The organism is Exiguobacterium sp. s194, assembly GCF_018618275.1.
Taxonomy (GTDB): domain Bacteria; phylum Bacillota; class Bacilli; order Exiguobacteriales; family Exiguobacteriaceae; genus Exiguobacterium; species Exiguobacterium chiriqhucha.
The window spans coordinates 287291-377703 of sequence record NZ_JACSLT010000001.1; the positions used below are offsets into that span (position 1 = coordinate 287291).

Genomic DNA, 90413 nt, shown 5'->3' on the forward strand with positions numbered 1-90413 from the left:
TAAGACTCGAGTGAAGGGGTCGCACTTCCGAGGACGACCGGGCACTCGTGGTACTCGGCCCGCCAAATCGCGACGTCACGCGCATGATAGCGCGGATTCTCTTCTTGCTTGTACGTCGTCTCATGCTCTTCGTCCAAGATGATGAGGCCGATGTTTTCGAGCGGTGCGAAAATCGCCGAGCGTGCCCCGACGACGACATCGACTTCACGTCGTTTGATTTTGCGCCACTCGTCATATTTCTCTCCTTGTGACAAGGCGCTATGGAGCACGGCGACCCGGTCTCCGAAGCGACGTTTGAATCGTTTGACCATCATCGGCGTGAGCGAGATTTCCGGGACGAGCAAAATCGCCTGCTTGCCGTCATCGACGACTTGACCGATCGCTTCTAAATAGACCTCGGTCTTCCCACTGCCGGTGACACCGTGCAAGAGTAACGTCTCCCCGGCTTCCGCATCGCGGATGGCATGGACGGCCTTGGCTTGACTTTCATTCAGTTCGACCGTCTCGATGACCTGTTCAATCGTGGCGTACGGGTCGCGGTTCAGTTCGACCTCGGTCACTTTGACGGCACGGAGCGACTCCATCTTTTGCAGTTGTGCGCGCGACAAGCCAATTTGACGTAACGACGACCAATACATCCGCGGGACGTCCTTTAGCAACTGAATCGCTTCTTGTTGTTTCTTCGCCCGGGCCGGGATGAGCGTCGCATCGATGAGTTCGATGACGAGGTCCGTCTTCACCGTCCGTTTCTCTTTTAACACCGGCGCGAGCAAGATGTCCCCTTTTTTGGCGAGCGCCAAGATGATGGACTGCGTCTCTTTCGGATACTCCGAAAGATGGGTACCGGCTCGAACGCCGTCCGGGAGCGTCTCGCCTTTAATCTCTTTGTCGTAACTCACTTTCAGCGCTGCCGGCAACATAGCGAGGAGTGCCGACGACCGGAAACAGAGCGTCGTCTCTTTCACATGGGTCGATAAGTCGAGCAACTCGTCCGTCAGTGATGATTCTTCATCTAATAGGGCTTCGAGCGGTTTCAACCCTTCGCGCGTCCCTTCAGAGACACCGGTAACGATTCCGAGCAGGCGTCGTGAGCCGAACGGGACCGAGACACGCATGCCCGGTTCGATTAACGTCTCGAACTGGGGCGGCACTTCATAATCGAACGGACGGTCGATCGTGATGACGGGCGCATCGACATGGACGTGGGCGATCATCGCAAATCTTCCTTAAAATGTGTGAGCAACTCGACAGCGAGTGCACGTTTGCTCTGTCGCGGTAAGCGGACATGAGCCCCGTCCGCCCGAAACAACGTGACTTCGTTGTCATCGGCGCGGAAGCCGATATCTGGCTGGGACACATCGTTGGCGACGAGATAGTCAACCCGTTTACGAGCGATTTTATCGCGGGCGTGTTGCTCGAGATTCTCCGTCTCGGCCGCAAAACCGACGAGGAGCTGATGCGTCTTCTTCTCCCCGAGCGTCTTCAAGATGTCGGTCGTCTCTTCGAGTTCGATCGTCAACGGGCCGTGCACTTTTTTATGTTTCTCGCTATGGACCGTCTTCGGGCGATAGTCGGCGACGGCGGCCGATTTGATGACGAGGTCTTGGTCATCGAAACGCGCGAGCACCGTCTCGAGCATATCCGTGCCTGATTCGACGGCGATGGCGGTCACGCCGTCCGGTACGGGTACTTGCAGCGGTCCGTGGACGAGCGTGACGTGTGCGCCCATATCGCGGGCAGCCGCGGCGAGCGCGACGCCCATCTTGCCAGAGGAGTCGTTCGATAAAAAGCGGACCGGGTCGATGCGTTCGACCGTCGGACCGGCCGTGATTAGCACGCGTTTCCCGAGCAGATGTTTCGGGACGAACTGGCTCTCGACGATACGGACGAGGTCTTCCGGTTCCGGAAGGCGTCCGCCACCGATCCACCCGCACGCGAGATTGCCGACGCCCGGTTCGATGATTTGATAGCCGAACGTTTTGAGCGTCTCGATATTGCGGCGCGTGGCCGGATGTTCGAGCATATTGACGTTCATCGCCGGTGAGACGATGACGGGACACTTGGCCGCTAAAATCGAGGTCGTGATGAAGTCATCGGCAATACCGGCTGCGAGTTTCGCAATCATGTTCGCCGTGGCGGGTGCAACGACGATCAAGTCACTCGTATCGACGACGTCGATGTGGGCGATTTTGGTCGGATCGTGTTCCTCGAACACGTCGGTGTATACCGGATTTCGGCTGAGCGCCTGAAACGTCGCTTTGCCGACGAATTCTTCGGCTGACGCGGTCATCGCCACTCGAACGTTCGCACCGGCCTGGACGAGTTTCGACGTGAGCGCGCACGCCTTATACGCCGCGATACCGCCGCTCACACAAAGCAAGATATTCCGATCGTTCAACATTCACAATTCTCCCCCTTATAGACAATGAGACCCAAGTCGCATCCGACTTGGGTCACACTTCATCCGTTGTTTTTTTCGTTCGTGATGATTGTCGTGTCACCCGAATACAATTCTTCTAGCGCTTGACCGACCGGCTTATACGATTTTGGCGCGGCGATTTTTGTTGCTTTTCCGTCCTGGATTTGGCGGGCCCGCTTCGCGGCCACCGTGACGATTGTGTATTTCGACGGGATGATACGTTGTAAGGCATCAATCGAAGGGTATAACATTAAATGACCTCCATCATGGCTTTTTTATAGAGAGACGCGACACGTTCACGTTTACAATGTTCGGCCGTCACGATCGCTTTGATACGATCGATCGCTTTATCCACTTCATCATTCGTAACGACGTAATCGTATGCATCCATCAATTCAATTTCTTCCCGGGCGACGAGCAAGCGTTGCTTGATCACGTCTTCCGATTCCGTGCCTCGACCGACTAAGCGGTTACGTAGTTCTTGCAGGCTTGGCGGAGCCAAGAATAAAAAGACCGCTTCCGGGAAACGCTCTTTCACTTGGAAAGCGCCCTGGACTTCAATCTCGAGGATGACGTCCTTCCCGCTTTCGAGTGTCTCACGAACCCATTCAACCGGTGTCCCATAATAGTTGCCGACAAATTCAGCGTGCTCGAGCAATTGTTTATGCTCGATCATGTGTTCAAATTGTTCTCTCGTCTTAAAGAAGTAGTGTACGCCTTCCACTTCTCCTTCGCGCGGTTTGCGGGTCGTCGCCGAGACCGAATATTGAAGGTTGTTGTCCTTCTCTTCACGGAGTACTCGACAAACGGTACCTTTCCCGACGCCGCTCGGGCCAGACAAGACGATTAATAATCCTCGTTCTTTAAAATTCACTGCAAGACCTCCATCTTCTAACATCACATTTAATTATAATAGCAGTCAATCAATTGTTCCGGCAAGAAGAAGTTCGGATTTCCTACTTCATCGTACCATATTTTCCGTGAATCTGATAACGTAGAGACAGAAAAAGAACAAAGGTGATGAGACTAGTGGCATATGATGGATTAATGACATATCGTGTCGTAACAGAATTACAAGCGCTCGTCGGGGGGCGCATCAATCGCGTGCACCAACCGTATTCGCTCGATTTGATGATTCAAGTCCGCTCGAACCGCCAAAGCGTCCAATTGCTCGTTTCGGCGAATGCGATGTACGCACGGCTCCAACTGACCGACAACCCGACCAAGAACCCGCAAGAACCGCCGATGTTTTGTATGATGCTCCGAAAACACATCGAAGGCGGCTTCATCACGGCAATCGAACAAGTCGGACGTGACCGTGTCATCGTCCTGTCGATCCGTTCACGAAACGAGCTCGGCGACGAAGAGAATAAGAAAGTGTATATCGAACTGATGGGGCGTCACTCGAACGTCGTCTTGACGAACGAGGACGGCAAGATTTTAGACGCCATCAAACATCTCCCGCCGTCACAAAACACGTACCGGACAATCATGCCGGGCAGCGAGTACTTACTGCCACCGGCCCAAGACAAGTGCGATCCGTTGACGGAGCGTGAAGCCGGTTTGAAACGTATCGACTGGAACGCCGGCTCGCTCGACAAGCAGCTCGTGTCCAGTTTCGCCGGGCTTAGCCCGCAAATCGCCCAAGAGATCGTCCACCGGGCCAAACTCCCGAACCGGGCCAGCATCGAGGAGTCGTTCGTCAGCGTGATGAGCGACCTCGAAGGCCCTTACGTCTTCCAACAGCTCGCGTCGGGCAAAGAGCGCTTCAGTCCAATCGTGCTCACGTCCGGTGAGATCACCTCTGAAGAGCGCTATGAGACGAGCAAAGACGTGCTCGACCGTTTCTTCTATGAAAAAGCGAACCGCGACCGCGTCAAACAACAAGCTCACGATGTCGAGCGTCTGCTCAAGTCCGAGCTTGAGAAAAACCTATTGAAGCGCAAGCGACTGCTTGACGATTTGAAGGCGACGGAACGTTCCGACGAACTTCAGAAATACGGGGAGCTGTTGACAACATACTTGTTCCAGCTCGAGAAAGGCATGACCGTCGCCCACGTCGTCGATTATTACGACGAGGAAGGCGGCATGATCGACATCCCGCTCAACAAGCTCAAGACACCGAACGAGAACGCACAAGCGTACTACAAGAAATACAACAAGTTGAAAGTCGCCAAAGTCGAAGTGCAGAAACAAATCGAATTGAACGACGCCGAAATTGAGTATTTAGAGACGCTCGTCGCCCAGCTCGACGTCGCCTCACCGGCCGATATCGTCGAGATTCGAGAAGAGTTGGCCGAAGGCGGCTACATGAAGCAACGGAATCAAAAGAAGAAACAGACGAAGAAAATTTCGCTCGAGGCGTATACGTCGTCGACGGGGACAGAGTTCTTCGTCGGGAAGAACAATACGCAAAACGATCATTTGACGTTCAAGTTCGCCCGTCGCGACGAGATTTGGCTTCATGTGAAAGATATTCCCGGATCCCACGTCATCATCCGTTCGGGCGAACCTGACGAGACGACGTTGCTCGAGGCGGCAACCGTCGCCGCCTATTTCTCGAAGGCCCGTGCCTCGAGCGGTGTGCCGGTCGATTACACGAAAGCACGTTACGTGAAAAAGCCGAGCGGTGCCAAGCCTGGATTCGTCATCTATACGGACCAGCAGACAGTGTACGTCACGCCGGATGAGCGGCTCGTCAAATCACTCCAGCAATGAGTTCTGGCCACGTCACATGACGTGGCTTTTTCTTGTTAGCCCATGGTCACTCGTCCTCTCGGCGCCCACGCTTTCCGCAGGCAACCCCGGAGCCGCATCGCGACTCAATGTCGCTGCTGGGTCTCCGTTGGGTTGCTTTCCTGCAGGAGTCGGGACGCCGGCGGACGAACGAAAGGATTGGTACACGTCTGATCGACAGGCGAGCAGACACATGCCAAGGCCGGCACCCGAACTCCTAGGGGATAGCGATGCAAGGATGACCCTGTAAAGTGCGGCACGCACTGCGGAGGCATCCGCATCGCCCCAGGAACGGAAGGTGTCGCCAAAGGCATGTGTAAATATGACATGTCCACTTACATTGACAACAAGTAAAGGCCCCGTCGCTAAAACGGGGCCTTCGTTTATTTCGGATTATGTTTGAACGCTTCGAGCTGTTCATGATAGTCGAGCAAGTGCCCGTGTAAAATTTCAGAAACGGATAAATCCTCATGCGGCAACGTGAACAGCGCATGCGGCTTGTCACACGTATAAAGGATATCGTGATGATGCGCGAGGAGGTATAAAAACTCGGACTCGAACACCCGGCGTTCTTCCTCGTCCATGACCAATAGCGCCTCCCGATGTTCAGCGAGACTCTCGAGCAACAAGACGAGCTTGTCCTCAAGGTGAATCAATAACCGGTATTGCTTCATCGTCAAATGCTTCAATTTCACGTTCGTCACTTTCATATCCTCTTGGAGCATCATGTGCAGCTCCTGATGGCCGAGGATACGGGCCCGCGTCTCGAGCAACTCGGACGGGGACCCGACGAGCTCGCGCCAGTGCTGGAACATATACGCCGACGTCTTCCGAATCTCACTGAGCAACCGCTCCTCGTAACGAGGCGGCATGAACGCATAGTTGACACCGAGCGAGACGAAGACACCGACGGCCGTCAACAATGAACGGGTCCACGCATAGTGGAAGAAGTCGGTCGTCGGGTTCTCGAGCATGAGCACGATCGCGAACGCCGCATACGTCGACATGTGCGTCTTATCGAACGTCGTATTGAGCGTGAGCGCGACGATGACGGCGAGCCCGATTGAAATCGGGTTGACCCCGAACGCATAGACGATCAGGAGACCGCACATGAGCCCGACCATCGTTCCGAAGATGCGGCTGAAGACGATTTTCGATGACCGCTTCACGGTCGGTTGCATCGCGACGACGGCCGCGATGGCCCCCATGCCTGAATAGATGCCGAACACGTACCAGGACAAAGCGATGGTGATGGCGACGGCGATGCCGGTTTTCAAAGTTCGAAGTCCGACTTTTGGGATGTAACGTTTGTTCATCATTTAAGCTCGACCTTTCCTGTCTCGGAAATGAGTTCGATGTTTGGTCGGTTCGAGTTCGACAGATGGTACACGCCGCCCCCGATTTCGTTGAACCGTTCCGACGCCGTCACGTTGCCTGTGGTCGTGACGTTCACTTGTCCGGTCGCATTACGCGGCGCGTACGCGAGCGTCCCCGCCTCCGTCTGAATCGTCATGCTTTGATTGACGACGATGTCGCTCACGGTCGCGTTCCGATATGAACGGATATCTCCCGTGACGACACGGACGGTTTCGAGTGTCGTATCACTCCGTGTTTCGACGCGAAGCCGATCACTTTCGAGTTTTTTTACATTAACGGCGTTCGCCTCCAAGACAATCGTCTTGGCAATCAATCCTTGGCCGGTCACTTGCTCGGCCTCGACTTCAATCGATGTCATCGAGCTCGGCAAGGCGACTCGGATTTTATAACGGGATGGTTCATCACTCGCCCGACTACCGAATTGACTGAATTGGCCGTAGCGCTCGACGACCGAAATCGTATCGCCGACCGATTTGACTTTGATGCGACGCTCTTTCGAGTTCGTCTGTAACACATCAATGTGGACTTTCTCATTCGTGCTACGAACGAATTCGACATTGCCGTGCGCCGTCTCGAGCCGAAGTTTCTTCATTTGATAGCGGTCCTCGTACGTGTCCCCAAGTGCCAACACGTGACTGAATATGAATAAATTCAAGAAGAAAATGAGGGGCAAGACGGTGAGGACGAGTCCGAACGCAAGTTTACGATGTTTCGGGATCGCTTGAAAACGGACTTTCAAGGATTTCCCCTTCATTCTAGAATACGCCATACACATCTCCTTTATTGACTGCTTTCCCTATTCTAACATGTTCAGTATGCCATGTACCGAATAGAAAAAGAATCCGCCCGGAGGTGGATTCTCGTTACAGATTATGAAGATAAGACACGTTCGCTCCAACCTGTCGGATCGTTTCGCCAGTCCCGTAAGGAAGCATATTCTTCTTTACTGATGATTCGCTTCTTAACGGCAACGTCGAGCAAATCCGAAAGTGTAATCAGTGCATGCGCAGTGAAGCCGGAGTCTAACAGATTGATGGCGAGGCGGCTCAGACTATAGGAGAAAATCGCTTGAATCTTGACGACTTCCCCGCCGGCTTCCTCAATCGCTTTGGCGGCCTCGATGCTCGACGAGCCGGTCGACAACAAGTCTTCAATCACGACGACACGAGCCCCCGGTTCAAACCGGCCCTCGATTTGATTCCCTTTCCCATGTCCTTTCGCACTCGAACGGACATAGACGAGCGGCAACCCGAGCCGGTCGGCGACAAGCGTCGCATGAGGAATTCCCGCTGTCGCTGTCCCGGCGATGACGTCGACATCGAGCGGACGGATCACCTCAACGAGCGCGTCGATAATGAGGTTGCGGACGTCAGGATAGCTGAGCGTCAAGCGATTGTCACAATAAATCGGACTCTTCATCCCGCTCGACCACGTATACGGGTTTTCCGGTGACAGGGTCACGGCCTCGATTTGTAATAAAGCTTCAGCGATTTGTCTCATAAATTCGACTCCATTCTTGTAAGTAGTATGCATAGGCAGCGTTCGGGTCTTCAGCCCGGGTGATGGGTCGGCCGACGACGATGGCCGACACACCTGCGTCACGAGCCGCTTTCGGCGTGGCAATCCGGACTTGGTCGTCCGCTGTCTCGTTCATGCGGATACCGGGCGTCACGGTCAAAAATGACGAGCCGAGCGCTTGGCGAATCGAGTGGGCCTCATGCACGGACGCGACGACTCCGTCGAGCCCGGCCCGGTCGGCCATGGTAGCCTGGCGAAGGACGGCCTGTTCCAATCCCCCTTCGATGTGTAGCTCTTCGGCGAGCATTCGTTCATCGGTCGACGTCAACTGGGTGACCCCAATCAATTTCGTCGTATCGGTCACCTCGCGTAAACCGTCCAAGGCGTAACGCATCATCGTCTCGCCGCCGAGCGTATGGACGTTCGTCAACTCGACGCCGAGGCGGCCGATTTGACGGAGCGTCCGCCGTGCCGTCTCCGGGATGTCATGAACTTTGACGTCTAAAAAGACCGGGTACCCGCTGTCGACGAGTTGCTCGACAAAGCGGCCCCCTTCCCGATAGAACAGTTCCATCCCGACTTTGACGGCCGGTTTTTGTTCGATTCGTTCCAATAATCGGAACGCGTCGGCGCCCGTTTCGACATCAAGCGCGAGATACAGTCTGTTCATAAGCTTTCCCCCTGATGTCTAAAATATGATCGATCCCAAGTTCGTCAAGTCGTCCTGGTAACGCTTCAATGATTTCCTGACAGACGTAAGGATTTTCAAAATTGGCCGTTCCGACCGCGACTGCCGAAGCACCCGCATAAATGAACTCCAAGACGTCGTCGACCGTCCGCACGCCGCCCATCCCGATAATCGGGATCTCGACGGCCTGGGCGACCTCATAGACCATCCGAATGGCGACCGGTTTGACGGCCGGTCCAGACAAACCACCGATGCGGTTGGCGAGAATCGGCTGCCCGGTCGTGACGTCGATGCGCATCCCGACGAGCGTGTTGATCATCGTGATGCCATCGGCCCCAGCCGCTTCGACCGCTTTCGCCATCGCTGTGATTGACGTGACGTTCGGTGACAGTTTGACGTATACCGGTTTTGTTGACGCCGCTTTGACGAGTCGGGTCAATTCCGCCGCCATGTCGGGATCGGTCCCGAACTGCATCCCGCCGCACTTCACGTTCGGGCACGAGATGTTCAGTTCGAGCGCCTTGATGGTCGGGTCGGCACTGAGCTCTCGCGCGACATGAATGTACTCTTCGGGCGTCGAGCCGGCCACATTGGCGATAATCTCGGTATCAAACGCGGACAAGAACGGTAGTTTGTGTTCGATGATGGCGTCGACACCCGGGTTTTGGAGGCCGATGGCGTTCAACATGCCTTGTGCCGTCTCAGCGACCCGCGGCGTCCCGTTGCCGAACCGTGATTCGCCTGTCGCCGCCTTAATCATGATACCGCCAAGCATGGATAAGTCATAGAGTTTGGCGAACTCTTCCCCGAATCCGAAACAGCCTGATGCCGGCATAATCGGATTCTTTAACTGTAAGCCTGGCAAATCGACGTGTAGTCTCATAGCGTCACCTCTTCTGCCCGAAATACCGGTCCGTCACTGCACACTTTGACGTAACCGCCTGGCGCTTCGCACACGCAAGCGAAACAAGCACCGATGCCACACCCCATCCGATTCTCAATCGAGATATATCGCTCTTCGATATGTGACGCGGCGACCGCCTTCAGCATCGGTTCCGGCCCGCAGCTGAATAAGACATCGGCGTCGACCCGCGCGAGCGGACCTGTCACAAATCCCATTTCTCCATACGTTCCATCGACCGTCGTGATGATCGTCTCCCCAAGTTCACGGAACGCGTCTTCATAAAAAATGCTCGTTTTCGTATCAAACCCGAGAATTGCTACCGTCTCGATGCCACGGGCGGCGAGCAGGCGCCGCGTGTAGTAGAGCGGCGGCACCCCGATGCCCCCGCCGACGAGCACGACCCGTTTACCCGTCTGTTCAAGCGGGAAACCGTTACCGAGCGGTCCGAGGACGTCTAAGACGTCTCCCGTCCGACGCGCGGCCAAATCTGCCGTCCCGCTGCCGATCACTTTATACAGGAATGTGACGACGTTGTCTTCGACGTTCGCGACCGAGAGCGGCCGGCGCAACAGCTCTGACGTCTTCACATGGAAGAACGTGCCCGGCGCAACGGCCTGCGGTGCGATCTCGATTTTCATCTCCATCGTCGCGGTCGCAATCAATCGGTTCGATAAAATGGTCGCGAGTTGTCTCATACGGTCACCCCGAATGTCGTGAAGGCCGGTAAACTCGTCGTTTGGAACGACAGACTCTCGATGACTTGGAGCAGCGCCTCGACCGTGTCGAGCGACGTCAGGCAGAGCACCCCTTGCTCGGCCGCGGCCCGACGGATGATGAACCCGTCTTTCGTCGCAAGGGCGTCACGCGTCGTCGTGTTCAAGACGATATCGACTTCCCCTCGTTCGATGACGCTCAGCATCGTCTCTCCGGCCTCATTGATTTTCCCGACCGGGTGGACCGGCAAGCCATCTGTCGAAAGCGCATGCGCCGTGCCAGACGTGGCCATCAGGCGGAATCCGAGTCGGTTGAAACGGCGGGCGATGTCGAGCGCCTCTTCCTTGTCTTGGTCGGCGACCGTCAACAGGACGTTCCCTTTCAAGGCGATCGTCATGCCGGCGGCGACGAGTCCTTTATATAACGCCTTTTCGAGCGTGCGGTCTGTCGCCATGACTTCACCGGTCGATTTCATCTCCGGCCCAAGTGATGGGTCGACTTCTTTCAGTTTCGCGAAACTGAATACCGGGACTTTGACCGAAATCGCGTCCGCTTCCGGATGCAAGCCGGTCCCTAACCCGAGGTCTTTCAAACTCGTTCCGAGAATCGTCTGCGTGGCGATGCGTGCAACCGGAAGGCCCGTCACTTTCGAGATGAACGGGACGGTCCGGCTCGCCCGCGGGTTGACCTCGATGACGTATAAGTCGTCCGCGTAGACGAACTGGATATTGAGCAATCCTTTGATCCGGAACGCTTTGGCGAGTTTAATCGTGTAATCGACGACTTTCTGTTTTAACGCTTCGCTCAACCGCTGCGGCGGGTACACGGCAATCGAGTCGCCCGAGTGGACCCCGGCCCGTTCAATATGTTCCATGATGCCCGGGATGTAGACTTCCGTCCCGTCACAAATGGCGTCGACTTCAATCTCGATGCCCGTCAAGTAGCGGTCGATCAGGACGGGACGGTCTTTCGAGGCGACGACGGCGTGGCGCATATACCGTTCGAGCTCCGAGCGCTCATAAACGATTTCCATCGCCCGGCCGCCGAGGACGTATGATGGGCGGACGAGTACCGGATAGCCAAGCATGTCGGCACACGCGACGGCCTCTTCTACCGTGACCGCCGTCTTGCCTGGAGGCTGGGCGAGCTGTTCGGCCGAGAGCGTCGCTTCGAACGCTTTCCGGTCTTCGGCGCGGTCGATGTCTTCAAGCGATGTCCCTAAAATCTGGACCCCTTCTGCTTCGAGCGAGGCTGCCAAGTTGATGGCCGTCTGGCCACCGAACTGGACGATGACGCCGAGTGGCTGTTCGTTGCGGATGACCTCGAGTACGTCCTCGGTCGTAAGCGGTTCGAAGTAGAGTCGGTCCGAGATTGAGAAGTCGGTCGACACCGTCTCCGGGTTGTTGTTAATGATGATCGCTTCATAACCTGCGTCACGAATCGTCTGAATCGAGTGGACGGTCGCGTAGTCGAACTCGACACCTTGACCGATGCGGATCGGGCCCGAGCCGAGGACGAGAATCGACGGCTTGTCCGTCTTCACGGCCTCGTTCTCAACTTCGTACGTCCCGTAAAAGTATGGTGTCTCCGAGGCAAACTCAGCCGCACACGTGTCGACCATCTTGTACACCGGACGGATGCCCCAGTCGTTCCGAAGCGACGTCACCTTCTCCACGTTCTCGTTTATGATGCGGGCGATCATCTTATCGCTGAACCCGAGACGCTTCGTTTCGACGAGTCGTTCTTTCGTGAGCGGCTCAAGCCGGAGCGTCTCTTCATGTTGCCAAATCCGTGCGAGTTTCGATAGGAAGAAACGGTCAATTTTCGTCAGCTCATGCAACTGTTCCGTCGAATAACCGCGACGGAGTGCCTCATAAAGCATCCAGAGTCGCTCATCAGTCGGCGTCGTCAACTCGCGATCGAGCTCATCCGTCGTCAATTGTGCGAGCCGTGGTACGGCCAAGTCTTCTGTCCCGAGTTCAAGCGAACGGACAGCCTTAAGGAGCGCTTCCTCCAAGTTGCGGCCGATCGCCATCACTTCCCCGGTCGCTTTCATCTGAGTGCCGAGCCGGCGGTCAGCCGTCTCGAACTTATCGAAAGCGAAGCGCGGAATCTTAGCGACGACATAGTCGAGCGCCGGTTCGAACGAGGCGTAACTCGTCTCCGTCACCGGGTTCTTCAATTCTGACAACTTGTATCCGACCGCTACTTTCGCAGCCAACTTGGCGATCGGATATCCCGTCGCTTTCGAGGCGAGCGCCGAACTGCGGGAGACACGTGGGTTGACCTCGATGACGTAGTACGTGAAGCTGTCCGGGTCAAGGGCGAACTGGATGTTGCATCCCCCTTCGATGCCGAGAGCGCGGATGATGTCGAGTGAGACGCTGCGGAGCATCTGATAGTCGCGGTCCGACAGTGTCTGCGTCGGAGCGAAGACGATCGAGTCGCCCGTATGGACCCCGACCGGATCAAAGTTTTCCATCGCACAGACGATGATGGCCTGGTCGTTCGAATCGCGCATCACTTCATACTCGACTTCTTTCATGCCGGCAATCGATTTCTCGAGCAACACTTGTGTCACTGGACTCGCTTTCAGCCCTGATTCGACGAACTGTTCGAATTCATTCCGGTCATGGGCAATCCCGCCACCGGTTCCTCCGAGCGTGTACGCCGGACGGATGATAATCGGATAGCCGATCCGGTCGGCAAAGTCCCAAGCCGACTCGAGCGACTGCACGATTTCGCTTTCCGGGACCCCGTGGCCGAGCTTATACATGAGGTCGCGGAACTGTTCCCGGTCCTCAGCTTGTTCGATGGCCGATAATTTTGTCCCGAGCAATTCGACGCCGCAATCTTCAAGCACGCCGCGACGATCGAGTTCCATCGCCAAGTTGAGGCCGGTCTGGCCGCCGAGTGTGGCCAGGAGCGCGTCCGGTCGCTCTTGACGGATAATCCGTTCGACGAACTCCGGTTCGAGCGGTTCGATATAGACACGGTCCGCCGTCGTCGGGTCGGTCATGATCGTCGCCGGGTTCGAGTTGACGAGGATGACTTCATATCCTTCTTCTTTCAAGGCAAGACACGCCTGGGTACCAGCATAGTCAAATTCTGCCGCCTGTCCGATGACGATTGGGCCGGATCCGATTACAAGGATTTTCTGAATATCTGGTCTTTTTGGCATGTCACATTCCTACTTTCTGTTTGTTTTCTTGAACGAGTTGCATGAAACGGTCAAATAAATCGTTGGCGTCGTATGGACCCGGTGCTGCCTCGGGATGGTATTGGACCGAGAACGTCGGATGATGTAGATGCTTCACTCCTTCGACCGTGCCATCGTTGACGGCGCGATGCGTGACGACGAGTCCTGTCGTCGCGAGCGACGCTTCATCGACTGCGTAGCCGTGGTTTTGGGACGTGATTGTCACCGCTCCGGTCTCTAGTTCGACCACGGGATGGTTGGCACCGCGATGACCGAACGGGAGTTTGAACGTGTTGGCACCGCTCGCGAGTGCAATCAACTGATGGCCGAGACAGATCCCGAAGATCGGGAGTGTCGGCATGAGGCGCTCGATGAGCGGTAACGCCGTCGGGACGTCTTTCGGGTCCCCAGGTCCGTTCGACAGCATGACGCCGTCCGGCTCATAGCGCATCACTTCTTCGGCCGTCACGTCGTGCGGCAAGACGACGACTTCACAGTCGCGCTTCACGAGTTCACGCATGATGCCGAGCTTCGCGCCGAAATCGATGAGGGCAATCCGTGGGCCGCTGCCGGTGCTGACATACGCCCGCTTCGTCGAGACACGCTCGACTTGATTGGTCGGCAGGAGAACATCGAAGCGGTGTTGGACCGTCTCCCACGTCGAGTCGCCGTCGACCATGACACCGCGCATGACGCCGAGTGAGCGCAAGTGACGCGTCAACATGCGTGTGTCGACTCCTGCTAGACCCGGGATGTTGAAGCGTTTGAGCGTATCATGAAGCGTCGCGGTCGAGCGGAAGTTCGACGGTGTGTCGCACACTTCTTTGACGATGAGCCCTTTCGCCATCGGAACGGTCGTCTCGAAATCTTCGCGGTTGACGCCATAGTTCCCGATCAACGGATTCGTCAACACGATGAGTTGATCACAGTAAGACGGGTCAGACAACATCTCTTGATATCCGGTCATCCCGGTCTGGAAGACGACTTCCCCGATCGTCTCCACACTTGCACCAAACGCTGTTCCTACAAATGAAGTACCGTCCTCAAGCCATAATGTTCGTTTCATCGAATCTCCCCTTATATACGATTTTCCCAGCCACGATGGTCATCACCGGCCAGCCAACTAGTTTTTTCCCAGCGAACGGTGTGTTCTTCCCTTTCGAGCGGAACGTCGTCGGATCGACGACCCGCTCCGTCTCCGGGTCGATGAGGGCGAGGTCCGCCGCCCGGCCGACTTCAATCACACCGTACGGCAACCCGAACACGTCGCTCGGTCGTTTCGTCATCCACTCGATGAGCGCCGCCTCTTCCATCTGTCCCGTTTTGACGAACGTCGTGTACAAGAGCGGGAACGCCGTCTCGAAACCGGTGATCCCGAACGGGGCCCGTTCCATGCCGGCCGCTTTCTCCTCGGCCGTGTGCGGGGCGTGGTCGGTCGCGATCATATCGATCGTGCCATCGAACAAGCCCTCGAGTAGCGCCTCCCGGTCGTCCGCGCTCCGGAGCGGCGGATTCATTTTAAAGTTCGGGTCGAGGCCCGGGATATCGTCTTCACAGAGGACGAGGTGATGCGGTGTCACTTCGGCCGTGACCCGGATGCCGGCTCGTTTGGCGTCGCGGATGACGCGCACCGACTGTCGTGAAGAGACGTGGCAGACGTGATAGTGACAGCCTGTCTCTTCGGCGATCAAGACGTCCCGGGCGATATGGATGCTCTCGGCGAGGCTCGGGATGCCTTGGATGTCATGTTCTTCACTGAACCGGCCTTCGTGGACCGAACCGGCCTTGAGCGTATTGTCCTCGCAATGGGCGACAATCGCCTTGTCGAGTCGTTTCGCTTCCCGCATCGCCGCGCGCATCATCGCTGCCGATTGGACGCCAACTCCGTCGTCGGTGAAGGCGAACGAATCTGCGAGCGAGGCCATGTCGACTTGCTCGGTGCCGAGCTGTCGTTTCGTGATGGCGGCGTATGGCAGGACACGCACGATGGCGTCTTGCTCGATTTTAGCCAGGAGCTGGTCCATCGTCGCCCGGTCGTCCGGGACGGGACGTGTGTTCGGCATGGCGCAGATTGTGGTGAACCCGCCGGCCGCAGCCGCCTCAGTACCCGTCTTGATCGTCTCTTTCTTCTCCCCGCCCGGCTCGCGCAAGTGGACGTGGACATCGACGAGCCCCGGAATGAGGAGCTTCCCTGTCGCATCGATCACGTCATGTCCTTCGGTCGTGCCGTCATAGTCGATCGAGCGGATTTCGCCGTCCTCGATCAATAGATTCGTCGTCCGTTTCGTGTTCCCGTCATACCAAGTTGCGTGTTGAAGTATCATAATTGTCCCCCTAATGCTCGATTTAAAATGGCCATCCGGGCGTAAACGCCGTTCGTCATCTGTGGAAAGATCCTCGACTTCGGATGTTCAATCAAACTGCCGGCGATCTCGACGTCACGGTTGACCGGTGCCGGATGCATGATGATCGCTCGTCCTTTCATTCGGTCGACGCGTTCGGGCGTCAACCCGTAGCGCGCATGATAATCTTCCTTCGAGAAGATGTCGCCCATGATGTGGCGTTCGTGCTGAACGCGGAGCAGCATGACGACGTCACAGTCCGCTAACACATCGTCGAGGTCCCGATGCTCGAGCCCCATCGACTCGTCCCACCAAGAGGCGGGGCTGCAGCCGACGACGTTCGCCCCCAGGCGTTTCAATACGCTTGCGTTCGAACGTGCGACGCGGCTATGGACGAGGTCACCGCAGATGGCGATGTTCAACCCTTCGAACGTCTTGAACTCTTCAAAGATCGTGACGAGGTCTAACAGTGACTGCGATGGGTGTTCCCCGCTCCCGTCACCGCCGTTCAACACCGGGATGTTCAACTTTTCAACGAGTTCATGGTAATAGCCCGACTCCGGATGGCGGATGACGAGGGCATCGACCCCGATTGCCTCGAGCGTCTTGCACGTGTCGTACAGCGTCTCGCCTTTCGTCACCGATGACGTCGCCACGTCGAACGGAATCTCTTGTACTTTCAAGTGCCGTTCGGCCATTTGAAACGAATTTTTCGTTCGCGTCGAGTTTTCAAAGAATAAATTCGCGACCGTCTTCCCATCGAACAATGGGGGCATGTTCCCTTGTTTATAGCGGAGCGACTCCTCGATCAGACCCATAATCTCGTCGAGGGATAGCGTGTCCAGGCTGACAAAATGCTTCGGTTGTTGTTTGATGATGTTCATGTTCGTCTCCTCCTTTTATGTGAAGGCAAAGAGAAAAGGCGTCTCTTCACCTACGTGAAGGGACGCCTTTATCTGGGCAGAACACACCCAAATAAACGAGCCTTCACTTTGCCGACCTCACGGGATCGAATTAAAAGTTACTTGCTTGTCGTGTGTCTTCAGTTGTTTCGGCAGCAGGTTCTTCCACGCTTTCCGCTTTTGGCAAGAAGGCGTTCAAGAGAATCCCGACGACCGTTGCGAGCGCCATCCCTTGGACCGGGAAGCTACCGAGTTGGACCATCGCCCCACCGAGTCCGATGACGAGGATGACCGAGGCGATGATGAGGTTGCGTTTCTCGGCGAGATCGACGTTGCTCTCGACCATCGTCCGGAGACCGTTCGAGGCGATGACCCCGAACAAGAGGATCGAGATGCCGCCTTTGACCGGGTTCGGAATCGTCGAGATGAACGCTTCGACGTGTCCGAGGAATCCGAAACTGATGGCCATGAGCGCCGCTCCGGCGATGACGTAGACGCTATACACTTTCGTGATAGCCATGACCCCGTTGTTCTCACCGTAAGTCGTACACGGTGGACCACCGAGTGCCGAGGCGACCGCTTTCCCGACCCCGTCGCCGAGGAGGGTCCGATGGAGACCTGGGTCTTTCATCGTCTCGCGGCCGATGATTTTCGACGTGACCATCTGGTCGCCGATATGTTCCGTCATCGTGACGAGTGCGACTGGGACGATGGCGAGGAGTGCCCCGACTTGCCACATCGGCATGTAGTCGACGAACACCATCGTGAAGTCAGGCAGTTGGAACAAACTCGCTTGTCCGAGCGCCGAGTAGTCGATGATTCCGAACAGTGCGGCGATGAAGTAACCACCGATGATTCCGAACAAGATCGGAACAGCGCCCCATACTCCTTTGAGCGTCGTCATGGCGAGAATCGTAATACCGAGCGTGAGCAACGCGACGGTGATGAACGTTCCGTTGTATGCCCCGTCCTTATTCATCGACATGTCGATGGCGACCGGTGCGAGCGATAAGCCGATGACCATGATGACCGGACCGACGACGACCGGCGGCAGCAAGCGTAGCAACCAGTTCACGCCTGTCTTATAGATGACGAGCGAGACGACGCCGTAGACGGAACCGGCGATGATGCCTCCGAACAAGGCGGCTTCGACACCCCATTGTTGACTGACGGCGATAATCGGCGCGATGTACGCGAAGCTCGATCCGAGATAAGTTGGGACTTTGAAACGTGTGATTGCTAGGAATGAGAGCGTGGCCACACCGGAAGCGACGAGGGCGACGGACGTGCTTAGGCCCGTCAAAATCGGGACTAAAATCGTCGCTCCGAACATGGCGAAGACGTGTTGCAGGCTGAAGAGCAGCCATTGCGGTAAGTGAGCGGGACGCTCGTGGATGTTGAGGATGGGTTTCATATGTGGTTCTCCTTCCTGGCCTCTCTGGACCACCTTAAAGGTTTTTTGATTATTGCTGTTTGATGAATACTTCGTCGGTCGCATCGACTTCACTGAGTCTGACGACGACTTGTTCCGACTTCGACGTCGGGACGTTCTTGCCGACAAAGTCGGGGCGAATCGGTAACTCACGGTGTCCGCGGTCGATCAAGACGGCGAGCTGGATATAATCCGGCCGTCCGTGGTCGACGAGTGCGTCCATGGCAGCCCGCACTGTCCGGCCTGTATAAAGGACGTCGTCAATCAAGACGACCGTCTTGCCGTTGATATCATGCGGTAACTCGGTCGCTTTCACTTCCGGGTCGAGTGATTTCTTTGATAAGTCATCCCGGTAGAGCGTGATGTCTAAGTTGCCGAGGGCAATCGGTTTGCCTTCGATTTCTTCGATTCGGCGGGCGAGCCGGTCGGCGAGCGTCTCGCCTCTGGTTTTAATCCCGACGAGTACGACGTTGTCCGTCCCTTTGTTTCGCTCGATAATCTCATGGGCGATTCGGGTAAGTGCACGGCGGATGGCCGCTTCATCTAAAATGGTGGAACGTTTCAACTAGTTCCCCCCTCTCACAAATTATATAAAAAAAGAAGACTTCCTCATCCGGCTGGAAAAGGAAGTCTTCATATGTGAGGGCAGACCTCTGCCTCAAATAATCGACGTGTCGTGGCCGCGGCCACAATCCTTTCACAGCCTCTCTGGACTGGGTTTAAAGGTGTTATGCTTCCTAGACTATAAATCGGAATCGGTTGAAAGTCAACGCGTTTTCTCGATTTTGTCTAATTTGGCAAGCTCCGCCTCGAAGTCGGCTGGGAGTTTCGCCTCGAATTCAAGCCATTCGTTCGTGCGTGGATGGAAGAAACCGAGCGTCGCCGCGTGGAGCGCTTGACCGTTCAATTGAATCGTACGGCGTGGACCGTATTTCGGGTCACCAGCAAGCGGATGGCCGATATAACGCATGTGAACGCGGATTTGGTGCGTCCGTCCCGTCTCCAATTTACACTCGACGAGCGTGAAATCTTTGTATCGCTCGAGCAGACGGAAGTGCGTGATCGCTTCTTTCGCGTTCTTGTCGGTCACCGTCATCCGTTGACGGTCGTTCGTGTCACGTCCGATTGGCGCTTCGATTGTCCCAAGTTCATGGGCGACTTCGCCGTGGACGAGGGCGATATATTCACGCTTGATTTTACGATCCTTCAACTGGCTCGCGAGCGATTCGTGGGCCACATCATTTTTCGCGACCATGAGAAGACCGGTCGTGTCTTTGTCGATGCGGTGGACGATGCCTGGACGTTTGACGCCATTGATGCCTGACAAATCGTCACAGTGGTAAAGGAGCGCGTTGACGAGCGTCCCTGACGTATGGCCGGCCGCCGGATGGACGACCATGCCGCGTGCCTTATTGACGACGATGACATCCTCGTCCTCATAGACGACGTCGAGCGGGATATCCTCAGGTAACACTTCGAGTTCGACGGCATCTGGGACCGTCACGACGATTTCGTCGCCTTCTTGCAATTTATAGTTCGGCTTGACGATCTGTCCATTGACGAGCAGGTCTCCCGCCTTGATCCAGTCTTGGATTTGCGAACGTGACCAATCACTTTGTTCGCTCATCCATTTATCGATACGAGCCTTTTCTTCGGCGACAAATGTGTAAGTTTCCATTACGATTGTCCCCTTTCTTTGTTTAATTTTTCTTCGAACAAGACGCCGATGATCATAAAGATGACCCCGAACGTGAGCGCCATATCGGCGACATTAAAGATGGGGAAGTTGTATCCGAACGGGTACGTGTCGACAAAGTCGACGACTTCTCCGCGGAAGAGACGGTCGATAAAGTTCCCGATGGCACCGGCGAGTAGTAACCCGACGCTATAACCGAGCAAATCGAACCCGTTCACTTCTTTATGCAAGAAGTAAATCAAACCGACGACGACGATGGCCGTGACGATAAAGAAGAACACCATCTGCCCTTCGAGCATGCCCCAAGCCGCACCTTTATTACGGTAAGACGTCAAATAAAGCAACCCAGGGATGAGTTCAATCGACTGTCCGATTGTCATCGTCTGGACGACGATCCATTTGGTCACTTGGTCGAGCAAAATGAGGAAAAGTGCTAATCCGTAGTAACGTTTCATCAGATTCTCCTTTCAAGTCATAAGAAACCGGAGTGGACGATCGCCACTCCGGTCCGGCTTATGCGATGACTTCTGTACAACGCGGGCAAAGCTCTGGGTGCTGTTCGTCTTGACCAAGCTCGGTCGAGTACGTCCAGCAGCGGGCACAAGCGGCACCATCAGCTTTCAAGACGCTGATTTCGGCTGTCGCATAATCGACATCAGCCGAGTCGACGTAATCAAGCTGTGACACTTGTAGCAATTGGCGCACGTTGTCGATCGTCTCGAGCAACTGTTTCGTCTCACCTTTCGGCGCAACGAGCAACTTCGCTTCGAGCGGTTTCCCGATCAATTTCTCACCACGGGCAATCTCGATTGCTTTCAAGACGTCGTCACGGAACGTGAGGAACTTCGACCATTTCGCAAGCAACGCCTTCTCGTCTTCCGACAATGCCGCTACTTCGTCAAGGTCCGTCAAGAAGACGCTATCCGCTTGTTTCGCCGGCACTTCTTGCCATACCTCATCCGCCGTGTGCGGAAGGATTGGGGCGAGTAATTTCGTGAGCGTGACGACCGTGTCATACATGACCGTTTGAACGGCACGACGACGCGCGTCATCTTCGCGCTCGATATACAAGATATCTTTCGTGAAGTCGAGATAGAATGACGACAACTCGTTGACACAGAAGTTATGGCTCAAGTGATAGACGGCCATGAAGTCGAACGTGTCGTATGCTTTGACGACTTTCGCTTGAAGCTGTTTGAGTTTTGTCGCCATGAAGCGGTCCGCTTCCGGCATGTCTTCGAACGCGACACGCATCGACGGGTCGAATCCGTTCAAGTTACCGAGCAAGAAGCGCAACGTGTTGCGGATTTTCCGGTATACTTCCGACACTTGTTTAAAGTTATCGTGTGACGCGCGGACATCTGACTGATAGTCGACCGACGACACCCAAAGACGGACGATTTCTGCTCCGTACTGTTTGACGAGGTCGTTCGGTGCAATCGTGTTACCGAGTGACTTCGACATCTTGCGTCCGTCTCCGTCGAGAACGAAACCGTGGCTGAGCACGTTGCGATACGGCGCTTTGCCAGTCGTCGCGACAGCCGTCGAGAGTGACGAGTTGAACCAGCCGCGGTATTGGTCCGATCCTTCAAGGTACAAGTCGGCCGGGCGGCGCAAGTTGTCGCGCTGTTCGAGTACGCCCGCATGTGACGAACCTGAGTCGAACCAAACGTCCATGATGTCGAGCTCTTTACGGAACTCGCCGTTCGGGCTGTTCGGGTGTGTGAAGCCTGCTGGCAACAAGTCTTTCGCTTCACGCTCATACCAGACGTTCGATCCGTGCTCGTGGAACAAGTTGGCGATATGTTCGATCGTCTCGTTCGTGATGATCTCCGTTCCGTCTTCGGCATAGAAGATCGGGATTGGAACACCCCAGGCACGTTGACGGCTGATGACCCAGTCCCCACGGTCACGGACCATGTTGTAGAGACGTGTCATGCCCCATTCCGGCACCCAGTTCACTTCTTCGATTTCACGGAGCATATCGGCACGGAAGTCTTTGATTGAGGCGAACCATTGCGGTGTCGCGCGGAAGATGACCGGTTTCTTCGTACGCCAGTCGTGCGGGTACGAGTGTTTGATGAATTTCAAGTTGAGGAGATAGCCGTTCTCTTCGAGCTTCATCCCGATTTGTTTGTTCGCGTCTTCATAGAACAAGCCTTCGAAACCTGGCGCCTCATCCGTCATATAACCACGGTCGTCGACCGGGCACAAGACGTCGAGTCCGTACGCTTGTCCGACACGATAGTCGTCTTCCCCGTGCCCAGGTGCCGTATGGACGAGACCTGTCGCGTCAGCCGTGACGTGATCGCCGATCATGACGAGCGAGGTCCGGTCGTAGAGCGGGTGTTGCGCCGTCATGTACTCGAACTCACGTCCGTTCCAAGAACCGCTCACCGTGTAATCCGTCCACTTGAGTGCCGTCGTCACTTCTTCCACGAGCGATTCGGCGACGATATAGCCTTTGCCGTCATGCTCGATACGCGTGTACGTCAACTCGTCGCTGACCGCGATCCCGAGGTTGGCTGGAATTGTCCACGGTGTCGTCGTCCAGATGACGAAATGATCGGTCGTCTGAAGAACGTCTTTCCCGTCGACGACTTGGAACGCCACGTAAATGGCCGGTGACTTCTTGTCATAATATTCGATTTCTGCCTCAGCGAGCGCCGATTCAGAAGAAGGTGACCAATAGACCGGTTTCTTCCCTTTATAGATGTAGCCTTTTTCGGCCATCGTCCCGAAGAGACGGATTTGAGCCGCTTCGTATTCTGGGAGGAGCGTGATGTATGGGTTGTCAAAATCAGCGAGCAATCCGAGGCGTTTGAACTGTTCACGTTGCGAGTTCACTTGTTCCATCGCATACGCTGCACACTTCTCACGGAACTCGGCGACCGTCATTTCTTTGCGGTTGACACCCGCTTTTTGAAGCGCGTTCTCGATTGGGAGACCATGTGTGTCCCAGCCCGGAATCATCGGTGACTGGTAGCCGTTCAATGATTTGAAACGGACGATGATGTCTTTCAATACTTTGTTGAGCGCGTGGCCCATATGGATGTCACCATTCGCGTACGGAGGTCCGTCGTGAAGGATGTATTGCGGTTTCCCAGCGTTTTTCTCTTGGACGCGGTTGTATAGGTCCATCTGTTCCCAAGCCTCATGCATCGCTGGCTCACGTTTCGGCAGATTTCCGCGCATCGCGAATTCTGTGTCAGGCATCAATAGTGTGTCTTTGTAGTTCATTGAAACTCCTCCTGCATCTTTTTTTGACAACAAAAAAACCCGCCCCTAATAGGGACGAGTTGGTCGACTCGCGGTACCACCCTACTAATCTCAGGAAAAACCCCGAGACCGCTCTTGGTAACCGATAACGAGGTCAGGCGGTCGCGCTTACTAACTTCAGCCCGACACTCATAGGGGATACCGATAAAGTCTTTCTCTTAGGCTTGCACCTTCCCTAAGTCGCTTCGTAGGTATGACTTTATCGACGTGTCCTAATCGACGTATTGTGTATTATCCGTGATGTTTTGTTGGTATGACTTCGTCGTCATTATACGCAAGTTCGGTCGTATCGTCAAGAACCGTCTGGACCGGCGGCTCCCCAACAATCGTGTCCCATTCCGTGCTGTTCAAGAGCTCCATCTGAGCATCGACGAGGACGCGGAACCGGGTCCGGTACAATTCGACTTTCTTGAGCATTTGAATGACTTCACGTTCGGCGAGCTGCTCTTTGCGTGAGGCTTCTTCCTCACGGGCGAGCGCCTCGCGTTCGGCTTGCTTCAAAATGAGACTCGCTTCCTTGGCCGCGTTCGTCTTCACTTCTTCAGCTGCTTCTTGGGCGACGATAATCGATTTGTTCAACGTGTCTTCCATCGAGGAGAAGTAGTCGATACGGGCTTGCATATCGTTGACGAGCTCTTCGTACCTTCTATTCTCACGAATCAATAGTTCAAATTCTTTAATGATTTGATCTAAAAATTCATTGACCTCATCGATATCGTACCCGCGAAAACGAGTCGAGAACTCTTTATTATGAATATCAATCGGTGTCAACGCCATTCGACTTTCCTCCTAAGTTCAACGTATGATGCCATACTGGATTTTTATTTTCTCACGCTTTGTCGAGCCGAGAATCGCCGTCAGTTTGACACGGCCATACCCTCGGATCGAGACCAAATCGTCTGGTTCAAGGATGAAGCTCGGATCATCAATCGGTTTATGATTCACTTTACAGTCTCCATGTTTGACGAGCGCCTGCGCTTTTTGCCGAGATAAACCGAGCACTTCGCTGACGACCGTGTCAAACCGGAGTGATGAGACGATACCGAACTCATCGCTCCATTTGACTTCAGGTACGACGAGCACAGCCTCGGGCGCCACTTCGGAGATGCGAATCCGGGCCTTGCCGACCCGATCGACGTTCATCTCGATGAAACCGGCCGCGTCACGCGTCGTGGCGAACTGGGCGATGCCATCATCGAGGACGACGTCGCCAAACTTCTGCCGCTTCAACCCGGCGTTCAAGAGCGTTCCCGTCACTTGACGGTGCGTCAATTCGACGAACTTGGTCGGATAGTCGATTTGACGAATCGCAATCTCGAAATCGTTCGGGTCGAGCTCGTAATAATCCGGAGCCAGGATGAGACGACGCCGTTCCGCGCCGACAAATCCGCCATCCTCGTAAATCGCGAGCTGCTTTCCGACGAGTTGCCGGACGATTTGTTGCTCGCGTGGATCTAAAAAGTCCGTCACTTTCAACATATAGTTGTCCTCGACTTGTTGAACCCAATCAAGCACTTGCTCGATAAATGCCCGTTCGTTCGGTCGATAATGATCGAAGACGCTCATTTAAATACCGAAAATCGCACGCACTCCAAATTGCGCCATCCGTAGCACAAATAAAGCGACGATTGGGGAGATGTCGAGCATCCCGCCGATTGGTGGGATGATGCGACGAAACGGATTCAAAAACGGTTCGCAAAGATACGACAAGATTTGACCAAACTTTGATTCACGCGCATTTGGGAACCACGATAATAAAATATAGGCAATCAAGACCCAACTATAATATCCAAGTAATGTAACGATCGTGTTGCCTAACGCAGGTATAGCATTTTCCATTCAGTTACCACCCTTTACTATTGAGTTCGTCCTCCGAAATCAAGTTCGAGATCGACCCCGTCAACTCGATGTTGTTCGGAGTACATAGAATCGTGTTATGTCCAATCGACGTCATCGTCCCTTCTAACGCATAGACGACACCTGACAAGAAGTTGACGACTTGACGAGACTGCTCTTTCGACATCCGTTGAAGGTTGACGATGACGGCCCGGTTTTCTTTCAACTGGTCGCTGATATCTTGGGCTTCGGCGAATACACGCGGCTCGGCCAAGACGACTTTTGAACGTTCTTTCTTCTTCGTGTTCAACGCGACGATATTGTTCGATGTTTTCGGACGGTCCTCAGTTTTGACGATTGCCTCCGTCATCGGTTGTGTCTTCGTTTCGGCGACAGCATACTCGTCTCCTTCGAACTGGTTGTTCGGATCTTCCTCGAGTCCAAAGAAGTCCTTCATTTTGTTTTTGATTGACATAACGGATTCCTCCTTAAAATATATTATTGCACAAGTACGGTTCCAATACGAACAAACGATGCGCCTTCTTCAATCGCCAACGTGTAGTCATTCGACATACCCATTGACAGTTCGGTACACGGTGCATGCGGATAAGCATGACGCGCGACGTCATCGCGCAATTGTCTCAAGTTTCGGAACGTCTCCCGAATCACCGTCTCGTCCTCTGTGAACGGGGCCATCGTCATCAAACCGATGATCCGCACGTGAGGATACTGTTTACAGTTCTCGATGAACGGGATGACTTCCTCTTTTTCGAGACCATGTTTTGATGCTTCGCCCGATACGTTCACTTGCACGAAACAATCGATCACGCCTTGGGCGCGTTTATCGATCTCTTCGGCGAGCGAGAGACGATCGAGCGAATGAATCGCTGCCACACGGTCGATAATTTGTCTCACTTTACGTGTCTGCAGGCTGCCGATGAAATGAAACTTGGCATCAGGCGGCAACTGCTCGACTTTTTCAAGCAATCCTTCAGGACGATTTTCGCCGAAGTCGCGGATGCCTTCTGCATAGAGGGCGTTCGCCACGTCGGGACCGACCGATTTCGTGACCGCGATGAGCGTCACCGCTTGATCGGTCCGATGCGCGTTGATCGTCTGTCTGACTTGATTCACATTGTTGGCTATACTCACGATTTCTTCTCCTTGACGAGGACGGCCGCAAAGCGACGCTTGGCGTCTCCGTTCCGATACGAGAAAAAGGTTTGATCAGAAACGGTCGACAAGTTCGATTGGGTGACCTCGATATTTCGTTCCACAGCGAGCGTCTCATTCACTCGTTGCAGGGATAGACGGGCGTGGCCTGCTCGTTCGTCCATGACCGATGACGTATATGCAGCCGGTGAGACCGCTTCGACCGCATCCAGGACGCGGCGGTCGACCTCATAATGCTCGGCTGTGATGGCTGGCCCGACGAACATGTCAATCGCTTCGGCCGGAACACCGAGCGTGGCGAACGCATCCGTCATTGCGGCGACAATGTTCCCGACCGTCCCTTTCCAACCGGCATGCGCCACACCGATGACGCCGTGGTCCTCGGCACAGAAGAACAGCGGGACGCAGTCGGCAAAGACGAGGGCGAGTGGCAACGCGTCGGCCGTCGTGATGAGACCGTCTGTCGCCGGAATCGTTTCGTCATAGCGATATGCGCCTCTGCCGCGGTCGGCGTCGCCGACGACTTCAACGTTCGTCTGATGAACTTGGTCAGCCCAGACCGAATCCGCGAGGGCGAGACCCGCCGCGTCAAAGAAGTACTCCCGATTGGCGACGACCTGTTCTGCGTCATCGCCAACGTGGAGTCCGACGTTGCCTTCATTATGTCCGTCCGTCCGGGTCGTCACATAAGCCTGATAGCGATACGTCTCGGTTTCCCATGTATGTAACAGTCGCATATGATTCTCCTTTTTTAGAAAAAGGGGATGCCGAGAACCGGCACCCCCTGTTGTTTAGTTACGGCGTTGTCTTACGAACGCTGGGATGTTGATCGTCTCGTCTGGGACGTCCCCACCATAGACCGGTCTATGGAAGTTCCCTTCATCTTGTGGCGCAGCTTCTTGCGCTTTCGGTTGAGCCTCACGGTTCACTTCAGCTTCCGGTTGTTTCTTCGGTTGCTGAAGGAACGGGTTCGTCCCTTGCGCTTCTTCTGCGAATTCAGTTGCAATCACGGTAACGATAATCTCGTCGTTCAAGTTTTCGTTGATGACCGAACCGAAAATCAAGTTCACTTCTTCATCAGCGGCACTTTGAACGATTTGGGCAGCTTCCGTGACTTCGTACAAGCTGAGGCTAAGTCCGCCTGTGATGTTCATCAAGACACCTTTCGCGCCTTCGATTGAAGACTCGAGAAGTGGAGATGAGATGGCTTTCTTCGCTGCTTCAACGGCACGGTTCTCGCCAGTGGCGACACCGACACCCATGAGCGCCGAACCTTTTTCAGTCATGATCGTCTTGACGTCAGCGAAGTCAAGGTTGATGAGACCAGGAATGGCGATCAAGTCCGTGATTCCTTGGACACCTTGGCGAAGGACGTTATCCGCTTCGCGGAACGCTTCGATCATCGGCGTGTTGCGCTCGACGATTTCAAGCAACTTGTCGTTTGGAATGACGATGAGTGTATCGACTTTTTCTTTGAACGCTTGAATCCCGTGTTGGGCGTGTTGCATGCGTTTGCGTCCTTCGAACATGAACGGTTTCGTGACGACACCGACCGTAAGCGCTCCGATTTCTTTTGAAATCTCGGCGATGACAGGTGCTGCCCCCGTTCCAGTTCCTCCGCCCATACCTGCTGTGACGAAGACCATATCCGCGCCATCGAGCGCTTCAATCAACTGCTCGCGGCTCTCTTCTGCCGCTTTTTTACCGATATCCGGATTCGCGCCGGCACCGAGGCCACGCGTCAATTTCGCGCCGAGTTGAAGCTTCACGTCCGCTTTCGACATGTTGAGTGCTTGCGCGTCCGTGTTGACGGCGATGAACTCGACACCTTGTACTCCGTGCTCGATCATGCGGTTGACAGCGTTTGAACCGCCGCCCCCGACTCCAATTACTTTAATTTTTGCTACGGCGTCAATCGCCTCATCAAAGTACATCATTTCAGGTATCCCCCTACGTAATTTCCAATTGTTAACACAACGTCAAATTTACACGCCAAATAATTTTTCCATTAATCGACCGAAACCGTTTTTCGTCTCGCGGTCGTCCCGTACCACATCATCGTCGTGGTCTTGGACGTTCCCGGTTTGAGACGTGCCGTCTGGATTTGCGACGGCCACACGGTCATCCGGCTTTTCAAGTCGTGACTTCGAGACGTGGTGATCGCTCATAAGTACGTACTTGAGGACGCCGACCGCGGTCGCGTATTTCGGATGTCTGACGCCAATCGACGATGGCTGATACAGTCTCGTCTTTTGACCCATGACACGAGTCGCTAGTTCTTGGATGCCAGGTAAAGCAGCGGCCCCACCACAGAGGAGATAACCTCCGCTGAGCGTTGGAACGCCTACCTTTTGCACTCTATTCAACACAAGCGTGAACATTTCCTCTATTCTTGCCTCTAAAACGTAACTAATTTCTGATTGCGGTTCGAACGTGACTTCCCCGTTGATGTTCGTGAACGAGAACCCTTCTGAGGCGTCCGCCATCTCTTCGAGGGCAAGTCCGTATTCTTCTTTCGCCACTTTGGCGTCTTGGTATTTACAATTGAGCTTGTACACCAAGTCGCGCGTCATATGATCGCCTCCGACCGGAAGGATATATGAGTAGACGAGGTCGCCTCGATAAAAGACCGAGACGGTCGTTTTTTCATGACCGATATCGACCAAGCCGATACCTAAATCGATTTCATCGACCGAAGCCGCACTCATGCCGAGCGCCAAATTGCCGAGGACGAAACCTTCTAGTTTCAATCCTGCCCGTTCGATGGAACGACGAATGCTATGTAAAATCGTCTTCGAACCGGTCACCATCTTACCGTGCATCTCTAAACGGTAACCGAGCATTCCGCGGGGATCGACGACACCTGTCTGTTGATCGACCGTGAAAGAAGAAGGAATCACATCGATGACGCTCATCTCATCCGGCAAGCGCATAACTTGCGCCGAATTGATGACTTCGATGACGTCTGTGTCCGTAATTTCTTGGTCTTCTCGTTTGACTGATGCAATTCCATGACATGGGGCGATTTGGATATGTTCCCCTTCGATGGCAACGTATACCGACCGAATTTGATCACCGAGCGCCGCTTCGGCATGTTCGACGGCTTGCTTGATGGCTTGAACCGTCTTATCGATGTCGACGACGGCGCCACGTTTTACTCCTGCAGACGGGGCACACCCCTCCGCCAAAATGTTAAGCGTTCCCCCGAGTAATTCACCCACGACGAGCTTAATTTCTGACGTTCCTATATCCAATGCGGCCACATAACCATTCGCTTCCAAAAGGGAAACACCTCCGCGCTTTAATTTCTGTGCTTGAATTCCGTTACATTGTTACAGATATCCAAAAATATTGTTAGGTCCGGCAAGATATCTCACGTCTAAGTTTACAACAAATAAGATAGTGAGAAAAGGTAGAATCCTACAAATTACGCGGTTTTGGGGTGTCAATTCGATTACAATCGATAAAAAAACAGCCCTTATGTGTCTAAGGGCTGTAAAAATTCAGATTATTCTTTCGGTTTTTCGTACGGAACGAAATAATATCCGCCATCCATGACGACGGTTCCCCGCTGTCCTTTTGGAATATTTTCATAGATTTCGCCGTACTTGGATACCGTTTGACTGAGCTTGAACGTCGGCGTCTGAATCGTGTTGCCGTCGTTCATATAAATCTCATATCGTGTCGGTTCGCCTTTCTGTTTCGAGAAGACAATCTCTGACATCCTGGCCCGCATCGCGTCGTCGACTTGCTCGAGTTCAGTCGCGATTTTCTCGAGTTCCGCCGCATCGGTGAATTCACGCAACAACGGACCGTCTTTTAGCTTCTCTGGATCCGTAATCGATCCAGTCGGGTGCAAAGAACCGTCAGCGAGGACGACGACTTCCTCTTCGTCCGTTCGTGAATAGGCGATCATTTTCTCTTCTTCGACGTCAATCGTCACGACGTTATACCAGGAGCGATCGACCGAGACGTCTTTCACGCCAGGCACTTTACGAAGTTCCCGTTCAATCCCGTTCGGCGACACTTGAACGATTTTCGTGGACGTGTCGATATCCGTTTCGGCGAGCACATACGCTTCTGTCAACCAGGACAGGCCGTTTACGTTCACCGCTTTCACGTCAGACACCGATGTCTGCATATATACGACGAGCGCAATCAACACCGCGAACAACAACAGGATCGTCGACAAACGTCGGTTCGCTTTCTTACGACGTTGATCTTTCATATACGGGATTCGGTCTTCCAAACTACGAACGGTATTCTGACGTGTCTCCATGGCTACTCTCCTTTCAAGCGCGGACTTCTTCGACGAGGTCGGCGAGCGACTCCGCGGCGTGCGGGAATCCTAACCGTTTCGAGGCTGCGGCCATCTCATCATGATGGGCCAATACGTGTCGGATCGAGCGAACGAGCGTCTCGCCCGACAAATCCCCTTCTTTAATCAGTTCGGCCGCGCCGCTTTCGACGAGCGCCGAGGCGTTTTTCGTCTGATGGTCGGCCGTCACGTACGGACTCGGAATCAAGATGCTCGGCAAACCGAGCGCCGTCAATTCCGAGATGGTCGAGGCACCGGCCCGCGACACGACGAGACTCGCACACGCGAGCAGTTCAGGCATGTCGTAAACGTATGGCAACACATGGACGTTATCAGCTTTTGGCGCCTTCGCCACGACGTTGTCATAATGGACGTTCCCGGTCACGTAGAGCACGTTCACCGGTTCGCTCGCAAGTTCCGGGATGGCCTCGATGACGGCCCGGTTGATGGCCTCGGCTCCACGGCTGCCGCCGTAAATCAAGACGATTGGACGTTCATCGATACCATATTCGGCCCGGATGGACGTTTCGTTCACCGTTGTCTTCAACACTTCGCTCCCGCGCGGGTTACCGATGACGCGGACGTTCGCATCAGGGAACTGTGATTCCGAACCGGCGAACGACAAGGCGACCCGGTCGGCTTTCTTCGACAAGAACTTGTTCGTCAAGCCTGGGATGCTGTTCTGTTCATGCAGAATCGTCGGGATGCCGAGTTGTTGTGCGGTGAAGACGACCGGACCTGAGACGAATCCGCCCGTGCCGATGACGACGTCCGGACGGAACGTCTTCATCTCTTTACGCAACGTCAGGACGGATTGGACAAACCAATAGGCCGTCTTGACGTTGTCTAGCGACAACGACCGTTTGAGCCCGGCGATTCGAATCGATTTGAACGGCACACCAGCGCGTGGGACGAGATCGGCCTCGAGACCGTTCTCAGTGCCGATGTAGAGCACCTCGAGGTTCGGATGGCGCTGTTTGAGCGTATCAAGGAGAGCGAGTGCCGGGTAGATATGGCCACCCGTTCCTCCACCAGAAATCATGATTTTCATCGATTGGCCTCCTCATATGCATGGACGAGGCGGACAAAATGTTCGCCGCGCTCTTCAAACGTCTTATATTGGTCCCAGCTCGCACAGGCCGGTGACAATAAAATCACGTCGTCTGGGGCTGACTGTTCAAATGCGAGCGGGACGGCTGCGTCGAGCGTATCGACCGCGAACGATGGAATCTGCTCGGCTTCACCGAGTGCTTGGAAACGCCCTGCCGTCTCACCGTACGAGACGATGGCTTTGACGCGTCCGAGCGCCGGAATGAGTGAATCCAATTCGGCTCCACGTTCAAGTCCCCCGCACACCCAAACGATCGGAGCATCGAATCCGCTCAATGCCGCTTCGGCCGCCACGTTGTTCGTCGCTTTCGAGTCGTTATAAACCCGGCGTCCGAGCACTTGGCCAAGACTTTCCGTTCGGTGGGCCACGCCACCGAACGTGCGCAACACACGATCGATATGTTCGGCCGGGATATCGAACGGTTCAACGAGCAACAAGGCTGCCAACACGTTCTCCACGTTATGGGCCCCGCCGAGGGCGAGATCCTCGACCCGGATGACCCGCTTGCCGTGCAACGTAATCCAGCCGTCGGTGACATGCGCATCCCCGCTGTCGTAACCGAACGTCGAAGCATCGAGATCGGCCGGGACGCGTTTCATCACTTCGGTGTCACTGCCCTTGACGACGACACGGTCTGATGCCGTCATGTTCCGGAACAAGTTCCCTTTGGCGTCGGCATACGACTCGAAGTCACCATGATAATCCAAATGCGCCGGTGACAAGTTCAACAGTGCCGCCGCTTGCGGATGGAACTGTTCGACGCCCATCAGTTGGAAGCTCGATAGTTCAATGACGATGATGTCGCCCTGCTTCGCTTTCGATGCGACTTCGATTGCCGGGAAACCGATATTCCCTGCCACATGGACAGGACGACTTCCCCCTTTAAGCAATTCATGAACGAGTGTGGTCGTCGTCGTTTTCCCGTTCGAGCCAGTGATGGCGACGAACGTGGCATCGGTCGCCAAGTAGGCGAGTTCCACTTCTGTATAAATCGGGATGTTCCGCTCAAGCGCTGCTTGAAGGAGCGGGATGTGATACGGGATTCCCGGGTTTTTGACAATCATGTCCGTCGTGTCGAGCAATTCGAGCGGATGGGCACCGAAAACGCCGTTGATGCCGAGCGCTTCAATCTTCATCCGTTCTTCCGTTGACGGTTCGCTCCCGGTATTGAGGGTCACGTCCGCGCCGACATTTCTTAAGTAAGCGGCTGCGGCGATGCCGCTCCGTGCCGCGCCGAGTACGAGGACTCGTTTATCGTTCCACTGTTGTTGCATGTCTTCCACCATCCATTACATGAGTAGTAACGACAAGACTGCCGTGATCAAACTAATTCCACCGAACGTCAAGACGATGCGCCATTCTGACCAACCGACCATTTCGAAATGGTGATGAATCGGGCTCATCTTAAAGATTCGTTTGCCCGTCGTCTTAAACGAGAGCACTTGCAAGATGACGCTAAGCGTCTCGATGACAAAGATAATTCCGACGAAGACGAGCAACAGCTCGAGCTTGAGCATGAGAGCGAGGCCGGCGACCGCACCACCGAGGGCGAGCGATCCCGTGTCACCCATAAAGATTTTCGCCGGGTATTTATTGAAGACGAGGAAGCCGAGCAAGGCGCCGACCGCACTGAAGGCGAACCAAGCGATGCCCGCTTCGTCTTGTCCGAGCGCATAGATGCCGAAGAAGGCGAACGTCGGGATGGCCGAGAACGAGACGAGACCGTCGAGGCCGTCTGTCAAGTTGACCGCGTTCGAGAAGCCGACGAGCCAGAAGATGACGATGGCGACATACAACCAGCCCGTATCAAACGCGATCGAAGTGAACGGGATTTGAATCGTCGTATCGAGCGCCCCACCGAGTGAGAGGAACCAAACGAACAAGACTGAGACGACGATTTGACCAATCAATTTCTGAAGCGACGTCAAACCGAGGTTGCGTTTATTGACGACTTTAATGTAGTCGTCGAGGAAGCCGATCACCCCGAAGGCGAGGGTCACGAACAAGAGCGTGCCAAACCCAGCGACGGCTTCACCGAAGACGACTGAGACAAGGAATCCGATGATGAGGGCGAGCAAGATGACGATTCCGCCCATCGTCGGGGTTCCTGATTTCTTTTGGTGCCAACCTGGACCTTCGTCACGGATTTCTTGGCCAAACTTTAAGTTACGCAGTGCCGGGATGGCCCGCGGCATGACGACCAATACGGTCAATAATGAACTGATTAAGACGATTAAACTGATTAACATGTTCGTACCTCACTACTCTGTTTATTGAACTAGACGCTCGAGCGCCAGTCCTCGCGATGCTTTTAACAATATCACAGTCTGGGGGCGTTGATAACTGCCGAGGAGGACTTTCGCTTCCTCGACCGTCGGCACCATTGTCACGTTCACACGCGGATCAGTGATGCCTGCCGCAATCCATTTTGCTTTCTCTCCGATGAGCACGCAATCGGTGACCGGGGCCGTGATGGCGTGACCGACTTGTTCGTGCTGGGCGATCTCGTCCGTCCCGAGTTCATACATGTCCCCGAGGACAAGGACGCGGCGTGAGAACCCTTCTAGCGTTTTAATCGTCTCGACGGCGGCAACCATCGAGGTAGGGCTCGCGTTATAGGCGTCATTGACCAAGTGGGCATCGCCGAACATCCGTTTCTCCATCCGCATCGACGTCAGCTGGACGCGGTCGAGGCCGCGTTGAATCGTATCATGCCCTAATCCGAACTTGAGACCGCAGGCAATCGCATAGGCGGCGTTACGGATTTGATGGGCCCCAAGCACTTTCAACTCATACAGCTCATTATTGTAGCGGAAAATCGAGGCGTCAAACGTCGCCTCTACGACTTCGAGCTTTCCGTCCGCGGTCGAATCGTATCCGACGCGGTACCCGCCTGCCTCACGGAGGAGCGGCTCGTCGGCATCGACGATTAAGACGCCATCCGGTTTCAACCCGGCTTTAATCTCGAGCTTCGCCTTGGCGATCCCCTCGCGCCCCCCGACTTGTTCGCCATGTGATTCGCCGATATTCGTGACGAAAGCGATGTCCGGTTTGGCGAGCTTCGAAAGCAACTCGATTTGCCCGAACCCGTTCATGCCCATCTCGAGGACAGCGACTTCGGTGTCGCGTGGCATCCGGAGCACGGTGAGCGGCAACCCGACGTCCGAGTTAAAGTTTCCGGCCGTCTTATGTGTCTTGAACGTCTCGCCGAGCACGACGGCAATCATGTCTTTCGTTGACGTCTTCCCGTTTGACCCGGTGATGGCGACGACTTTCGGATTGATTTCCGCCAAATAGCGGGCAGCTGCTTCTTGAAGTGCTGTTAACGGTGAGGCGACCGGGATGGCGATAATCCCTTCCGGCAACGGACGGTCTTGTTCCCAAAACGTCACGATCGCCCCTTGCTTGATGGCAGCCTCGATGTAATCATGGCCATCGACACGCGCCCCAATAATCGGGACGAACAAGCCGTCGACATTGTCGTCTCGCGAGTCGGTCGCGACGTGGCGGACCTCGCGCGAATCATTTATTTCCATCCCAAACCAAGATGCGAGTGTTTGAATCGTCAACTGTTCCATAACCATTTCCTCCTGTGACAAAGGAAAAGAGAGCCGAGGCCCTCTTCATCCCTTTGCGTTAGTTCGACGGTGACGCGAGCTTCACTTTCAGCGTCGCCCCCGTCTTGACGGGCTTGCCTTTCCCAATCGATTGGGACGTGACGAAGCCGGTGCCGTCTATTTCTAAATTCAATTGATAAAGCGTAGCCAACCGCTTCACGTCACGAAGTGACCAGCCCTTGAGCGTCGGCATCGCGAACGACTCCGCCGTCTTTAACAGCAACCGCTCACCGACGACGTACGGTTGGCCTTCGACCGGACTTTGCGCCGTGACCGTCTCACCGTTACCGAGTGCCACCGGTGTGAACGCGGCCGCTTTGGCTTCCTTCACAGCGTCGTCACGACCTTGGTCGACGAACGATGCCGTCGTTTTCGTCGAGGCGTCAATCGATTTCGCTTGCTTGTCTGGCTCGACGCTCCGATAGCGGAGCGCGACGTCCATCACATCTTTGAACAGCGGTGCCATGATGCGTGGTCCCGTCGTTGATGAGTCACCGTTCGGACGGTCGACGGCGATATACATGACGAGTTCCGGGTCGTCTTCCGGCGCCATGCCGACGAACGAATGGATGTATTGTCCACTCAAGTACTTCCCGTTCTCGGCGATTTGCGCCGTTCCGGTCTTACCGACGACGCGATAGTTGTCGAGGGCGTACAATTGCCCCGTCCCGACATCGCTGTTGACGACGCCATCGAGCGCTTCCCGCGTCTGTTTGGCCGCCTCGGCCGTGATCGGTTGTCCGACGATTTTTGGATTCGTCGTCCGAATCGTTTCACCGGTCTCACGGTTGACGACTTTCTTGATGACATGGGGTTGCTTCATCGTCCCATCGGTCGCGATGGCCGACGTCGCTTGTAATATCTGCATCGGCGTGACGGCCGTCGATTGGCCCCATGCCGTGATCAAGACGTTCAACGGGCTCTCGAAATCGAATTGGCTGTTGACCTCACCTGGTAAATCGACGCCCGTGCGTTGATCGAACTTGAAGGCGTTGAAATAATCCTCGTAGCGGCTCAAGCCGAGACGCTCGTTCGCGAGAATCGAGAACGCGACGTTCGACGAGTGCCAGACGCCTTCTACCATAGGAATCGTACCCCATCCGGTAATGTTGTAATCATTGAATACGGTCTTGCCATACTTGTACGATCCCGATTTATACAGTTCATTCGGATTATAAACGCCTTCGTTGATGGCGGCGGCCAACGTGAAGATTTTCATCGTCGATCCCGGCTCGAAGCGGGATGACACCGAGAAGTTGCTATACGAGCTGATTTCGCGTGTGTTCGGGTCGAACGAAGGGCGGTCCGACAAGGCGATGATTTCGCCGGTCTTCGGGTCCATGATAATCGCCGTCGCATTCTTCGGCTTGTATTCTTGATACAGCTCTTCCATTTTCGTATCGAGCAGCTGTTGAATCCGGTGGTCGAGCGTGAGTTGCACGTCGGCCCCGTCTTCTGGGTCGATCTTCAATTGCTCGTCGCTCGAGACGATTTGGCGTCCAGCCAAGTCTTTCTCGAACCGATACAACCCGTACGACTCACTTAAGACGTCGTTGAGTGATTTTTCGATGCCGAGTTCACCGACGAGTTCGATCCGTCCGTTCTGGTCGATTTTCTGGGCGTAGCCGACGACGCTTGAAGCGAACACTTTGTTCGGATAGTAGCGCTTCGGTTCTTCCACGAACGTGACCCCTGGAATCTCGAACGCTTCAATCTCTTCTTTTTGATCGACCGTCAAATCGCGCCCTGGAACACCGAACTCGATTTGACCGCGATCTTTGTTCTGCTCGAGCCGCTTTAAAATGTCGGCCTCGGCCATCGGTATGACGGTCGCGAGCTGCTTCGCAGCCTCGGCGAACTCCTCGGGCATGAGCGTCTTGTCCTCGACCCGCTCGCCGCCGAGTTTCAACACGGCCACGATTCGGTACGAAGGGATATTGATGGCGATCGGTTGTCCGAACCGGTCATAAATCTCGCCCCGCTCCGCTTTTAGCGTACTGACCGCTTTCCAACGCTCTTCCTCGGCGAACGCGAGCATGTTCTCTCCTTTGTACGTCTGGAAGACGGACAAATAGAAGAACCAACCGACAAAAAATAAAAAGAGTGGTGTGAAGCAAACAATCGCCACCCACGCCACTCTTTTTTTACTCTGTTGTAGAGAATTCATCAGTCAATCACCTTGACGTTGTTCTCATTGAATTGCATTCCGAGCTTTTCAGCAATCGCATAGATTCTCTCAGGTGAGCTTAGTTGGGCGATCTCATACTTCAATTCTTCATTCTCTTTGGCAATCGTGTTCGTCTCTTGTGTGATCAGAGCCGTATCGCGCATGATATTGTACGCTTCATTATGTTTCGATACCGTGATGCCACCGAACAGGACAACTGAACCAATCATGGTCGGGTACAGGATGGATTCGAACAAGGTCAACGTACGTCGTTTTGGAGCTGGTATTGGTCGTTCTTGCGGAATCGGATTTCGATTCGGCGTAACTTGAGGCTGCAGAGCCTTGCGAGCAGCTTCTGGCATCAGGTATCCCTCCTACGTACAGTCTATTTTTGTTTTTCTGCGACCCGGAGTTTGGCAGAACGGGCCCGGCGGTTGCCTTCGAGCTCGTCGTCCCCGGCTGTGATCGGCTTGCGCGTGATCAATTTCAGTTCGGGTTCAAACTCTTTCGGGATGACCGGCAATCCGGGTGGTAACGGCGGATGCTGGCTTTTCTCTTTAAATACTTGCTTACAAATTCGATCTTCTAACGAGTGGAACGTGATGACGCAAATGCGTCCATTGATGGCGAGCATGTCGATCGCGTCTTGGACGGCACGGTCGAACACGTTCAACTCATCGTTGACGGCGATGCGAATGGCTTGGAACGTCCGCTTCGCAGGATGACCGCCTTTTCGTCGGGCCGGCGCCGGAATCGCGTCTTTAATCAATTCGACGAGTTCGAACGTCGTCTCGATCGGTTTGACGGCACGGGCCTGCTCAATCTTGCGCGCAATCTGTTTGGAGAATTTTTCTTCCCCGTATGTAAAGAAGATGCGGGCAAGATCTCCGAACGGCCATTCGTTGACGACGTGATACGCGGACAGCTCGCGTGAACGGTCCATCCGCATATCGAGCGGTGCATCGTAATTGTAGCTAAAGCCACGTTCGGCCTCATCGAGCTGCGGCGACGACACGCCAAGGTCGAACAATACCCCATCGACCTGAGTGATTCCCCGCGCCAACAGTTCGTCTTTCAAATGGACGAAGTTGCTTTTAATGAACGTAACCCGGTCCTCATATGGAGCCAGCCGCTCACTCGCGTGCTTGAGCGCGACGTCGTCTTGGTCGAAGGCGTATAGATGGCCTGTCGTCAAACGCTTGACGATTTCTTCGCTGTGACCGGCTCCTCCTAACGTACAATCGACATAAATCCCGTCTGGCTTAATATTTAATCCCTCAATGGACTCCATTTTTAATACCGTTTCATGCTCAAACATACAAAAACCCTCTCAACCTACATTTTTCAACTATTTTATTACGTTTACTTTATCATAAAAATGTCAAGCGCCGCATAGCTTTTTAGCGAAAAGAGGAAACAAAAAGGTAACAAACAAAAAATGGTTCCCACAAATTTCTGGGAACCATCTCTATCGAGCTCATTTCGGTTACAATTTGACCAAACATCGCTCGAAATCAGCTTGTTCATAAGACCGGCGCAAGCGCTCGAACAAATCGAGACCGTGACGGTTCAACAACGGGACCATCGACCAAATCCGCTCTTGCGGAGCGTCCATCGGCAAGAGCCGTGTCGATAGATGAATCCGTCGACTGTTCAAGCGATATTGGTCGCGTTTCGCTTCGGCTCGCATCTCGTCGCCGAGACGTTCGAGCACGTGGCGTGCCTTCGCATCAAACCGGTGCCCGTGCTTGCCTGCCTCGCGTCCGATTGCTTCCGTGAGCGTCCGGTACGCGTACAGGTTTTGGTCGAACGCTTCGTCGTCGAACGTGTGGTCCGGTAACGGGTCCGCCAAATAGTCGACGAGCGTCACGCCTTCTTGGGCGAGCTTCTTCTCATCGTTCGTCGAGACGAGCACGGCCCCGAGCCGCGGAATCAACAGCGGCATCTTCCAATCGAGGACGTGGAACAAAGGCCGAAGTTGAAGCCAATAGGCGATTTCACCGGGGCCCGCAATATAGGCGAGTGTCGGGAACAAGTGGTCCTGCATGAGCGGGCGGGACACGACGTTGTTCGAGAACCGCTCCGGGTGCGTTTCCACTTGTTGGATTAGCTCGGCCTCCGTGAAGCGGTGTCCCCGCTTCGTCGTAAAGAGCCCGTCCTGCTTCGTCAACAGTTCGCGTGTCCCATCGTGATAGAACAAATGAGCCGCTTCGCGATTCAACTCGACGGTCGGCATCCCGTCCTCGAACGAATCGTGCAACGCCGCATGCAAGCGGTCGTGTTCCGTGATCAAGCGTTTGAACGCATCGCGCTCGAGGGCCCGGACTTCCGGTTGGTGCGGGTCGAACAGGATGAAGTCTTTACCGACAAACCGTCGCATCATCTGACCGAAGAATTGGGCGAACGAGTGGCTCGCTTGAATCACATCGACGAGCTCATGATAGAGGATCGTCGTGTAACGCGTCTCCGTCTCAGATAACAAGAGGCGTTGCAACATTTGCACGAGTTCGATTTTAAGGCGATCGAACTCCAATTCCCCGACCGACGCCTTTCCGGCGAGCGGGACGGTCGACAACGCTTCTTTGCGCAGTTGACGCGACAGCGGCTGGCTCACGAAGACGTGGTTGATTTCTGCATAGTCGTGATCCTCCGTCGCCATCCAAAAGATCGGGAGGACCGGTTTGTTCAATTTCGCTTCCGCCTGTTTGGCCTTCTTCAGCACGGTCAACAGTTTATACACCGCGAACAACGGACCGCCGAACACCCCGACTTGTTGTCCAGTCACCATCGTGAACGCCTCACCGGCGGCCAACGCTTCGAGTTTTGATTCGAGCTCGGGAGCAATCGGACCGTGGACTGTTTGTTGGTCTCGCAAAATGTCGACGAGCGCGGGCAAATGCGTGAAGGAACGGTTCATCAGTTCATCCGCCCTCACCTCGAGCTCATCCATCCCTGTATAGTCCAACCATTTCGAATAGCCCGTCTCCACTTGCATCATCGGAGACGACGGGGCGTACATGGCGTCTAGCGACTCTATCCTCACGTATAACGACTTCCTTTCAAACGATTAATACATCATCTCTCGTGCGATGCCGATCGTAAACAAGACGATGTGGGCCGGGACGAGCACTAAAAACAACAAACGCCACCCGTGCACGAACATCTTCGAATAGACGACATCCTCATGGCGAATCCGTTGCCAAATCGCGTTGGCCGGGAAGATGGCGGCACAGACCGCAAGCAACAGCCAGATCAAATCGATCCCGACAATCGCTTCGAGCAGAACCGCACATGCATAAAACCAAAGGATCACGCCGGCGTCACAGGCGAGTTTGAACGTATTAACCGATTTCGGCATAATTTTTCTAAGTATCATATACACCATAAACCAAATGACGAGTGGAAATGAAACGATATACACTAGCACGATACGCTCGCTCCTAAAATTAATTTTTGCATGACCGGAATGACGGTCAATGTGACGCCTCGTTCGTCGGCCCGTTTCAAGAGCGGCGTCAAGATGGCGTCGACCTCGGTCTGGCGCCCCGCCTCGATGTCACGTAGCATCGAAGAACGATTGTGTGCCGTCTTGTCGATAATCGTGTCGATATATGTATACGGGACGTGACGGTCGAACAACATCGTCAGTTCTTCGTAAATCGCCGTCGCGATATCGCGGCAAGGCGGTATGGCGACCGCACCGTTCTCGACACGGCAGAGCGCCGTAATCGGATTGATGATTGCGTTGGCGAATAGTTTCTCGGTGACGACTTGTTCGATATCCGTCTCCCAGACGACATCGAGTGGAGATGCGTTGAACGACATCTCTTCGAGCGAGCCGAGGCTGCCGATGCGGATGCGCCCGAGCCCGGTATGCTGGAGCCGATCGCCATCGCGGCTCACACCATGTTCGACCACACCGAGGTGGAATCCTTTCGTACGTGCATAGTCGAGATGCGCGATTCCGTTCGAACAGATGAATACGGGCACGTCGCCGGACAATCGTTCCGTCGCCGCCTCGACCTGATGCGCTTTCGTCGTCACAAAGAACACGTCCTGCTCCGTCTCAATGATTTTCGTCACCGGACAGAGGCGAACCTGAACCGTTCCCTGCGTGACGCCGGTACGTTCGATCGTCACAGTCGATGCCTCGTCGACACGGCCATAGAGCGTCACCGTATAGTCCGGTTCGAACAGCGAAGCCATCAACATGCCGACGGCGCCGTTCCCGATAATCCCAATTCGTTTAATCGGCTTCATTGGCCATCCCTCCACGTCTAGTCTGCACTGAAAAGTTTACCACAATCTGTTTCCACGACCCAAAAATAAAAAAAGAAGCGGCCTCCGAGGAGACCGCTTCTTTTCGCATTATTTGCTTGTTACTTCTTTACCGTTGTAGTGTCCGCAAGATTTGCATACACGGTGAGAAAGCTTCATTTCGCCACAGTTCGGGCACTCGTTCATACCAGGTACGTTGAGTTTGAAGTGAGTACGACGAAGACGTTTGCGAGTTTTCGACGTTCTACGGAATGGTACTGCCATCGTTGTCCACCTCCTTGAAAAGTTAGCCGTTCTCGTCCTCTTTTTTAGAGAACAAGTCAGCGAGCCCCGCGAGGCGCGGGTCAATTTTTGGTTGGTCGTCCGGCTGCTCGTCAATGACGGACCAGCCTTCCCCTTCAACCTGAGTTTTGTCTGTTTCGTTCCCAAAGATTTGCATTGGGACGTCTAACATGATGAGCTCTTTTACGATCGGTCGCAGATCAATCGTATTTCCTTCTGGCAAATTGACATCATCGAATTGCTCCGTATAACGCCCATTCTCCAAAAAGAAAGGCTCGAGCGATTCAATATCGAATTCATAAATGACATCATCCAACGTACGCGCATCTGGCAACGTCAGGTCACCTTGAATCTTCAGATTGAATGTAACTTGATTAGATGTGAACGACGCATTCCCGTGCACATGCACCGGACGAATCGAACGGATATCCGGATGGAGCTGAGTAAGCTCTGGTAGTTCGACCATCTCATCGATGGTAAAACTGTCACCCTGGTTTCGTAGCTTAAGTAGCTGTGCAATAGACCACTTCATCCGAATCACCTCAATTGCAACAATATGAATTATAGATAGGCCAACTTGTTTTGTCAATGTTTTTTCTTTACACTAAAATCAGTTGACGACGGCGCTTTGCCAAAGCGTACTTATCCATCTTACACCAATCCAATCGACAATGCAAAGGAGTAATTTTATGCGAAAAACGGCCATCATTGCCGAGTACAATCCGTTCCATAACGGGCACCTCCATCAGGCGGAACGAGCCCGGATCGAAACCGACGCTGACGCTGTCATCGCCGTCATGAGTGCCCAGTTCACCCAGCGCGGCGAGCCGGCAGCTTTCGACAAATGGAGCCGGGCCCGCGCCGCCGTCCAAACGGGCGCGATCGACCTCGTCATCGAACTCCCGACGCGTTTCGGCGTGCACCGGGCCGACCGGTTCGCGAGCGCCGCGGTCGCCATCGCCGAGCGCGTACGTTGTCAAACGCTGTCCTTCGGTAGCGAGAGCGGCGACATCAGCGCCGTGACCCAGGCCGCGGCGGCCAACATCGAAGCGACTCCAGCCTATCAGACGGCGTTCAAAGAAGCGTTGGACAATGGACGTTCTTCCGCCAATGCGTCGAGCGAGGCGTTCGGGTCACTCTATCCCGACTTTGATTTGACGCTCCCGAACAACATCCTCGCCTATCACTACGCGAAAGCGGCGACGTCCATCGAACTGCACACGATTCGCCGTCTCGGGGCCGGATACCATGACCCGAGCGTCTCAGACGTCATGTCGGCCACGGGCGTGCGCGCCCACTACTTAGAGTCAGGTATGGTCCGGGCCGTCCCTGACGCCACGAGAACGCTGTTTCAGGACAATCCGATGGCGCATTGGTCACTTTATTGGCCCGTCCTTCAATATAAGCTGCGGACGACCCCGAAAGACGTACTTGAGCAACTCGTCGGTATCGACAGCTCGCTGTCGCCCCGCTTGATTCAAGCCGGGCTCGAGCCGACATTCGAACAGGCGCTCGCCCGCTTATTGACGAGACGTTATACCCGGACGTCCATCCAACGCGCGCTCGTCGCCATCCTCATCCATTGGCGACAGGACGAGTTGCCGGAACGGTTCGACGACGTACCGTATATCCGACCGCTCGCGTTCAACACAATCGGGCGCACTGTGTTAAAGGACATAAAAAAAGACGTACCGCTCCTCAGCAAGTACCATCCCGATCTTGCGTTCGAGGCTCGAGTGACCGAGGCGTATCGCCTTCCGCTCGGAAATCGGTCACTCGTCGAACATATGCAAACTCCTCAATTCATCGACTCTAAATAATCGATGGCTTCCTCGACCGTCTTGACGGGAACGACTTCAATGTCGCTCTCGAGTCGGTCGAGCGACTCCATCGCCTCGTCGTAGTTCGACCCGGCCGGCACGAAGAACACGGATGCCCCAGCCTCGTCCGCAGCTACGATTTTTTGCCATGCCCCGCCAATCGGCCCGACGTTCCCTAACTCATCGACCGTTCCCGTTCCGGCAATGACGGCACCGCCCGTCAAATCGCCCGGCGTCAACTGATCAAAAATCTCGAGCGTGAACATGAGGCCGGCCGACGGTCCGCCGACGTTCGTCAGTTCGAACGAGACGTCCGGGTCCGTGCGCACGTCCTGGACGGGCAGCGGCTCATAAATCCCAAGCCCGACCCGGTCCCCGCTCCGGTCAATCGGTTGAATCAGCGTATCGACCTCACGTTCGCGACCGTCACGTTCAAGCGTGACAGAGACTTCATCGCCGGCTTCAAATGAGGCGACGCGTTCGATAAAGTCAAGGCGCGATGCGAACGATTGGCCATCGAGCGCCGTGATGATGTCACCCGGCTTCAAGACGTTCGCGGCGAGCGACCCCGTGATTGGGGCCGAGACGTACATGCCGTCAAACGTCACCGTCACATCGGCGTCCGCCAACTCATAGGCGTATTGAATCGCCGCTTGTTGCGACGACGACATCAACAACTCTTGTCTGCGTTCGTAGTCCGCCTCGCTTTCCCCGTCATACAGATAGCGGCTGGCCGGGCTGGCCTCCGTGAACGGGGTGAACCAGCTGCCGACGAGCCAGAGCGGTGTCGCCCGGCGTTGCGAGATGGTCACCATCTTCAGTTCGCCCGGTTCTTTGTCCCCGCCCTCGACCGTCATGAACTCTTCGATCGTCGTCGCCTCGCCCGGATACGTGATGTAATACGGGAGTGGCACGAACAAGAAAATCAGGACGGCCACGAGCAGACCGAAACCGATTTTGAGCGACTTCATTGTCCGTGACTCACTTCATATTTTTGCCGCAACGCGAGTTCGACTTGCTCCGGGACGAGCTCGGCGACGGACGCCCCGTATTTGGCAACTTCTTTCACGATCGAGGAGCTGAGGAACGAGTACTGGCTGTTCGTCATCATGAACAACGTCTCCACGTTCTCATTCAACTTTTTATTGATCGATGCGATTTGAAGCTCATACTCGAAGTCCGAGACGGCACGCAGGCCACGGACGATGGTCGCTGCCTCACGCTTGGCAGCATATTCGACGAGCAAACCCCCAAACGCGTCGGCGGTGACGTTCGGTAAATGTGTCGTCACCTCACGAATGAGCGACAGACGCTCTTCCACGTTAAAGAGAGGTGCCTTACTCGAGTTTTCAAGCACGGCGACGATGACTTCGTCGAAGATGGCCGCCGCCCGCTCGATGATATCTAAATGGCCGTTCGTAATCGGGTCAAAGCTCCCCGGGCAAATCGCGATACGTTTTGACATGTTCTCACTCCTCGGTCGCTGCATACTCGTAAAAGCTGATCGTAATCACGTCCGAGTAGCGTTGCACCTTGATTTTTTCCAACTGGCCGACTCGGTCCGGCAACGTCACGTCGCTGCCATGCTCGCAGACGACGACGCCGTTGTCCGTCAACAGCCGGTTCGTTTCAATGATCTGTAAAAACGGCACATGTTCTTCCGCATGATACGGAGGGTCCATGAAAATCAGTTTGAACGGCTGACCTTTGAGGACGAGTTGGTCGAGAACCGAGCGGGCGTCTTGTTGGAGCACCGTCGCTTTCGACTCGTAACGTGTAGTCTGCAAATTGTCTGTGACCGTCTGGACCGCCTTCCGTTGCTTGTCGACGAACACGGCATGGTCACACCCCCGTGACAACGCCTCGATTCCTAGACCGCCGCTCCCGGCGTATAGGTCAAGCGCATCGCCCCCGGCGAAATAAGGACCGATGATGTTGAATAACGATTCTTTTACTTTATCTGTCGTTGGTCGTGTGGCCGACCCCGGGACCGTCTTGAGTCGGGTCCCTTTTCGTTCTCCTGAAATCACTCGCATATCCGTTCTCCTTCACCACAAAAGATGAAGGCGGTGCCGCCTTCATCTCTGTGTTATTTCTGCTTCGATTCATACGTCTCCGCGACGAACGGCCGCTCACTGCGGACGACCGCTTCGACGAACGGCAACGCGCTCACTTGTTCGAGAATCGCCTCATGTCCATCAAGGTCGGTATACAAGAAGGCGTACTTCTCCCGCTTTGACACGTAATACAGGTTCGCATAGCGACGCAACGCCTTCACTTGTTTCAACGATTGGACGTAGACGACGAACCCGATTCGACCATTCAACTCAAACGTCTCAGATGGCACATCCACAGCTTCCGCCTCCACAACTTCCTCCGCCTGAACATCCGCCTTCGTCGAAGAACGGGTTTCCGGTCGGGACTTTGATTTTTGGAGAAACCGAGAAGGCCAACAGCTCACTCACTTCCCCGAGCAGTTTATCTAAACTGCGTTCCGCTTTTTTAAATGCGGCCACTTCTGGCTGGACATCGAGACGCCGTTTGACGAGATGCATCTCTTTTTTAATGCAATCGTGGTCCGGGTGATGTTTCCCGAACCGCTGTACGTACTCGTAATCTTCTTTCATCCGCAAGAACTCACGTTCCACGATGCGCGCTTCCTCTGATTGGGCTCGCGCTTGTTTCGTGGCGATATATGTTTGGAACGACTCGCTCGCTTCAATCAAATCGGCTAACGATTCCGTTTGATCGAGCAGGGCGATCGTCTGTTCAGTAATAATCATGGCTTTCACCCTTTCTGCCATGATTTTAACACATTTGATTCCCTCTGTAAGCAATCGGCTTTATAATTGAACGTGACTGTCAAGCGTCCAACCAGAAAGGAAGTGAACAGGTGCGCACTTGCACCTCGCTATGAAAAAAGTCTCATTCAATATGATTCGCTCGGCCGGCATTAAAACCGACTATGCGAAACCTGAATATTATTACGACCAGCTCGATAAAGTAAGAGCAGCCGACCTCGTCTTGTTCCCTGAATATTGGATGGTCAACTCAATCATCTATGGACTCAACAAACCGATTTTCCCGTCCCCGGCCACGTATCATCTCGGACACGATAAGATCGAGATGACGCGCGCCTTCAAGGCAACGTTCCCGCACCGAATCCCGAAGACGCTCATCTACGGGAAAAACCCATATACGATCGAGCGTGTTTTGGAAGAGTTCGAGTATCCGTTCGTCGCCAAGACGGCCAAGTCGTCGATGGGACAAGGCGTCTGGCTCATCAAGCATGAACAGGATTGGCTCGAGTACGTCGACAAGCATGAGACGTTCTACGTCCAGCAATACATCCCGAACGACCGCGACCTGCGGATCATCGTCATCGGTGAAGAAGTCGTCGGTTCGTATTGGCGTGTCAGCGAGGCGTTCTTGAACAACGTCGCCCAAGGCGCCCAGTTCTCATATGACGATATCCCGGAAGACGTCGTCGCGGAAGTGCTCGACATCGCCAAGACGCTCCACATCAATCACGCGGCCTTCGACGTCATCGTCGCCGACGGTGAATTTTACATTTTAGAGTTCAACGTTTTCTTCGGCTCAGAGGGACTCATGCCGCTCGGGGTGAGGCTTTCGGACAAAATCGCCCAATACCTCGATCCCCGCGCTTGAGGCGTTCATCTTTTTTTCACAATTTGAACACACGTTATTCCAAGAACGTTTTCGAATATGATATGATGACATATGAGGTTTATTAGGGAAAAGGGGGATTATGATGAAATTTGAGCAGTTCCACATCGAGGGAAAAGAGATCCGCTTCGGTTTGCTCGAGACGATCATGGATCATCATCATTTCATCCGTGAAGGCGCTTGGGACTATGAGCGTGCAACGTATGACATGAAGTACGAGAAACAATCGACAGGCGAGACGTTCTACCTTCGCTTACCGGTATATGCAATCGAAGGCCAAATCGAGGACCGTCATGCGGTCGTCAAAATGTTGACACCGATTCTCGGAAAACATTACTACCCGCACGGCGTCGAGTACGACGAAGAGTTCCCAGAAGAAATCGTCCGTGATTGCGAGCGTCGTCTAGCCGCACTCGCTGAGACACTCGAAGTAAAACCCCTTGCATAAGCGAAGGGGTTTTTCTTATGGACACATATAACGAACCGAGGTAAGCATCGGCAGAGCAGATTACGCCGACAAGTCCTCTGATTGGATGATGGTGCAGCCCTTACCCTCGTAATACGCAATCATATCATCGATTTTCTTCAAGTCATAGCTCGTGATGCAATCCGACAGGACGCTAACCGTATAGTCGGATTTCCGCAGATTGTAACACGTTGACTTCACACAGGCGGTCGCATCGGCACCGGTGATATAGAACGTGTCGATGCCATGCTGTTCAATGAACGCCGCGAACGCCTCGCTCGTCAAGGCGTTGCCCTTGTATTTGGTGAATACGTGATCGGACACAATCTTCAAATCTGGCGCTAATTCTGCCCCGCGCGTCCCGGTTTTGAACGTTCTTGTCCCCGCGGATAAGTTCTCATGTCGGATATAGACGACGGGAATCCCCTTGTCGACCGCCCAATCGATCGATGTGTTGATGTTGTCGATGACCGCTTTGTAATTTTTCGTGATGTCATTCTGAATGTCGATGACGACCAATGCTTGCTGTTGCATCTGATTTCCCCCTCGATGAGTCGCGTGTCGTGACTACTGCCTTCATCATACCAGAGTTCACCACTGGAAAATATAGACAACAATCATCATCAACAAACAAAAAAGGGAGGACCCGCCGAGGGCCTCCCTTTTTTCATGTCGCGATGACGTTGAGCGTCACATCGACTTGTCCGAGCAATAAGTCGAACTGGTCGCGCACGTACCGATATAAGCGTTCAGCCTCAACGAGTGAGACGGGTGCAACGATTTGATAATCGTATCGTTCTTTCGAGACGGACACGACCTTCACTTCACGCAATCCGAATTCGATTGCACTGCAAGCAATCAAATCCTCAATCGCCCGCTCAGCGATCGTCACATCTCCATAGGAATAATCATTTCCGATGACAGCCATCGTATCATTCATCTTCTTCACTCCTTTTCTGCCGCGAGTACTAACACGTCCTCCATAATGGTTTCGATATCGACGGGTTTTTCTCCTGCCGTGGCCATTTGGGCGACCGCACGGACGTCGTGTTGACGGTCGATGATATACATCGTCGTCGCATGCGTGACGAGTCCGCTGTTCGCTTTCGAATAATAGAATTGAAGCTGACGCGTGATGCGGTCGATATCGGCCTGGTCACCGGTCAACATCTTCCAACCCGTTGGTTCGGCTTGGAATGCCTCCCCGTAATTCTCTAGGACCGGCACCGTATCGACTTCAGGGTCGACAGTGATGGCGACGAGCTCGACGTCCGTCCCGTACAAGTCGTTCGCTTTCAACTCTTGCTCAAGCTTCATGAAGTCACGCAACGTGAGCGGGCAGATGTCCGGACAGTTCGTATAGAAGAACGTGACGATTTTGACTTTGCCATTGTCCGAATTGTACGACTGACCGTCGAGCGCATTCGTCAACGTGAACGGGGTCGGCTCTTGGATGACGGGCAGGTCCTCTTCTTTAAAGAATAAGAAGTACGAGGCCACACCGATTGCCACCAGAATGGCGACCGTCAAGCCGACCGTCATATAGCTGTTCCGTTTCATGCTCATCCCCCTCTCTCGATTCACCCACCGATAATGGCACGGAAGACGTTTGTCGTCTCACCCGGGTCATAGGCGACATAAAGGAGGACGTATACCATCACGCCTGTAATCGCTGTGAAAAACCAGACGACCGAGGCTTTCGGTCCGATTTTACGGTGTTTCTCGACTTTATTTTTATAGCCGAGGTAAAGCGTGATCAATCCGAGGACCCCACCTGTCGTCGCGAGCAGGATATGGAAAATCATGAACGCCAAATAATAAGGCTTCACTGAATCCGGTCCCCCGAAGGCGGTATTGCCGACGAAAATCGTCCGTGAGACGTAGAGAATGAAGAATGTCGTCGCGGCGATCGCGGCGGCCGTCATGACTTTCTTATGTTTGTCGACGTTGCGGCGATCGCGCGCAATGATCGTCCATCCGATTGCGACTAAAATAGCACTGATGACAATGAATGTCACACTGATCAAGGCAAGATAGTTCATCGTAGTTTCCCCTTTGATTTAGTTCATTTTTTCTCTTTTGGTTCTTGCGGTGTGAACGACATGCCTTCGTCAAGCGCAAGCGATTTCGTCCGGCGCACCCAACCGAAGAACGTCCAGCCGAAGAAGAAACCGTATACGACTTCTTGACCGAGCTTCATCAATACCCCGCCGAAGCGTTGGTCTTCAAGAGCGCTGTTCGTCGCTCCCATGAGCGCATTCAAATCGAGACCCGACACATCGCCGTTCGGCATACAGTAGCCGAGCACCGTTGCGAACGTCTCCGCGTCCGTATAGGCGTCATACAAGATGCCTTGGCTGAAGATGATGAACGCACAGGCAGGTGTCAAGAGCACACCGTTCGCGATGATGTACACCATCCGCTTCAAATCTGACATCCCTTCCTCTTCTTCTGAGAGGAACGGTGCGATGACCGGATACCACATCGTCAAACTGAAGACGACGAGGGCGCCGTGGAAGATACGATGCACACCATAGTTTGTCAAGACGTAGTCAAAGATGAATGGCATGTGGTAAAACGTGAACAATGCATTGAACAAAACGAGTGCGATCAAAGGTTTTGTCATAAACTTGAGCGTCGGCCCAATCACCTTATAGCTAAATAATTTCTCGAACACCCAATACGGCATCCCGTACACGACGAGCGCCGGTGCGAGCACATAGACGAGCACCATCTGCAACATGTGCACCGAGAAGATGATGTGTGCAAGGACATCGACCGGACTTCCGAAGCCGATATAATACAATAAAATGGCGGATAACATGCTGAACTTTTGTAGTAACGTGGTCGACTCGTACCCTCGCTTCGCCATTTTCTCTGTGACGACCGCATAGAGGACGTACAACCCTACCATCAACAATCCGAACCATGGACTCCAAAGTGTCATCCAATCGAACTGTTTGAGTAGCTCTGATGTATTCCAGAGCATCCCTTCACCCCTTTTCTTTCTCTCCCAAACCGATGAAACCGTTCACTTCAAGATTACTATTCCTTTATTTTTGAAGTAAAGCAAAAAGGACTGAATCATCTGTGTTTCCACAGATGTTCAATCCTTTGTCACATTTACCAAATGAGCAAGCGAAGTGCAGCGACTGTAATGATGGCGACAAAGATGCCAAGCCACATCATTCCGACGATCCACGTGTTGCCACGGTTGTTCATATGCATGAAGATATACAGCTGCAAGAACACTTGGATGATGGCGAGGATGATTAAGAAACCACCTGCTGCCCACACCGGCATGAGTTCAGCGTATACGGCGCCGAACGCGACGAATGTGAGCAAGATCATCATCGCGAAGCTGATCAACTGGAGTTGATATTCGCGGCGTGACTCGGCTTTTACTTCGAGCTCTAACTGTTTGTGCGATTCGTTGATTGGTTGTTTTTCCATGTTAGCTCACCATCCCTAAGAGGTAGACGATTGAGAAGATGAAAACCCAGACGACGTCGATAAAGTGCCAGTATAGGCTCGACACGTAAAACTTCGGTGCGTTGTACACATCGATCGGACGGTTCCAGTTGCGAATTAACAACGTCGTAATCCAAAGAAGACCGAACGTGACGTGCGCGCCGTGGAAACCGACGAGCGTGTAGAACGCAGATCCGAACGCGCTCGACGTGAACGTGTGACCGATATGGTAGTAGTGGATGAACTCGTAAATCTCAGCTCCAAGGAAACCTGCCCCGAGGAGAAGCGTGATCACCAACCAAAACTTCATGCGGCCTGGATTGTTCGCTTTCATGTTCATCATGGCGAGAACACTTGTGAGCGAACTTGTGAGGAGGAGCATCGTCATTAAGAAGACGAGCCCCATCTCAAAGATATTGTACGAACGAAGTTCCTCTGGCGCACCAGAGTTGAGTAGACCGACATACGTTCCGAAGAGCGAGGCGAAGAGAACGGTCTCTCCACCGAGGAAGAACCAGAAGGCTACATATTTATTTTTCCCTTCCAGCGTGGCTTTCTCTGGATTGGCCGGAATTCCGGTCACCGGGTGTTTTTCGACTGCATGTGCCATTTATTGGTCTCCTTTCTCACGAATCGCTTTCAAATCCGCTTCGATCTTCGATTTTGGAATGTAGAAGCCATGATCGTCAATCCATGAACGGAGGAACATCGACACGAATGTGATGAGCAATCCGATCACGATGAGCGACCAACCGACAACCGCGTTATCCATTTGGAAAATCGCTCCGAGTCCGGCGATGAACAAGCCGAGTGACATGAAGAACGGGATAATCGAGTTGTTCGGCATGTGGATGTCTGCTACTGGTTCAGCGACAGATACCCGTTTGTTGCCCGCCATCTTCTCGAGCCAGAACGTATCGAGACCTTTGACAAGCGGTGTTTGTGCAAAGTTGTATTCTGGAGTCGGTACAGGAAGCGTCCACTCCAACGTACGTCCATCTTCCCAATGGTCCGGCTTGACGCGTTGTTTCGACAAGAATGCTTTCACAACAGCGACGAGCAAGACGATCGTCGACACACCCATGAAGAAGGCTCCGATTGTCGACAGCAAGTTCATCGTCTCAAACCCTTGGTTCGGAAGGTATGTGAAAACGCGGCGTGGCATCCCGAACAATCCGAGGAAATGTTGCGGGAAGAACGTCAAGTGGAACCCGATGAAGAACAACCAGAACTGCCAGTAGCCAAGCTTCTCAGAGAGCGCTTTGCCGAACATGAGCGGGAACCAGTAGTAAAGTCCTGCAAATAGACCGTAGACAACTCCACCTACGATAACGTAGTGGAAGTGAGCGACAACGAAGTAACTATCGTGGTACTGATAGTCGGCCGGTGCGACCGAAAGCATGACCCCTGTCATTCCCCCGACGAGGAATGATGGAATGAATGCGACCGAGTAGAGCATCGCGACATTGAACTTGATTTGTCCGCCCCATAGTGTGAACAACCAGTTGAAGATTTTGACCCCTGTCGGAACGGCGATGGCCATTGTTGCGACAGCAAAGATCGAGTTGGCGACCGGTCCAAGACCGACCGTGAACATGTGGTGGACCCAAACCATGAATCCGAGGAAACCGATGAGCATCGTTGCGAAGACCATCGTTGTATAACCGAATAGGCGTTTACGAGCGAATGTCGGAATAATTTCCGAGAAAATACCGAACGCCGGTAAAATCAAGATGTATACTTCCGGGTGTCCGAAGATCCAGAAGAGGTGTTCCCAGATGACTACGTTACCGCCGGCTGCCGGGTCGAAGTAAACGGCCCCGAACAAGCGTTCGAACATCAACATGAACAATCCGACTGTGAGCGGTGGGAACGCGAAGACGATCAACGCCGAAGCGACGAACGTCGTCCACGTGAAGAGCGGCATCCGCATGAGTTTCATACCTGGAGCACGCATGTTCAAAATCGTGACGAGGAAGTTAATCCCGGCCATGAGTGAACCGAAACCTGAAATTTGAAGACCAAGGGCGTAGAAGTCGACCCCTGATGCTTCCGGTTGTGTCGAGAGCGGCGCGTACGCTGTCCAGCCTGCGTTCGGAGCTGCGCCGAAGAACCAGCTAAGGTTCAACATGACACCACCGAAGAAGAACAACCAGAATCCGAGTGAGTTAATGAACGGGAACGCGACATCGCGTGCCCCGATTTGAAGTGGTACGACGGCGTTCATGAATCCGAATAACATCGGCATGGCCGCTAGGAAGATCATCGTCGTCCCGTGCATTGTAATCAATTGGTTAAACGTTTCGCCGCTGACGAAGTCGTTCATCGGACGAACGAGTTGCCACCGAATAAGTAATGCTTCAATTCCACCGAGAAGGAGGAAGAAGATTCCTGAGAACAAATACAAAATACCGATTTTTTTGTGGTCAACCGTCGTAACCCAATCCATGATGCCATTGTATTTACGCGGTTGCTGCAATGCAGTGGTCTGTGCCACGTGAAATCCCCCTTTTCCCGTTAGTCAATCTTCTGATCGTACAAGAAGTCAACGAGTGCATCTAACTCTTCATCACTGATTTGGCCTTCACCGAAGCCAGGCATGAGCGCGCCTTGTTTCAATTCTTGAGGATCACGAATCCATTCTTTCAATTTCTCTTCGTTGTTTTCAAGATAACCAGCTAACTTTTCGCGATCGCCGAAGTTTGTCAGACTAGGCGCGACTTTCCCGCCGCCGTGACAGCTCAAGCAGCTCTCGACGTAAACGGCCTCACCTGTCGTCAAGTTTTGGTTATCGGCAACAAGTTTTTCTGTGTTCGCGTCTTGCTGTGCTTTCATGTCTTCGAGCCATTTGTCGTAATCTTCTTGTTCGAGTGCGATGACTTTGAAGTCCATGAGCGCGTGTGACGGTCCGCAAAGCTCGGCACATTTCCCGAAGAACGTACCTGGTTCATTTGCATGCAACCACATTTCGTTATCAAGGCCTGGGTTCGTGTCCGTTTTACCAGATAAAGCCGGTACCCAGAACGAGTGGATGACGTCTTTCGATGTCAAGTTGATGCCGACACGTTTGCCAACCGGGATGACAAGTTCTTGTCCCGTGACGACGCCTGCGTTCGGATATTCAAACTCCCACCAGTACAAGTTAGCCGTAACATTGATTTCTTCTTCTTTTTTCGCTTCTTTCGCTTTCGCGAGTTCGACAGTCGTCGTGATTGTCGGTACAGCGAGAATGATGAGCAAGATGATTGGCACGACTGTCCAAATCATCTCGAGCGTGCTGCTTCCTTCGACTTGCTTCGGAATCGAATCGTCTTTACGACGGAACTTCATGAGCACGTAAACGTAAATGATCGATACGATGACGAGTACGAAGAGCATAAGTACCAAACTGATGATAATGATCCGGAGCTGAATTTCAGCGCCTTCTCCCATCGGCTTCAATGCAGACAATCCCTCAACGCCGCACCCTGATAATAGCAGTGCGAACATCATCATCGGGACGATGCCAAACAGAAGCTTTTTAAATGATTTCACAACAATCCCCACTTTCTCCCAAAATGATGTGTAATGGTTTCTATATAGTGAGTGTGATTACGCTAGTGCTGCCGTCAAAATCAGCGCGACAATCCACACGACTAAATAAATTAATGAATAAAAGAACATTTTGTTTGCCCACTTGATTTCATCCTCGGCTTTAAAACCTTTCAACCCGAGATATAACCAGTAGCCCCCAAGACCGGCTGCAATGATTACGTAGACTAACCCGTAATGCATGAACAAGAGCGATGCTGGAATCAGCGTCGCAATCCACCAGATGATTTGACGCTTTGTAATCGCAAAGCCGTTGACGACCGGTAGCATCGGAATGCCGGCCGCTCGATACTCCTCGACACGCCGCATGGCGAGCGCGAGGAAGTGTGGCGGTTGCCACAAGAACATGACGAGGAACATGAGCCACGCGTCGATATGAAGCGCAGGATCGATGGCTGCCCAACCGATGAGCGGCGGTACTGCTCCGGAGATGCTGCCGACGACCGTGTTCAACGTGTGCGTCCGTTTAAGCCACATCGTATAAATGACGACATAAAAAAATGCCCCGATTAAACCGAAGACTGCTGCCACATACGAGACGATCAATAAGAGCAATGTCCCGATCGCAAGCTGCGTTAATCCAAGGAGCAAAATCCGTTCTCCTGAAATTTTACCGGTGACACTCGGCCGATTGTCTGTACGTCCCATCAAGTAATCGATATCACGGTCCACGAAGTTGTTTAGGTAACAACTCCCGGAGATGACGAGTGCGCTTCCTAACATCGTTAATAAGAGCTGCGGCCAAACCTCAAATAAATAAAAGACTGGCGTATCACTCTGATATGTTGCTGCTACAAAGAAACCGGCGAATACCAACAACAAGTTGGCGCGAACGATTCCCATTTTTGCCAGAGCAACATAGTCGCGGAACGAGGCGGATTCTGTATATTCTACTTCTGCCATTGTTCCTGGGTTGACTTTTGTCATACTGACCCCCCTACTAATCACGAAATCCACGTATTCTTTTCACAGAAAAAACACAATATGAACAAAGTTCACCTAACTCATAACAAAGATACCATATTTTCAAAAAGAATACGTCGTTTATGCTTGTAAAATAGCTAGTTTTTTGTGACAAACGTGTGATAATTGTCACAGTAAAAACGCCATGTTAATACTAGAATAACGATTTTGATAGCGATTGCAAGCTTTTCCGTTTCGTTTTTACGACGTAAAGCCGTATAATAAGTATGGCGAAAAAAATATAAACTTACAAGGCACAATTCTAGTGATTTTTCTCAAAAGCAGGTGGAAACGAATGCATAAAAAACTCGCACTATTTTCAGCGCTCGTCACGCTCGGGATGATGCTCGTCCTGATCATGGGTGGAACCGTGACAAAGACGGACTCCGGCGACGGGTGCGGAACGGATTGGCCGCTCTGCCACGGGAAACTGATCCCGACCAATCCGAGCGTCGAAACGATGATCGAGTACAGTCATCGTGTCGTCTCTGGCATCGAGGGACTGCTCATCATCGCCTTGACGATTTGGACGTTTGCGGTCGTCAAGAACCGGTATGATGTCAAAGTGTTCGCGTTCCTCGCGTTCATTTTCATGCTCATCCAATCGATTATCGGTGCCGGGGCCGTCATTTGGCAACAATCGGACGCGATTCTCGCGCTCCACTTCGGCATCTCGCTCGTCTCGTTCGCATCACTGCTCATCTTGACGATTCTCTTGTTCGAAGGGGAACGCGTGCATCGGGCCGTCTCCGAACGGTTGAAGGTTCATCTTTACGGCTTGACGATTTATACGATGGTCGTCGTCTATACGGGCGCTTACGTCCGTCATCTCGGCGCGACATACGCCTGTGTCGGCTGGCCGATTTGTGACCAGAACGTGTGGACGTTCGAGTCGTACGTCCAAATGGGGCACCGCATCATGGCCGGATTGCTCGTCTTCTATACGTTATACGTCCTCTACTTGGCACGTCGGGAGACGAACCGCCTCGTCGAGACCGGCATGTGGGCCTCGCTGTTCTTCATCCTGCTTCAAGTCGGCACGGGTGCGTGGATCGTCCTTGGGGGACACGCCACGTACGTCCCGCTTCTCCACGCCTTCTTGATTACCTGCTATTTCGGGATTATCTCGTACTTGGCATATCATGCGTATCGGAGTCAGAAACAGACGACCGAGGCCGCACGACAACAATCCATTTAATCACGTACACAAAAAGGAGCGAGGGCATCGCTCCTTTTTTTGATGCCTATTTACTGCGCGTCCTTGAACCGCTCGAGTGCCCGGGCCCGCGCTTCCTTATGGTCGACGATTGGGTCGACGTATCCATCCCGCTCGGTCAAGTCAGGGAAATGAATCGCTTTTTTGTCGAGATTCGCGAGTTCGGGCACGTACTTCCGGATGAACGTCCCGTCCCCATCGAACTTCTCGGACTGCGTCGTCGGATTGAAGATACGGAAGTACGGCACCGCATCCGTCCCGACCGAAGCCGCCCATTGCCAACCCCCGATATTCGAGGCTGCTTCATAGTCGATCAGCTTCTGTTCGAAATAGCGTTCCCCTTTCCGCCAGTCGATCATCAGATGCTTCGACAAGAACGAGGCGACAATCATGCGAAGCCGGTTATGCATCCAGCCCGTCTCATTCAATTGCCGCATCGCCGCGTCGACGATCGGGTAGCCCGTCTTTCCGTCACACCACGCCTGGAAGTTCTCGTCATCGTTCTCCCAATCGAGATGCTTATACTTGTCGTTGAACGGACGGTCTTTCAGTCCCGGGAATTGGACCATGATCATATAGTAAAATTCGCGCCATAACAACTCATCGTAATATGTGTCGCGTCCGCTCGATTTCGGCGCCTTCAACACCGCTTCCGTCACGGTCCGGATGGAGAGCACCCCGGTCCGGAGATACGGAGACAGACGGCTCGTTCCGGCGATGGCCGGGATGTCGCGGTCTTCATCGTACGCATCGATCCGATTCGCGACGAAGTCGCTCAAACGACGTTTGGCTGCTGCTTCGCCGAGCGCTTTCCACGGAAGCTCACAGCGATCGAACTGACGCTTCAATTCGACCGGGACTTCATGCCCTGTCGTCACGTGACGCTTCAACGCATTCACGTCGACCTCATACGGCGCGGGCGGCGCCTCGGCATAGGCTGCTTTTTTAAATGGCGTGTATACCTTATACGGATCGCCGTCTTTTTTCGTGAACGCATTCGGGGCGAACAAATGGCGGTCGAGCAGGCGGATGACTTTGACCGCTTCCCCGAGCGCCTGGATGACGGCGTCGTCCCGCTGTTTGAACGGTTCGACATACTCGGCGTTGAAGTAGAGCACATCGAGCTCACCGAGCGCTTCGACGAACTGTTCGGCCGTATCGGCCACGATGACCCGAAGTCCGAGCCCGCGTTCTTCCAACTCGTCCATGAATTGACGCATCGTCGCGAAAAAGTAATCGTGGCGCGTCTCGAACGGCTCGCAATAGTTAGGGTTGAGCCAAAAAACGAACTCCATCTCATCGTCGGAATCAGCGTCTTTCAAGGCCCGGTGTAACATATGATTATCTGTCAATCGAAAATCCGATCGAAACCAGCATACTCGTCTCATCTCTCCCACTCCTATCTAAAAAAGAAGCATAGCGCGGCTATGCTTCTTTTCATTATACAAACTCAATCAATAAGTCGTCACTTTGGATTGTGTCGCCTTCTTTAATATGGACCGCTTTGACTTCTCCGTCTTGCGCGGCTTGGACCGTCGTCTCCATCTTCATCGCTTCCGTGACGAGGAGCTGTTCCCCGCGGTGGACACGGCTACCCGGTTCGACGAGCACTTTCAACACTGAACCCGGCATCGAAGCGCCGACTTGTTTCGGGTTCGCCCGGTCTACTTTCGGACGGCTCGTCGTCGCCGACTTCACGTTCACGTCTTTAATCTCGATTTCACGCGGGACGCCGTTCATCTCGTACGAGACGAGACGGATGCCGTCCTCGTTCGCCGCACTGATTTGAACGAGTTTGATGATCAGTGTCTTCCCGGTCTCGATTTCAACTTGAATCGTCTCACCGACGTTCAATCCGTAGAAGAACGTCAACGTGTCAAGCACCGATACATCCCCGTACGTCGTCGAATGCGTGACATAGTCTTCAAACACTTTCGGATACAATGCGTTCGAGAGCAATTCGAAATCTGTTACCGGACGATCGAGTTTCTCGAACAGTTTCGACTGGGCCGCTTCAAAATCATACGGCTCAATCAACTTACCTGGACGTACGTCAAGCGGCTTCTCACCTTTAAGAATCGCTTGCTGGACATCGGTCGGGAACCCTCCTGGAGGCGTCCCGAGTTCGCCGCGCATCATCTCGACGACCGAATCCGGGAAGTCGAGTTGGTGACCGCGGTCAATCACATCTTGTTCGCTCAAGTTATGCTGGACCATGAATAGCGCCATGTCGCCGACGACTTTCGACGACGGTGTCACTTTGACGATATCCCCGAACAACATGTTGACACGGGCATACATCGACTTCACTTCGCTCCAACGGTCACCCAATCCGACCGCTTTCGCTTGTTGCTGCAAGTTCGAGTACTGTCCGCCCGGCATCTCGTGCTCATATACCGACGGGTTCGAAGCGCGCATGTCGCTCTCGAACGGCTCGTAGTTATGACGCACGTCTTGCCAGTAATCGCTGATGACCTCGTAATGCTTCGCATCGATTTTCGGTTGACGCGCGTGATGGTCAAGCGCATAAATCAAGCTGCCGCCTGAAGGCTGTGACGTCATCCCCGACATCGAGCTCGCAGCCACGTCGACGATATCGACGCCCGCATCTGTCGCCCGGGCGTAAGTGAAGATTCCGTTGCCCGACGCGTCGTGCGTATGCAAGTGGATTGGCAAGTCGACGGCATCTTTCAATGCCGAGACGAGCGCGTACGCCGATTCCGGTTTAAGCAGGCCGGCCATGTCCTTGATGGCAAGGATGTGAGCCCCGCTCGCTTCAAGTTTCTTCGCCAAGTCGACGTAATACGGCAAGTGGTATTTCGGACGGCTACCGTCATACAAGTCACCCGTATAACAAACCGCTGCCTCGGCGACTTTGCCGGTCGGTAACGTCGCGTCAATCGCGAGTTGAATCGACTCGAGGTTGTTCAAACTGTCAAAGATCCGGAACACGTCGACGCCGGCATAGGCCGCTTCGTGGACGAACTTCTCGATGACGTTGTCGGCATAGTTCTTATACCCGACGGCGTTGGCACCGCGGAGCAACATTTGAATCAACACGTTCGGCATCTTCTCACGGAGACGCATGAGGCGTACCCAAGGGTCTTCTGAGAGGAAACGATAGGCGACGTCGAACGTGGCCCCGCCCCATGCCTCGACCGAGAACAGCTCCGGCATGAGCTTGCTCGTCGGTTCGGCGATATTGATGATGTCTTGCGTCCGCATCCGTGTCGCGAGCAGAGACTGGTGCGCGTCGCGCATCGTCGTATCCGTCAATAACAGTTCGGGCTGTCGCTTAATCCAGTCGGCGAGGCCATCCGGACCAAGTTCCGTCAAAATCTGTTTCGTGCCCGGTTTGGCTTCAGCCGGCAGGTCTTGAGGAATCCGGACCGAGCGGCTGATCGGCTTGTCTTTCAAACCGACGCCCGGGAATCCGTTCACCGTGACATCGCCGATATAGTTGAGCAATTTCGTCCCGCGGTCTTTCCGTTTCGGGAAGACGAACAGTTCCGGCGTCTCATCGATGAACGACGTGTTATAGTCGCCGCTGATGAAGTTCTGATGCTTCATCACGTTGATTAAGAACGGGATGTTCGTCTTGATGCCACGAATCCGGAACTCGTTCAAGTTACGGACCATCTTCGAAGCGGCCTGTTCGAACGTCATGCCATGTGTCGACAGCTTCACGAGGAGCGAATCGTAATATGGTGAAATCTCGGCACCGACGTAGGCGTTCCCACCGTCAAGTCGGACGCCGAAGCCGCCCGGAGAACGGTAGGCCATGATTTTACCGGTATCCGGCATGAAGTTGTTGGCCGGGTCTTCCGACGTGACACGCGATTGGATCGCGTAACCGAGCAATTTGATATCTTCTTGTTTCGGCATGTGGATGACGTCGCCGTGGAGCGACTCACCTTGTGCGATCATGAGTTGCGTCTGAACGATATCGAAGCCAGTCACCATCTCGGTGATCGTATGCTCGACTTGAATACGTGGGTTGACTTCGATGAAGTAGAACGACTCGTCTTCCGTGACGAGGAATTCGACCGTACCGGCATTGATGTAGCCGACGTGGCGCATCAGTTTCACGGCTGCGTCACAGATGGCTTGACGCGACGCATCCGATAACGTCACACAAGGTGCGACTTCGACGACTTTTTGGTGACGGCGCTGGACCGAGCAGTCGCGTTCGAACAAGTGAATGATGTTCCCGTGGTCATCCCCGAGGATTTGGACCTCGATGTGTTTCGGGCGTTCCACTAGTTTTTCTATGTACACTTCGTCTGAACCGAACGCTTGCTTCGCTTCTGACTTGGCACGTTCAATCAAATCTTTCATCTCGGCTTCCGTACGGATGACGCGCATCCCGCGGCCGCCTCCTCCCATCGCGGCTTTGACCATGAGCGGGAAGCCGTGCTCGTTCGCAAAGTCTAAAGCGTCCTCATAAGACGTGAGTGGTCCGTTCGAACCTGGAATGACCGGGAGTCCGGCTGCAATCGCACTTTGACGGGCCCGAACTTTATCCCCGAACGCATGAAGGTGCGATTCGTTCGGACCTACGAAGATGATGCCTTCTTCACGGCAACGACGTGCGAGTTCGATATTCTCAGACAAGAATCCGTAACCTGGATGAATCGCGTCAGCCCCCGACTGTTTCGCGATGCGGATCACGTCCTCGATATCGAGATAGGCGTCAATCGGTTTTTTATCGAGACCAATCAAATAAGCTTCATCCGCTTTAAAGCGGTGTAACGAGCCGCTGTCTTCTTGAGAATAGACGGCGACCGTGCGCATCCCTAATTCAGTGGCGGCACGGAACACGCGAATGGCGATTTCACCACGGTTGGCTACGAGTAATTTGCTAATTGATTTCAACATAAATCCCCCCATTTAAGTAGTTCAATCCTTTTTACCTTACAACATGCAATGATGAACTTTGAACGTTTTCTGCGGATTTCTCCCGAATTTCTGCCCGTTTCGTCGCTTCCCGGTGCCGATTTCGCATCGAGATGCTACTGAGCACACCGAGAATCCCCATCGTCATGATGAGTGACGTCCCGCCGTAACTGACGAGCGGGAGCGTGACACCTGTACCCGGGAACCAACCGGACATGGCACCGATATTGATTCCGGTTTGGACCATGATTTGAGCGGCGATGCCGAACGAGACGAACATCGCGAAATGACTATCGCTATGGTTGGCGATATTGACGGCCCGGAAAGCGATGAAGAACAGCAAGGCGAGGACGACGACGACCCCGATAAAGCCGAGCTCTTCAGCGATGATGGACATGATATAGTCCGTCTCCGGTTCCGGCAAGTACCCATACTTCTGATAACTGTTCCCGAGACCGACGCCGGTCAAGCCCCCATGGACGATCGAGATGATCGACATGAGCAATTGGTGCCCGTAGCCTTCAGGGTCCATGAATGGATTGAAGACGACTTCGATCCGGCTGCGCTGGTTCTCCGAGAAGATTGTCGTGAACATCAGATAGACAAGTCCAAACCCGGCGAGCACAGCAGGCACGATGATCCGAAGCGGCGCCCCGACGGCAAGCCACATGAGGAACATGATGGCCCCGAGGACGAACAAGCCCCCCATATCCGGCTGTCCGTTGATGGCGATGGCGTATGGGAAAAAGAAGTAGATGACCGGTATCATGAAGAAGGCACCAAACTGAGCCCGGATTCCTTTTTTAGTGATAGCGGCTCGCCCTAGTCGACCAGGCAACCCTTTCAGCTCCCCATTCCACAACTGGTGATAATAGTTGGCGAGCAGTAGAATCAACACGAATTTGGCGATCTCGACCGGTTGAATCGTAAAGCTGCCGATGATGAGCCAGGCCCGCGCACCGTTGAGCGGTGGCATCGCCCACGTGATGAACAACAGTACGACCGATAAGAAATAGAGGCCATACAAAATATTAGGTTTTCTAAAGTTCTCATAGCGGAACATCGTCGCAATGAAGTAGACGACAATCCCGATCCCTGCGTAGACGAGTTGGCGATAGAACAAGCCGCTGTTCGCGTAATCGCCGCGATTCCACACGCTCGCACTATAAATCATGATCGAACTGATTCCGACGAGCATGAGCACTGCAATGAACAACGAGAAATCAAAATACCGAAACCGAGTTTTCATGTTTTCACTTCCTTATGTACAACAATCACTGACCCATTATAAAAAAATACTCAAACAGCGCCGCTTGCACAGTTTGAGTATAAGGTTCATAAATCTGAAGCTTCCGCGAGGGCGGACAGCTTTTGTTCCAATGAATCGAGCAGTCCTTTACCTTCAATGTCTGAAATGAGTCCAAGACGGACCGCAAAATCAATTTGGCGTGATAGACCGAACATATGTGTATCAAGCACCTCTTCATAAAGCGGGCACTTCGGCATTTTTAGGTTTTCTAACTGCACTTCAATCAAACAACGGATTTTTTCTGCGTCTGCCTCTAATAGTTGAAGCGCTTGCTCCCGTTGGACTGCAGCCAAATTTGTCGCCACTACGACCCCTCCTCCGTACAATGACAGACTGTTTGTCATAACTCAACTGTACATTATATTTCATCATAATTCAATGAACAGTCTGGATTCGCGGCGAGTTTCTCGCAGTTTCCCTTTTTCTGAGAAAGAGCTGTATAATGTACAGTGTATTGTGAATAAAGGGGGCGTATCCATGATTTTTCCACTAGACGGAGCGGTTCGTCACGCGCTGACGATCGACCCGACCGTATGGATTTTTGATGACCGCAAGCGAAACGTCGAGGATCTCGACCGCGCGGTAGAAAGTGACAACGACGCATACTATGCCAAGATGGGGAAGGCATGGGATGACGGCTTGACGCAAGGGTCACGCGTCGACCATAACAAACCGATGTCTCGGGCTGATAAGGATGCGGCGCTGCGCGACTCGTTCGCGATGCCGTTCGCGCCATTCCTTCAAAATGCCGAACCGATCGCCACGGCGACGCACGTCAGTTTTTATGGGGAGACGGTGCTCACGTTGCCAATCGACGAGGCCAGAAGCGTTTACTTACAGTTCTCTCGAGACGGAAAAGTACTCGCGGACGGTCCGGTGTACGTCTTGCACAATCAACAAGTATGGCGCGGTGTCCATCACATCGCCGTGCGAACAGAGGCATGATAGAGAAGGCACAGCGCCTTCTCTTTTTTTAGACTTTTTACTTCATAAAGTGTAACATATAGGGTATCGAAAAACTTCAATCTCGAAAGGTCGTGACGCTTACGTACCCTTTATGGAAGAAAAACTTAATCATCGTCTGGATCGGTAGCTTTTTGACGGCGGCCTCGATGAGTCTAGTCCTACCGTTCCTCCCCTTGTTCATCGAAGAACTCGGGGTCACCGATCCCGACCAAGTCGTTACGTGGTCCGCGGTCGCGTTCGGCGCCACTTTCCTCGTGGCTGCCATCGTCTCCCCGCTGTGGGGACGGCTCGCCGACCAAAAAGGCCGCAAATTGATGCTCATCCGCGCTAGTCTCGGTATGGCCGTCGTCATGACGCTCATCAGTTTCGTCCAAGACGTGTATCAGCTCGTCGGTTTACGGCTCTTAATGGGTGCCGTATCCGGATTTATCTCGGCGGGGATCACCCTCGTCGCTTCACAAACGCCTAAAGAGAAAAGTGGCTGGGCGCTCGGCACACTGTCGACCGGTGGCATCACCGGCGGACTCCTCGGTCCCTTGATTGGAGGACTCCTCGCAGACTTGATTGGGCTTCGACCCGTTTTTCTCTTGACCGGCAGTGCCTTATTCATCACGTTCCTCATCACACTCGTGTTCGTCAAAGAGGACTTTGTGCCGGTGGCGCGCGAGCGGCTTGATTCGACGCGATCGATGATCGCCTCGCTCCGTAACCCGCAACTCATATTTAGTCTGTTTCTGACGACGTTCTTAATCACGTTCTCGGCCCAATCGATTGGCCCGCTGTTGACGCTGTATGTCCGGGAATTGAACCCGTATACGACGTCGCTCGCCTTTATCGCAGGGATCGTCGCGTCAGCTCCGGGTGTGGCCGCCCTCATTTCCGCACAACGTCTCGGTCGGCTCTCCGACCGCTACGGGGCCGAACGCATCCTGTTCTGGGCGCTCATCGTCTATAGCGCCTTCTTGATTCCACAGGCGTTCGTGACGTCGACGACACAACTCGTCATCATGCGATTCGGCCTCGGCTTCGCCACGGCGGCACTCATGCCGTCGGTACAGTCGTTACTCCGCCAACATACGCCGAGCCGGGCGACCGGCCGCATCTTCTCTTATAACCAATCGGCCCAGTTCATGGGCAACTTGCTCGGACCGTTGTTCGGTTCGCAAGTCGTCGCCCACTTCGGATTCTCGGCACTGTTTATCGTGACCGGTCTGATTATGCTGATGAACGCCTTCCTGGAAAAATCGAACGTGCAAGTGGCACTCCATCCGAATACGAAATAAACGCCGAGCGGCCGCTCGGCGTTTTTCGTTATAGTAAATCGGCGGCCAACCGGGCGAGCGACGAGCGCTCCCCTTTGATGAGTTGGACGTGTCCGAATACGTTTTGACCTTTGAAGCGTTCGACGGCGTACGTGAGACCGTTCGAATACTCGTCCAAATACGGATGGTCGATTTGATACGGGTCCCCGACGAGGACGATTTTCGAGTTCTCGCCGACCCGGGTCAGAATCGTCTTAATCTCATGTTTCGTCAAGTTTTGGGCCTCGTCGATGATAATGAACTGATCCGGCATGCTGCGACCACGGATATACGTGAGCGCCTCGAGCTGAATCGATTTGATGCCGGCCAAGATGTTCCCGAGTTCGTCTTTCGAGTTGGCGTTGAACAAGAACTCCAAGTTATCATAAATCGGCTGCATCCATGGCCGGAGCTTCTCTTCCATCTCACCGGGCAAATAACCGATGTCGTTCCCCATCGGGACGACCGGCCGGGCCACGACGAGCTTGTTGAAGCGACGTTCGTCTTCGACGAGCGACAGACCTGCCGCGAGCGCGAGCAACGTCTTCCCGGTACCTGCCTTCCCGAGCAGTGTCACGAACGGAATATCGTCCCGCAACAACAAGTCGAGCGCCATCCGTTGCTGGACGTTACGGGGATGGATGCCCCACACGTGTTCGACGTCTAGCGAGAGCGGACGGAGGATCGGTTGCAACCCATCGACGACCGCGAGTGCGCTCGCTTTCGAGACGTTACTCTTTAAGACGACGAATGAGTTCGGATATAGCTGATTTTTTGAAACGGCTTCTAGCGGAAGCTGTCGGACTTTATAAAATTCATCGATGATGGCTTGATCGACTTCGATTTCACGATAGCCGGCGTATAAATTCGTCGTATCGACGATATGGTCGGTCAAGTAATCCTCGGCTTCAATGCCGATGGCGTCCGCTTTGACACGGACGAGTATATCTTTCGAGACGACCACGACTTTACGGGTCCGGTCGTGCTCGTATTGTTTCATCAGTCCAAGTGCCACGGTCAGGATACGATTGTCGTTCGTCATGACGTCGAACGGGAAATCGACAGTATGCTCGTGACCGATCTCGACGAACAATCGTCCGCCGTTCTCGAGCGGGACCCCGTCGTGCAGTTTACCGGTCGTCCGCAATTGATCGAGCACGCGCGCCGTTTCTCGGGCGTTGCGGCCGACTTCATCCATATTACGTTTTTTACCGTCAAGCTCTTCTAAAACGATGGCGGGAATGACGACATCGTGCTCATCGAATTGGAACAAGGATAGTGGGTCGTGTAAGAGTACGTTCGTATCGAGCACATACGTTTTTTTCATAGACTTTGCCGCCCCTCGAAAATTGTTGGTGATCAAGAATTCAAACTCTCCTTGACTTCACGGTCCAACTTTTCTGCTGCTTCGACATCGTACGTCTTGACGATGTCCGGTTGTCCATAGGTTGCCCCGTAAAAGGAAATGTTACGGACCTCTTCGACTTTCCCTTCAAAAAAGCGAAGGTGTAACGCCGGCTTCACGCTCGGCTCGAATTCGTGTACGTGTGACAGGGCGATACTGTAGGCAAGTCCCCCTTCAAGAAAGATGAGACTCGCTGTCTTCTCATACGAGAGCAACGTGATCACATGCGAATTCTTCGTCAACGCCAAGCGAATCGTCCTCTCGTTCGGCGCTTGCACCCAGCTGATCGCATGGGTGATCGGCCACCGTTTCGGCTCATCATACGTGACTAAGAACGTCAACGGCATCTCGTTCAATACGTCTTGTTGCGCCCTCGAAAGTTCGAACGCAGCTTTACTCGCCATAGACTCCCCTCCTCCCGAACGGGTATACGAAATGGATTCGCCCTTACAAACCTCTTTCCCTGCTTTTCTCTCCTGAAATCATGCTATAATCAACGAAGAGGAAGGTGAGACCATGCGCGTAAAGTGCTCTCTTTGTGACAAAATCGATACGATTGATTCGTGGTCGTTCGAAGCGAAACGACTTCGTAATAAACCTGCTAAAACGTACATGTGCCAGACGTGTCAAGAACGCATCACCGCGCGAACAGCGGAGCGTGCCGCGACCGGCCAATTCCACCTATATCCATCGTTCCGCCAAAAACGGAGATGGTAAGCAAAAATGGACGTTTCGCCCGAGGGCGAAACGTCCATTTTTTAATGTGATTCGATGCCTTGTCGACGGTTCCACCAAAGGCGGCCCCGGTAGATTGCCAAGACGACAGCCATGACAAGGAGAACTTCTGGAATCGGCCATGTGAAGAAGACGAGCGCCATCGTGCCTGCCCCGAGTGCGAGCAGCATATAGACGACGAGTGATTTCCACCACGTCAATTGTTTCGCAAAACCTAATTTAAACACAAGGATCGTCAATAAGATGACCGTGATGATTAACGCGTTGAACCCGACCGAGAAGTCGTTCGCGTCACTGCCGACGCCAAGTAGCGAGGCGATCCACGGCACATCGATTTGTGTGATGTCCATCGTTTGAGAAGCTTTCAAGCTGATAATCCCCCTTTATTTCCTACACAACCATTCTACACTATCCAAAACAAAAGGGAACGCCTGGGCGCTCCCTTTTTTAAGACTTATTCTTTACCAAGTTTACGACGCTTGTCAGCTTTCTCGCGTTCGTTCTTGTTCAAGACTTTTTTACGGAGACGGATCGACTCCGGCGTGATTTCACAGTACTCGTCATCGTTCAAGAACGTGAGCGATTCTTCGAGTGAGAAGACGCGTGGACGTTTCAAGACTTGTGTCGAGTCTTTTGCTGAAGCACGCATGTTCGTCAACTGTTTCCCTTTGACGGCGTTGATTGCGAGGTCGACGTCACGGTTACATTCACCAATGATCATTCCCTCGTATACTTCTACACCTGGCTCGATGAAGATCGTTCCACGGTCTTCAAGGGCACCGATCGAGTAAGCCGTCGACTTACCAGGTTCGATACAAACCATGACACCACTGCGGCGTCCGCCGATGTCAGCAGCGATGAACGGACGGTACTCTTCGAACGTGTGGTTCAAGATTCCATATCCGCGTGTCGCTGACAAGAACTCGTTACGATAGCCGATGAGACCACGTGAAGGAACGATGAATTCCATACGTGTTTGACCGTTGTCGTTCGTGTTCATGTTGGCAAGTTCCCCTTTACGGAGACCGATTGATTCCATGACTGAACCTGTGTACTCTTCTGGCACGTCAACGATGACGCGTTCGAACGGCTCAATTTTCGTACCATCTTCGTCTTCACGAATGATAACTTGTGGTTTCGAAACTTGAAGTTCGTAGCCTTCACGACGCATGTTCTCGATCAAGATCCCGAGGTGAAGCTCACCGCGGCCTGAAACGACCCATTGGTCAGGTGAATCAGTGTTCTCGACACGGAGTGAAACGTCCGTCTCGAGTTGTTTCATCAAACGCTCTTCGATTTTACGTGCCGTCACGAAATCGCCTTCGCGTCCTGCGAATGGAGAGTTGTTTGTCATGAAACGCATTTGAAGCGTCGGCTCATCGATGCGGAGAAGCGGAAGTGGCTCTTCTTTACCGACTGGCGTGACCGTCTCACCGACGTTGATGTCTTCCATCCCGGCGATGGCGATCAAGTCACCAGCTTTGGCTTCTTCGATTTCAACACGTTTGAGGCCGAAGTAACCGAACAATTTAGTGACGCGCAATTGTTTGATTGATCCGTCTGTTTTGCAAAGTGACACTGATTCGCCGACTTTGATTTTCCCACGGAAGACGCGACCGACACCGATTCGGCCGAGGTAGTTGTCGTAGTCGAGCATCGTGACTTGGAACTGAAGCGGCTCATCCGAGTTATCGATTGGTGCCGGTGTGTTCTCAAGAATCGTGTCGAGCACGTACGTGATTGTATCTTCTTGCTTCTCTGGATCAGGATCGAACGAACTTGAACCGCTGACAGCAGACGTATAGACGACAGGGAATTCAAGTTGATCTTCATCTGCTCCAAGGTCGATCAACAAGTCGACAACTTCGTCGACGACGTCGAGTGGGCGTACCATCGGCTTGTCGATTTTGTTAACGACAACGATTGGACGGAGACCTTGGTCGAGTGCTTTCTTCAATACGAAACGCGTTTGCGGCATGCAGCCTTCACGTGCATCGACAACGAGGATAACGCCGTCAACCATACGCATGATACGCTCTACTTCACCACCGAAATCGGCGTGACCTGGTGTATCAACAATGTTGATGCGTGTATCTTTATAATCGATTGCCGTGTTTTTCGCGAGAATCGTGATTCCGCGTTCACGTTCGATGTCGTTCGAGTCCATGGCGCGTTCTGCGACCATTTCGTTTGTCCGGAATGTACCAGACTGTTTCAATAATTCATCGACGAGCGTTGTTTTACCATGGTCAACGTGGGCGATGATGGCTACGTTCCGAAGGTTAGTTCTTACATTCATGTAGTTAGTCCTCTCTTATTTAAAAAAGTTTCATCTTTTATTCAACTTTAAGAGTATAGCACACGTCCCACCACCTTTGTCGAGTGTTATCAACTGTTAACGTTTTCAAACGCATCATTTTTGACTACAATGAAGAAGACTAGCGAAAGAAGGGGGAATCTCCATGCAACTCATGTTCGTTTTAATCGCGACCGCGGTCGTCGCCGGCTTCGTCGGTATCGGCATCGGTGTCGCTGAAGGAAGTGCCGCCATCATCATCGGCAGTCTCGCCTTGAGCGGCATCGCCACATTTTTTGGAATCAACTTGCGCCGCCGGGTCCTCTCGAACCGACGTCCATAACACAAGGCCCGGGCAAAACGCCCGGGCCTTCTTTATGATTTTGTCCTTTTTGCGCCCACGCTTATAGGTCGCGCGTCAGACAGATGCGGTCACGCAAGGCGAGCCCGTCCTCTTCGATTGGCGGATAACCGTGGTCCGGGAAGTAATCCCGCTCGACTGATTCAAAGCGGAAACCGGCTTGTTGATAGAAGCGCAACTGGACGATGCTCGAGTTGCCCGTACAGACGAGCATTTGCTTCGCCCCGCTGCTCTCGGCCCGACGAATCGCGTCTTGGAGCAGGCGTTGCCCGATCGTCTGGTTCTGCCGTTCCGGTTTGACGGCGATATTGACGAGCTCGATTAACGTCTCGCTGCGTTTGACGAGCATGTACGCCCCGACACGTTCCCCGCCGAGCGTGGCCTCATATGTCGTCCCGGCTTTGTATTGATCGCGGACCATCGTTTCATTCGGGTTGGCCAGGACGAGCAAGTCACGGACGCGGTCGTAAGACCCGTTGATTCCAATTTGCAAGTCCGGCTTCACTTCAGGGGTCGCGCCCTTGGCGATGACGTAATGCTTCACCACGTCCTTGACGAACGTCTCGCTCCCCGCGAGAACGGACGTCTTCCCGTCATAACGGACCGGCTCCCCATAAATCGAGACGACCCGTCCCCCGACCTCTTCGACGAGCAGTTTACCGGCAGCATAGTCCCACGGCATATTGCGCATCGTGATATACCCGTCGACTCGTCCCGCTGCGAGCCAGGCGAGTTCGAGCGAGGCGGCCCCATGCGCCCGCGTGCCGACGGAATCGCGCACAATCGGCGCGAGCACTTCCGGTGCAATTTGCTGATTCGGCGTCACCCATGTCGCGTTCATACTGAGGAAAGCATCCCGGACGTGGTGCTCTTTGATGGTCGGGAGTTTCCGGCCGTTCAGCGTCGTCCCGACGCCACGGCGTGCGACGAACAGCTCATCCGCCATCACATCGTAAACGAAGCCGTACTCGACGACCCCATCGACCATGATGGCAATCGAGATGGCGAACATCCGCTTTTGATGGATGAAGTTCAATGTGCCGTCAATCGGGTCGACGAACCAGACCGTGCCCGACAAATCATCCGGTTCCGTCGAGATACCCTCTTCCCCGATAATATGATGCTCGGGATACGACTCACGAATCCGGTCGACAATCAACTGTTCGACGGCCCGATCGATTTCCGTGACCAAATCACCTTTCCCCGTCTTGCGTTCGATTCGATAGCTCTCGTCAATCTGTAAGCGGATATACTCCCCTGCCTGTTTTATCAAGTCAATCGCGAACCATTCCAACATGTTTATCACCTCTATTATGTATTGTACCAAACAAAAACCAGTATCCGCATGGAATACTGGTTGAATGGGTGGTTGTGGGTCAGGCTTCGAGACGCAATAGTTCTTGGCGATATTTCTCTAACCGATGCTTGCTAGCCTGGACAGTGGCATCATCTTGTGACGCCATTGCATCGAAGAGCGTTGCCAATTCATAATCAATCTCTAAGCGCAGCACCGGAATCCGTTTTTCTGCGTCTTTTCTTTTGAATGCCTCGATCACTTGTTTCATGAGATGCCACACTCCTTTAGTTGGGCTACAAGTTACGGTTTAGTAAGTTGAATTGAGTATATCAGATGAGATTCAAAAAAGAAAGAGAATTGTCTGACTATTTTGAATTTTTTATCTTAGTGAGTATATTCCCATTTCAACTAAGCCTAAACCTGATTGAACTGTTAATGATATGTACCCTATTTATTAGAGAAATAACAAAAAAAGCATGAGAAAACGGTTACGTCCTCCCATGCTTTCAAGCAGTTACAACTTTATAATCTTTGCATTTGATTTTAGGGCCGCTTGGACCGTACGATAGGTAGAGTATCCGGTCTGCTCATCGTGAACGGCACTCAGCTGTTTCTCTTCTGACTTCGACGTCACGATTTGTTTGAACGACCGATACGCGTCCAAAAACGACTCCCGGTCGACACCGCCTTCATTGGCCAAGGCGACTTGGTTATAGAACTCGACGACTTCAATCAGTTCATCTGTCGTCCAGTCCGGATTAATCGGATAGTTGATTTGCATATTCTTCACCTCGACAACCATTGTATCAACAAAAAAAACTATTGCAAGTTGGGATAGAAATCACTATAGTTTTTTTGTTGCATTGTTTTTGAATCGAAATGTTCAGATTGCCCAAAGCTTGAAACCAAACCGACAACCCATATACACACTGTTATCAAGGAGGACTTACTATTGAAACTTAAAGGTGCTACACAGCTCGAGACACCGCTCTTTGACACGTTGCTCACGCACGTTGATACGAACCCGATCGCGTTCCATATCCCTGGCCATAAAGGCGGAAAAGGGATGGACCCTCAATTCCGTGACTTCATCGGCGAAAACGCCTTGAAGATCGATTTGATCAACATCGCCCCGCTCGATGATCTCCATCATCCGAAAGCGTCGATTGCCGAGGCCGAGCGCCTCGCTGCCGAGGCGTTCCGTGCCGACGAGACGTTCTTCTCGGTCCAAGGGACGTCGAGTGCCATCATGGCGATGATCATGGGCGTCGTCGGTCCAAACGAGAAAATCATCGTTCCCCGGAACGTGCATAAATCCGTCATGTCCGCCCTCATCTTGACCGGGGCCCACCCGGTCTTCATCCATCCGGAATATGATGAGACGTACGGGATTGCCCACGGGATCACAGCAAGCGCCGTCGAACGCGCCCTCGAGATGCACCCGGACACGAAAGCAGTCCTCGTCATCAACCCGACCTACTTCGGCATCGCCGGTGACTTAGAGCGCATCGTCGCCGTCGCCCATGCGCAAGACGTACCGGTCCTCGTTGATGAGGCTCACGGTGTCCACTTGCCGTTCCACGACGAGCTCCCGCTCTCGGCGATGCAAGCCGGAGCGGACGTAGCGGCCACGAGCGTACACAAGCTCGGCGGCTCGATGACGGGAAGTTCGATTTTGAACGTCCGTCGCGGTCTCGTCTCCCCGGAACGGATTCACGCGATGTTGTCGATGATTACGACGACGTCGACGTCTTACCTCCTCCTCGCGTCGCTCGACGCGGCCCGTCGTCAATTGGCGACGAAAGGAGAAGCGATGAACGAACGTGCCCTCACGCTCGCACGTACGGCTCGTACGGCCATCGACAATATGCCGCACTTATCGGTATACGGTCACGCCGAACTCCATTCAGAGTCGACGTACGCGCTCGACGAGACGAAAATCCTCGTCTCTGTCCGTGAGCTTGGGATCACCGGCTTTGAAGTCGAGAAGTATTTGCGTGAGACGCATCGCATCGAAGTCGAGATGTCAGATTTGTTGAACGTACTGTTCATCGTGACGAGCGCCGACGACGAATCGACGATTCAAGCGTTGATTGACGGTATGCGTGACGTCGTATCGGTTTACGATCAGTCAGGAAATGATTCACTATCGATCATGCTCCCTGAGATTCCACCGCTTGCACTCAGCCCGCGTGACGCGTTCTACGAGGAGACGGAGACGATTCCGCTCGAGAACGCCGTCGGACGCATCTCGGCCGAGTTCATCATGGTGTATCCACCAGGAATCCCGATCATCATCCCGGGAGAACTGATCACGACTTCGACGCTCGACTATATCATGGCGAACATCGAGGCCGGTCTTCCCGTCCAAGGACTTGAAGATGAATCGCTTCAAATGATTAAAGTCATCCAACAGACAAAAGCCATCCGTTAAGACGAAAGCGAGCCGGTCCATATGGACCGGCTCGCTTTGTGTCATCAATAGAAAAGGTAGCTTATGATGATCGAATTGCTTCCCCTACGTACCATTATAAGAAAACGCTTACATTTTTTCAAGGGTAGAATTTGGCGATTGTTCTTGTTCTTGCCCACTTTCGTCCAGACAGAGTCGTAAAAACTCGGCGACGTGGTCTGTATCACGCAACGCGATCCCGAGCATCGGATACAGTTGTCTCGGTTCTTCGAGCGCATGGATGTCAAGAAGGGCAGACTGCCCGGTCTGCATACAGACGACGAGCACTTTCCCCATGAATTGATGCGTATACACAAAGCCGAAATCATAACGTGACGTCTCGGTCTCGATTCCCGTGAAGCGGACACGGCTCGTCTCAGAGACGGTATATAACAATTCTTCATCGAACGCCATCATCGTTCCCTCCTTTCTCACTTCATTCCTTATTTTCCTTTATACTGAACGTACGAAACATAAGGAGGACGACTTATGAAGATTCGAAAAGCGAACGAACAAGATTGCGACGAACTGGTGCGACTCATGCGGCAATTATGGCCAGACGCGCCTGAAGCCGAACTGATCCCTGAGGTGCGGCTCGGGATTCGTTCCGGCAAGATGCACTATTTTATCGCGGAAACGGATGAAGCGGTCGGCTTTTGCCAGCTTAGCTTCCGTCATGACTACGTCCCCGGAACGACCTCTTCCCCGACCGCCTTTTTAGAAGGAATTTACGTCGTTGCATCCGTGCGACAGCAAGACGTGGCGACACGGCTTGTCGAAGCAGCCTCCGCCTACGCCAGGTCGAAAGGATGTGACGAGCTCGCCTCCGATACGGAAATCGAGAACGACGGCAGCCAACGGTTCCATGAACGCATCGGCTTCCAAGAAGTCGAACGGACCGTCCATTACGTAAAAAAGCTCTCTCGCGAGTAAGCGAGAGAGCTTTTGACTTATTTAACGACGTGGATTGGCATACCCATTGCGATTTCTGCCGCTTCCATTGCCATCTCACCGAGTGATGGGTGAGCGTGGATTGTAAGCGCGATATCTTCTGCAGTCATGCCTGCTTCGATGGCGAGACCAAGCTCGGCAATCATATCTGAAGCGCCAGTTCCCGCGATTTGAGCACCGATCAAGAGACCGTCCTCTTTACGCGTGATGAGCTTCATGAAGCCGTCTGGCTCGTCAAGAGCGAGGGCACGACCGTTCGCTGCGAATGGGAATTTCGATACAGTGATCTCAAGTCCTTCTTCTTTTGCGAGTGGCTCTGTGTAACCGACTGTTGCAAGTTCAGGGTCAGTGAAGACGACCGCTGGGATTGCTGAGTAGTCGAGGTAAGCTGGCTTACCGGCAGCTGCCTCCGCTGCGACTTTCGCTTCGTAAGAAGCTTTGTGCGCGAGCGGTGGTCCTGGTACGATGTCGCCGATTGCGTAGATGTTTTCGTTCGACGTTTTGCACTGGTCGTCGATTTCGATGATGCCGCGGTCGCTGATTTTAACTTCCGCGTTTTCGAGACCGATGTCGCCAGTGTTTGGACGACGGCCGACTGTGACGAGGACGTAGTCCGCTTCAACAGACTGCTCTTCGCCGTTCACTTCAAACTTAACTGTTACGCCGTCTTCTGTTTCCTCGACGCCTTTTGCAAGAGCGTTCGTGTGAATCGTGACGTTGCCTTTTTGTTTGAGTTTCTTTTTGACGATTTGCGTCATTTGTGGCTCGAAGCCAGACAAGATGTCGCTTGCGCCTTCAACGACGACGACTTCTGTATCGAAGTTCGCGTACGCTGTGCCGAGCTCCATACCGATGTATCCGCCGCCGATGACGACGAGTTTCTTCGGTACTTCAGGAAGAGCCAATGCGCCAGTTGAAGAAAGGACGCGTTTTGACCATTTGAACGATGGAATCTCGATAGGTGTTGAACCAGTCGCGATGATCGCTTTTTTGAACTTGTAAGGAGTCGAGCTATCTTCTGTGATGACACGTACTGTGTCTTCAGATGCGAAGAAAGCTTCACCTTGAACGATTTCAATCTTGTTACCTTTCAAAAGGCCTTTGACGCCGCCAGTCAATTTATTGACGACCGACTGTTTCCAGTCTTGGACTTTTGTGAAGTCGACTGACACGTTATCAGACGTGATCCCCATTGAAGAGTGACCTTTAGCGTGCTGGAAGTTGTGACCAGCAGTGATCAATGCTTTCGATGGGATACAACCGACGTTCAAGCAGACGCCACCAAAGTTTCCTTTTTCGACGATCGTGACTTTAAGGCCGAGTTGTGCGCCACGGATGGCTGCGACGTATCCACCAGGACCGGCGCCGATGACAAGCAAATCAGTTTCTTGTGCGAATTCTCCTACTACCATGTTCTTATCCCTCCATCATTAGAAGTGCTGGATCTTGAAGCAAGCGTTTCACCATGTTGAGTGCGTTTTGAGCTGTTGCACCGTCGATGAGGCGGTGGTCAAAGCTGAATGAAAGCGCGAGGACTGGAGCCGCGACGATTTCACCGTCTTTAACGACAGCTTTTTCAGCGATGCGACCGATACCGAGAATTGCAACTTCTGGGTGGTTGATGACAGGTGTGAACCATTGTCCACCAGCTGAACCGATGTTTGTGATTGTGATCGATCCGCCTTTCATGTCGTCCCCAGCAAGTTTGCCTTCACGTGCTTTACCGGCAAGCTCATTGATGTTTGTAGCGAGTGCATAGATTGATTTACGGTCCGCTTCTTTGACGACAGGAACAACGAGACCGTTGTCCGTATCAGCAGCGATACCGATGTTGTAGTAGTTTTTGTAGACGATTTCTTCGTTCACATCGTCGATTGACGCGTTGATCGCTGGGTAAGCTTTCGCTGCAGCAGTCAATGCTTTAACGACGAACGGCAAGTACGTGAGTTTCACGCCTTGGTCAGCAGCCACTTGTTTGAACTCTTTACGGAGTGCGACGAGTTTCGTGACGTCGACTTCGTCCATGAGTGTAACGTGTGGAGCTGTGTGCTTCGAGTTAACCATTGCTTTCGAGATCGCTTTACGGATACCACGGATTTTCTCACGCGTTTCGAGTTCAGGCGTTGCTGACTCGTAAGGTTTGATTTCCGTTTTCGCAGCCGCTGCTGGAGCTACAGATTCTGTTTTCTCTGTTGTAGCTTCTGCTGTTGGTGCTTCTCCGTTTGCGAATGCATCGATGTCTTCTTTCAAGACGCGGCCGTTGTCGCCAGAACCCTGGACTTCACGGATGTCGACGCCTTTTTCACGAGCGTACTTGCGGATTGAAGGCATTGCGATGACGCGCTCCGATTTGTGAAGTTGAACTTCACGCGGGCCGTCTTCTTTCACGTCTTCTTTCACATCTTCAGTCTTCTCTTCAGCTTTAGGCTGTTCAGGAGCTGCTTCTTCTTCACCGGCTGGTGCGTCACCTTCGATATCGAACGTGATGAGGACGTCGCCGACGACCGCAACTGTACCTTCAGAGACTTTGACTTCTTTAACTGTTCCATCAACTGGAGCAGGAATCTCAACGACGGCTTTGTCGTTTTGTACTTCAAGAAGAATGTCATCTTCTTTTACTGTATCCCCTGCTTTTACGAACCACTTGACGATTTCACCTTCGTGAATTCCTTCACCGATGTCTGGTAATTTAAATTCAAATACTGCCACTGGTTTTTCCTCCCATCAATTAATCATGTAAACACAATGAGGGAGACAATTCTCCCTCATCGTTAAATGAACACGATCAGAAGTTGATAACTTCCTTAACTTTTGCAACGACATCTTTATGGTCAGGTAACCATGCGTCTTCACCTTGTGCGAAAGCGAAGACTGTGTCTGGTGCAGTTACACGAAGCACTGGTGCCTCGAGGTGAAGAATTGCGCGTTCTTGAATTTCAGTTACGACGTTAGCCGCAATACCTGCTTGACGTTGTGCTTCTTGAACGACGATCGCACGGCCAGTCTTTTTAACAGACTCGACGATTGTATCGATATCAAGTGGGCTCACTGTCATGAGGTCGATGACTTCGACGTTGATGTTTTCTTTTTCGAGCTCTTCTGCCGCTTTAAGTGACGTGTGGACCATTGCACCGTAAGTGATAATCGAAACGTCAGTTCCTTCGCGTTTCACGTCTGCTTTTCCAAGCTCGATCGTGTACTCGCCTTCTGGAACTTCGCCACGGAATGAACGGTAAAGTTTCATGTGCTCGAGGAATACGACTGGGTCGTTGTCACGGATTGCTGAGATCAAAAGACCTTTAGCATCGTATGGCGTTGACGGGATGACGACTTTAAGACCAGGTGTCTGAGCCATCAAGCCTTCAAGGCTATCCGCGTGAAGTTCTGGTGTTTTAACACCGCCACCGAATGGTGAACGGATTGTGATTGGCTGGCTGTAAGCGCCGCCTGAACGGTAACGCATACGCGCCATTTGAGCTGCGATCGAGTCGAACACTTCGAATACGAATCCGAAGAATTGAACTTCCATGATCGGACGGAAGCCTGTAAGACCGAGACCGATGGCAAGACCACCGATACCAGACTCAGCAAGCGGCGTGTCGAAGACACGGTCTTCGCCGAGCTCGTCTTGGAGACCTTCCGTTGCACGGAAAACCCCACCGTTTTTACCAACGTCTTCTCCGAAAAGAAGTACTTTCTCGTCGCGCTTCATTTCAACGCGCATCGCATCAGTAATCGCTTGGATCATTGTCATTTGAGCCATAACTTACTTCGACTCCTTTGCTGTATATTCTTCAAGCTGCTCTTTCAAGTTTGAAGGAAGTGTTTCGAACATGTTGTTGATGAAGTCCGAAACTTTTTGTTTTGGTTCTTTGTCAGCGAGGCTGATCGCTTCTTTCACGTCTGCTTTCGCTTGTTCGATGACTTCATTCTCCATGTCTTCGCTCCAAAGCTTCTTGCCTTCGAGGAAGAGGCGGAAACGAACGAGTGGATCTTTCTCTTGGTACTCTGTATCGAGTTCTTTTGTACGGTAACGCGTTGGGTCATCCCCTGCGAGCGTATGTGGTCCGTAACGGTATGTGAGTGCTTCGATGAGCGTCGGAGTTCCGTCAAGTGCGTCTTTACGCGCTTGTTGTGTTGCGGCGAGGACAGCAAGAACGTCCATTCCGTCAACTTGGATTCCGTTGATTCCCGCTGCGACAGCTTTTTGCGCGATCGTTTTAGCTGCAGTTTGCTTCTCAACAGGTGTCGAGATGGCAAAGCGGTTGTTTTGAACGACGAAGATGGCTGGTGATTTGAATGCACCCGCGAAGTTCAATCCTTCGTAGAAGTCACCTTGTGATGAACCACCGTCACCCGTGTAAGTAATGGCGACGTTTGTGTTGCCGTTGCGTTTGAGGCCCATTGCCACACCCGCAGTTTGAATGATTTGTGCCCCGATGATGATTTGCGGCATCAAGACGTTAACGTCTTCAGGAATTCGGTTACCTGCGACGTGACCACGTGAGAACAAGAACGCTTGATAAAGCGGAAGTCCGTGGAATACGAGTTGCGGGATATCACGGTAGCCTGGAAGAATCCAGTCTTGTTTGTCGAGCGCATATTGCGTCCCGATCATCGTTGCTTCTTGACCAGCCACTGGCGCGTAGAAACCTAGGCGTCCTTGACGGTTGAGCGAGATGGCACGTTGGTCCCAGATTCGTGTATAGACCATGCGGCGCATAAGCTCCTGAAGTTGCTCGTCCGTTACATCTGGCATTGCGTCTTGGTTGACGACCTCGCCCTTCTCGTCGAGAATACGGAACGTTTGGAAGTTTTCTTCCACGTTTTGAAGTACCTGAACGTTGTTCATTCGTTTCACCTCATCCTTTCAACTATGAGACAATTGTCTTTTTTGTGATCAAACACTACCTCAAATCTTAAGTGTATCTGTCCAAAAAAGCAATCTGTATTAACGTGATTCAGGAAAGTTACACTTATCCTGCCGTTTCCTAGTCAGTATAAAACGGGTTGTTATAATAACGCAAAAAATATGCTCACTCTATAAAAACGCTTACATCAACACATCTTTTCCCTTATTTCGCCTCTGTATCATTTTCATTTCACCTTCTGTACCATCTAAGCGAAATGACTAATAAATATGATATAATTGGTCATATCGCAATGGGAAAGGAAGTTTTGCATGTTAACGATGAAAGATGTGATTCGTGAAGGAGACGAGCGGCTCCGCGCCCGCTCAATCGAAGTGCCGGTCCCACCGACGGCAGAAGACCTCGCGCTACTCGACGAGATGGAGACGTTCCTCGTCAACAGCCAAGATCCAGAGATGAGCGCGAAGTATGAACTTCGGGGCGGTGTCGGCATCGCCGCACCACAACTCGGCGTCAATCGCCGCTTTTTCACGGTCCTGCTCCACGAAGAAGAAGAGACGTTCAAACTATCCATCTTCAATCCGAAGATTACGAGCCACTCGGTCGAACAGACGTACTTGAATGGCGGTGAAGGCTGTCTATCTGTCGACCGTGTCGTCAAAGGCAACGTGCCCCGATACCGACGCATCACGATTGAAGGGTTCGACCGTGACGGCGCCCCGATTAAATTGCGGCTCCGCGGTATGCGCGCCATCGTCTGTCAACATGAGCTCGACCATTTAGATGGGGTGCTCTTTTACGACCGCATCAACACGACCAACCCGTTAGAGACCTACGGTGAGCCGATTTGAGGTGACGAGCTTGAAGAAAAAGGCACTGTTGTTAGTATTCCCATTTCTGTTTCTTTTAATCGGGGGATGTGTCCGAATCGAATATGATGCGACCGTCCACTACGACCAATCGGTCACGTTAGAGACGACGTATGCTTTCCGCGACCATCCGGTCATGAAGCTGCTCAATTTGCGGCTCGATTGGGATACATGGAAACAACAGGCGAATGAGAACGGATATGCGACACGTGACTACTCGAGTCAAGACGACTATGAAGGCATGGTGCTCAAGAAGACGTTCGACAACGTCGATGACCTCCAAAACATTAAAGAGGAGTGGAAGACCGGTCCGGCCGGTATCCTCGTCCCACCTGATATGAAGTTTGATGTCGACAAAGAAGATGGGATTTGGTTTGACTCATACGTCATGAACACGAACCTCGACCTGCGGCTCGACCGCGTCGATTTGCCAGGTCTGAATTTAAGCGGCTCCCCGAAACAACTGGCCGAACGTTACGTTCGTCAAGCCGATATCCGGTTCAATCTGACCGTGCCGACCGGGGTGTTCGTCGAAGACGGTACTGGACTCGATGTACGGTCGATGAAACATGTCGAGTGGCAAGTGTACGGTGGCCGTCAAAATAATATGACGCTCGTCGCCCACGTGCCGAACGTCAAGGCGTGGATTATCACAGGCGTCATCATCGTCGTCCTTGGCCTAGTCGCTTTCTTTGTTTGGCGGAAATATCGTCAAAACGTCGGTAATCCGGACAAGACGTCGATTCGTTCTCGCATCTTCGGCGGCTTCATCCTCGTCTTGACCCTCGCGTTGATTATCGTGACGATTCGAGAAGAGTTGACGACGGAACGGAAATCTGAGGCGATTCGCCAAGCGGCGCAGACGGACGAGTTCATCCCGACGTTCGCCGTTCACGGCTTGCTCGGGACCGACCGCACATTCCTCCGCTTCTCGCAGTATATGGAACAGCGTGGGCTGGCAAAAGATGGTGCCCTCTGTACCGTGACGGTGAAAGGCGCGGCCGATTGCGTCATCAATGACTACAGCTCGAACCGACCGATTGTCCGGATTGAATATGAGGATGCCGAGGCATCGCTCAACAACCAGACGAAGTGGTTGAATGCGGCGATCGTACGCTATAAACAGGAACGAAACCGTTCGTTCGACCGGATGTATTTGATCGGTCACAGCATGGGCGGTGTGGCGGCAGCGAACTATATCTTGAATCAAGACGAATACATCGTCGATAAGTTCGTGACGTATGATAGTCCGTTCGCCGGAACACGACTTGCCAACTTCGGTCTGTCCGCCAGTAATTTCGGGATCAATACCGGCAGTCCTGCCATCCGGGATTTGTCCCCGAGTTCTGACGGGTTGCAGGCGTTCCAAGAAAAACTTGAGACGTGGCCACGCTCCGTCCAAGTGTTTTCCTTCTCGGGACGCGGTGGCGAGTTCAACTTGATTGAGCCAGCGAGTTCGCTCTTGCTCGAAGAATATACGAACAACATCGAGACGGAAACCGTCCCATACGATCACTTCTCGCTCCACCGGAAGACAGACGTCCTCCGCGACACGGGCCGGTTCCTTTACGAGTTCACGAACGAATTCAATCCAGTCGAAACGAAATGATGAAAACCCGCCTTCACATATGAGGGCGGGTTTTGTTCGTCGTCATGTCGATGGTAGCCCGTCCACAACAAAGCCCACCTTCACAGGAAGGCGGGCTTGTGTCAGTAGGTCATCGTCCAAGTGAGTTTCTGGATCCAATAAATCACATACTTTCCGATTGGCAAATCGGTCTGAATCTCATCATAGGCGAGCGTATACGTTCCTTGCTCGTTGTTCCAGAGACGCTTGAAGTACCCGTCGACCTCGCGGATGAACGCTGTCTCCTCGGTCGTGACGACTTCGACATCCGCCTCCAAGTTGTAATCGTTCATGTTGCGGGTCGTATAGTTACCCGACCCGATGACGACGACTCGACGGTCCCCTTCCACGTACAGCATCTTCGGGTGGTACTGCTCTTCGCCGACTTTGTACCACCGAATCTCGATTTGCTCCGGGTTCACCGTGTTCAATTCCGCGGCGACCGGCAAGTTCGGCAATCCTGACTTGTCGCGCCCGAACGCGTTCGTATTCGGGTCAAGAATCAGTTTGACGAAGACGCCGCGCTCGGCGGCCTCATGAATGGCTTGAATGATGTTTCGGTCGGCCAAGTAGAACATGCCGATCCAAATCGTCTCACCTGATTCCGCTTCTTCCATCGCCTTGATGACGGCGTCCTGAATCTTGGATTCCGTGACGTAGCGGATTTGCATCGGGCCTTCCGACGGCTCGTCGCGCAGATTCGCGAGTTTCTCCTCGCTCGGGAAACGTTCGGCATCCCCTTTTGAGAACGTCGCGATCGCTTCCTCCCCTTCGAGGATGTCCGCTAAAATCGGGCCATCGAGCCGCACCCCGACGTTTGAATGATACCCGCTCGCATCATGCGGGTTGGCCGATAAGACGAAGCCGTCATTCTCGGTCACCATCACTTTGCGGTGGTTCGCTTTCACGTTCAACAGCCGTAAATACGACCGGATCGTGATGTCCGGTGCCGATTTGGCCATCGGGTTCGGCAACCAGCCGTTCTGGCTGTCCCCGAACCATTGGAACCCGATCCGATACAGCGTCGAGTATAAGATGTTCGGGTCGCGGAGCGCATCGAGGTTCGTGTAGACGATTTCCGCGCCCGCTTCCTTCAAGACATCGAGATGATCGGACGCGTGTCCGTTATAGGTCGTATTGATTTCATCCGTGATTAAGACGACGTTCATGTCCGGATAGGCTTCCATCTGTTCGAGCAAAGCCGATGACAGTTTGGCCGTGATGTCCGGATATTGCCGGTCTTCATTCGAATATGGGTTGAATAAGAAAAAGTCCATGACGATATATTCCCGCGCCTCGCGGATTGACCGCTCGACGTCTTGAAAAATCTCTTGCTCGTTCACTTCCGTGTCTTCCCCTTGATACGTCAAATCAAATAAAAAATCGATTTGGTCATCCGAAATCGCGACCGGTTCCGACGCACGCGACACGCCGTCCGGCAACGGTTTGACTTGATGGTATACCATCGTGATGAGGAAGAGTAAGGCGAATGCGGCCAGGCCCCATTTCAACCAACCTTTCTTCCGTTTCTTGCGTTCCATCAGACACCATCTCCTTTATCTTTGTCCTCTAAAAAACGGGCTGTAGTCCCCTACAGCCCGCTCGTTCATACTTCCATGATGATCGGAAGAACCATTGGGTGTCTTCGTGTTTTTTGTGCCAAGTATGGCGTGAGTGTATCCGAGACGAGTTGTTTCAACTCCGACCACTTCATCTGTTTGTTCGACAACCCTTGCTCGACCGTCTTCTTGAGCAAGCGCTCGCCGTCACGAATCAAGCTGCCCGATTCGCGCATATAGACGAAGCCGCGTGAAATGATATCCGGACCTGAGACGAGTTTACGCGTCTTGCCGTCGATGCTGATAACGACGACGACGAGTCCGTCCTCTGAAAGGATGCGGCGATCGCGCAAGACGATATTGCCGATGTCCCCGATGCCGTTTCCGTCGACGTACACGGCGTTGGCCGAGATTTTCCCGGTGATGGCGGCCGAGTCGGCGTCGACGGCGAGCACTTCACCGTTATCCATGATGAAGCTGTTCTCTTTCGGGATGCCGACCGATTCGGCGAGTTCGGCGTGTTTCACCAACATGCGATACTCCCCGTGAATCGGCATGAAGAATTTCGGGTTGAGCAAGCGGATCATGAGCAATTGCTCTTGTTGCGACCCGTGACCCGACGTGTGGATGTTCGTCAATTTTCCGTAAACGACGTCCGCGCCGGCTTTATACAATTGGTCGATCGTTTTCCCGACCGAGATGGCGTTACCCGGAATCGGAGATGACGAGAAGATGACCGTGTCGCCAGGAATGATCGATACTTGACGGTGTGTTCCGTTGGCGATGCGGCTGAGCGCAGCCATCGGCTCACCTTGCGAACCGGTACAAAGAATCGCCACTTCATGCGGCTCGTAGTTCCGTAACTGATTCGCTTCGACGATCATGCCTTTCGGGACGTTGATGAAGCCGAGCTCTTGCCCGATCGTCATGACCTTGTCCATCGAACGGCCGAAGATGGCCAAATGACGGCCCGTCTCGGCACAAGCGTCGACGACTTGTTGCAGGCGATAAATGTTCGAGGCGAACGTCGCGAAGATGACGCGCCCTTCGGCTTTCCGGAACGTCTCACTGATCGTGCCGCCGACAACTTTTTCACTCATCGTGAAGCCTTCGACTTCTGCGTTCGTCGAATCGGACAAGAGGCAAAGCACGCCTTCTTTCCCGATGTCTGCCATCTTGGCAATGTCAGCCGGTTCGCCGACCGGTGTGAAGTCGAACTTAAAGTCACCGGTATGGACGATATTCCCTTGTGGCGTCTTCACGACGACACCGAGCGAGTTCGGAATCGAGTGAGTCGTGCGGAAGAACGAGATGCTCGTCTTTCTGAACTTGACGATGGCGTCCTCATCAATCTCATGCAGTTCCGCCTCGCGGAGCAACCCGTGCTCTTCGAGTTTCACTTTAATCAAGCCGAGCGCGAGTTTTGTCGCGTAAATCGGAAGCTTCACTTGCTTCAAGAGAAACGGGATGCCGCCGATATGGTCTTCGTGACCGTGGGTAATGAATACCCCTTTGACTTTGTCTTTGTTTTTAATCAAGTACGAGTAATCAGGGATCACGTAGTCGATTCCAAGCAAGTCATCCTCCGGGAACATGACGCCCGCATCGATGACGATGATTTCATCTTGGAATTGAACAACGTACGTGTTCTTCCCGATTTCTCCGAGTCCGCCTAGTGCGAACACAGCTGTTTGGTGGTTCTTTACAAACTTCATTTAATCTCTCCTTACTACAAGTAGTTGATGTTCATCTATGTGAAACATAAGTGATTCTCGCAATATAATTACGTTCCGTAAGATTCTTTCTTCATTATAGCTCATATTGTGACAATATTTCACTATTGACGTAAGATTGAGGGCGGTTTCTCGATTTCGTGTTATGCTTTTTAGTATACAACTGACTTAATCAAGACAGAGAAAGCATGGTGAAACAAAATGGAAGATAAGAAAGTAGTCTTTTTTGACATCGATGGCACGTTGCTCCATGAAGGGTCGTACATTCCCCCTTCGACGATCTCGGCCATTCAGCAGCTACGCCACAACGGCGTCGAGACGTTCATCGCGACAGGGCGTGGCCCGGCGATGCTGTCTGATATCCCAGAACAGCTCGGCATCGACAGCTTTGTCTGCTACAACGGACAAATCGTCGTCCACCAAGGCGAGGTCGTCTATCGGAACACGTTGCCGACCGACGCGCTCCGTCGCTTGACCGAACATGCCGGCTCAAACGACCATACGCTCGTCTATCTCGGACAACACCGTGGCGGTGCCACGAAAGCGAACGACCATGTCGTCGAACAGTCACTCGGAGAACTTGATATGCCGATTCCGACATATGATCCGAATTTCCATATCGAACAGGCCGTCTATCAGACGCTCCTATATTGCACGCCTGAAGAAGAACATCACTATTTGGACGCGTACGGCGAGTTTGATTTCATCCGCTGGCATCCGCACGCCATGGACGTCATCAATCGTGGCGCCAGTAAAGCCGACGGTATCCGTCACTTCATCGAGACGAACGGCTATCGGCTCGAGAACACGTACGCGTTCGGCGACGCCTTGAACGATTTGGCGATGCTTCAATACGTTGGAACGGGCATCGCAATGGGCAATGCCCGGGTCGAAGCGAAAGAAGTCGCCGACTTCGTGACGAAATCGATTCTCGAAGATGGAATCGAGTACGGCTTAAAATCAATGAAGCTCATTTAATGAAAAACGAGAGGCGCGCGCCTCTCGTTTTTTTATCTGGACCGAAGTGTGCGTTCGAGTCGATCCAAGTCCGTATCTTTCCCGATGATGATCAAGATGTCCTCTGGCAAAATCATCTCGTCGGCTTGCGGTGAGATGATGACGTCATCATTGCGGCGGACCGCGACGATGTTGACGCCGTATTTGGCGCGAAGGTCCAAATCGATGAGCGACTTGTTCGACAGTTTGTCCGACGCCTTGATTTCAACGATCGAGTGCTCGTTCGAGAGCTCGAGGTAGTCAAGGATGCTTTGGCTCATCAATCCGTTCGCAATCCGGATGCCCATGTCGCGCTCTGGGTGGACGATGTTATCGGCCCCGATGCGACGCAACACTTTCTCGTGATAATCATTCGTCGCCTTGACCGTGATGATTTGAACGCCGAGCTCTTTTAAAATGAGTGTCGTCAAAATCGAGGCTTGAATGTTTTCACCGATGGCCACGATCACGTGTTCAAAGTTGCGAATGCCGAGACTTTTCAATACGTTCTCGTCGGTCGTGTCCGCGATGACCGCATGCGTCGCCAATCCCATAAACTCGTTGACGCGTTCTTCATCCGCATCGATCGCCAACACGTCATAACCGTTCGCCGACAATTCACGAACGATCGAGCCGCCAAACCGTCCTAATCCGATGACTGCAAATTCACCTGTCATAATTTCATACATCCCTTTCCTACGCTGTTTCTGTTCCCGATTCTTCGTACAGTGTAACCGATTCCCCTCAAAAAAACTATATAAAAAAAGACCGGAATATCCGGTCTTTACGCTTTACCACTCGAACGCTTTCCGCGTACATAGTCATTGTCGAACAAGAACAGGCGTAGCAAGAGATACAGCGCCGGTACGAGCAAGAGCAACCCGAGGATGAAGACGACGACGAGGGCGATGGCCATCGACTCGTTGACGACGCTTCCGTTGATGTCGATGTACGGATAAAGAATGTACGGCAAGTGCGTATATCCGTATCCGAACCAAGCCATAAAGAACTGACCCATGACCATCAAGAACGCGATGCCGTAGTTTCGCTTCATGTAGACGAGTGCAACGGCTACAGCGAAGAAGATGAAACTTGCAGCGAACCACCACCAGTTGCCCGCTAAGATGCTCTCATAATGCCAAGCTGCCTGCGACTTCAACCCGAAGAAGACGAGGCCCGACGCGACAATCGTCGGAACGCTCCAGAACAAGGCCCATTTTCGAACGAGTGGGACCGCCTGAGCGTCACGCGCCTTATCGGCATAGAACAAGAGGAACATGGCACTGATATAGAGCACCGACACGATTGCCAAGGTGACGACGGTCCAAGAGTAGAAGTTGGTGAACAACTTCATGCCGTCAAAGAAGACGCCCGACTCGGTCTCATTGATAAATCCACCTTGGCTGACGGTAAGAACGGTAGACATCGAGGCCGGGATTAACAGCCCAGTCGCCCCATATAAGAACATATAGAACGTGCTCTCTTTTGATCCATAGTTGGCAAACGCGTAGAAACTACCGCGAATCGCCAACAGAATCAACACGACCGAGGCCGGTACGAGAAGCGCCGTCCCGTAATAGTAAGCCGTATCTGGGAAAAACCCGACGATCCCGACGAAGAAGAAGACGAAGAACACGTTCGTCACTTCCCACGTCGGCGATAAATACCGTGCAATCAGACGGTTGATCTTTTGGTCCCGCTTCGTGTACTTACTATAGAAAGCGAAGAAGCCGGCACCGAAATCAATCGATGCGACGATGAGGTAGCCGTACAAAAACGTCCATAGTACGGCAATCCCTAATTCTTGAATCTGCATGTCATACCCTCCGATCACACTTCATCCGCGAACATCGCTTCACCGCGATGCTCCGATTGTTTTAGTTCTTTCCCTACTGGGTTGTCCTTGAACAGACGAGTCAAGACGAGTACCGTGACCACGCCAAGAACTGCATACAGGATCGCAAAGGCGATAAGCATCCATCCTACGTTTGCCGATGTCGTCGCCGCTTCACTCGTGCGCATCAAATCATAGAGCGCCCAAGGCTGGCGACCGAACTCTGCGAAGAACCAACCGAACTCGATGGCCATCATCGCGAGCGGACCGCCTGCGGCGATGGCGATGAGCATCGGTTTACTGAATTGAGGCAGTCGCTTGATATACCGTCCGAGCACGAACAAGAACGAAATCAATGCCAGCAACATCCCAATCCCGACCATCGCATCAAACAGGTAGTGGATGAATAGTGGAGGTTGATCTTCTTTCGCAAATTCATCAAGACCGGTCACCTCGTAGTTCGGCACACCGCCCGCTAGGATTGACAAGGCGTACGGAATCTTCAAGGCGCCACGTACTTCGTAACCGCCGTCTCCGTCTTCCTCGAGCCATCCGCCTAGAATCAGCTCGGCCTCCGAGGAGGTTTCAAAATGCCACTCCGCAGCCGCCAATTTGTCCGGCTGGTACTTCGCCAAGTATTTACCTGAGAAGTCTCCGACGAGTGCAGTCGCAATCGCGAAGATGAGCGCGACGGTCATCGTCAAGCGAAGACCTTTTTTATGATACTCGATTGATAACTTGTCGAGTTGGTTCCGTCGCTGACGGAGCAACTGGACAGCGGCGATAGCAGCTAAAATGAACGCCGATGTCAGAATGGCCGACGTCAAGACGTGCGCCATTTTGGTCGGCATCGCCGGGCTGAACATCGCCTCGATTGGACTCACGTTGGCGAGTCGACCGTCGACAATATCAAATCCGACCGGCTGGTTCATGAAGCTGTTGACGGTCGTAATGAAGAACCCTGAGAACAAGGCACCGACCGCGACTGGAATCCCGACTAACATATGGTACCACGGGTTTTTAAATCGATCCCACGTGTACAAATAAATACCGAGGAAGATCGCTTCAAAGAAGAAGGCGAACGTTTCCATGAACAGTGGAAGTGCGATCGTTTGACCGGCGACCCGCATGAGGTTCGGCCAAAGTAAAGACAGCTGGAGCCCGATTGCCGTACCTGTCACGACACCGACCGCTACTGTGACGACATATCCCCGTGACCACCGCCGGGCCATCAAGGTGTATTTCGGATCTTTCTTTTTAATACCTAGAAACTCTGCCAATAAAATGAGTAATGGAACCCCGACGCCGATTGTGGCAAATATCACGTGGAAACCCAACGTGAGTGCCGTTAACGCCCGGCTCATCAGGACAGGATCTTGAAACATCTATTGATTACCTCCTATCTCTCTCTAGCGCTTTAAACCAATGTCTATCGCGCAACATCACAGATGATTTCCCTTGGATACCCTTATCATAATGATTTTATATAGCGCTGTAATGTCTCAATGCTTGAGTTCGCAAAATGTTCACATTTGAGCATGCTTAACAATATCGACGCTTTACAACTCTTACTTTTTTCCCAAATCTTTAACGGTTCACGCACAATTCTACACATTTCATACAAAAGAGGCTGGGACATAACTCAGTAGATTTATAAGAAAGAGGCCACCTGGCGCGACTCGTTCGCGCCAGGTGGCCTCTTCTCCTTTTTATGGGTTCGTACGCACATTTCGATATAAACAGATAGGGGCGA

90 protein-coding genes (1 of these 90 cut by a window edge) are annotated in these 90413 nt (G+C 53.1%); 14 read left to right on the forward strand and 76 right to left on the reverse strand.

Translation table 11 applies throughout. The features are described 5' to 3' along the window. The 4 genes in view from priA to gmk are tightly spaced (at most 59 nt apart) and all read right to left on the reverse strand, a layout consistent with a single transcriptional unit that may run on beyond the window. Window positions 1-1214, reverse strand: the 5' portion of a protein-coding gene (gene priA / locus KNP85_RS01475; RefSeq protein WP_214800892.1) for a primosomal protein N'. The gene continues 1111 nt to the left of window position 1, outside the view; 1214 of the gene's 2325 nt are visible here — the first part of the coding sequence; its start codon is at window positions 1212-1214; its stop codon lies beyond the left edge, outside the window. Then, a complete protein-coding gene (gene coaBC, locus KNP85_RS01480) occupies window positions 1211-2401 on the reverse strand; it encodes a bifunctional phosphopantothenoylcysteine decarboxylase/phosphopantothenate--cysteine ligase CoaBC (protein ID WP_214800894.1) in 1191 nt (396 codons plus the stop codon). Before coaBC ends, priA begins: the two co-directional genes overlap by 4 nt. Before the next feature lie 59 nt (window positions 2402-2460). Further along, window positions 2461-2670: a DNA-directed RNA polymerase subunit omega gene (gene rpoZ, locus KNP85_RS01485; RefSeq protein ID WP_021067071.1), complete on the reverse strand. Its 210-nt coding sequence runs from the start codon at window positions 2668-2670 to the stop codon at window positions 2461-2463. Next, entirely contained in the window at window positions 2670-3317 is a 648-nt protein-coding gene (gene gmk / locus KNP85_RS01490; RefSeq protein WP_029595720.1) for a guanylate kinase, read from the reverse strand. The genes rpoZ and gmk overlap by 1 nt, the downstream gene beginning before the upstream one ends. Window positions 3318-3448: 131 nt before the next feature. On the opposite strand from gmk, the gene KNP85_RS01495 reads away from it, so the two are divergent. Then, on the forward strand, window positions 3449-5137 hold the full coding sequence (locus KNP85_RS01495; protein WP_214755945.1) for an Rqc2 family fibronectin-binding protein: 1689 nt from the start codon (window positions 3449-3451) through the stop codon (window positions 5135-5137). A gap of 401 nt (window positions 5138-5538) precedes the next feature. Here KNP85_RS01495 and KNP85_RS01500 read toward each other — a convergent pair whose 3' ends face one another. From KNP85_RS01500 to KNP85_RS01675, 36 genes are all read right to left on the reverse strand, one after another. Next, window positions 5539-6474, reverse strand: coding sequence for an FUSC family protein (locus KNP85_RS01500; RefSeq protein ID WP_021067068.1), 936 nt, complete (start codon window positions 6472-6474; stop codon window positions 5539-5541). Beyond that, window positions 6471-7301, reverse strand: a complete 831-nt coding sequence (locus KNP85_RS01505; RefSeq protein WP_031200172.1) for a hypothetical protein — start codon at window positions 7299-7301, stop codon at window positions 6471-6473. Before KNP85_RS01505 ends, KNP85_RS01500 begins: the two co-directional genes overlap by 4 nt. A gap of 101 nt (window positions 7302-7402) precedes the next feature. Beyond that, complete coding sequence (gene pyrE / locus KNP85_RS01510; protein ID WP_214719468.1) at window positions 7403-8032, reverse strand: orotate phosphoribosyltransferase; 630 nt, start codon at window positions 8030-8032, stop codon at window positions 7403-7405. Next, window positions 8016-8720: an orotidine-5'-phosphate decarboxylase gene (pyrF, locus tag KNP85_RS01515; RefSeq protein ID WP_214800896.1), complete on the reverse strand. Its 705-nt coding sequence runs from the start codon at window positions 8718-8720 to the stop codon at window positions 8016-8018. Before pyrF ends, pyrE begins: the two co-directional genes overlap by 17 nt. After that, complete coding sequence (locus KNP85_RS01520) at window positions 8695-9621, reverse strand: dihydroorotate dehydrogenase (protein ID WP_021067064.1); 927 nt, start codon at window positions 9619-9621, stop codon at window positions 8695-8697. The genes pyrF and KNP85_RS01520 overlap by 26 nt, the downstream gene beginning before the upstream one ends. Continuing rightward, on the reverse strand, window positions 9618-10337 hold the full coding sequence (locus KNP85_RS01525) for a dihydroorotate dehydrogenase electron transfer subunit (protein WP_021067063.1): 720 nt from the start codon (window positions 10335-10337) through the stop codon (window positions 9618-9620). The genes KNP85_RS01520 and KNP85_RS01525 overlap by 4 nt, the downstream gene beginning before the upstream one ends. Beyond that, complete coding sequence (gene carB / locus KNP85_RS01530; RefSeq protein ID WP_214800898.1) at window positions 10334-13537, reverse strand: carbamoyl-phosphate synthase large subunit; 3204 nt, start codon at window positions 13535-13537, stop codon at window positions 10334-10336. Before carB ends, KNP85_RS01525 begins: the two co-directional genes overlap by 4 nt. 1 nt (window position 13538) lies before the next feature. After that, complete coding sequence (locus tag KNP85_RS01535) at window positions 13539-14621, reverse strand: carbamoyl phosphate synthase small subunit (RefSeq protein ID WP_029595727.1); 1083 nt, start codon at window positions 14619-14621, stop codon at window positions 13539-13541. Continuing rightward, window positions 14599-15879, reverse strand: a complete 1281-nt coding sequence (locus tag KNP85_RS01540) for a dihydroorotase (protein ID WP_214800901.1) — start codon at window positions 15877-15879, stop codon at window positions 14599-14601. Before KNP85_RS01540 ends, KNP85_RS01535 begins: the two co-directional genes overlap by 23 nt. After that, on the reverse strand, window positions 15876-16781 hold the full coding sequence (locus KNP85_RS01545) for an aspartate carbamoyltransferase catalytic subunit (protein ID WP_214800903.1): 906 nt from the start codon (window positions 16779-16781) through the stop codon (window positions 15876-15878). Before KNP85_RS01545 ends, KNP85_RS01540 begins: the two co-directional genes overlap by 4 nt. A 130-nt stretch (window positions 16782-16911) precedes the next feature. Beyond that, window positions 16912-18213, reverse strand: coding sequence for a uracil-xanthine permease family protein (locus KNP85_RS01550; protein ID WP_214713821.1), 1302 nt, complete (start codon window positions 18211-18213; stop codon window positions 16912-16914). 49 nt (window positions 18214-18262) lie between these two features. Next, window positions 18263-18796 carry a bifunctional pyr operon transcriptional regulator/uracil phosphoribosyltransferase PyrR gene (pyrR, locus tag KNP85_RS01555; protein ID WP_021067057.1) on the reverse strand — a complete coding sequence of 178 codons (534 nt, stop codon included), beginning with the start codon at window positions 18794-18796 and terminating at the stop codon, window positions 18263-18265. A 201-nt stretch (window positions 18797-18997) separates the two neighbouring features. Further along, window positions 18998-19909 carry an RluA family pseudouridine synthase gene (locus KNP85_RS01560; RefSeq protein ID WP_021067056.1) on the reverse strand — a complete coding sequence of 304 codons (912 nt, stop codon included), beginning with the start codon at window positions 19907-19909 and terminating at the stop codon, window positions 18998-19000. Further along, on the reverse strand, window positions 19909-20382 hold the full coding sequence (gene lspA / locus KNP85_RS01565) for a signal peptidase II (protein ID WP_021067055.1): 474 nt from the start codon (window positions 20380-20382) through the stop codon (window positions 19909-19911). Before lspA ends, KNP85_RS01560 begins: the two co-directional genes overlap by 1 nt. A 58-nt stretch (window positions 20383-20440) precedes the next feature. Beyond that, window positions 20441-23167: an isoleucine--tRNA ligase gene (gene ileS / locus KNP85_RS01570; protein ID WP_058763332.1), complete on the reverse strand. Its 2727-nt coding sequence runs from the start codon at window positions 23165-23167 to the stop codon at window positions 20441-20443. A gap of 270 nt (window positions 23168-23437) precedes the next feature. Continuing rightward, entirely contained in the window at window positions 23438-23983 is a 546-nt protein-coding gene (locus tag KNP85_RS01575) for a DivIVA domain-containing protein (protein ID WP_021067053.1), read from the reverse strand. Between the two features lie 18 nt (window positions 23984-24001). Continuing rightward, window positions 24002-24772, reverse strand: a complete 771-nt coding sequence (locus KNP85_RS01580; RefSeq protein ID WP_021067052.1) for a YlmH family RNA-binding protein — start codon at window positions 24770-24772, stop codon at window positions 24002-24004. Continuing rightward, window positions 24773-25045: a YggT family protein gene (locus tag KNP85_RS01585; protein ID WP_021067051.1), complete on the reverse strand. Its 273-nt coding sequence runs from the start codon at window positions 25043-25045 to the stop codon at window positions 24773-24775. Between the two features lie 4 nt (window positions 25046-25049). Beyond that, entirely contained in the window at window positions 25050-25517 is a 468-nt protein-coding gene (locus KNP85_RS01590; protein ID WP_029595732.1) for a cell division protein SepF, read from the reverse strand. A gap of 23 nt (window positions 25518-25540) precedes the next feature. Continuing rightward, window positions 25541-26194: a YggS family pyridoxal phosphate-dependent enzyme gene (locus tag KNP85_RS01595; protein WP_214800905.1), complete on the reverse strand. Its 654-nt coding sequence runs from the start codon at window positions 26192-26194 to the stop codon at window positions 25541-25543. Continuing rightward, a complete protein-coding gene (gene pgeF, locus KNP85_RS01600) occupies window positions 26191-26952 on the reverse strand; it encodes a peptidoglycan editing factor PgeF (protein ID WP_021067048.1) in 762 nt (253 codons plus the stop codon). The genes KNP85_RS01595 and pgeF overlap by 4 nt, the downstream gene beginning before the upstream one ends. 54 nt (window positions 26953-27006) lie before the next feature. After that, window positions 27007-28152: a cell division protein FtsZ gene (ftsZ, locus tag KNP85_RS01605; protein WP_021067047.1), complete on the reverse strand. Its 1146-nt coding sequence runs from the start codon at window positions 28150-28152 to the stop codon at window positions 27007-27009. A 48-nt stretch (window positions 28153-28200) separates the two neighbouring features. Next, window positions 28201-29496: a cell division protein FtsA gene (gene ftsA / locus KNP85_RS01610; protein ID WP_021067046.1), complete on the reverse strand. Its 1296-nt coding sequence runs from the start codon at window positions 29494-29496 to the stop codon at window positions 28201-28203. Window positions 29497-29723: 227 nt separating this feature from the next. After that, window positions 29724-30494, reverse strand: a complete 771-nt coding sequence (locus tag KNP85_RS01615; protein ID WP_029595734.1) for a cell division protein FtsQ/DivIB — start codon at window positions 30492-30494, stop codon at window positions 29724-29726. A 13-nt stretch (window positions 30495-30507) separates the two neighbouring features. Next, window positions 30508-31584: an undecaprenyldiphospho-muramoylpentapeptide beta-N-acetylglucosaminyltransferase gene (gene murG, locus KNP85_RS01620; RefSeq protein ID WP_214800907.1), complete on the reverse strand. Its 1077-nt coding sequence runs from the start codon at window positions 31582-31584 to the stop codon at window positions 30508-30510. Further along, complete coding sequence (gene murD, locus KNP85_RS01625) at window positions 31581-32918, reverse strand: UDP-N-acetylmuramoyl-L-alanine--D-glutamate ligase (RefSeq protein ID WP_029595736.1); 1338 nt, start codon at window positions 32916-32918, stop codon at window positions 31581-31583. The genes murG and murD overlap by 4 nt, the downstream gene beginning before the upstream one ends. Before the next feature lie 15 nt (window positions 32919-32933). Then, window positions 32934-33893 carry a phospho-N-acetylmuramoyl-pentapeptide-transferase gene (gene mraY / locus KNP85_RS01630; protein ID WP_058763324.1) on the reverse strand — a complete coding sequence of 320 codons (960 nt, stop codon included), beginning with the start codon at window positions 33891-33893 and terminating at the stop codon, window positions 32934-32936. 21 nt (window positions 33894-33914) lie between these two features. Continuing rightward, entirely contained in the window at window positions 33915-35222 is a 1308-nt protein-coding gene (locus tag KNP85_RS01635; RefSeq protein WP_251136177.1) for a UDP-N-acetylmuramoyl-tripeptide--D-alanyl-D-alanine ligase, read from the reverse strand. 58 nt (window positions 35223-35280) lie between these two features. Then, window positions 35281-37389 (reverse strand): penicillin-binding protein, encoded by a 2109-nt coding sequence (locus KNP85_RS01640; RefSeq protein ID WP_353048897.1) that lies wholly within the window; start codon window positions 37387-37389, stop codon window positions 35281-35283. Between the two features lie 38 nt (window positions 37390-37427). Beyond that, window positions 37428-37790, reverse strand: a complete 363-nt coding sequence (gene ftsL, locus KNP85_RS01645; RefSeq protein ID WP_021067039.1) for a cell division protein FtsL — start codon at window positions 37788-37790, stop codon at window positions 37428-37430. 23 nt (window positions 37791-37813) lie between these two features. After that, entirely contained in the window at window positions 37814-38746 is a 933-nt protein-coding gene (rsmH, locus tag KNP85_RS01650; protein WP_021067038.1) for a 16S rRNA (cytosine(1402)-N(4))-methyltransferase RsmH, read from the reverse strand. Window positions 38747-38914: 168 nt separating this feature from the next. Next, window positions 38915-40471 (reverse strand): bacillithiol biosynthesis cysteine-adding enzyme BshC, encoded by a 1557-nt coding sequence (gene bshC / locus KNP85_RS01655; RefSeq protein ID WP_353048898.1) that lies wholly within the window; start codon window positions 40469-40471, stop codon window positions 38915-38917. A 24-nt stretch (window positions 40472-40495) separates the two neighbouring features. After that, window positions 40496-40855, reverse strand: coding sequence for a DUF3397 domain-containing protein (locus tag KNP85_RS01660; RefSeq protein ID WP_021067036.1), 360 nt, complete (start codon window positions 40853-40855; stop codon window positions 40496-40498). Continuing rightward, a complete protein-coding gene (locus KNP85_RS01665; RefSeq protein ID WP_214800910.1) occupies window positions 40849-41688 on the reverse strand; it encodes a 2-dehydropantoate 2-reductase in 840 nt (279 codons plus the stop codon). Before KNP85_RS01665 ends, KNP85_RS01660 begins: the two co-directional genes overlap by 7 nt. A 108-nt stretch (window positions 41689-41796) precedes the next feature. Further along, the gene (rpmF, locus tag KNP85_RS01670; RefSeq protein WP_015881300.1) at window positions 41797-41970 is read right to left on the reverse strand and encodes a 50S ribosomal protein L32; all 174 of its coding nucleotides are present in this window, start codon (window positions 41968-41970) and stop codon (window positions 41797-41799) included. 22 nt (window positions 41971-41992) lie between these two features. After that, window positions 41993-42520: a YceD family protein gene (locus tag KNP85_RS01675; RefSeq protein ID WP_029595742.1), complete on the reverse strand. Its 528-nt coding sequence runs from the start codon at window positions 42518-42520 to the stop codon at window positions 41993-41995. Between the two features lie 157 nt (window positions 42521-42677). Here KNP85_RS01675 and KNP85_RS01680 point away from each other — a divergent pair, with 157 nt between their 5' ends. Next, the gene (locus tag KNP85_RS01680; protein ID WP_214800912.1) at window positions 42678-43808 is read left to right on the forward strand and encodes a tRNA(Met) cytidine acetate ligase; all 1131 of its coding nucleotides are present in this window, start codon (window positions 42678-42680) and stop codon (window positions 43806-43808) included. Here KNP85_RS01680 and KNP85_RS01685 read toward each other — a convergent pair. Genes KNP85_RS01685 through KNP85_RS01705 form a run of 5 tightly spaced genes read right to left on the reverse strand, consistent with a single transcriptional unit; the run spans window position 43787 to window position 46591 of the window. Continuing rightward, window positions 43787-44779: a SepM family pheromone-processing serine protease gene (locus tag KNP85_RS01685; protein ID WP_021067032.1), complete on the reverse strand. Its 993-nt coding sequence runs from the start codon at window positions 44777-44779 to the stop codon at window positions 43787-43789. The two genes, KNP85_RS01680 and KNP85_RS01685, sit on opposite strands and share 22 nt — an antisense overlap. After that, on the reverse strand, window positions 44776-45273 hold the full coding sequence (gene coaD, locus KNP85_RS01690) for a pantetheine-phosphate adenylyltransferase (protein ID WP_029595744.1): 498 nt from the start codon (window positions 45271-45273) through the stop codon (window positions 44776-44778). The genes KNP85_RS01685 and coaD overlap by 4 nt, the downstream gene beginning before the upstream one ends. 4 nt (window positions 45274-45277) lie before the next feature. Further along, complete coding sequence (gene rsmD, locus KNP85_RS01695) at window positions 45278-45844, reverse strand: 16S rRNA (guanine(966)-N(2))-methyltransferase RsmD (RefSeq protein ID WP_131471136.1); 567 nt, start codon at window positions 45842-45844, stop codon at window positions 45278-45280. A 53-nt stretch (window positions 45845-45897) separates the two neighbouring features. After that, window positions 45898-46161, reverse strand: coding sequence for a DUF2129 domain-containing protein (locus tag KNP85_RS01700; RefSeq protein WP_021067029.1), 264 nt, complete (start codon window positions 46159-46161; stop codon window positions 45898-45900). Next, on the reverse strand, window positions 46145-46591 hold the full coding sequence (locus KNP85_RS01705) for a YlbF/YmcA family competence regulator (protein WP_214800914.1): 447 nt from the start codon (window positions 46589-46591) through the stop codon (window positions 46145-46147). The genes KNP85_RS01700 and KNP85_RS01705 overlap by 17 nt, the downstream gene beginning before the upstream one ends. 118 nt (window positions 46592-46709) lie before the next feature. Between KNP85_RS01705 and KNP85_RS01710 the strand changes: the two genes are divergently transcribed. Both KNP85_RS01710 and KNP85_RS01715 read left to right on the forward strand, forming a co-directional pair. Continuing rightward, on the forward strand, window positions 46710-47477 hold the full coding sequence (locus KNP85_RS01710) for an ATP-grasp domain-containing protein (protein ID WP_251136178.1): 768 nt from the start codon (window positions 46710-46712) through the stop codon (window positions 47475-47477). Window positions 47478-47580: 103 nt separating this feature from the next. Next, the gene (locus tag KNP85_RS01715; protein ID WP_021067026.1) at window positions 47581-47943 is read left to right on the forward strand and encodes a YugN family protein; all 363 of its coding nucleotides are present in this window, start codon (window positions 47581-47583) and stop codon (window positions 47941-47943) included. A gap of 60 nt (window positions 47944-48003) precedes the next feature. On the opposite strand, the gene KNP85_RS01720 is transcribed toward KNP85_RS01715, so the two are convergent. The 10 genes from KNP85_RS01720 to cyoE all read right to left on the reverse strand — a co-directional run bounded on the left by KNP85_RS01720 (window position 48004) and on the right by cyoE (window position 55950). Beyond that, a complete protein-coding gene (locus KNP85_RS01720) occupies window positions 48004-48495 on the reverse strand; it encodes a cysteine hydrolase family protein (protein WP_021067025.1) in 492 nt (163 codons plus the stop codon). Between the two features lie 133 nt (window positions 48496-48628). Then, complete coding sequence (locus KNP85_RS01725; protein ID WP_021067024.1) at window positions 48629-48901, reverse strand: hypothetical protein; 273 nt, start codon at window positions 48899-48901, stop codon at window positions 48629-48631. A 5-nt stretch (window positions 48902-48906) separates the two neighbouring features. Then, window positions 48907-49521: an SCO family protein gene (locus tag KNP85_RS01730; RefSeq protein WP_021067023.1), complete on the reverse strand. Its 615-nt coding sequence runs from the start codon at window positions 49519-49521 to the stop codon at window positions 48907-48909. Between the two features lie 20 nt (window positions 49522-49541). Further along, entirely contained in the window at window positions 49542-50003 is a 462-nt protein-coding gene (locus tag KNP85_RS01735) for a DUF420 domain-containing protein (protein WP_021067022.1), read from the reverse strand. Between the two features lie 23 nt (window positions 50004-50026). Further along, the gene (locus KNP85_RS01740; RefSeq protein ID WP_021067021.1) at window positions 50027-50950 is read right to left on the reverse strand and encodes a cytochrome c oxidase assembly protein; all 924 of its coding nucleotides are present in this window, start codon (window positions 50948-50950) and stop codon (window positions 50027-50029) included. Between the two features lie 134 nt (window positions 50951-51084). Further along, the gene (locus tag KNP85_RS01745) at window positions 51085-51414 is read right to left on the reverse strand and encodes a cytochrome C oxidase subunit IV family protein (protein WP_021067020.1); all 330 of its coding nucleotides are present in this window, start codon (window positions 51412-51414) and stop codon (window positions 51085-51087) included. A gap of 1 nt (window position 51415) precedes the next feature. Then, window positions 51416-52042 (reverse strand): cytochrome (ubi)quinol oxidase subunit III, encoded by a 627-nt coding sequence (locus tag KNP85_RS01750; RefSeq protein WP_021067019.1) that lies wholly within the window; start codon window positions 52040-52042, stop codon window positions 51416-51418. Further along, window positions 52043-53881: a cytochrome c oxidase subunit I gene (gene ctaD / locus KNP85_RS01755; RefSeq protein ID WP_051627797.1), complete on the reverse strand. Its 1839-nt coding sequence runs from the start codon at window positions 53879-53881 to the stop codon at window positions 52043-52045. A gap of 68 nt (window positions 53882-53949) precedes the next feature. Beyond that, entirely contained in the window at window positions 53950-54966 is a 1017-nt protein-coding gene (gene coxB / locus KNP85_RS01760; RefSeq protein ID WP_021067017.1) for a cytochrome c oxidase subunit II, read from the reverse strand. Between the two features lie 57 nt (window positions 54967-55023). After that, entirely contained in the window at window positions 55024-55950 is a 927-nt protein-coding gene (cyoE, locus tag KNP85_RS01765; RefSeq protein WP_021067016.1) for a heme o synthase, read from the reverse strand. Between the two features lie 331 nt (window positions 55951-56281). Between cyoE and KNP85_RS01770 the strand changes: the two genes are divergently transcribed. After that, window positions 56282-57184 (forward strand): COX15/CtaA family protein, encoded by a 903-nt coding sequence (locus KNP85_RS01770; RefSeq protein ID WP_058763310.1) that lies wholly within the window; start codon window positions 56282-56284, stop codon window positions 57182-57184. A gap of 50 nt (window positions 57185-57234) precedes the next feature. Here the strand turns inward: KNP85_RS01770 and KNP85_RS01775 are convergent, their stop codons facing one another. The 4 genes from KNP85_RS01775 to KNP85_RS01790 form a co-directional block, all read right to left on the reverse strand. Continuing rightward, window positions 57235-58590 carry a cryptochrome/photolyase family protein gene (locus KNP85_RS01775; RefSeq protein WP_214800916.1) on the reverse strand — a complete coding sequence of 452 codons (1356 nt, stop codon included), beginning with the start codon at window positions 58588-58590 and terminating at the stop codon, window positions 57235-57237. A 52-nt stretch (window positions 58591-58642) separates the two neighbouring features. After that, window positions 58643-62080 carry a pyruvate carboxylase gene (locus tag KNP85_RS01780; protein ID WP_021067013.1) on the reverse strand — a complete coding sequence of 1146 codons (3438 nt, stop codon included), beginning with the start codon at window positions 62078-62080 and terminating at the stop codon, window positions 58643-58645. Between the two features lie 31 nt (window positions 62081-62111). Further along, the gene (locus KNP85_RS01785; RefSeq protein WP_214713849.1) at window positions 62112-63347 is read right to left on the reverse strand and encodes an FtsW/RodA/SpoVE family cell cycle protein; all 1236 of its coding nucleotides are present in this window, start codon (window positions 63345-63347) and stop codon (window positions 62112-62114) included. Between the two features lie 86 nt (window positions 63348-63433). Further along, window positions 63434-63712 (reverse strand): Fpa/YlaN family protein, encoded by a 279-nt coding sequence (locus KNP85_RS01790; RefSeq protein WP_021067011.1) that lies wholly within the window; start codon window positions 63710-63712, stop codon window positions 63434-63436. Window positions 63713-63884: 172 nt separating this feature from the next. Between KNP85_RS01790 and KNP85_RS01795 the strand changes: the two genes are divergently transcribed. Next, window positions 63885-64352, forward strand: coding sequence for a hypothetical protein (locus tag KNP85_RS01795; protein WP_021067010.1), 468 nt, complete (start codon window positions 63885-63887; stop codon window positions 64350-64352). A gap of 92 nt (window positions 64353-64444) precedes the next feature. Then, entirely contained in the window at window positions 64445-65656 is a 1212-nt protein-coding gene (locus tag KNP85_RS01800; protein ID WP_021067009.1) for a multidrug efflux MFS transporter, read from the forward strand. Window positions 65657-65684: 28 nt separating this feature from the next. On the opposite strand, the gene KNP85_RS01805 is transcribed toward KNP85_RS01800, so the two are convergent. Beyond that, window positions 65685-67001, reverse strand: coding sequence for a PhoH family protein (locus tag KNP85_RS01805; protein ID WP_021067008.1), 1317 nt, complete (start codon window positions 66999-67001; stop codon window positions 65685-65687). 32 nt (window positions 67002-67033) lie between these two features. Beyond that, entirely contained in the window at window positions 67034-67483 is a 450-nt protein-coding gene (locus KNP85_RS01810; protein WP_214800918.1) for a PNPOx family protein, read from the reverse strand. 112 nt (window positions 67484-67595) lie between these two features. Between KNP85_RS01810 and KNP85_RS01815 the strand changes: the two genes are divergently transcribed. Then, a complete protein-coding gene (locus tag KNP85_RS01815) occupies window positions 67596-67796 on the forward strand; it encodes a YlaI family protein (protein WP_021067006.1) in 201 nt (66 codons plus the stop codon). Between the two features lie 41 nt (window positions 67797-67837). On the opposite strand, the gene KNP85_RS01820 is transcribed toward KNP85_RS01815, so the two are convergent. Together KNP85_RS01820 and typA are read right to left on the reverse strand one after the other, a co-directional pair. Further along, complete coding sequence (locus tag KNP85_RS01820; RefSeq protein WP_235045181.1) at window positions 67838-68182, reverse strand: YlaH-like family protein; 345 nt, start codon at window positions 68180-68182, stop codon at window positions 67838-67840. An 86-nt stretch (window positions 68183-68268) separates the two neighbouring features. Further along, window positions 68269-70113 carry a translational GTPase TypA gene (typA, locus tag KNP85_RS01825; RefSeq protein ID WP_021067004.1) on the reverse strand — a complete coding sequence of 615 codons (1845 nt, stop codon included), beginning with the start codon at window positions 70111-70113 and terminating at the stop codon, window positions 68269-68271. 163 nt (window positions 70114-70276) lie between these two features. Between typA and KNP85_RS01830 the strand changes: the two genes are divergently transcribed. Then, window positions 70277-70453 (forward strand): hypothetical protein, encoded by a 177-nt coding sequence (locus tag KNP85_RS01830; protein ID WP_021067003.1) that lies wholly within the window; start codon window positions 70277-70279, stop codon window positions 70451-70453. Window positions 70454-70514: 61 nt separating this feature from the next. Here KNP85_RS01830 and KNP85_RS01835 read toward each other — a convergent pair whose 3' ends face one another. The 3 genes from KNP85_RS01835 to KNP85_RS01845 form a co-directional block, all read right to left on the reverse strand. Beyond that, window positions 70515-71768, reverse strand: a complete 1254-nt coding sequence (locus KNP85_RS01835; RefSeq protein WP_058763305.1) for an inositol monophosphatase family protein — start codon at window positions 71766-71768, stop codon at window positions 70515-70517. Window positions 71769-71847: 79 nt separating this feature from the next. Beyond that, complete coding sequence (locus KNP85_RS01840; RefSeq protein ID WP_015881266.1) at window positions 71848-72036, reverse strand: hypothetical protein; 189 nt, start codon at window positions 72034-72036, stop codon at window positions 71848-71850. Window positions 72037-72282: 246 nt separating this feature from the next. Next, a complete protein-coding gene (locus KNP85_RS01845) occupies window positions 72283-72549 on the reverse strand; it encodes a UPF0223 family protein (RefSeq protein ID WP_021067001.1) in 267 nt (88 codons plus the stop codon). Between the two features lie 171 nt (window positions 72550-72720). On the opposite strand from KNP85_RS01845, the gene KNP85_RS01850 reads away from it, so the two are divergent. Beyond that, entirely contained in the window at window positions 72721-74202 is a 1482-nt protein-coding gene (locus KNP85_RS01850) for an aminotransferase class I/II-fold pyridoxal phosphate-dependent enzyme (protein ID WP_029595757.1), read from the forward strand. A gap of 108 nt (window positions 74203-74310) precedes the next feature. Here the strand turns inward: KNP85_RS01850 and KNP85_RS01855 are convergent, their stop codons facing one another. Then, window positions 74311-74634, reverse strand: a complete 324-nt coding sequence (locus tag KNP85_RS01855; protein ID WP_021066999.1) for a DUF3055 domain-containing protein — start codon at window positions 74632-74634, stop codon at window positions 74311-74313. Between the two features lie 75 nt (window positions 74635-74709). Here KNP85_RS01855 and aac(6') point away from each other — a divergent pair, with 75 nt between their 5' ends. Further along, window positions 74710-75153, forward strand: coding sequence for an aminoglycoside 6'-N-acetyltransferase (gene aac(6') / locus KNP85_RS01860; protein ID WP_214800920.1), 444 nt, complete (start codon window positions 74710-74712; stop codon window positions 75151-75153). Between the two features lie 17 nt (window positions 75154-75170). Here aac(6') and lpdA read toward each other — a convergent pair whose 3' ends face one another. The 4 genes from lpdA to pdhA all read right to left on the reverse strand — a co-directional run bounded on the left by lpdA (window position 75171) and on the right by pdhA (window position 80023). Further along, complete coding sequence (gene lpdA / locus KNP85_RS01865; RefSeq protein ID WP_021066997.1) at window positions 75171-76583, reverse strand: dihydrolipoyl dehydrogenase; 1413 nt, start codon at window positions 76581-76583, stop codon at window positions 75171-75173. A 4-nt stretch (window positions 76584-76587) separates the two neighbouring features. Further along, window positions 76588-77880 carry a dihydrolipoamide acetyltransferase family protein gene (locus KNP85_RS01870; RefSeq protein WP_021066996.1) on the reverse strand — a complete coding sequence of 431 codons (1293 nt, stop codon included), beginning with the start codon at window positions 77878-77880 and terminating at the stop codon, window positions 76588-76590. A gap of 76 nt (window positions 77881-77956) precedes the next feature. Then, on the reverse strand, window positions 77957-78934 hold the full coding sequence (locus KNP85_RS01875; RefSeq protein ID WP_021066995.1) for an alpha-ketoacid dehydrogenase subunit beta: 978 nt from the start codon (window positions 78932-78934) through the stop codon (window positions 77957-77959). A gap of 3 nt (window positions 78935-78937) precedes the next feature. Further along, window positions 78938-80023 (reverse strand): pyruvate dehydrogenase (acetyl-transferring) E1 component subunit alpha, encoded by a 1086-nt coding sequence (gene pdhA, locus KNP85_RS01880; protein WP_021066994.1) that lies wholly within the window; start codon window positions 80021-80023, stop codon window positions 78938-78940. Window positions 80024-80353: 330 nt separating this feature from the next. Between pdhA and def the strand changes: the two genes are divergently transcribed. Then, complete coding sequence (gene def / locus KNP85_RS01885; RefSeq protein WP_021066993.1) at window positions 80354-80893, forward strand: peptide deformylase; 540 nt, start codon at window positions 80354-80356, stop codon at window positions 80891-80893. A 1-nt stretch (window position 80894) separates the two neighbouring features. Continuing rightward, complete coding sequence (locus tag KNP85_RS01890; RefSeq protein WP_214800944.1) at window positions 80895-82520, forward strand: alpha/beta hydrolase; 1626 nt, start codon at window positions 80895-80897, stop codon at window positions 82518-82520. Between the two features lie 101 nt (window positions 82521-82621). Here the strand turns inward: KNP85_RS01890 and KNP85_RS01895 are convergent, their stop codons facing one another. Both KNP85_RS01895 and rnjA read right to left on the reverse strand, forming a co-directional pair. Continuing rightward, entirely contained in the window at window positions 82622-84079 is a 1458-nt protein-coding gene (locus KNP85_RS01895) for a phospholipase D family protein (protein ID WP_214800922.1), read from the reverse strand. 65 nt (window positions 84080-84144) lie between these two features. Then, window positions 84145-85812: a ribonuclease J1 gene (rnjA, locus tag KNP85_RS01900; RefSeq protein WP_021066990.1), complete on the reverse strand. Its 1668-nt coding sequence runs from the start codon at window positions 85810-85812 to the stop codon at window positions 84145-84147. Window positions 85813-86031: 219 nt separating this feature from the next. Here rnjA and KNP85_RS01905 point away from each other — a divergent pair, with 219 nt between their 5' ends. Further along, window positions 86032-86808 carry a Cof-type HAD-IIB family hydrolase gene (locus KNP85_RS01905; protein WP_021066989.1) on the forward strand — a complete coding sequence of 259 codons (777 nt, stop codon included), beginning with the start codon at window positions 86032-86034 and terminating at the stop codon, window positions 86806-86808. Between the two features lie 32 nt (window positions 86809-86840). Here the strand turns inward: KNP85_RS01905 and KNP85_RS01910 are convergent, their stop codons facing one another. The 3 genes from KNP85_RS01910 to KNP85_RS01920 all read right to left on the reverse strand — a co-directional run bounded on the left by KNP85_RS01910 (window position 86841) and on the right by KNP85_RS01920 (window position 90045). Next, a complete protein-coding gene (locus KNP85_RS01910; protein ID WP_029595762.1) occupies window positions 86841-87503 on the reverse strand; it encodes a potassium channel family protein in 663 nt (220 codons plus the stop codon). A gap of 107 nt (window positions 87504-87610) precedes the next feature. Continuing rightward, window positions 87611-88642 carry a cytochrome d ubiquinol oxidase subunit II gene (locus KNP85_RS01915; RefSeq protein WP_021066987.1) on the reverse strand — a complete coding sequence of 344 codons (1032 nt, stop codon included), beginning with the start codon at window positions 88640-88642 and terminating at the stop codon, window positions 87611-87613. Window positions 88643-88656: 14 nt separating this feature from the next. Beyond that, on the reverse strand, window positions 88657-90045 hold the full coding sequence (locus KNP85_RS01920; protein WP_214800924.1) for a cytochrome ubiquinol oxidase subunit I: 1389 nt from the start codon (window positions 90043-90045) through the stop codon (window positions 88657-88659). Window positions 90046-90413 lie beyond the last annotated feature (368 nt).

Bases quoted from the DNA above. Each gene is read 5' to 3' on its own strand.
- KNP85_RS01895 (WP_214800922.1), bottom strand. From the start codon at position 84,079: ATGGAACGCAAGAAACGGAAGAAAGGTTGGTTGAAATGGGGCCTGGCC.
- KNP85_RS01775 (WP_214800916.1), bottom strand. From the start codon at position 58,590: ATGAGACGAGTATGCTGGTTTCGATCGGATTTTCGATTGACAGATAAT.
- KNP85_RS01705 (WP_214800914.1), bottom strand. From the start codon at position 46,591: ATGATTATTACTGAACAGACGATCGCCCTGCTCGATCAAACGGAATCG.
- KNP85_RS01730 (WP_021067023.1), bottom strand. From the start codon at position 49,521: ATGAAACGGAACAGCTATATGACGGTCGGCTTGACGGTCGCCATTCTG.
- KNP85_RS01585 (WP_021067051.1), bottom strand. From the start codon at position 25,045: ATGGAAAATGCTATACCTGCGTTAGGCAACACGATCGTTACATTACTT.
- rpoZ (WP_021067071.1), bottom strand. From the start codon at position 2,670: ATGTTATACCCTTCGATTGATGCCTTACAACGTATCATCCCGTCGAAA.
- KNP85_RS01840 (WP_015881266.1), bottom strand. From the start codon at position 72,036: ATGAAACAAGTGATCGAGGCATTCAAAAGAAAAGACGCAGAAAAACGG.
- ileS (WP_058763332.1), bottom strand. From the start codon at position 23,167: ATGAACTACAAAGACACACTATTGATGCCTGACACAGAATTCGCGATG.
- cyoE (WP_021067016.1), bottom strand. From the start codon at position 55,950: ATGACAAAAGTCAACCCAGGAACAATGGCAGAAGTAGAATATACAGAA.
- KNP85_RS01715 (WP_021067026.1), top strand. From the start codon at position 47,581: ATGAAATTTGAGCAGTTCCACATCGAGGGAAAAGAGATCCGCTTCGGT.
- KNP85_RS01745 (WP_021067020.1), bottom strand. From the start codon at position 51,414: ATGGAAAAACAACCAATCAACGAATCGCACAAACAGTTAGAGCTCGAA.
- pdhA (WP_021066994.1), bottom strand. From the start codon at position 80,023: ATGAACAACGTTCAGGTACTTCAAAACGTGGAAGAAAACTTCCAAACG.
- lspA (WP_021067055.1), bottom strand. From the start codon at position 20,382: ATGAAACGTTACTACGGATTAGCACTTTTCCTCATTTTGCTCGACCAA.
- KNP85_RS01575 (WP_021067053.1), bottom strand. From the start codon at position 23,983: ATGGCGTTGACACCGATTGATATTCATAATAAAGAGTTCTCGACTCGT.
- KNP85_RS01550 (WP_214713821.1), bottom strand. From the start codon at position 18,213: ATGAAACCCATCCTCAACATCCACGAGCGTCCCGCTCACTTACCGCAA.
- KNP85_RS01535 (WP_029595727.1), bottom strand. From the start codon at position 14,621: ATGAAACGAACATTATGGCTTGAGGACGGTACTTCATTTGTAGGAACA.
- KNP85_RS01750 (WP_021067019.1), bottom strand. From the start codon at position 52,042: ATGGCACATGCAGTCGAAAAACACCCGGTGACCGGAATTCCGGCCAAT.
- coaBC (WP_214800894.1), bottom strand. From the start codon at position 2,401: ATGTTGAACGATCGGAATATCTTGCTTTGTGTGAGCGGCGGTATCGCG.
- KNP85_RS01905 (WP_021066989.1), top strand. From the start codon at position 86,032: ATGGAAGATAAGAAAGTAGTCTTTTTTGACATCGATGGCACGTTGCTC.
- lpdA (WP_021066997.1), bottom strand. From the start codon at position 76,583: ATGGTAGTAGGAGAATTCGCACAAGAAACTGATTTGCTTGTCATCGGC.
- pyrF (WP_214800896.1), bottom strand. From the start codon at position 8,720: ATGAACAGACTGTATCTCGCGCTTGATGTCGAAACGGGCGCCGACGCG.
- rnjA (WP_021066990.1), bottom strand. From the start codon at position 85,812: ATGAAGTTTGTAAAGAACCACCAAACAGCTGTGTTCGCACTAGGCGGA.
- murD (WP_029595736.1), bottom strand. From the start codon at position 32,918: ATGCAACAACAGTGGAACGATAAACGAGTCCTCGTACTCGGCGCGGCA.
- KNP85_RS01560 (WP_021067056.1), bottom strand. From the start codon at position 19,909: ATGGAAACTTACACATTTGTCGCCGAAGAAAAGGCTCGTATCGATAAA.
- mraY (WP_058763324.1), bottom strand. From the start codon at position 33,893: ATGTTAATCAGTTTAATCGTCTTAATCAGTTCATTATTGACCGTATTG.
- murG (WP_214800907.1), bottom strand. From the start codon at position 31,584: ATGAAAATCATGATTTCTGGTGGAGGAACGGGTGGCCATATCTACCCG.
- KNP85_RS01915 (WP_021066987.1), bottom strand. From the start codon at position 88,642: ATGCAGATTCAAGAATTAGGGATTGCCGTACTATGGACGTTTTTGTAC.
- KNP85_RS01665 (WP_214800910.1), bottom strand. From the start codon at position 41,688: ATGAAGCCGATTAAACGAATTGGGATTATCGGGAACGGCGCCGTCGGC.
- KNP85_RS01615 (WP_029595734.1), bottom strand. From the start codon at position 30,494: ATGGAGACACGTCAGAATACCGTTCGTAGTTTGGAAGACCGAATCCCG.
- KNP85_RS01525 (WP_021067063.1), bottom strand. From the start codon at position 10,337: ATGAGACAACTCGCGACCATTTTATCGAACCGATTGATTGCGACCGCG.
- KNP85_RS01590 (WP_029595732.1), bottom strand. From the start codon at position 25,517: ATGTCAATCAAAAACAAAATGAAGGACTTCTTTGGACTCGAGGAAGAT.
- KNP85_RS01845 (WP_021067001.1), bottom strand. From the start codon at position 72,549: ATGCAAATCAACTATCCGATTAATCCGGACTGGACGACAGATGAACTG.
- KNP85_RS01875 (WP_021066995.1), bottom strand. From the start codon at position 78,934: ATGGCTCAAATGACAATGATCCAAGCGATTACTGATGCGATGCGCGTT.
- KNP85_RS01785 (WP_214713849.1), bottom strand. From the start codon at position 63,347: ATGAAAACTCGGTTTCGGTATTTTGATTTCTCGTTGTTCATTGCAGTG.
- KNP85_RS01910 (WP_029595762.1), bottom strand. From the start codon at position 87,503: ATGACAGGTGAATTTGCAGTCATCGGATTAGGACGGTTTGGCGGCTCG.
- ctaD (WP_051627797.1), bottom strand. From the start codon at position 53,881: ATGGATTGGGTTACGACGGTTGACCACAAAAAAATCGGTATTTTGTAT.
- ftsL (WP_021067039.1), bottom strand. From the start codon at position 37,790: ATGCCAGAAGCTGCTCGCAAGGCTCTGCAGCCTCAAGTTACGCCGAAT.
- KNP85_RS01920 (WP_214800924.1), bottom strand. From the start codon at position 90,045: ATGTTTCAAGATCCTGTCCTGATGAGCCGGGCGTTAACGGCACTCACG.
- KNP85_RS01500 (WP_021067068.1), bottom strand. From the start codon at position 6,474: ATGATGAACAAACGTTACATCCCAAAAGTCGGACTTCGAACTTTGAAA.
- KNP85_RS01545 (WP_214800903.1), bottom strand. From the start codon at position 16,781: ATGAACATCATCAAACAACAACCGAAGCATTTTGTCAGCCTGGACACG.
- KNP85_RS01735 (WP_021067022.1), bottom strand. From the start codon at position 50,003: ATGAACTATCTTGCCTTGATCAGTGTGACATTCATTGTCATCAGTGCT.
- rsmH (WP_021067038.1), bottom strand. From the start codon at position 38,746: ATGTTTGAGCATGAAACGGTATTAAAAATGGAGTCCATTGAGGGATTA.
- KNP85_RS01680 (WP_214800912.1), top strand. From the start codon at position 42,678: ATGCGAAAAACGGCCATCATTGCCGAGTACAATCCGTTCCATAACGGG.
- KNP85_RS01635 (WP_251136177.1), bottom strand. From the start codon at position 35,222: ATGGAACAGTTGACGATTCAAACACTCGCATCTTGGTTTGGGATGGAA.
- KNP85_RS01520 (WP_021067064.1), bottom strand. From the start codon at position 9,621: ATGAGACTACACGTCGATTTGCCAGGCTTACAGTTAAAGAATCCGATT.
- KNP85_RS01505 (WP_031200172.1), bottom strand. From the start codon at position 7,301: ATGGCGTATTCTAGAATGAAGGGGAAATCCTTGAAAGTCCGTTTTCAA.
- KNP85_RS01770 (WP_058763310.1), top strand. From the start codon at position 56,282: ATGCATAAAAAACTCGCACTATTTTCAGCGCTCGTCACGCTCGGGATG.
- KNP85_RS01540 (WP_214800901.1), bottom strand. From the start codon at position 15,879: ATGATACTTCAACACGCAACTTGGTATGACGGGAACACGAAACGGACG.
- KNP85_RS01815 (WP_021067006.1), top strand. From the start codon at position 67,596: ATGCGCGTAAAGTGCTCTCTTTGTGACAAAATCGATACGATTGATTCG.
- rsmD (WP_131471136.1), bottom strand. From the start codon at position 45,844: ATGCGAGTGATTTCAGGAGAACGAAAAGGGACCCGACTCAAGACGGTC.
- typA (WP_021067004.1), bottom strand. From the start codon at position 70,113: ATGAATGTAAGAACTAACCTTCGGAACGTAGCCATCATCGCCCACGTT.
- pgeF (WP_021067048.1), bottom strand. From the start codon at position 26,952: ATGCGACTGTTACATACATGGGAAACCGAGACGTATCGCTATCAGGCT.
- ftsZ (WP_021067047.1), bottom strand. From the start codon at position 28,152: ATGATGTACTTTGATGAGGCGATTGACGCCGTAGCAAAAATTAAAGTA.
- KNP85_RS01830 (WP_021067003.1), top strand. From the start codon at position 70,277: ATGCAACTCATGTTCGTTTTAATCGCGACCGCGGTCGTCGCCGGCTTC.
- KNP85_RS01855 (WP_021066999.1), bottom strand. From the start codon at position 74,634: ATGGCGTTCGATGAAGAATTGTTATATACCGTCTCTGAGACGAGCCGT.
- pyrE (WP_214719468.1), bottom strand. From the start codon at position 8,032: ATGAGACAAATCGCTGAAGCTTTATTACAAATCGAGGCCGTGACCCTG.
- rpmF (WP_015881300.1), bottom strand. From the start codon at position 41,970: ATGGCAGTACCATTCCGTAGAACGTCGAAAACTCGCAAACGTCTTCGT.
- KNP85_RS01685 (WP_021067032.1), bottom strand. From the start codon at position 44,779: ATGAAGTCGCTCAAAATCGGTTTCGGTCTGCTCGTGGCCGTCCTGATT.
- carB (WP_214800898.1), bottom strand. From the start codon at position 13,537: ATGCCAAAAAGACCAGATATTCAGAAAATCCTTGTAATCGGATCCGGC.
- KNP85_RS01740 (WP_021067021.1), bottom strand. From the start codon at position 50,950: ATGCTCTGGAATACATCAGAGCTACTCAAACAGTTCGATTGGATGACA.
- def (WP_021066993.1), top strand. From the start codon at position 80,354: ATGTTAACGATGAAAGATGTGATTCGTGAAGGAGACGAGCGGCTCCGC.
- KNP85_RS01835 (WP_058763305.1), bottom strand. From the start codon at position 71,768: ATGTTGGAATGGTTCGCGATTGACTTGATAAAACAGGCAGGGGAGTAT.
- KNP85_RS01780 (WP_021067013.1), bottom strand. From the start codon at position 62,080: ATGTTGAAATCAATTAGCAAATTACTCGTAGCCAACCGTGGTGAAATC.
- KNP85_RS01720 (WP_021067025.1), bottom strand. From the start codon at position 48,495: ATGCAACAGCAAGCATTGGTCGTCATCGACATTCAGAATGACATCACG.
- KNP85_RS01805 (WP_021067008.1), bottom strand. From the start codon at position 67,001: ATGAAAAAAACGTATGTGCTCGATACGAACGTACTCTTACACGACCCA.
- gmk (WP_029595720.1), bottom strand. From the start codon at position 3,317: ATGTTAGAAGATGGAGGTCTTGCAGTGAATTTTAAAGAACGAGGATTA.
- coaD (WP_029595744.1), bottom strand. From the start codon at position 45,273: ATGTCAAAACGTATCGCGATTTGCCCGGGGAGCTTTGACCCGATTACG.
- KNP85_RS01675 (WP_029595742.1), bottom strand. From the start codon at position 42,520: ATGAAGTGGTCTATTGCACAGCTACTTAAGCTACGAAACCAGGGTGAC.
- KNP85_RS01810 (WP_214800918.1), bottom strand. From the start codon at position 67,483: ATGGCGAGTAAAGCTGCGTTCGAACTTTCGAGGGCGCAACAAGACGTA.
- KNP85_RS01795 (WP_021067010.1), top strand. From the start codon at position 63,885: ATGATTTTTCCACTAGACGGAGCGGTTCGTCACGCGCTGACGATCGAC.
- KNP85_RS01580 (WP_021067052.1), bottom strand. From the start codon at position 24,772: ATGAGCGTCTTCGATCATTATCGACCGAACGAACGGGCATTTATCGAG.
- KNP85_RS01725 (WP_021067024.1), bottom strand. From the start codon at position 48,901: ATGAATGATACGATGGCTGTCATCGGAAATGATTATTCCTATGGAGAT.